Annotated in this window: 92 protein-coding genes and 2 tRNA genes (1 of these 94 cut by a window edge); 46 read left to right on the forward strand and 48 right to left on the reverse strand. The window is 61.0% G+C overall.

Annotated elements, in window-relative coordinates:
- Positions 1–122: 122 nt before the first annotated feature.
- The 6 genes from xseA (at position 123) to ACVWYF_RS12785 (ending at position 4,427) form a co-directional block, all read left to right on the forward strand.
- Complete coding sequence (gene xseA / locus ACVWYF_RS12760; RefSeq protein WP_457068524.1) at positions 123–1,469, forward strand: exodeoxyribonuclease VII large subunit; 1,347 nt, start codon at positions 123–125, stop codon at positions 1,467–1,469.
- An 86-nt stretch (positions 1,470–1,555) separates the two neighbouring features.
- Positions 1,556–1,843 (forward strand): exodeoxyribonuclease VII small subunit, encoded by a 288-nt coding sequence (gene xseB, locus ACVWYF_RS12765; RefSeq protein ID WP_457068526.1) that lies wholly within the window; start codon positions 1,556–1,558, stop codon positions 1,841–1,843.
- Between the two features lie 44 nt (positions 1,844–1,887).
- Positions 1,888–2,256 carry a hypothetical protein gene (locus tag ACVWYF_RS12770; RefSeq protein ID WP_457068528.1) on the forward strand — a complete coding sequence of 123 codons (369 nt, stop codon included), beginning with the start codon at positions 1,888–1,890 and terminating at the stop codon, positions 2,254–2,256.
- Positions 2,257–2,314: 58 nt separating this feature from the next.
- A complete protein-coding gene (locus tag ACVWYF_RS12775; RefSeq protein ID WP_457068530.1) occupies positions 2,315–3,019 on the forward strand; it encodes a hypothetical protein in 705 nt (234 codons plus the stop codon).
- 176 nt (positions 3,020–3,195) lie between these two features.
- Positions 3,196–4,017 (forward strand): sensor histidine kinase, encoded by an 822-nt coding sequence (locus ACVWYF_RS12780; RefSeq protein ID WP_457068532.1) that lies wholly within the window; start codon positions 3,196–3,198, stop codon positions 4,015–4,017.
- Entirely contained in the window at positions 4,014–4,427 is a 414-nt protein-coding gene (locus tag ACVWYF_RS12785; protein ID WP_457068534.1) for a response regulator, read from the forward strand. Before ACVWYF_RS12780 ends, ACVWYF_RS12785 begins: the two co-directional genes overlap by 4 nt.
- A 92-nt stretch (positions 4,428–4,519) precedes the next feature.
- On the opposite strand, the gene ACVWYF_RS12790 is transcribed toward ACVWYF_RS12785, so the two are convergent.
- Positions 4,520–7,252 (reverse strand): TonB-dependent receptor, encoded by a 2,733-nt coding sequence (locus ACVWYF_RS12790; protein WP_457068536.1) that lies wholly within the window; start codon positions 7,250–7,252, stop codon positions 4,520–4,522.
- A gap of 228 nt (positions 7,253–7,480) precedes the next feature.
- Between ACVWYF_RS12790 and ACVWYF_RS12795 the strand changes: the two genes are divergently transcribed.
- Positions 7,481–8,917 (forward strand): hypothetical protein, encoded by a 1,437-nt coding sequence (locus tag ACVWYF_RS12795; RefSeq protein WP_457068538.1) that lies wholly within the window; start codon positions 7,481–7,483, stop codon positions 8,915–8,917.
- A 6-nt stretch (positions 8,918–8,923) separates the two neighbouring features.
- Here ACVWYF_RS12795 and ACVWYF_RS12800 read toward each other — a convergent pair whose 3' ends face one another.
- Positions 8,924–9,280, reverse strand: coding sequence for an MGMT family protein (locus ACVWYF_RS12800; RefSeq protein ID WP_457068540.1), 357 nt, complete (start codon positions 9,278–9,280; stop codon positions 8,924–8,926).
- 200 nt (positions 9,281–9,480) lie between these two features.
- On the opposite strand from ACVWYF_RS12800, the gene ACVWYF_RS12805 reads away from it, so the two are divergent.
- The 3 genes from ACVWYF_RS12805 (at position 9,481) to ACVWYF_RS12815 (ending at position 15,520) form a co-directional block, all read left to right on the forward strand.
- Positions 9,481–10,689: an efflux RND transporter periplasmic adaptor subunit gene (locus ACVWYF_RS12805; protein WP_457068542.1), complete on the forward strand. Its 1,209-nt coding sequence runs from the start codon at positions 9,481–9,483 to the stop codon at positions 10,687–10,689.
- A gap of 123 nt (positions 10,690–10,812) precedes the next feature.
- On the forward strand, positions 10,813–13,911 hold the full coding sequence (locus tag ACVWYF_RS12810) for an efflux RND transporter permease subunit (RefSeq protein WP_457068544.1): 3,099 nt from the start codon (positions 10,813–10,815) through the stop codon (positions 13,909–13,911).
- Positions 13,912–14,128: 217 nt separating this feature from the next.
- The gene (locus tag ACVWYF_RS12815; RefSeq protein WP_457068546.1) at positions 14,129–15,520 is read left to right on the forward strand and encodes a TolC family protein; all 1,392 of its coding nucleotides are present in this window, start codon (positions 14,129–14,131) and stop codon (positions 15,518–15,520) included.
- Positions 15,521–15,704: 184 nt separating this feature from the next.
- On the opposite strand, the gene ACVWYF_RS12820 is transcribed toward ACVWYF_RS12815, so the two are convergent.
- Both ACVWYF_RS12820 and ACVWYF_RS12825 read right to left on the reverse strand, forming a co-directional pair.
- Complete coding sequence (locus ACVWYF_RS12820; RefSeq protein WP_457068548.1) at positions 15,705–16,601, reverse strand: T9SS type A sorting domain-containing protein; 897 nt, start codon at positions 16,599–16,601, stop codon at positions 15,705–15,707.
- A 287-nt stretch (positions 16,602–16,888) separates the two neighbouring features.
- Positions 16,889–20,215 (reverse strand): pectinesterase family protein, encoded by a 3,327-nt coding sequence (locus tag ACVWYF_RS12825; protein WP_457068550.1) that lies wholly within the window; start codon positions 20,213–20,215, stop codon positions 16,889–16,891.
- A gap of 214 nt (positions 20,216–20,429) precedes the next feature.
- On the opposite strand from ACVWYF_RS12825, the gene eat reads away from it, so the two are divergent.
- The 3 genes from eat to eutC all read left to right on the forward strand — a co-directional run bounded on the left by eat (position 20,430) and on the right by eutC (position 24,050).
- A complete protein-coding gene (gene eat, locus ACVWYF_RS12830) occupies positions 20,430–21,776 on the forward strand; it encodes an ethanolamine permease (RefSeq protein WP_457068552.1) in 1,347 nt (448 codons plus the stop codon).
- Between the two features lie 91 nt (positions 21,777–21,867).
- Positions 21,868–23,253: an ethanolamine ammonia-lyase subunit EutB gene (locus tag ACVWYF_RS12835; protein ID WP_457068554.1), complete on the forward strand. Its 1,386-nt coding sequence runs from the start codon at positions 21,868–21,870 to the stop codon at positions 23,251–23,253.
- A gap of 20 nt (positions 23,254–23,273) precedes the next feature.
- Entirely contained in the window at positions 23,274–24,050 is a 777-nt protein-coding gene (gene eutC / locus ACVWYF_RS12840; RefSeq protein ID WP_457068556.1) for an ethanolamine ammonia-lyase subunit EutC, read from the forward strand.
- Positions 24,051–24,054: 4 nt separating this feature from the next.
- Here eutC and ACVWYF_RS12845 read toward each other — a convergent pair whose 3' ends face one another.
- The 8 genes from ACVWYF_RS12845 to ACVWYF_RS12880 form a co-directional block, all read right to left on the reverse strand.
- Positions 24,055–24,786, reverse strand: coding sequence for an alpha/beta fold hydrolase (locus tag ACVWYF_RS12845; RefSeq protein WP_457068558.1), 732 nt, complete (start codon positions 24,784–24,786; stop codon positions 24,055–24,057).
- A gap of 312 nt (positions 24,787–25,098) precedes the next feature.
- On the reverse strand, positions 25,099–28,776 hold the full coding sequence (locus ACVWYF_RS12850) for a beta strand repeat-containing protein (RefSeq protein ID WP_457068560.1): 3,678 nt from the start codon (positions 28,774–28,776) through the stop codon (positions 25,099–25,101).
- A gap of 153 nt (positions 28,777–28,929) precedes the next feature.
- Complete coding sequence (locus ACVWYF_RS12855) at positions 28,930–30,192, reverse strand: zinc dependent phospholipase C family protein (protein ID WP_457068562.1); 1,263 nt, start codon at positions 30,190–30,192, stop codon at positions 28,930–28,932.
- A 130-nt stretch (positions 30,193–30,322) separates the two neighbouring features.
- Complete coding sequence (locus ACVWYF_RS12860) at positions 30,323–32,386, reverse strand: alpha-L-arabinofuranosidase C-terminal domain-containing protein (protein WP_457068564.1); 2,064 nt, start codon at positions 32,384–32,386, stop codon at positions 30,323–30,325.
- Between the two features lie 67 nt (positions 32,387–32,453).
- Entirely contained in the window at positions 32,454–33,944 is a 1,491-nt protein-coding gene (gene araA, locus ACVWYF_RS12865) for an L-arabinose isomerase (protein ID WP_457068566.1), read from the reverse strand.
- A gap of 81 nt (positions 33,945–34,025) precedes the next feature.
- A complete protein-coding gene (locus ACVWYF_RS12870) occupies positions 34,026–34,724 on the reverse strand; it encodes an L-ribulose-5-phosphate 4-epimerase (RefSeq protein WP_457068568.1) in 699 nt (232 codons plus the stop codon).
- The gene (locus ACVWYF_RS12875) at positions 34,721–36,463 is read right to left on the reverse strand and encodes a ribulokinase (protein ID WP_457068570.1); all 1,743 of its coding nucleotides are present in this window, start codon (positions 36,461–36,463) and stop codon (positions 34,721–34,723) included. Before ACVWYF_RS12875 ends, ACVWYF_RS12870 begins: the two co-directional genes overlap by 4 nt.
- 142 nt (positions 36,464–36,605) lie before the next feature.
- A complete protein-coding gene (locus tag ACVWYF_RS12880; RefSeq protein ID WP_457068572.1) occupies positions 36,606–37,802 on the reverse strand; it encodes an aldose epimerase family protein in 1,197 nt (398 codons plus the stop codon).
- Between the two features lie 369 nt (positions 37,803–38,171).
- Between ACVWYF_RS12880 and ACVWYF_RS12885 the strand changes: the two genes are divergently transcribed.
- Positions 38,172–39,404, forward strand: a complete 1,233-nt coding sequence (locus ACVWYF_RS12885) for an isocitrate dehydrogenase (NADP(+)) (protein WP_457068574.1) — start codon at positions 38,172–38,174, stop codon at positions 39,402–39,404.
- A gap of 197 nt (positions 39,405–39,601) precedes the next feature.
- On the opposite strand, the gene ACVWYF_RS12890 is transcribed toward ACVWYF_RS12885, so the two are convergent.
- The 16 genes from ACVWYF_RS12890 to mltG form a co-directional block, all read right to left on the reverse strand.
- Entirely contained in the window at positions 39,602–39,919 is a 318-nt protein-coding gene (locus tag ACVWYF_RS12890; protein WP_457068576.1) for a hypothetical protein, read from the reverse strand.
- Positions 39,920–40,119: 200 nt separating this feature from the next.
- Positions 40,120–40,602 (reverse strand): hypothetical protein, encoded by a 483-nt coding sequence (locus tag ACVWYF_RS12895; RefSeq protein ID WP_457068578.1) that lies wholly within the window; start codon positions 40,600–40,602, stop codon positions 40,120–40,122.
- Positions 40,603–40,659: 57 nt separating this feature from the next.
- Entirely contained in the window at positions 40,660–41,160 is a 501-nt protein-coding gene (locus tag ACVWYF_RS12900; protein ID WP_457068580.1) for a phosphoheptose isomerase, read from the reverse strand.
- A gap of 43 nt (positions 41,161–41,203) precedes the next feature.
- Positions 41,204–42,133, reverse strand: a complete 930-nt coding sequence (locus tag ACVWYF_RS12905; protein WP_457068582.1) for an ROK family protein — start codon at positions 42,131–42,133, stop codon at positions 41,204–41,206.
- Between the two features lie 96 nt (positions 42,134–42,229).
- Entirely contained in the window at positions 42,230–43,513 is a 1,284-nt protein-coding gene (gene fucP, locus ACVWYF_RS12910) for an L-fucose:H+ symporter permease (protein ID WP_457068584.1), read from the reverse strand.
- A gap of 93 nt (positions 43,514–43,606) precedes the next feature.
- A complete protein-coding gene (locus ACVWYF_RS12915; RefSeq protein WP_457068586.1) occupies positions 43,607–44,818 on the reverse strand; it encodes a glycoside hydrolase family 130 protein in 1,212 nt (403 codons plus the stop codon).
- Between the two features lie 91 nt (positions 44,819–44,909).
- Positions 44,910–46,010, reverse strand: coding sequence for a LamG domain-containing protein (locus ACVWYF_RS12920; RefSeq protein ID WP_457068588.1), 1,101 nt, complete (start codon positions 46,008–46,010; stop codon positions 44,910–44,912).
- 56 nt (positions 46,011–46,066) lie between these two features.
- Positions 46,067–47,569 (reverse strand): RagB/SusD family nutrient uptake outer membrane protein, encoded by a 1,503-nt coding sequence (locus ACVWYF_RS12925; protein WP_457068590.1) that lies wholly within the window; start codon positions 47,567–47,569, stop codon positions 46,067–46,069.
- A gap of 21 nt (positions 47,570–47,590) precedes the next feature.
- Positions 47,591–51,061: a SusC/RagA family TonB-linked outer membrane protein gene (locus tag ACVWYF_RS12930; protein ID WP_457068592.1), complete on the reverse strand. Its 3,471-nt coding sequence runs from the start codon at positions 51,059–51,061 to the stop codon at positions 47,591–47,593.
- A gap of 58 nt (positions 51,062–51,119) precedes the next feature.
- On the reverse strand, positions 51,120–52,184 hold the full coding sequence (locus ACVWYF_RS12935) for a FecR family protein (protein WP_457068594.1): 1,065 nt from the start codon (positions 52,182–52,184) through the stop codon (positions 51,120–51,122).
- A 171-nt stretch (positions 52,185–52,355) separates the two neighbouring features.
- Positions 52,356–52,934, reverse strand: coding sequence for an RNA polymerase sigma factor (locus ACVWYF_RS12940; protein WP_457068596.1), 579 nt, complete (start codon positions 52,932–52,934; stop codon positions 52,356–52,358).
- Positions 52,935–53,376: 442 nt separating this feature from the next.
- Positions 53,377–53,461, reverse strand: a tRNA-Ser gene (locus ACVWYF_RS12945).
- 73 nt (positions 53,462–53,534) lie between these two features.
- Positions 53,535–53,621, reverse strand: a tRNA-Ser gene (locus ACVWYF_RS12950).
- Positions 53,622–53,734: 113 nt separating this feature from the next.
- Positions 53,735–54,715 (reverse strand): YihY/virulence factor BrkB family protein, encoded by a 981-nt coding sequence (locus ACVWYF_RS12955; protein WP_457068598.1) that lies wholly within the window; start codon positions 54,713–54,715, stop codon positions 53,735–53,737.
- Between the two features lie 53 nt (positions 54,716–54,768).
- A complete protein-coding gene (locus tag ACVWYF_RS12960; protein ID WP_457068600.1) occupies positions 54,769–55,185 on the reverse strand; it encodes an acyl-CoA thioesterase in 417 nt (138 codons plus the stop codon).
- Positions 55,186–55,238: 53 nt separating this feature from the next.
- The gene (gene mltG, locus ACVWYF_RS12965) at positions 55,239–56,321 is read right to left on the reverse strand and encodes an endolytic transglycosylase MltG (RefSeq protein ID WP_457068602.1); all 1,083 of its coding nucleotides are present in this window, start codon (positions 56,319–56,321) and stop codon (positions 55,239–55,241) included.
- A 205-nt stretch (positions 56,322–56,526) separates the two neighbouring features.
- On the opposite strand from mltG, the gene ACVWYF_RS12970 reads away from it, so the two are divergent.
- Positions 56,527–57,159 carry an L-threonylcarbamoyladenylate synthase gene (locus ACVWYF_RS12970; RefSeq protein WP_457068604.1) on the forward strand — a complete coding sequence of 211 codons (633 nt, stop codon included), beginning with the start codon at positions 56,527–56,529 and terminating at the stop codon, positions 57,157–57,159.
- Between the two features lie 104 nt (positions 57,160–57,263).
- On the opposite strand, the gene ACVWYF_RS12975 is transcribed toward ACVWYF_RS12970, so the two are convergent.
- Positions 57,264–58,190 carry a lysophospholipid acyltransferase family protein gene (locus tag ACVWYF_RS12975; RefSeq protein WP_457068606.1) on the reverse strand — a complete coding sequence of 309 codons (927 nt, stop codon included), beginning with the start codon at positions 58,188–58,190 and terminating at the stop codon, positions 57,264–57,266.
- A 2-nt stretch (positions 58,191–58,192) separates the two neighbouring features.
- Entirely contained in the window at positions 58,193–59,062 is an 870-nt protein-coding gene (locus tag ACVWYF_RS12980; protein ID WP_457068608.1) for a hypothetical protein, read from the reverse strand.
- A 200-nt stretch (positions 59,063–59,262) separates the two neighbouring features.
- Here ACVWYF_RS12980 and ACVWYF_RS12985 point away from each other — a divergent pair, with 200 nt between their 5' ends.
- The 9 genes from ACVWYF_RS12985 (at position 59,263) to ACVWYF_RS13025 (ending at position 75,499) form a co-directional block, all read left to right on the forward strand.
- Positions 59,263–59,679, forward strand: a complete 417-nt coding sequence (locus ACVWYF_RS12985; protein WP_457068610.1) for a hypothetical protein — start codon at positions 59,263–59,265, stop codon at positions 59,677–59,679.
- A gap of 149 nt (positions 59,680–59,828) precedes the next feature.
- Entirely contained in the window at positions 59,829–64,403 is a 4,575-nt protein-coding gene (locus ACVWYF_RS12990; RefSeq protein WP_457068612.1) for a CusA/CzcA family heavy metal efflux RND transporter, read from the forward strand.
- A 167-nt stretch (positions 64,404–64,570) separates the two neighbouring features.
- The gene (locus ACVWYF_RS12995) at positions 64,571–65,755 is read left to right on the forward strand and encodes an efflux RND transporter periplasmic adaptor subunit (RefSeq protein ID WP_457068614.1); all 1,185 of its coding nucleotides are present in this window, start codon (positions 64,571–64,573) and stop codon (positions 65,753–65,755) included.
- Between the two features lie 95 nt (positions 65,756–65,850).
- Positions 65,851–66,531 carry a WbqC family protein gene (locus ACVWYF_RS13000; RefSeq protein ID WP_457068616.1) on the forward strand — a complete coding sequence of 227 codons (681 nt, stop codon included), beginning with the start codon at positions 65,851–65,853 and terminating at the stop codon, positions 66,529–66,531.
- Positions 66,532–66,729: 198 nt separating this feature from the next.
- Positions 66,730–69,345, forward strand: coding sequence for an ATP-dependent Clp protease ATP-binding subunit (locus ACVWYF_RS13005; RefSeq protein WP_457068618.1), 2,616 nt, complete (start codon positions 66,730–66,732; stop codon positions 69,343–69,345).
- A gap of 143 nt (positions 69,346–69,488) precedes the next feature.
- Positions 69,489–71,633: a S9 family peptidase gene (locus tag ACVWYF_RS13010; RefSeq protein WP_457068620.1), complete on the forward strand. Its 2,145-nt coding sequence runs from the start codon at positions 69,489–69,491 to the stop codon at positions 71,631–71,633.
- A gap of 185 nt (positions 71,634–71,818) precedes the next feature.
- Entirely contained in the window at positions 71,819–73,387 is a 1,569-nt protein-coding gene (locus tag ACVWYF_RS13015) for an acyl-CoA carboxylase subunit beta (RefSeq protein ID WP_457068622.1), read from the forward strand.
- A gap of 115 nt (positions 73,388–73,502) precedes the next feature.
- A complete protein-coding gene (locus ACVWYF_RS13020; protein ID WP_457068624.1) occupies positions 73,503–74,573 on the forward strand; it encodes a M42 family metallopeptidase in 1,071 nt (356 codons plus the stop codon).
- Positions 74,574–74,689: 116 nt separating this feature from the next.
- A complete protein-coding gene (locus tag ACVWYF_RS13025) occupies positions 74,690–75,499 on the forward strand; it encodes an ABC transporter substrate-binding protein (RefSeq protein ID WP_457068626.1) in 810 nt (269 codons plus the stop codon).
- On the opposite strand, the gene ACVWYF_RS13030 is transcribed toward ACVWYF_RS13025, so the two are convergent.
- Positions 75,483–76,727, reverse strand: a complete 1,245-nt coding sequence (locus tag ACVWYF_RS13030) for a 3-phosphoshikimate 1-carboxyvinyltransferase (RefSeq protein WP_457068628.1) — start codon at positions 76,725–76,727, stop codon at positions 75,483–75,485. The genes ACVWYF_RS13025 and ACVWYF_RS13030 overlap by 17 nt on opposite strands.
- 109 nt (positions 76,728–76,836) lie before the next feature.
- Entirely contained in the window at positions 76,837–77,883 is a 1,047-nt protein-coding gene (gene aroB / locus ACVWYF_RS13035; RefSeq protein WP_457068630.1) for a 3-dehydroquinate synthase, read from the reverse strand.
- A 122-nt stretch (positions 77,884–78,005) separates the two neighbouring features.
- Here aroB and ACVWYF_RS13040 point away from each other — a divergent pair, with 122 nt between their 5' ends.
- Together ACVWYF_RS13040 and ACVWYF_RS13045 are read left to right on the forward strand one after the other, a co-directional pair.
- Positions 78,006–78,446: a hypothetical protein gene (locus tag ACVWYF_RS13040; RefSeq protein WP_457068632.1), complete on the forward strand. Its 441-nt coding sequence runs from the start codon at positions 78,006–78,008 to the stop codon at positions 78,444–78,446.
- Positions 78,447–78,494: 48 nt separating this feature from the next.
- On the forward strand, positions 78,495–78,914 hold the full coding sequence (locus tag ACVWYF_RS13045; protein ID WP_457068634.1) for a hypothetical protein: 420 nt from the start codon (positions 78,495–78,497) through the stop codon (positions 78,912–78,914).
- Between the two features lie 11 nt (positions 78,915–78,925).
- Here ACVWYF_RS13045 and ACVWYF_RS13050 read toward each other — a convergent pair whose 3' ends face one another.
- Positions 78,926–80,053, reverse strand: coding sequence for a chorismate mutase (locus ACVWYF_RS13050; protein WP_457068636.1), 1,128 nt, complete (start codon positions 80,051–80,053; stop codon positions 78,926–78,928).
- Positions 80,054–80,202: 149 nt separating this feature from the next.
- On the opposite strand from ACVWYF_RS13050, the gene ACVWYF_RS13055 reads away from it, so the two are divergent.
- The 6 genes from ACVWYF_RS13055 to lysS all read left to right on the forward strand — a co-directional run bounded on the left by ACVWYF_RS13055 (position 80,203) and on the right by lysS (position 88,650).
- A complete protein-coding gene (locus ACVWYF_RS13055; RefSeq protein ID WP_457068638.1) occupies positions 80,203–81,402 on the forward strand; it encodes a proline dehydrogenase family protein in 1,200 nt (399 codons plus the stop codon).
- A 259-nt stretch (positions 81,403–81,661) separates the two neighbouring features.
- Positions 81,662–82,030, forward strand: coding sequence for a hypothetical protein (locus ACVWYF_RS13060; protein ID WP_457068640.1), 369 nt, complete (start codon positions 81,662–81,664; stop codon positions 82,028–82,030).
- Between the two features lie 210 nt (positions 82,031–82,240).
- Positions 82,241–83,092 carry a hypothetical protein gene (locus tag ACVWYF_RS13065; RefSeq protein WP_457068642.1) on the forward strand — a complete coding sequence of 284 codons (852 nt, stop codon included), beginning with the start codon at positions 82,241–82,243 and terminating at the stop codon, positions 83,090–83,092.
- Positions 83,093–83,334: 242 nt separating this feature from the next.
- Complete coding sequence (locus tag ACVWYF_RS13070; RefSeq protein WP_457068643.1) at positions 83,335–85,500, forward strand: carboxy terminal-processing peptidase; 2,166 nt, start codon at positions 83,335–83,337, stop codon at positions 85,498–85,500.
- Between the two features lie 264 nt (positions 85,501–85,764).
- Positions 85,765–86,853 (forward strand): hypothetical protein, encoded by a 1,089-nt coding sequence (locus ACVWYF_RS13075; protein WP_457068645.1) that lies wholly within the window; start codon positions 85,765–85,767, stop codon positions 86,851–86,853.
- A gap of 246 nt (positions 86,854–87,099) precedes the next feature.
- Positions 87,100–88,650, forward strand: coding sequence for a lysine--tRNA ligase (gene lysS / locus ACVWYF_RS13080; RefSeq protein WP_457068647.1), 1,551 nt, complete (start codon positions 87,100–87,102; stop codon positions 88,648–88,650).
- A gap of 276 nt (positions 88,651–88,926) precedes the next feature.
- Here the strand turns inward: lysS and ACVWYF_RS13085 are convergent, their stop codons facing one another.
- Positions 88,927–89,283 carry a YtxH domain-containing protein gene (locus tag ACVWYF_RS13085; RefSeq protein ID WP_457068649.1) on the reverse strand — a complete coding sequence of 119 codons (357 nt, stop codon included), beginning with the start codon at positions 89,281–89,283 and terminating at the stop codon, positions 88,927–88,929.
- A 125-nt stretch (positions 89,284–89,408) separates the two neighbouring features.
- On the reverse strand, positions 89,409–89,846 hold the full coding sequence (locus ACVWYF_RS13090; RefSeq protein ID WP_457068651.1) for a YtxH domain-containing protein: 438 nt from the start codon (positions 89,844–89,846) through the stop codon (positions 89,409–89,411).
- 250 nt (positions 89,847–90,096) lie between these two features.
- Between ACVWYF_RS13090 and ACVWYF_RS13095 the strand changes: the two genes are divergently transcribed.
- The 7 genes from ACVWYF_RS13095 (at position 90,097) to ACVWYF_RS13125 (ending at position 94,445) form a co-directional block, all read left to right on the forward strand.
- Positions 90,097–90,348 (forward strand): Kazal-type serine protease inhibitor domain-containing protein, encoded by a 252-nt coding sequence (locus ACVWYF_RS13095; protein ID WP_457068653.1) that lies wholly within the window; start codon positions 90,097–90,099, stop codon positions 90,346–90,348.
- A gap of 12 nt (positions 90,349–90,360) precedes the next feature.
- Positions 90,361–91,299 carry a GNAT family N-acetyltransferase gene (locus tag ACVWYF_RS13100; RefSeq protein ID WP_457068655.1) on the forward strand — a complete coding sequence of 313 codons (939 nt, stop codon included), beginning with the start codon at positions 90,361–90,363 and terminating at the stop codon, positions 91,297–91,299.
- 154 nt (positions 91,300–91,453) lie between these two features.
- Positions 91,454–91,825, forward strand: coding sequence for a cupin domain-containing protein (locus ACVWYF_RS13105; protein ID WP_457068657.1), 372 nt, complete (start codon positions 91,454–91,456; stop codon positions 91,823–91,825).
- Positions 91,826–91,856: 31 nt separating this feature from the next.
- On the forward strand, positions 91,857–92,714 hold the full coding sequence (locus ACVWYF_RS13110; RefSeq protein ID WP_457068659.1) for a dienelactone hydrolase family protein: 858 nt from the start codon (positions 91,857–91,859) through the stop codon (positions 92,712–92,714).
- 53 nt (positions 92,715–92,767) lie between these two features.
- Positions 92,768–93,070: a hypothetical protein gene (locus ACVWYF_RS13115; RefSeq protein WP_457068661.1), complete on the forward strand. Its 303-nt coding sequence runs from the start codon at positions 92,768–92,770 to the stop codon at positions 93,068–93,070.
- A gap of 363 nt (positions 93,071–93,433) precedes the next feature.
- A complete protein-coding gene (locus tag ACVWYF_RS13120) occupies positions 93,434–93,835 on the forward strand; it encodes a hypothetical protein (protein ID WP_457068663.1) in 402 nt (133 codons plus the stop codon).
- 115 nt (positions 93,836–93,950) lie between these two features.
- A complete protein-coding gene (locus ACVWYF_RS13125) occupies positions 93,951–94,445 on the forward strand; it encodes a hypothetical protein (RefSeq protein ID WP_457068665.1) in 495 nt (164 codons plus the stop codon).
- 168 nt (positions 94,446–94,613) lie between these two features.
- Here the strand turns inward: ACVWYF_RS13125 and ACVWYF_RS13130 are convergent, their stop codons facing one another.
- Positions 94,614–94,883 carry a hypothetical protein gene (locus ACVWYF_RS13130; protein WP_457068667.1) on the reverse strand — a complete coding sequence of 90 codons (270 nt, stop codon included), beginning with the start codon at positions 94,881–94,883 and terminating at the stop codon, positions 94,614–94,616.
- 449 nt (positions 94,884–95,332) lie between these two features.
- Between ACVWYF_RS13130 and ACVWYF_RS13135 the strand changes: the two genes are divergently transcribed.
- The 5 genes from ACVWYF_RS13135 to ACVWYF_RS13155 all read left to right on the forward strand — a co-directional run bounded on the left by ACVWYF_RS13135 (position 95,333) and on the right by ACVWYF_RS13155 (position 99,957).
- Positions 95,333–95,806: a hypothetical protein gene (locus ACVWYF_RS13135; protein ID WP_457068669.1), complete on the forward strand. Its 474-nt coding sequence runs from the start codon at positions 95,333–95,335 to the stop codon at positions 95,804–95,806.
- 142 nt (positions 95,807–95,948) lie between these two features.
- Complete coding sequence (locus tag ACVWYF_RS13140; protein ID WP_457068671.1) at positions 95,949–97,763, forward strand: ABC transporter ATP-binding protein; 1,815 nt, start codon at positions 95,949–95,951, stop codon at positions 97,761–97,763.
- Positions 97,764–97,781: 18 nt separating this feature from the next.
- A complete protein-coding gene (locus ACVWYF_RS13145; RefSeq protein WP_457068673.1) occupies positions 97,782–98,537 on the forward strand; it encodes a hypothetical protein in 756 nt (251 codons plus the stop codon).
- Positions 98,534–98,800, forward strand: coding sequence for a barstar family protein (locus tag ACVWYF_RS13150; RefSeq protein WP_457068675.1), 267 nt, complete (start codon positions 98,534–98,536; stop codon positions 98,798–98,800). Before ACVWYF_RS13145 ends, ACVWYF_RS13150 begins: the two co-directional genes overlap by 4 nt.
- Before the next feature lie 143 nt (positions 98,801–98,943).
- Positions 98,944–99,957 (forward strand): ABC transporter ATP-binding protein, encoded by a 1,014-nt coding sequence (locus tag ACVWYF_RS13155; RefSeq protein ID WP_457068677.1) that lies wholly within the window; start codon positions 98,944–98,946, stop codon positions 99,955–99,957.
- On the opposite strand, the gene ACVWYF_RS13160 is transcribed toward ACVWYF_RS13155, so the two are convergent.
- From ACVWYF_RS13160 to ACVWYF_RS13190, 7 genes are all read right to left on the reverse strand, one after another.
- The gene (locus ACVWYF_RS13160; RefSeq protein ID WP_457068679.1) at positions 99,947–100,990 is read right to left on the reverse strand and encodes a hypothetical protein; all 1,044 of its coding nucleotides are present in this window, start codon (positions 100,988–100,990) and stop codon (positions 99,947–99,949) included. The genes ACVWYF_RS13155 and ACVWYF_RS13160 overlap by 11 nt on opposite strands.
- Before the next feature lie 143 nt (positions 100,991–101,133).
- Positions 101,134–101,883 (reverse strand): SDR family oxidoreductase, encoded by a 750-nt coding sequence (locus ACVWYF_RS13165; protein WP_457068681.1) that lies wholly within the window; start codon positions 101,881–101,883, stop codon positions 101,134–101,136.
- Between the two features lie 171 nt (positions 101,884–102,054).
- The gene (locus ACVWYF_RS13170; RefSeq protein WP_457068683.1) at positions 102,055–103,134 is read right to left on the reverse strand and encodes a phosphotransferase family protein; all 1,080 of its coding nucleotides are present in this window, start codon (positions 103,132–103,134) and stop codon (positions 102,055–102,057) included.
- Positions 103,135–103,339: 205 nt separating this feature from the next.
- Positions 103,340–104,572 (reverse strand): acyl-CoA dehydrogenase family protein, encoded by a 1,233-nt coding sequence (locus ACVWYF_RS13175; RefSeq protein WP_457068685.1) that lies wholly within the window; start codon positions 104,570–104,572, stop codon positions 103,340–103,342.
- A gap of 80 nt (positions 104,573–104,652) precedes the next feature.
- Positions 104,653–105,399, reverse strand: a complete 747-nt coding sequence (locus ACVWYF_RS13180; protein WP_457068687.1) for an SDR family NAD(P)-dependent oxidoreductase — start codon at positions 105,397–105,399, stop codon at positions 104,653–104,655.
- 55 nt (positions 105,400–105,454) lie between these two features.
- Positions 105,455–107,272, reverse strand: coding sequence for an acyl-CoA dehydrogenase (locus ACVWYF_RS13185; RefSeq protein ID WP_457068689.1), 1,818 nt, complete (start codon positions 107,270–107,272; stop codon positions 105,455–105,457).
- 270 nt (positions 107,273–107,542) lie between these two features.
- Positions 107,543–108,097 carry a Crp/Fnr family transcriptional regulator gene (locus tag ACVWYF_RS13190; RefSeq protein ID WP_457068691.1) on the reverse strand — a complete coding sequence of 185 codons (555 nt, stop codon included), beginning with the start codon at positions 108,095–108,097 and terminating at the stop codon, positions 107,543–107,545.
- Between the two features lie 166 nt (positions 108,098–108,263).
- Here ACVWYF_RS13190 and ACVWYF_RS13195 point away from each other — a divergent pair, with 166 nt between their 5' ends.
- On the forward strand, positions 108,264–109,202 hold the full coding sequence (locus ACVWYF_RS13195) for a D-2-hydroxyacid dehydrogenase (RefSeq protein ID WP_457068693.1): 939 nt from the start codon (positions 108,264–108,266) through the stop codon (positions 109,200–109,202).
- 67 nt (positions 109,203–109,269) lie between these two features.
- On the opposite strand, the gene ACVWYF_RS13200 is transcribed toward ACVWYF_RS13195, so the two are convergent.
- Positions 109,270–110,226 carry a pectinesterase family protein gene (locus tag ACVWYF_RS13200; RefSeq protein WP_457068695.1) on the reverse strand — a complete coding sequence of 319 codons (957 nt, stop codon included), beginning with the start codon at positions 110,224–110,226 and terminating at the stop codon, positions 109,270–109,272.
- A 70-nt stretch (positions 110,227–110,296) separates the two neighbouring features.
- Entirely contained in the window at positions 110,297–111,244 is a 948-nt protein-coding gene (locus tag ACVWYF_RS13205) for a pectinesterase family protein (protein ID WP_457068697.1), read from the reverse strand.
- Between the two features lie 186 nt (positions 111,245–111,430).
- On the opposite strand from ACVWYF_RS13205, the gene ACVWYF_RS13210 reads away from it, so the two are divergent.
- Complete coding sequence (locus ACVWYF_RS13210; RefSeq protein ID WP_457068699.1) at positions 111,431–112,351, forward strand: carboxypeptidase-like regulatory domain-containing protein; 921 nt, start codon at positions 111,431–111,433, stop codon at positions 112,349–112,351.
- A 68-nt stretch (positions 112,352–112,419) separates the two neighbouring features.
- Here ACVWYF_RS13210 and ACVWYF_RS13215 read toward each other — a convergent pair whose 3' ends face one another.
- From ACVWYF_RS13215 to porD, 3 genes are all read right to left on the reverse strand, one after another.
- Positions 112,420–113,253 carry an enoyl-ACP reductase FabI gene (locus ACVWYF_RS13215; protein ID WP_457068701.1) on the reverse strand — a complete coding sequence of 278 codons (834 nt, stop codon included), beginning with the start codon at positions 113,251–113,253 and terminating at the stop codon, positions 112,420–112,422.
- Positions 113,254–113,328: 75 nt separating this feature from the next.
- Positions 113,329–115,014, reverse strand: a complete 1,686-nt coding sequence (gene recN, locus ACVWYF_RS13220; protein WP_457068703.1) for a DNA repair protein RecN — start codon at positions 115,012–115,014, stop codon at positions 113,329–113,331.
- A gap of 105 nt (positions 115,015–115,119) precedes the next feature.
- On the reverse strand, positions 115,120–115,343 hold the end of the coding sequence (gene porD / locus ACVWYF_RS13225; RefSeq protein WP_457068705.1) for a type IX secretion system protein PorD. 697 nt of this gene lie beyond the right edge of the window; 224 of the gene's 921 nt are visible here — the last part of the coding sequence; the start codon falls outside the window, past its right edge; it ends in the stop codon at positions 115,120–115,122.

Here is a 115,343-nt window from a genome sequence, read left to right on the forward strand (position 1 = left end):
GGCATTAGGGGCGGTTGCACCTATGCCGCAAAGATTAGCACAGCTTCCGGAATATTGGCAATGCCCGTATTCAGCCCGGCAAATTGTCGCCTCACGCCCTCCCCTCCCCGTAACTTGCGCCCATGCCGCTTTACAACCGCCGTCCCGAACCAGCACCCCAGCCCGCCCCTGCCCCCCTGGGCCTGGCCGAGCTGCTGAGCTACGTGCGCTTGGCCATCCAGCAGCAGTTGGCCGACTCCTACTGGGTGGTGGCCGAAGTTTCCGACCTTACCCTGCCCCGCTTCAGTGGCGCACACTGCTACCTCACCCTCACCGAGCAAACCCTCGACCCGCGCGGCACGCCCGTGAAGGCGCAGGCCCGTGCCACGCTCTGGAGCCAGCGCTACCAGCAGTTGGCCCCCGCATTTGAGCGGGCCACCGGCCAGCCCCTGCGCACCGGCCTCAAGCTGCTGCTGCGGGTGCAGGTGCGCTTTCATGAGCAATACGGCCTCAGTCTCGACGTAGTAGCCATCGACCCGAGCTACACCGTGGGCGAGCTGGCCCTGCTCCGCCTGCGTACCCTGCGCCAGCTGGAAGAGAAAGGCCTGCTGGAGCGCCAGAAGCAGCTCCAGCTGCCGCTAGCCCCGCAGCGGCTGGCCGTTATTTCTTCGCCCACGGCGGCGGGCTTTCAGGATTTTGTGCAGCAGCTGCAGGAAGCACCGTATGACTTTGCGCTCACCCTGTTCCCGGCCGTTATGCAGGGCGACGACTCGCCGGCCAGCATCCGGGCGGCGCTGGATGGCGTGCGGGCGCGGCGCGGGCAGTTCGATGCCGTGGTGCTGATTCGGGGCGGGGGCAGCCGGACCGATTTGCTGGCCTTCGATGAATATGGCCTGGCAGCGGCCGTAGGCGCGTTTCCGCTGCCGGTGCTTACGGGCATCGGGCACGAGCGCGACGAAGCCCTGGTCGACCTCACCGCCCACCGCGCCCTAAAAACGCCCACCGCCGTTGCCGCCTTCCTGGTCGAGCGCCTGGCCCGTCTCGAAGCGGCCGTGCTGGGCCTGGGCGAGCAGGTGGTGGCCGTGGCCCGCCGCCAGCTCAGCCAGGGCCACGCTCGCCTCGACCAGCTCAGTGGCCGCAGCCGCTACGCCGCCCATCGCCAGCTCGATGCCACCCGCGAGGCCCTGCGCGCCCGCGCCCACCAGGCCACCTTGGCCCCGCGCGAGCAGCTGCGGCAGCTGGCCGTGGGCCTCGGGCGCTTCCGGCACCAGCTGCCCCGCGCCACCCGCCGCACCCTGGCCCGCGAGCAGCGCGGCCTGCGCCAACGTGGCCGGGTGCTGCTACGGCGTTTCGGGCGGCATCATCAGCGGCGGCGCGAGGCCCTGCTGCGCCAGCGCTACCAGCTGCAGCTGGCCCTGGAGCGCCAACTGCACCGCGCCGAGCTGCGGCTGGCCATTATTAATGGCCGTGTACCCATCGACTATAAGTAGTCCGGCCAAGCCCAGCTTTCCAACCGCTCTCCGCTTTGCCCGGCATCAATTTAACAGCCCATCAATACCCTAGTTACATTAATAGAATGACTTACCGCGAAGCCATTGAGGAACTCGAAACCATTCTCCGCGCCCTAGAAACCGACGCCGTGGATGTAGATGACCTGACCACCCGCGTGGAGCGCTCGGCGGAGCTTATCCGCCTGTGCCGCCACAAGTTGCGCCACGCCGAAGCCTCGCTCGACCGCGTATTTGACACGCTGGACGAAGAGGAAGAAACCGAAGAGCCCGCCGACCTGGAGGGCGAAGAGGAAGAAAGCGACGACGAGGACGAGCACGACCACCTGCCCGGCGGCCCCGGCCGGGGCTGGTAAATATTTCCAGGCGCGGGTGTCATTCTTCAGTCATACCACTATATTTGGCACCTCAATCCAATACGAACTTCTTTTTTTTCAATTTATTCAACACTCTTATGCCATTCAATGGAAGCGAAGGCCGTGCGATTGACCCCAATAAAGCAGGTGAGTGGACCAAAAGCTTTCGTGAAAGACGTCCGGGGGAAATCTTTGCGCATTTTTTCGGCCGTGATATTCTGATGGATATTCTCAATCAGGAAGGCTGCCAGGGCATCCGTTTTTACTACGGCTCGGATAGCGGCGTGCCGCAACTGATAGCCGTGGGAGCCGATGGCGACCAGAACGACCAGTTGGGTGAAAACCGCATCGTGGCCGATGAAGCCCACTCTTGCCCAAATAGCTGCAGCCAGCCTAACATGCTCAACAGCTAGGTTTCACTTCTGCTTTATCAGCACGTTTCTCATTTCTCCAACGGCCATCCATAATCGTATGGAAATTGCGCAAGTCCATGTTTTAACGTCGTGGTTCATGACGCTCATGCAGCTCAGCATTCTGGTGCCGATGGTGGTGGTATGGCGGCGGCGGGCACATTTTCCGCCGCCCGTGAGACTACTGAGCTGGTACGTATATATATCGGCATTTTTTGTAATAACCGCCCGACTATCTGCCATTTACCTGCACAACAATCTGTATTTTCTAATCGGGTTTAACGTAACAAAAATGCTGCTGTTTGCGGCGGTATACCGGCAGGTGCTTACGTCTCCCCGCATGCGGCGAGTGCTGGCCATAGCCACCATAGCGGCTCTTGGCACGGTAGCTGGGACGTTTGCCCTTGGTGCGGCACAGGCCTTGGCCGTGAGCCGGGTAGCGCAGTGCGCCCTGCTGGCGGGCTTTGCGCTGGCCTATCTGGAGCAACTGCTGAACCGCGCTGATAATAGAAGGCTGAGTCAGGACCCTTTGGGGCTGCTGAGCTTGGGCCAGCTTATCTATTCAGCTACCACCGTTTCGGTTTGCAGTCTCGATATTGTGACCCAATCTTACATGCCCGTTATCCACCTGTTTTCTGACGTCTTTCTGGCAAGTGCCGGCCTGGCGTTTAATTACTTTCTGACAATGGCATTTTTGCGGGCCACGCCCGATACTCCGGTTCCGATAGCAGTTGCCGCCGCCAAGAACCGATTGGTTACTTCCTGAAATTTACTTGGCCCAGCGCGTAAAAACACCCTGCTACCTTCAATCAATCCTTTCTTTACCGCCTCGGCCGCAACCTGAACCGTCCGCCCTGCGCTACAATCCTGTTCCTGTTGAATACCTGACCAGAAATCTCGTTTTTTCTTTCTTTTGCGCACCTCTCTGCCGGGTGCCTTCACGTGACAAACTTTTTACCGTTGTTACTCCTCACTCCTACATTGCTCTTGCTGGTGCTTGGGCTGGTGTGGTTTGTGGTACGGTACCAGCGGGGACAGCTGCGGCAGCAGCAGGAGCTAGCACAGGTACAAGAGGCGGCGCAGCAGCAAGCCCTGGCCGCCGCGCTAGTGGCCCAAGAAGATGAGCGCCAGCGCATTGCGGGCGAACTACACGATGGCGTGGGCACCATTTTGGCCCTGGCCAAGCTGCACCTGTACGCGCCCGGTAGCCAGCCCTCGCCCGAGGCCAGCGCGCTTATTGACCAGGCCGTGGCCGAGGTCCGACGCATTTCGCGCAACCTCCAGCCAGCCACACTGCAGCAATTGGGCCTGGCCCAGGCGTTGCGGGCGCTTGTGCAGGCCGTACCCACCGACAATGGCCCCGACGTGCGCCTGGAGCAGGAAGGCCCGCTGGGCCGGCTCATTCCGCCGCATGAGCTAATGGTGTACCGCATTGCCCAGGAGCTGCTCACCAACGGCCTGCTGCACGCCGAGGCACCACACATCGTGCTGCACGTGGCCACCGTGCCGGGCCTGCTCACCCTCACCTATTCCGATGACGGCCAGGGCTTCGACCTCGCGGCCCTGGAAGAACTGCCGCCCCCCGGCCCGCACGGCCAGCCCGTGGGCATGGGCCTCATCAACCTGCGCAGCCGTGTGGCGGTGCTGGGCGGCCAGCTGCATTATCATTCCGAGCCCGGCGTGGGTACCCGCGTCGAGGCCGTACTGCCCGTCACACTATTGCCGGCGGGTACGCCAAACCCTTCTTTTTCCCTTAACTCATGACCGCCATTTCCGCTTCTCCAACCGGAGCAATCCCCGTGCGCCTGGCCATTGTCGACGACCACATTCTCTTCCGCAAAGGCTTACGGGCTTTGCTCAGCGGCTACGCCGGCATTGAGGTAGTGTGCGAGGCCGGCAACGGCCAGGAACTGCTTGAACTCCTGGACCAGGGCAGCAACCCCAACGTGATTCTCATGGATATGCAAATGCCCATTCTCGACGGCCTGCAAACCACCCGCCTGCTGCGCACCCAGTTCCCGGCGGTGCGCGTGGTCATCATCTCCATGCACGACGACCCTTCCCTGGTGAGTACCGTGCTGGCCGAGGGCGCGCACAGCTACCTGGTCAAAAACACCTCGCCCGAGGAGATGCGTAGCGCCGTGCTAGCCGCCGCCGCTGCGGGTAGCCGCTAGACTGAGTCAATCTCCTCCGCCCACGAAAAAGCGCGCTTCCTGCCAGGCAGAAAGCGCGCTTTTTCGTGGGCACGGCTAATCCTTTGCGGGGACTACAGCGTGGCCGAAAGGCCCACAGTAAAGGTGCGGCCGCGGTTGAAGAAGCCCTGCAGCAGCGACGGGTTGGTGGCCGAGGTGCTGGCGGGCACGTCGGTGATGTAGAACTCGTTGAGCACGTTGAGCACGGAGCCTTTGATGCCCAGCCGGATTTTGTCGCCGAACAGGCGCTTGGGCAGGTCGTAGCCCAGATGCACGTCGAGGTTGCGCGAGGTAGGTACGCGGTAGGTATCGGTGCGGCTGGCTTCGTTGAGGAGGGTCACCGGGTCGAAGCCGGCGTAGTACTTGGTGAAGAGCAGGAACGAAGGCCGGATGTAGAAGTTATTGAACGGCTCGTAGCGCAGGCCCACCTGAAACTGGTTTTGGGCGGCGTCGCCTACATGCACGCCTTTGAGGTAAATGGGCTGGTCGGTGGCACCCACCTGCACGTTGTTTACGTCGAACTGGTTTACCACGCCGTTGCCGGCCCAGCGCCAGTCGCCGAGGCTGATGGCGGCGTTGAGTTGCAGCCGGCGGCTGATTTCCTGGGCCACGCTCATTTCAATGCCCATATGGCGGGCGTCCACGTTGCGCACGTTGTTGGAGACGGCCGCATCGCCGGTGCCGCTGATGGAGTTACTGGTTTTGTTGGTCCAGTAGGTGTAATAAGCGTTCAGGGTCACTTTCAGGCTGGGGTAGCTGATGCCGTAGCCCAGCTCCAGGGAGGTAATGCCTTCGTTGCGGATGTCGTTGTACTTCTGACCGGTGTTGCTGAACACAAACTGATAGAACGGCACCTTGCTGTTGTAGCCCACGTTGGCAAACAGGTTGTCGTGCTCGGTCAGGTTGTAGTTGGCACCGGCCTTCACGCTGTAGCCGGTGATGTTCACCCAGTCATTCTCCAAGTAATGGCCGTCGGCGTTGGTGAAGCTCTGGCCGTTCACCACCACGGGCTTCGCGCCGAACGGCACGTCATAGTTCTTGCCATCCACGGTCACCTGCTTGGCCTGGAAGTAGTCGATGCGGGCGTAGCTGATGCGCGAAACCGTGCCGCTGACCACCGCCGAGAGGAGCGGCGTTTTGTATTCGAGCTGGCCATAGCCGCCCAGCCACCCCGTTTTGCTGTCGTTGTAGAAGCCAAATTTGTCGCCCACCCGCAGGGGGGTATTGGCATCGGCGTTGCGGTTGATGCTGTTGCCCGAACCAAGGGCATAATCGCCGCCCAGCAGGTCCCGGACCTGGCGGTAGTGCGTGCCGTAGTAGTAGCGGGCATCCACGCCGGCTGACAGCGTGAGGCTGGGCTTGAGCAGGTAGTCGAACCCGGAAATCAGGCCGGCCCAGCGGTGCGAATTCACATTGTTGGCCAGAAACTGCGTGGACTGGCGCTGGCCGTCGGCCTTCACGTTTTTGTAGTTGGTGTCGTACACTTTCTGGATGTCGTCCTGGCCCGCCGCGTCCACGGGCAGCGTGCTCGACGTGCCCGCGCCCTGCGAGCCGCCACCCGTGCCCTGGGAAGCGTAGAGGACCGTGGAAATGAACAGGCGGTCGGTCACGTTCCAGAAGTGGTTCAGGTTGACCTGGGGCTTGTAAAAATAGTTTACCCGCTCGTTCACCACTTCCTGGCCGTTGCTGATGCGGTTGCCGCTGGCATCCAACGTGTAGCGGTCCAAATAGCCCCAGCCCTTGTTGTACTTAAAGCCCTTGTCGCCGGGGGTTACGGGCGTAGCGCCCAGTTCCCGGGCCTTGTCGTTGGAGTACGTCCCAATCTTCTCGCCGAAGGGAATGCGCTGGCCGTGGCTCTGGGGCGAGCCCATGCCCGTAAGGGAAAGCGTGTGCTTGCCCATGCGCTTGCTCACAGTGCCAAAGTAGGTCCAGGCATCGTCAAACGTCTTGTCGACCCAGCCGTCCTGGGTACGGCGCGCGCCGTAGGCCGTCACGGCCCAGTCGCCCTTGAGTTGGCCGCTGCTGAGCATGAGCGAGTATTTATGGTAGTTGTTCGAGCCGCCTTCCACGCGGGCTATCACCGACCGCTTGTCGTCGAAGCCCTTGGTGAGCACGTTGATGGTGCCGCCCACGGAGGGCACGGTGATTTTGGCGGCGGAGAGGCCACGCTGGACCTGCAGGGACTTGGTTACGTCGCCCAGGTCCCAGTTGGACCAGTACACCTGGCCGTTTTCCATGTCGTTCACGGGTACGCCGTTGATGAGCACGGCCACGTTGCGCTGGTCGAAGCCGCGCACGTTGATGCGGGAGTCGCCGGTGCCGCCGCCCGCGCCCTGGGTGGCGTACACGCCGGGCGTTTCGTTGAGAATCATCGGCAGGTCGCGGTTGGAGAGGGTTTCGCGCAGCTTCACCTCGTTCACGGCCGCGAAGGCCACGGGCGTTTCGCGTTCCTGGGCCTGGCTGGCCACCACCTGTACCTCGTCGAGGCTGGCGTTGTCGGAAGCCAGGGAGAAGGTGGCCACTACGCTTTGGGTCGAAATTTTGACCGTTTGGGTGGTCATTTTGTAGCCGATGAAGCTGGCCTGCACCGTGTAGGTGCCGGCGGGCAGGTTGCTCACTTTGTAGCTACCGTCGGCGTCGGCCCCGGCCCCGGTGCTTTTGCCGTTGCCGGTTACCTGCACGGTGGCCCCGGGCAGGGTTTCGCCGGTCACTTTGTCAAGCACACGCCCGCGAATGGAGAACGTGGTTTGGGCCAGTGCGGGCAAGGTGAGCAAAATGACTAAAAAAGCAGTAACAAAGTGCTTCATACCTATTTAAATACTCCCCGGCACATTCCGGGACAACAAATATACAGATTAGCCGGGGCTGGCAGTAGTGTCCTACCATAAAGGTTTGGTGAAGAAAAAAAATGCGCGTCCAAACCGAATCGGGCAAAGGACCAATACGGCCCGGGGCCGGGGAAGCGGAATTGTTGGCCGGGGGCCTTAGGTTTGCGTGCTACTGCTTCCGGCTACGCCCGGCATTCTGCTTTCCGCATGTCCTTCCCATTGCCATTTTCCGGGCGGCCCGCTTGGTTTCGCCTGATTTTTAGCCTGTTGCTTTTCGGCCTTTGCTCCCGGCCGGCGCGGGCCCAGTTTTATTACCTCGACCTCAGCCAGCAGCCCCTAAGCCTGCCCAACCGCGCCGTGTATGTGGAGCAGGTGCTGGACGGGCGGCCGGGCAAGCCGGCCATTGGCACGGTGTACCGGGGCCTGAAGAACCAGCAGCAAGCCGTGGTTTTCCAAAAAGGCCTGGAGCCCGCGCTCACGGAATACCTCCAACAACAGCTCCCCCGCCGCGCCACCGACCACGACGTGGTGCTGTGCGTGCGGCAGCTGGTGGTGAACGAGATGATGCGCGCCTTTTCCGAAACGGCCAGCGCCGATGTCTCGGCCGATGTGTATGCCCACCTGCCGGACGGCTACCATTTTGTGCGCACCGTGGCCAGCCACATCGACGAGCGCGCCCTCGAAACCACGGCCCGCCACGCGCACCACGTGGCCGGGCTGCTGCAGCAGTGCCTGGCGCAGCTGGCCACTGCCGACTGGGCGAAGGCCGCGCTACGCCCGGCCCGCACCCTGGCGCAGCTGCCCACCGAGCAGCTGCCGGCCAACAACAAACCCGCCATTTTGCGCACGCCCACGCCCACCGCCGGGCCTTACAACACGTTTCAGCAGTTTCTGACCAACCAGCCCGAGGCCATTCCGTTGGATTTCGATACGGTGCGCGCCCACACGGCCGGCTGGGAAGGCACCGTGCTGATTCGGCCCAGCATGCGCAACCTCAACGGGGGCCACACTTCCTTGCCCAAAGTTTGGGGTTTTTCGGATGGGCAGCAACTCTACGTGCGCTACCGCAACCACTACCGGCCGCTGCACCGGCAGGGCAACTTCTTCACCTTCGTGGGCCCGGCTCCGCTGGATATGGCGGCGGCCAACAAGCGCGCCTGGGGCTACAGCGTGCCGCGCGCCAGCGGCATGGGCACGCGCACCCCGGCCACCGGCAACACCCTCCCCTCCAATGGCACCGAGGACACCAGCGGCCTGCCCATGGTTTTTGCCCTCGACATGCACTCGGGCGAGCCCATCCCCTACCCGCTGCCCGGCCAGGCCCAGCGGGCCGATACGGCGTTTATGTACGTGTACCGGCCGGTGGGCGGGAGCCCGGAAGCACTGCGCATATTCATGAATGACCGCGAAGCCGGCCAGCTACGGCCCGGCCAGTACCTGGAATTGTTTTCGCCGCACTTTGCACACGCCGTGCGCCTGAGCGCGGGCACGGCCAGCGGCCCGGCCTTTTATTTCGTGCCCAATACGGCCAGCGCCAACTACCTCAAGCTGGTGCCGTCGGGCACGGCCCTTACGCCCTGGCAGGCCATGCCCACGCGCCAGGGCGAGGCCGAAGTAGATGCCCTGGAAAAACCGCGCAAGTAGCCGGTGCTACGCCAGCTCCACGGCCGGGTCCCAGAGCAGCTTACCAAAATCCAGCACGCGGTCGGTGTCCACGCGGATGCCTTCGGCTTCCAGGGCCTCCTGCATGGCGGTGGGCGTGGCAAAATGCAGGCGGCCGGTGAGGTGCCCCAGGCGGTTGACTACGCGGTGGGCGGGCACGTACTGGTCGGCGGTGTGGGCGGCCATCATGGCGTAGCCCACGGTGCGGGCGCCGTGGCGCGCTCCGAGGTAGTGCGCGATGGTGCCGTAGGTACTCACGCGGCCAGCCGGAATGAGGCGCACCACTTCGTGTACATCCTGGAAAAAATTGCGCGGCGCGGGCGCGGCGGGGGCAGTTGGCTTCATCGGGACGAAGATAGTTTCGGTCAGGGTGATGCCAGCCTACGTCTATTTCCGAGCGGGGCAAGCAACCTTTTGGCCGAAATTTGCACTATGTCCATTCGGGCCGGCCGGTGCGGAAGCATTGTGCCCGCACCGGATTGGCCACCGACAGGCCGTTGCTCCCTTCCCGAACATCTGCCCCTCGCCGCACGTTCTTGCTCACTATGCCATTGGAAACCAACACTGCTGCCCCACCCAAAACCTGGGACACTACCACCACCACGCCCCCGCTGCCCGCAACCCATGAGCCCACGCCCCGCCCGTCTCCCTCGGGCAAGCGCGGTTGGCTGGGCTGGCTGCTGGCTGCCCTGATTATCGGCGGCATGGCCTGGGCCAAAATAAAGTATTTCCCCAGCCCCACGGCCGGCGAAAAAGGTGGTGGCAAAGGCGGCGCGGCCGGGGCCAAAGGCGGAAAAGGTGGCCCCGGCGGCCCCGGAGCCAAAGTACCGGTGCAGGTGTACGTGGTAGCCGCCACGCGCCTCTCCGACCAGGTAACCGCCACCGGCTCCATCATCGCCGACGAGTCGGTGACCATCCAGAGCGAGATTTCGGGCAAGATTACCAGCCTCAATATTCAGGAAGGCAAGCCGGTCCGGAAGGGCCAGCTGCTGTTCACCATCAACGCGGCCGACGTGCAGGCCCAGTTGCAAAAGCAGGAATATAACATCAAGCTCTACCAGGACCAGGAGAAGCGCCAGCGGACCCTGCTGACGAAAGAGTACATCAGCCAGCAGGAATATGAGCAGAGCAACAACGCCCTGCTCACGGCCCGCGCCGACCTCGCCGCTCTGCGCGTGAACCTGCAGAAAGCCTACGTGCGGGCCCCGTTCGATGGCATTCTGGGCCTGCGCAACACCTCGGTGGGCGCGTATGTGTCGCCGGGTACGGCCATCACCACGCTCTCGCGGGTGCAGCCGGTGAAGGTCGATTTCAACGTACCCAGCCGCTTCGCGCAATTCGTCCGGGTGGGCGACCCGGTGTTGGTGACCGATGAGGCTACGACCAAGAAAATCGAGGCCAAGGTGTACGCCATCAACCCGCAGATTGACCCGGTGTCGCGCACGCTGCCAGTACGGGCCATCTACGCCAACAAAAACATGGAGCTGCGTCCCGGCGGCTTCGTGAAAGTGAACCTAGAACTGGGCGAAACCGCCGAGGCCCTGCAAATTCCGACAGAAGCCGTGGTGCCGGTGGCCAGCGGCTATACCGTGTTCACGGTGAAGAAAGGCAAGGCCGCCATTCAGCCCGTGAACATCGGCGTGCGCTCGGACAAGGTTATTCAGATTACGAAGGGCCTGGCGGTGGGCGATACCATTATTCGGACCGGTATTTTGTCGGTGAAGGCGGGCGACCGGGTGAGTGTTCAGAAATAAAACCGACCGTCATGCAGAGCGCAGCGAAGCATCTTTACTGCGCAAGTAATCAGTTTTACTACTGCGGTAAAGATGCTTCGCTGCGCTCTGCATGACGGTCCATTATAACCGAATTAATATAGTATGAGCCTTTCCTCCGTTAGCATCAACCGCCCGGTCCTCGCCATCGTGATGAGCCTGCTCATCGTGATTTTTGGCGCGATTGGGTTCCGCTCGCTCGCCATCCGCGAGTATCCGAGCGTCGACCCGCCCGTTATTACGGTGCAGACGGGCTACACCGGCGCTTCGGCCGATGTGATTCAAAGCCAGATAACGGAGCCGCTTGAGGAAGGCATCAACGGCATCGCGGGCATCCGAAACCTGTCGAGCACCAGCCGCGACGGGGCCAGCACCATTACCGTCGAGTTCGACCTCGGCGTGGACCTGGAAGCCGCTGCCAACGACGTGCGCGACAAGGTATCGAGCGCCCAGGGCCGCCTCCCGCGCGACGTGGACCCGCCCACCGTGAGCAAGGCCAACGCCGACTCCTCCCCCATCATCCTCAGCTACTTAAGCAGCTCCTCGCGCACCCTGCTGGAGCTGACCGACTACGCCAACAACGTGCTCAAGGAGCGTCTCCAGACCATTCCCGGCGTGAGCGAAATCCGGGTCTGGGGCGAGCGCAAGTACTCGATGCACCTCTGGCTCGACCCCGTAAAAATGGCGGCCCTCGGCATTTCGCCCGTGGACGTGCAAACCGCCCTGGCCCGCGAAAACGTGGAGCTGCCCAGCGGGGCCGTGCAGGGCCAGAATACCCAGCTGTCGCTCCGTACCATGGGCCGCTTGGCTTCGGTGGAGGACTTCAACAACCTGATTATCCGCAACGACCCCACTTCGCTGGTACGGCTGACGGATGTGGGCTACGCCGAGCTTTACCCCGAAAACGACCAGACCATCCTGCGCCGCAACGGCATTCCGATGGTGGCGGTGATGGCCATTCCGCAGCCCGGCGTGAACCAGATTGCCATCACCGACGAGTTCAACAAGCGGATGAAGCAATACCAGAACGACTTGCCCAAGGACCTGAAAGTCAGCACTGGTTTCGACAATTCGGTGTTTATCCGGGCCTCGATTGCGGAAGTGGAGGACACGATTATTGAGGCTTTCATACTGGTGGTGGTCGTAATTTTCCTGTTCCTGCGCGACTGGCGCTCCACCATCATTCCGGTGGTGGCCATTCCGGTTTCGCTGATTGGCATCTTCTTCGTGATGGATGTAATGGGCTTTACCATCAATGTGCTCACGTTGCTGGCCATCGTGCTGGCCATCAGCCTCGTGGTAGACGACGCCATTGTGGTGCTGGAGAATATCTACAGTCGAATCGAGGACGGGGAAAGCCCGCTGGAGGCGGCCAAAAATGGTTCGGAGGAAATTCTGATGGCCGTTATTTCCACCACCATTGTGCTGGCGGCGGTGTTTCTGCCGGTGGTGTTTTTGTCGGGCATTACGGGCAAGCTGTTTCGGGAATTCGGGATTGTGCTGGCGGGCTCGGTGCTGATTTCGGCCTTCGTGTCGCTCACGCTCACCCCCATGATGTGCTCGAAACTGCTGAAAAAGGGCGGCGACCACAACTGGCTGTACCGCAAGACCGAACCCTTCTTTCAGGGCCTCACCAACGGCTACCGCAACGCTCTCATCACCTTCCTCGACCGCCGCTGGATGGCCTGGGGCCTGGTGGCCCTGACGGGCGTGGGCATCTGGTTTTTCATGAAAACCCTGCCCTCGGAGCTGGCCCCGGTAGAAGACCGGAACCGCCTCAGCATTAATGCTAACGCCCCGGAAGGTGCGTCGTTCGAGTACATGGACGGCTACATGAATGAGCTGACTAAAGTGCTGCAAGACAGCTCGGCCCGCGACGCAGATAATATTCTGACCGTGACCTCGCCCGGCGGCGGCAGCAGCGGCGGCGCGGCCAACTCGGCCATTGCCCGCGTGTTCCTGACCGACCCGATGGACCGTCCCCATTCCCAGCAGCAGCTGTCCGACATCATCACCGCCTCGGTGAAGAAGTACACCGGGGCCCGCGTGTCGGTATCGCAGGACCAGAGCATCAGCTCGGGCGGCAAGGGTGGCGGCCTGCCCGTGCAGTTCGTGGTGCAAACCCAGGATTTCGAGAAGCTGACCGCCGCCGTACCCAAGTTTCTGGAAGCCGCGCAGGCTGATAAAACATTCAGCTTCGTGGACGTGAACCTGAAGTTCAACAAGCCCGAGCTGCGCGTGGTAATTGACCGCGAAAAGGCCCAGACGTTGGGTGTGAGTGTGCAGGACATCAGCCAGACCTTGCAGGCCGGCCTCAGCGGGCAGCGCTACGGCTACTTTATCCGCAACGGCAAGCAGTACCAGATTATCGGCCAGGTGGCCCGCGAAGACCGCAACCAGCCGCTCGACGTTCGGACGCTGAACGTAAAAAACCGCAGCGGCAAGCTCGTGCAGCTCGACAACGTGATTCGCCTCGAAGAGAAGAGCACGCCGCCGCAGCTCTACCGCTTCAACCGCTACAACGCGGCTACGTTCTCGGCCTCGCTGGCCAAGGGCAAAACCCTGGGCGAAGGCATCGCCGCCATGCAGGCCATCGCCGATAAAAACCTGGACGACTCGTTTTCGACTTCACTTTCGGGCCAGTCGCGCGACTTTGCCGAAAGCTCCTCATCCGTCCTGTTCGCCTTCGGGCTGGCGCTGGTGCTGATTTACCTGATTCTGGCGGCGCAGTTCGAGAGCTTCCGCGACCCCGGCATCATCATGGTGACGGTGCCGCTGGCTTTGTCGGGCGCGCTGTTCAGCCTCTGGTACTTCAACCAGACCATGAATTTATTCTCCCAAATCGGCATCATTATGCTGGTGGGTTTGGTGACGAAAAACGGCATTCTCATCGTGGAATTCGCCAACCAGAGCGTGGAGAAAGGCGCTGATTACATGACGGGTCTGATTGAAGGTTCGGCCGCCCGCTTCCGGCCCATTCTGATGACCAGCCTGTGCGCCGTGCTGGGTATTCTGCCCATTGCCCTGGCGCAGGGCGCGGGCGCGCTGGGCCGCCGGGCCATGGGTATTGGCGTGGTGGGCGGGCTGCTGTTTGCCACGGGCCTCACGCTGTTTGTGGTGCCGGTGATGTATTCGTATTTCGCTACGGCTAAGAAGCATAAGCCGCAAATGGCGGAAGCGGAGCCGGAAGCAGTGGTGGCTTAATATGAACGACTCCTCCCCTCCTTACCAAGGAGGGGATGTTCGAGCCAAAGGCTCGGGCGGGGGTGGTGCCACCGGAGGGTGGGCGTTGAGCGGTGCGGTACGATTTCGCGCCAACGATTCGGACGCCCACCCTCCGGTGGCACCACCCCAGCTGACGCTTCGCGCCAGCGTCCCCTCCTTGGTAAGGAGGGGAGTTTGATGTTCTGATTTTCCTTGCATGAAATTTTCTTCGCTTCCTTTCTTTTCCCTCCTCCCCTTCGCCGCGCTGGCCCAGCAGGTGCCCAAGGCCCGGCCCAGCCAGCTGGCGCGGCCGGCTTCGGTGGCCACGGCCCCGGCGCTGTCGCTCCAGCAGGCCATTGCCGAGGCCTTGCAGCACAACTACGGCATTCTGCTGTCGCGGCAGGACGTGCAGATTGCGGAGAACAACGTGACCCGGGGCAATGCCGGCCAGCTGCCCAACATCAACGGCAACCTGACCCGGACCTTCAACAACAACAACATCACCTCGACCATTGGCGACAATGCGCCCCGCGTCATCAACGGCGGCACTTCCAACCTGCTGAACTCGAACGTGACGCTGGGCTGGACGCTGTTCGACGGCTTCGGGATGTTCATTGCCTACGACCGGCTGAAAACCCTGCGCCAGCAGCAGCAGCAACTCACCCGCGCCACGGTGGAGGAAACCGTGGAAACCGTGACCAACGCCTACTACGACGTGGTGCGCCAGGCCGGCAAAATCACCTCGCTGGAAGAAGCGCTGAAAATTGGCCAGGCCCGCATCGACCTCACCCAGGCGCAGGTGGACGTGGGCGTGAGCGCCAAGGTGGAAGTCCTGACCGCCCGCGTGGACTACAACGCCGACCGCAGCCTGTTTCTCCAGCAGCAGCAGGCGCTGGCGGCGGCCAAAATCACCCTCAACAACCTACTGGGCCGCACCCCGCGCCTCGATTTCGAGCCCAGCGACAGCCTGACCGTAACCCGCGACCTGCGCGAAGACGTGATTACGGCCGGCATCAAGGCGAATAACCCGCGCCTGGCCCAGGCCCGTCTGGGCGTGGACGTGGCCACCTACGACCGCAAGCTGGTCACGGCTTCGCGCTTCCCCCAAATCGGGCTGGTGACGGGCTACGGCATCAACCGTAACATCAACAACGCGCAGTTTATCACGCTGCCCACCGGCCCGGTACTTAGCACCAGCATCAACAACACGGTGGGCCTGAACTACGGCATCACGGCCACGGTGCCGATTTTCAACGGCTTCAATATCCGCCGGCAGGAGCAAAACGCCCGTGTGGTGGAAGAGCAAAGCCGGCTCAGCTTAGCCCAAACCGACCTGCAGCTCGATGCCGACGCGGCCACGGCATTTGCGCAATACCAGAACTTTATCCAACTGCTCGACCTCGAAGAAACCAACATTCAACTGGCCCGCCAGAACGTGGACATTGCCCTGGAGCGCTACCGCCTGGGCCTGCTCACGCCCCTGGCCCTGCGCGAAGCCCAGCGCAACGAGCTGGCCGCCGAAACCCGCCTGCTCGACATTCGCTATTCGGCCAAGCAGGCCGAAATTGCGCTGCGCCGGCTGAGCGGCGGACTGGTGCAGGCACCGTAACTGTCATTGCGAGGCGCAGCCGCAGCAATCCGTCCTGTCAAAATCAGACACTTTCTTTTACCACAAAGCCCCAACACTTCGCGGCGTTGGGGCTTTCTGCTGTTGAAAAAGGCGTTGTCACATCTCAGAGTTGGTCACATAGGAAGAACGGATTGCTGCGGCTGCGCCTCGCAATGACAGGCGGTTACTCCTTCACAAAGCGCTTGGTCTGGCTACCGCCCTTGGTGGTGATTTTATAGAAGTATGTGCCGGCCGGCACATCGTGCAAATCGAGCTGCTGGGTCTGCGGGCCTTTTTCCTGACTGGCTTCCGATACCAGGGTGCGCAGCTTGTTACCGTCTTTGTCAAGCAGGTCGATGGTTACGGGGCCGATTTTCCGCACGTCGTAGTCGAGCTGACTGGTGGGCGCAGCGGGGTTGGGGTAGAAGCTGGTGTTGCCCACGCCGGGCTCCGCCTTGTTGGCAGCAGGCGCATTCGGGTCCAGTAGCAGGAACATAGCGGGCTTGAAGAAGCGACGCAGGCCGCCGCGCTCGTGCATCCGGCCCTGAAAGGCCGCCAGTTTCTGCTGCTGCTCGGGCGTCGTATTCTTCGCCACGATGGCCTTGATATCATTATTCCACTTCTCTTTTTGCGGGGCCACTTCCTGCGTGAGCTGGGTGATGGTACCGTCGTATTTCTGGGCCATTTGGGCCACGTTCAGCATGATGCCCCGGGCCTGGAAACGTAAGTCATGGGCCTGCTTTTGCTGGGCCTCGGTGAGGGCGGGGCGGGTGGCGGGGGCGGCCGTGCCTTCTGGTACCACGCTGCGGCGTAGGGCCTGGCCTTGCTCCTTCAGGGCTTTGAGTTGAGTGCGGTATGTGGCCAGTTGGGTGCGGTCAGCAGCAGAAAGCTGGGGCTCCAGTTTCTGGCGTTGCTGCTGTAGCACAGGCATGATGTTGGCCTGGAAATAGGCGCGTATTTCGCGGCGGATGGGCCGGTCTTCGTGCTGGCGGTGCCGACCGCCGCGGGCCACGCCCACTACCGTAGCCGACATAATAACCAGCAGCAGTAAAGTCAGGATTTTGGGTGCGTTTGATTTCATAATGATTCAGGAAGGAATGATGAATTACCGGGTTTTACTTTCATAGACTACATGATTGTAAACGGGTTTAAGCACGGTCCTATCTTTCTTATTAACAGAAGAAAAAAACCGCAGTCATTTATGCTTGCCACGAAATAGTTTACGCAAAGGCGGTTGTAGAGACGCAAAATATTGCGTCTCTACCTCAATTCATATTTCATTTCGTGACAATTATAATATCGACAAAAAGCAAAAAGAGCCGGCCCAATTGGGCCGGCTCTTTTTGCTTTTTGAAAACGGTAACTGCGCTATTCAATTACCACTTTGCGCGTGATGGGCGTGCCCGCCACGTCAAGGCGCAGGTTGTAGATGCCGGGGGCGAGGCCGTGTACGTTAACCTCGGTTTCCACGGCGCGGCCGGCAGTAGCGGGCAGGCTGCGTACGAGCACCACCTGGCCCAGATTGTTGAACAGGCGCAGCGCGATGGGCTGCTGGGCAGCCGCACCACTCAGCTGCGGCAGCTGCAGGTAGAAACGGCCAGTGGCCGGGTTCGGGTACAGCTGCACCTGGGCGGCCAGCGCCTGGGCGGGCGTGGTAGCCAGCACCGTCTGCGCAGTGCCTTTGAAACGCAGGTTTTTCAGGAAAGCGTAGCGCGGGATGCCGGTGCTGCCGCAGGCGAAATACAGGCGTACGCTCAGCGTCTGGCCACCGGCCAGGCTCACGCCGCCGTTACGCAGCACTACCCGGTACATATTGGTGTTGCCGGAGGTCTGGTTCAGCAGCGGGAAGGAGTTGGTGAAAGTGCCGCTGGCGCTGAGGGTCTGGGCGCCGCCGGGGCCGAAAGCGGCCACTATTTCGGTGGAGTCAGCCGGCGTGGTGAAGCCATTGAGCGAGTACACCACCGCCATTTTGGTATTGGAGCTGGTATTATAGAATGCCGAGTTGAACAGCAGGGTATCAACCCGCACCGCCGAGTTGGCGGCCACGGTCAGCGTGAATTGCTCGTAATATTTGCGGTCAAGCGTACCGCCGGGGCCGCCGGCGGCCGTGCCCCACTGCCCGTCGCCGGCCGGGCTGGCCCCGAAGGCTTGCCCAAACTGGTTCGAGTAGGCCGGAATCGTGGCCATCGTCGTACCATTCGACACGTACAGGCGCTTGAGCGTGGGCGTGGTGGCCACAATGCGGCTGCTGCGCACCTGGGCGCTGTCGGTGTTGTTCACGCGCAGCGGCCACTGCTCCAACACCGTCACGGGGGCCGGGGCTACGTCGCCTTTAAAGCGTAGGTTTTTCAGCAGCGCGTAGCGCGGAATGCCGGTGCTACCGCAGGCGTAGTACAGGCGCACGGTGAGGGTGCGGCCGGTGGGCACGGTTACGCCGCCGCTGGGGTTAGCCGTGCTGGGGCCGCTGAGGGCCACGCGGTACAGATTGGTATTGCCGGAAGTCTGGTTCAGCAGCGGGAAAGAGCTGTTGAAGTTGCCACTGGCGCTCAGGGTCTGCGACCCGCCCGGTCCGCTCACGCCCGTGATTTCGGTAGAGTCGGCCGGCGTAGTAAAGCCGTTCAGCGAGTACACGATGCCCATTTTGGTATTGGAGCTGGTGTTGTAGAACGCTGAGGTGAACAGCACCGAGTCGATACGCAGGGCGGGAGCGCCGGCGGCTACGGTCACGGTAAACTGCTCGTAGTATTTGCGGTCGAGCGTGCCACCGGGGCCACCGGCGGCCGTGCCCCACTGGCCGTCGCCGGCCGGGCTAGCCCCGAAGGCTTGCCCAAACTGGTTCGAGTAGGCCGGAATGGTGGCCATCGTGGTACCGTTCGACAAATACAGACGTTTGAGCGTGGGCGTGGTAGCCGTGAGGCGGGTGCTGCGCACCTGGGCGCTGTCGGTGGCGTTCACGCGCAGCGGCCACCACTGCAACAGGTTGGAGCTGATGGTGGGTGCCACGATAGCCGTGCCGTTCAGGCTCAGGACCACGTTGGTGGCATTGGTGCTGGTGAAGGTGAGGGTGCCGGTGTAGGGGCCGGCGGTGGTGGCATTCAGGCGCACGTAAACCGGAGTGCCGGCCACCGCGCCGGTGGTGGGGCTCAGGCTCACGCTACTGGCGTAGGTGCCGCCCGAAGTCAGCGAAACCTGATAGTTGGCCGAGGCCGTGACCACGATGGGACCCACCAAATCGGAACCCGAAACGGTCACGTTCTGCGCGCCCGAGCCGGTGCCCAACTGCTGGGTGAAATTGCCCAGAGTGCCGGCAACCACGATGGTCGGGGCGCTGGTGATGGTCACGGTGTCCGACGAAATCTGACGCGGGGTGGCGCTGCCGCGCACGAAGTATTTGTAGAGGCTGCCCGAAGCGGGGATGGCGTCCGAATACGAGTAGTTGAAAATCGTGTCGCTGGGCTCGGTCTGGGTGCCTACCACCGCGAACGCGCCGAGGACGGCGGGGGGAGTGGCCATAGCGCGGTACACACTCAGCACATCGCCCGAAATCGGGAAGCTGGTGTTCCAGGTGAAGGCCGAGGTGGTCGCGCCTTTCACACCGCGGAAGTTGTTGACGATGACGGGCTTCACGAACGGCGTGGTGCAGTCGATGAGCGAGCAGGGGTCCCAGGTGCCCAGGATGTTGGCTTTGGTGTAGGTGGCGGCTTCGGCGGCGGTGAGCTGCGAGGAAGGCTGAACGGGCGTGAGGCCCTGGCCCGACAGCACGCGGGTGCTCACGTTGATAGCCTTGCCGTTGAAGTGGGTGTTCTGGTATTCCACGAAATACGAGTCGCGGATGGTGGCCGTGCCGGCCGAGCTGGTGGGCGACCAGCCCTCGTCCAGAATAATGGGCGTGGACAGGTTGCAGGTCAGGAACGCGGCTTTGGGGTTGGCCTGCCAGGGACGGCCCAGGTCGTAGCGGGTGCCGCCGGCCACCGAGTGCCCGGTCACGTTGCAGTTTTTAAATACGAGGCCAAACGCCTGACCGGCCGGCGTGTTGGGCACGGCGATGTAGGACGTGTTGGTGGTGGTCTTGTTCTTCGCGTAGATATTGCAGTTTTCGAACAAGGCAATGGCGCTGCCGAAAATAAAGTCGGTGTTGCCCTCAATGTAGCAGTTCACGAAGTACTGGCGCGGCGTACCGTTGCCCTTCAGGTACATGGTGTCCTGGTTGCCCAGGAAGCGGCAGTTGCGGAAGGCCGCCCGGTCGTTGTTCACCAGAATGGCCACGGCCTGCCCGCCCGAGGAAGCTTCGCCAAACGAGTTTTCAAAGGTCAGGTTCAGGGCCGAGAAATCGGTGGCGTTGATGGTAACCGAGGCCGAGTTCTGGGTGCCCAGCGCAATGCCGTTCACGAGCGTGCCGGCCGAGTTGTTGTAGGTGAGAATGGTGTTGCCCACGCTCTCGCCCACCAGCTGAATGAAGGGCTTGGTGGCGGGCACCACAATCAGCTCCTTGTACTTGCCATTCTTGATGAAGATGGTGAACGGCGCAGTGCGGCCGGCGGGGGATGCGTCGATGGCAGCCTGCACGGTGGTGTAGTTGCCGGTACCGTCTTTGGCCACCGTCAGGTCGTAGGCATACAGCCGGGGGCACAGCGCCAGCAATAGCAGGGTGAGGACGCCGGTAAACGCAGCGCGCAGGGTAAGTAATCGGTTCATAGATGAAGGTTTGGTGTTGGGCGGGAACTCCGTGAACTTAGCAGCAAGAAAGGTAGGCTCCAACCCACCGGTACTGTACTGATTCAGGCCATTAAATCCTCGCAATCGATGCCGGGAACGTTCCCAGCGCGTCAGTTGGCACAGCGTGTTGGCCCGTCAAAATCAAAACCGAAAGCCGTGCTACCTTAACGGGTGAAACCCAGCCCGCCCCCGCATGCCCACCGCTCCCGTCCTGAAGAAAGCGCTGACGCCGCTGCACCTGTGGGCCATTGCCGTGGGGCTGGTCATTTCGGGCGAGTATTTTGGGTGGAACTACGGCTGGGCCGTGGCCGGGCCGGTGGGCTTTCTCGTGGCCACGCTGGTGGTCACGGTGCTGTACGTCACGTTCGTTTTCAGCTTCACGGAGCTCACTACGGCCATTCCCAGCGCAGGCGGGCCGTTTGCGTATGCCCACCGGGCGTTGGGGCCGGTTGGAGGTTTCGTGGCCGGATATGCGACGCTGGTGGAGTTCCTATTTGCGCCGCCCGCCATTGCGTTTGCACTGGGCAGCTACGGGCACTTCCTGTGGCCGGCGGTGCCGGTACTGGGCACGGCGCTGGGCTGCTACGTGGTATTCACACTGATTAACCTGCTGGGCATTAAGGAATCGGCCAACTTCTCGCTGGTGGTCACGGTGCTGGCCGTGGGCGAGCTGCTGCTGTTTATGGGCCTGCTCACACCGCACTTCCGCACCGCCAATTTCCTGGCGCACCCGGTGCCGGTTACGCTGCCGGGCGTGTTTGCGGCGCTGCCATTTGCCATCTGGTTTTACCTGGCCATTGAGGGCGTGGCGATGGTGGCGGAGGAAGTGGAGAACCCACGCCGCACCATTCCGCACGGCTACGGCTACGGCCTGCTCACGCTGGTAGCCCTGGCCCTGGGCGTGATGATACTGAGCGGCGGCGTGGGCGACTGGCGCCGCCTGAGCCACCTAGACTACCCGCTGCCCGAAGCCCTGGCCACGGTGCTCGGCCCCGGCAGCCGCTGGACGAAATTCTTCGCCAGCATCGGCCTGTTTGGGCTAGTGGCTTCGTTTCACGGCACCATCATCGGCTACTCGCGGCAGGTATTCGCGCTGGCGCGGGCCGGCTATCTGCCCGCTTTCCTGGCCCGCCTTAATGGCTGCCAAACGCCGCACTGGGCCCTGGTGGCGGGCGGCGCGGTGGGCATACTGGCATTGCTCACGGGCACCACGGCCCAGGTCATAATCCTGTCGGTACTGGGGGCGCTGGTGATGTACGTGGTGAGCCTGCTCAGCCTGTTTGTGCTGCGCCGCCGCGAACCGGATTTGGTGCGGCCCTTTGCCGTGCCGGGCTACCCGTATGTGCCGCTGCTGGCCCTGGCGCTGTGCCTGGTGAGCCTGGCGGCGCTGGTTTACTATAACTTGTTGCTGAGCGGGATTTTTCTGGGCGGGCTGCTGGGGTTGCTGGCGGTGTACTTGTTGCTGGGCCGGCATCGGAAAGAATTGCTACCCGAAGAACGTCATGCAGAGCGCAGCGAAGCATCTTTACCGCAGCGGTAATTATTTTCTTGCGATTGAATTGCGTTGAGCAGTAAAGATGCTTCGCTGCGCTCTGCATGACGTTCTGGAATCGTTAACAGCTCACTGAAAAATGCCTTACCGCCACACCATCGGCCCGCGCGCCTACGTTTTCGAGGACCTGAAAACGCTGCTGGCGCGGGCCACTCCCCTGCGCTCCGGCGATGTGCTAGCCGGCGTAGCCGCCACCACTTACGAGGAACGGGTGGCGGCCCAGTTTGCCTTGGCCGATGTGCCGCTGCGCACTTTTCTCAATGAAGCGCTGGTGCCGTATGAGCAGGATGAAGTCACCCGGCTGATTATCGACACCCACGACGCGGCGGCCTTCGCGCCCATCGCCCATTTCACGGTGGGCCAGCTGCGCGACTGGCTGCTTTCGGAAGCGGCCGATGCGGAAACGCTACGCGCTCTGGCCCCCGGCCTGACGCCGGAAATGGTGGCTGCCGTGAGCAAGCTCCTGCGCAACCAGGAGCTGATTGGCTTGGCCCGGCGCTGCGAAGTCATCACCAAATTTCGCAACACGCTGGGCCTGCGCGGGCACCTGGCCACCCGCCTCCAGCCCAACCACCCCACGGACGACGCCCGCGGCATCGCCGCCAGCCTCGTCGATGGCCTGCTCTACGGCAGCGGCGACGCGGTTATCGGCATCAACCCGGCCACCGACAGCCCCAAAGCGGTGAGCCAGCTGCTGCACATGCTGGACGCGGTGCGCGAGCAGTACGCCATTCCCACCCAGACCTGCGTGCTCTGCCACGTCACCACCGCGCTCCAGCTTATCGAGGAGAAAGCGCCGGTGGATTTGACGTTTCAGTCCATCGCCGGCACCGAGGCCGCCAACGCCAGCTTTGGCATCAGCCTGAGCTTGCTGCGCGAAGCCCACGAGGCCACGCTGGCACTGAATCGGGGCACCGTGGGCCAAGATGTGATGTACTTTGAAACCGGGCAGGGCAGCGCCCTTTCGGCCAACGCCCATCACGGCCTCGACCAGCAAACCTGCGAGGCGCGGGCCTACGCCGTGGCCCGGCAGTTCCGGCCGCTGCTGGTCAATTCGGTGGTCGGCTTCATCGGCCCGGAGTATCTGTACGATGGCAAGCAGATTATCCGGGCGGCGCTGGAGGACCATTTCTGCGGCAAGCTGCTGGGCCTGCCCATGGGCGTGGACGTGTGCTATACCAACCACGCCGAAGCCGACCAAGACGACATGGACACCCTGCTCACGCTGCTGGGCGTGGCCGGCTGCAACTTCATCATGGGCATCCCGGGGGCCGATGACATCATGCTCAACTACCAGTCCACCTCCTTCCACGACGCGCTGTACCTGCGCCAGGTGCTGGGCCTGCGCCCGGCCCCCGAGTTTGAGGCGTGGCTGCGACAGCAGGGCATTTTTGATGAGCACGGCCGGCAATTGCCCGCCGCTACCTCGAAATTACTGGGTCGAATGCCGGCGGCGCTGCGGTGATTATCAACATATTTGCTACTATGCAAGCCCTCCCCGACCTGCCGCCCAGCGACGCCCCGCCGCCCGACCCGTGGGCGGGCCTGCGCGCCTTCACGGCCGCCCGCATTGCGCTGGGCCGCACGGGCACCAGCGTTCCGTTGCGTGAGGCGCTGGCTTTCCGGCTGGCTCACGCCCACGCCCGCGACGCGGTTTACTCAACCCTAAATACGGCCCAATTGCTGGCCGACCTGCCCGCGCTGGGCCTGCCCATATGCCAGGTGCGCAGCCGCGCCGGCTCCCGACAGGACTACCTCCAGCGCCCCGACCAAGGCCGGCAGTTGGCCGACAACAGCAAAGCCATTATTACCGAACACGCCAGCGGCGAATGCGATATCGTAATTCTATTGGCCGATGGCTTGTCGGCCACGGCTGTCAACGCCCACGCCCTGCCCCTGCTTCAACTGCTGGTGCCAGAGCTGCGGCAGATGGGCTTCCGCTTGGGGCCGTTGGTGCTGGCCGAGCAGGCCCGCGTGGCCCTCGGCGACGAGATTGGGCAGCTGGCGCGGGCGTGCCTCGTGCTGGTGCTCATCGGCGAGCGGCCGGGATTGAGTTCGCCCGATAGCCTGGGGGCCTACTTCACCTACGCGCCCCGGCCGGGTATCACCGATGAGGCCCGCAACTGCGTGTCCAACATCCGGCCCGAGGGCCTGGCGTATCCGGCAGCGGCGGCGCGGCTGCTGCACCTGTTACGGGAGGCATTGCGGCGGCAGCTGTCGGGCGTGGGGCTGAAGGATGAATCGGACTTGCTGCTGAACTGATTATTTAGCCGGCAGTCATCGTTCCCCGGCTGGCGGCAGCGGGTGCGTTCTCTTGGCTGGTCACGGACAAAATCAGTTGCACGGTTTCCTCGGGCTGGTCCCAGTGCGGGAAGTGGCCGCAATTATCGAACCAGTATAACGTGGCATCGGGGAAAGCGGCCGTGGCGCGGCGGGCCTGACTGGGCAGACACACCCGGTCCTGCCGCCCCCAGCCGATGACCAGCGGGGCTGTGATGCTGCCGCGCGGCGCGCCCTCTTGCTTGCGGCCGTGGGCCAATTGGCTCAGCAGTTCATCAAAATTGCTGGTGTGGGCAAAGCTGCGCATTTCGGTGAGGGCCACCTCGGCCGGAATGCGCCACGGGCGGGCCGAGAACTGCGCCAGTAGCACCGTGCGGCCCAGCGCGCTTTTGGTGATGGCGGGCATCACGGGTTGCAACAGGCGCACGAGGCGCACCGAGCCGGCCACGGTGTAGTAGAAAAACGGCACCTGCCAGCCTTCCCAGAACCCGCCCGGGTCGAGCGATATCACCGCGCCTACCTTACCGCGCCGGGCCAGTTCCAGCACCAGCCGCGCGCCCATGGACGAGCCCACGCAATCCACGCCCAGCAGGTCGTTTTCTTCCAGCCAGGTAGTCACGGCATCGGCCAAGGTGTAGATGGAATTTTCGCCTTCGAGCTTGGGCGTCTGGCCGTGGCCGGGCAGGTCGAGGGCAATGACCTGGCGCTTGGCCGACAAGCCGTCAAGCCGTCAAGAACGGTGTTCCAGGAACGCCAAGTGCCCCCAATACCGTGGATGAGCAGCAGCGGCTTGCCGTGGCCCAGCCGGATGTGATGCATTTTCATAATGAATGAAATTATGTTGGGCAGTAGCGCCAAGTAGGCCTGACCGCATGGAAAGAACCAGAAATATGTTCCAACGAAAGATGCAGCCAATCCGTTGAGCGAAGGTTGATTTATAACGATATAACGGCGCTGTTTTCAACAAAGAAGGCCGACCCTGTGCAGGGCCGGCCTTCTTTATAAATACCCCGTTAAATGATGAGGATGGTTATTCCACCACCACTTTCCGCACCAGCAGGGTGCCGTCCACGGTCAGGCGGAGGGTATATACGCCGGCCGCGAGGGCGCGCACGTCAAACTCCGCGTCGATGGCTTGGCCGGCGGGCGCGCTCAGCGAGCGGCTCAGCACGGTTTGGCCGAGGGTGTTGGTGAGCGTGGCGGCCACTACGGCCTTGCTGCCCAGCACCGGCAGCTGCACCCGGAACGAGGCCGAAGCCGGGTTCGGAAACAGTTGGGTCTGGGCGCTCAGCGCCTGGGCGGGCGTGGTGGCCAGCGCCCCCGCCGGCCGGAACTCCAGCGAGAAGCGGCCGGCGGCCGTGGTGCCGCTCAGGCTAAAGGCGTAGGTGGTGCCGGTGCTCAGTACCGTGCGGGTGCTGGTCAGGGCATCTACCAGCGTCACGGTGGTGCCGGCCAGATTGGCCAGCGCCTCGGCTTTCAGCGAGTAGCTGCCGGCTTGCGGGGCGTCCACGTTCAGGGGCACCAGCACGGTGGCGGTGCCCAGCACGGGCAGGCCGTTGATGGCGAGGGCTTCGCCGCCGGCCAGCGAGGTCAGGTTCAGGCCGTGCGAGTTGGGCAGCTTGGTGGCGTCAGACTCCACGTCCTTGCCAGCGGTGGCCCCGGCCTGGAAGTACACGTAAGCCGCGTCGGCCACCGAGGCACCTTGCAGCGTCAGGGCCACCTGGGGGCGGGTGTCGGCGGTGCCACGGCCGAAGCTGGGCTGTGGGCCAAAGGTGGTCACGCGGTTCGGGTTGTCGATATTCACCTGGCCGCTGGGCTGGCCCGTAGCCACCCGCACGAAGTAGCCCTGGCCCGCTACCACGATGGGCTGCGGGCTGTTGCCGTTGCCGCCCACGCCGTTCACGCTGGCGCGGTAGGAGCCGCCGTATTGGCCGGCGCTTTCAAACACGTAGATGGCGGCATCCATGCCGGGGCGCTGGGGAGGCGCTACCGTGCTCCAGTCGAGAGGGCTCGGGTAGGGGTTGCCCAGCAGGTGCCAGCCGGCGGCGGGACTGGAGCCGCGGCTCAGCGTACCCGAAGGCACAGGGCCGTTATTCAGCGTACCCACGAAATCAACCAGGGCCGTGTTTGGCGCGTTCACGGTGTAGCCTTTGCCCACCACCATCGGGTCGGAGGAGCCGGCGGGCGAAAACCAGGCTTTATCAAACGCGCTGGCATTAGAAGTCACCGTGGCGATGCGGTCCTGGTTGTAGCCAAACACCGTGGGGAAGGGCCTTACGGCCCCCGGCGTCGCGCTATTATTGTAGCTCGGGTTGAACACCGGCGTAAAACCTGGCGCGTTCAGGTCGGCGAAAGTGGTGCCGCTTACCGGGGCCGAGTAGTGGCGGTAGCCCAGCGAGTTGCTGCTGTTGATGTAGCGCTGCACCGTGGTGTTGCCCACTACTATGCCGCCCGCATTTACCACGCCGGCCGTGCCGGTGGCCGACGACAGCAGGGTGAAGGCGAAGCCGCCGGTGTTCAGGTTGCCCTGGCTCAGGTTCAGGCCCTGGCTCAGGCTCAGGGCCTGGCTCAGGGTCACGTTGGCCGGGTTGGCCACGCCTACTGCCAGCACCGTAGTGGGCAAGCCCAGGCCCGTTACCTGAGCAGCGGTGCCGTTGTAGATGTAGTTGGCCAGCGGGCTATAGGTGCGGGTACCCGCCAGCAACACGGCTCCGGTGGGCACGCCCGTGGGCGCGATGCCGGCCGGGTCGCAAATGATGAGCGTACCGCCGGCCTGCAGGTCGAAGCTGCCGGTGCCTCCCAGAATCTGGCAGTTCTGGGCCAGAATGCCACCCGCCTGAATGGTGAACGCGCCGGCTGCCGTCAGCGGACCTACCAGGGCGGCCACGCCTTTATCGGCGATGGTTACGTTGTTGTAGTTGCCTGCAATGGGCGTGGGCGAGGCCAGCGTACCCGAGCTCACCGTGAGGTCGGGCAGGGCGGCGGCCTGGCCGTTGCCGGTCAGGTTCACGACGTAGGTAGCGCCGTTGCTGGCGTTCGAGCTGATGGTCAGCGAGCCCGTGCGCGTGCCGGTAGCGGTGGGCGTAAAGGTGGCGCTCACCGTGGCCGTGCCGCCGGCCGCAACGGTAGTCGGCACCGTGCCGCTGATAGCAAAGTCGCCGGCGGCAACAATGCCGCTAATGGCGAGGGCGCTGTTGCCGCTGTTGGTCAGGGTGAAGACCACCGCACTGCTGCTGGTGTTCAGCGTTTGGTTGCCGAAGCCGTAGGCCGCGCCGCCGCTGGGGTAACTGGTGCTGCCCTGCGTCACGGCCAGGCTGGGAGCCGTACCGGTGCCGGTCAGGTTCACGGTGTAGGCGGCCGCGTTGGTGGCGTTGGAGTTGATGACCAGCGTACCGGTGCGCGTGCCGGTGGCGGTGGGCGTAAAGGTCACGTTCACCGTGGCCGTGCCGGCGGCCGGCACCGAAGTCGGCGCGGTGCCGCTCACGGCGTAGTCGCCGGTGGTGGTGATGCCGCTGATGTCGAGCGGGCCAGTGCCACTGTTGGTCAGGGTGAAGGCGACGGCCGGGCTGGCAGTATTCAGCGCCTGGTTGCCGAAGTCGTAGGAGGTGCCGCTGCTGGGGTAGCTGGTGGCCCCCTGCGTAACAGCCAGGTTAAAGGTGGCGGGCCCAAATGCTACCCCGCGAAAGGCGTAGTTGGCCCCACTGGTTGCAATTGCCGCCGAAAAAGTAACGGTAGGGGCAACATTGTAGCCCGTGGCATCAACCAGTCGATAGAGCGCCGTAGTTGAATTCGCGTACAGCTCAACCCCGGTCGGAGTCACCCGGCCCGCGAGCCCGCGGGCGCCCACAGTAGAGGCAATCACGCCGTTAAGCGTCCAGGTCGTGCCCACCTTGCTGAATTTGTAGATACCGCCGCCCGCACTGGTCCGGTCGTCGGCAATGTAGGCCACGTCGAAACCGGCCACCGTCGGGCTCTGGTCGAATAACACGAATCCGTAGGGGCTCGACGTACCTCCGGTCCCGGCGATGAGGGTGGTGGTCTGGCCACTGGTGGTCGGGGTTCCGGTGCCAACCGTATTTAGCCCAAAATTAGACCCTGTAGCCGAGGTGGCATACAGCTGGCCGCCGTACTCGCCCACCACGCGCACGTTGGTCACATCGGAGCTCAGCTGAATGGCGGTGGTGGCCGCGTTCGGATAATACTGCACGCCGCCGCTGGAGGTGCCGGAGTAGTACCCCGTGCCGGCCGTGGCGGCCGAGCGGTGGTTGGTGGTGCTCCCGGCCAGCGTCACATCCTGTATCGTGGCGGTGCGGGCCCCATCAATGGTGGCCACGCTCCGCTGCGTGCTGGTAGCCGTCAGCGAAGCCGTTCCTGGAACTGCATCATACCCAGCCAGGGATAATTGCAGCCCGTTGGAGGAGCGGAACACGCTGCCCTCGGAGGTACTGGAACCCGAATTGGTCAGCTTCGGTGCCGTACCGGTGCTGTTCAGCGGCAAGGTATTAACCAGTGTTCCGGCGCTGGTGTATTCCAGCAGCGACACCGGGGCCGCCGTCGCGCTCAGGGTGGTTGCGCCATCCCCAAATCGCACCACCACGATGTTATTGGGGCTGTACTGCGCCCGCCCCACAACGGGCAGCAGCAGCAGCAAAGCCAATAGATGCGCCCAGCGCAACAGCGGCATTTCCATCAAGTAACGTTTCAACATAAAATGCGGACTAGAAGTGAACGGATGAATTAGGTGAGCGAAAGCATTGAGAATTGGCAAAACAGCCTTAAAAAAAGAAAGATATGTAAAAAAGCCAGTTTTTCAAGGGCTCACTTCCTTACATATCTCTACCAGCGGGAATTCGCGTTTTTTCTAACGCAGCGTCTTCAGCTGCTCCAGCGCCTGCTGGGTTTCGTGCTGCTTGCTGCCCTCTTTTTCTTCGGCCGAGGCCGGTGTTTTGGGCGTACTGCCGTAGAAGGCAAGGATGTTCTGGCGGGCTACGGGGCTGAGGTTTTCAAACTTCTTGCCGGCCAGCTTGCGCAGCCATTCGCCGTAAGTTTCGTCGGCCATGCCGTATTCGCCGGCGTGGGTAGGCTTGCCGGTATCGAAGTCGGCGTTGGACAGGGTGAGGGGCGCGGCGGCCGTATCGGCGGGCTGGCGCGCCACGTTGGCGCAGTAGCTGGCCATCACCTTGCGGAAGCTGGCCCGGAAAACCTTTTCGGCCTCCGGCGTGGGCAGCTTGAAAGCAAAGGGCTTCAGCGGCCCCACCTTGGGCAGCACCCGGATGAAATACGAGATGATGCGCGCTCCAAATCCCGGCTGCTTGTATTCCTTGCCGTATTCCTTGCGGAAGGCATTGGGGTGGTTGCGCTCCATGTAGTCGCGCCGCCGGGCGCCGGGGCTCAGCTTCACAATGGCCTTGCGCTTGTAGTGCCAGGCCGCGCGCGCCGCCGTGGGAATGAGCTGGCTCACGGCAAAGCGGTAGCTGGCAATGCTCAGGTCCACGTTCACAATCACCTGGCCCAGCTCCAGGCCGTAGGTTTTGAGGAAGGCGCGCTCCAAGGGCGCTTTGCTCACCTTGAAGCCGATTTTCTGGTGGTAGTCCTGGCTGTGGTACTTGCCGCTGGCCAGCTGCACCACATCAAAGGAAAATTCCAGCTGGCTATGCTGCTTGGGGCCTTGCTCGTAGGTCACGGCATTGCCATATTTTGCTTTCAGCTCGGGGTACACCAGGGGCACGGCGCGGTTGGTGCCCTCGGCGTGCCCGTCCAGGTCGGCCGAATAGTGGGCCAGCGCGCCCAGCGCAAAGGCGTAGTCGTTGAGGTCGCGGGCTTCGTCGATGAGGTTATGCACGAAGTCGCCGGAGCGCACGTAGTGCGTCAGGTTCGTGAACAGCACCGAGCCGAAGGGATAGTAGCCCATGTCTTGAATAATGGCCCCGCCGTAGGCATAAGCCTTGGCATCAACCAGTTGCTCAGGCGTGGAGCCTGGGTAGCGCTTCATGATGGCCGGCACCAGGCAGCGCTCCCAGGTCGAGTCGATGTTGGCCTGATGCGTGAGCACGGCATAGCCGGCTGCCGGGCGGCTGGCCAGCGCCAGCAGCAGAACCAGCAGGCAAGAGTAAATACGAAGCATGAAAAAAGCGCGGGAGTTAAGCACAACGTTGGGTGCTTGCAACGGCAAACGGGCCGGCGGCGTTGTCATGCCCGGCCGGGCAGCAAGAGGCGATTTGGCCAGACGCTTAGCCCAACGGACTACCGTACGCCTACCGCTTGCCCGGAATGCGCAGCACCGTGAGCGAGTTCGGGGCCAGCATGTAGCTGAACGTGGGGCCGGCCACGGCAAATGTCGACTCCTGCGGCGTGAGCTTCCGCGGCTCCTGCAGGCTGTTCTGGGTGTTCAAATCGGCGCTGGCCATCGTCAGGGCGCGGCCGGTTTTGCCGAGCTTTCTGGCCCCGGCCAGGCTGATTTTTACGGCGCGGGACGCGGGGGAGTAGTTCACCAGCTTCACCACGAGGTCGTCGGCCGCGTCGTCGGCCACGGCGCTGGCAAAGAGGTTGTCGGTGCCGTTTTTGGCGTTGGCGGGCAGCTGCACGGGGAGCATGGTGGTGCCCTTGTTCTGGCTGAAAAGCTGCTGCACGTAGTAGTTCACCGTGCCGTAGGAATTCAGATTATCGAACCAAATCAGATTCGGCGTCCATTGCCAGGCATCGACGTGGGCGAAGAGCGGCGCGTAGGAAGCCATGGCCACTACGTCGGCGTTGCGCTCCAGGCCGGTCATAAAGGCGGCTTCGGAGAGGGCGCAGTCCCAGTTGTTCTTGTTGTCGGGGCTGGCGATGGCTACGCTCTGGGCGGCATATTCCCCGGCGAAGATTTTGGAGCCGGTGCGCGGGTAATTGTCGTAGCGACCGACGTGCTGGCGGAACCACTCCGGCCGGGCGTAGTAGTGCTCGTCGATGTATTCGGCCTTCAATTCGCGCAGCTTCAGCGTGGCCTTATCGAACAGCTCGCCTTCTGGGGCCGGGCCGGCGCTGCTCACAATCTGAATAGCCGGATACTTCGCTTTCAGCGCCCTGGCAAATGGCTCGTAGCGCTCTAGGTACTGCGGCCCCCACTGCTCGTTGCCAATGCCAATCATCTTCAGATTGAACGGCGCGGGGTGGCCCATGGCCGCGCGCTTTGCGCCCCAGGGGCTGCTGGCGGGGCCATTGGCAAATTCCACCAAATCCAGCGCGTCCTGAATGAAGGTGTCAAGCGTGGGCTCGTCACCCTGCCCGGCCGCGTTCGGCCCCTTCGCGGCGGCACCGATGGGAGCCAGCTCGGCCGAGTTGAACTGGCAGGCCATGCCCACGTTCAGAATAGGCAGCGGCTCGGCCCCAATATCTTCCGAAAGCTGAAAATACTCGAAGAAGCCCAGTCCGAACGACTGGTAATAATCGGGCGTAAACTTGTTGATGAACTCCGTGTTCCAGCGGTTTATCATGGGCTGGCGGGCGGCCACGTCGCCGATGGTTTCCTTCCACTGGTAACGCTGGGCCAGCGTGCGGCCCTCCACGATGCAGCCACCAGGGAAGCGCAGAAAGCCGGGTTTCATGTCCTTTAGTAGCTGCACGAGGTCGGGCCGCAGGCCGTTTTCGCGCCTCAGCCAAGTGTCCTTCGGGAAGAGGGAAACCACGTCGATATCGGCGGTGCCGGTGCCGTCTACGGTCAGCTTGAGGCGGGCTTTGGCCACGGTGGCCGAAGGCTTGAGCACCACGCTGTACTTCTTCCACTCGCCGGTGAGGCCCGTAATCCGGGTTTGGGCCAGCGCCGGGCCCGAGGCGGCGGTTTCGGGCCCGGCGCTGCGGCGGCCGGGTTCTTCCAGCGTCACGTTCAGGGCCGAGATGCTGCCGGGGCCGCGCCGCAGGTACACCGAGAACGTGTATTCGGCCCCTTGTTTCAGGCCCATGCCCCGGAAGCCCTCGTTCACGAAACCGGCATCGGGGCCGGCATTTTTCACACTCAGGCGCAGGAAATGGCGGTTGGTGTTGCCGATGGGCTGCTCGCCCGAAACCAGGTAGCTTTCCAGCCCGGCCGCACCCCGAATGGCCTTCCAGCCAATGAGGTGGTCATCGGTTTCAAACGACTTGTTCTTCACCAGCTCGGGGTACAGGCCGCCATCGGCCGCGAAGTTGATGTCTTCGAAAAACAGGCCGTACATATTTTTGGGCACCGGCGCGCCGGGCCGGCCCACCTGCACGGTGATGGCAGCGGGGGCCGGCTGGGCCAAGGCGCCGGGGCCGGCCAGCAGGGCCAGAAATGCGGGAATGCCAGCGGCGGGAATTCGCATGATGCAATGAATAAGGTTATTACAAGGCCTGCCAGCTAAGCACCCCGTGCTGCTGCCTGATTTTCAGCTAGTAACTCCGAAAGGCCACCTCGTTGTACCGCAGCTCGTTCTTGAACGTCCGCAGCCTGGTATCGGCATCAATAATCACGAACTCGATACCGGCCATTTCGGCGAAGTCTTCGAGGTATTCGGCGGTCAGATTCTGGCTGTAGCCGGTGTGGTGGGCCCCGCCGGCCAGAATCCAGGCGGCCGCGCCGGTGGCCATGTCGGGCTTAATTTTCCAGAGTACGCGGGCCACCGGCAGCTTGGGCAGGTCGGCGGCGGGAAGCACGGCCTCCACTTCGTTCACAATCAGGCGGAAGCGGTTGCCGAGGTCCACGATGGTGGCGTTCAGGGCCGGGCCGGCCGGGCAGTTGAACACCAGGCGGGCCGGGTCGGCCTTGCCGCCGATGCCCAGCGGATGCACTTCCACCTTCACCTTCCCGGCGGCGATGCTGGGGCAGATTTCCAGCATGTGCGAGCCGAGCACCTGCTCGTTGCCGGGCTCGAAATGGTAGGTGTAGTCCTCCATGAAGGAGTTGCCGCCGGGCAGGCCCGCGCCCATCACCTTCATGGCGCGTACCAGGGCCGCCGTTTTCCAGTCGCCTTCCCCGCCGAAGCCGTAGCCCTCGGCCATGAGCCGCTGCGTGGCAATGCCGGGCAGCTGGGCCAGCCCTTGCAGGTCTTCAAAGGTATCGGTGAAGCCTTTAGCGCCCTTGTCCTGCAGAAACCGGCGCATCCCGGCCTCGATGCGGGCCGCCTCGCGCAGGCTGTCGCGCTGGGTCCCGCCGGCTTTCAGGTCTTCGGCCAGCTCGTATTCGGTTTCATAAGTGGCCAGCAGCTCGTCAATCTGCGCGTCGCTCACCTCGTTTACCACGGCCACCAGGTCGCCGACACCATAGGTGTTTACCTCGTAGCCAAACTTGATTTCGGCTTCCACTTTGTCGCCCTCGGTCACGGCCACGTAGCGCATGTTGTCGCCAAAGCGGACAATTTTCGCGCCCTGCCAGTCGGCCCAGGCGGCGGCCACGCGGCTCCAGATGCTGAGGCTTTCCTGCACCGCCGCGCTCTGCCAGTGGCCCACTATCACCTTGCGCTTCAGCCGCATCCGGGCTCCGATGAAGCCAAACTCCCGGTCGCCGTGCGCCGATTGGTTGGTGTTCATGAAGTCCATGTCGATGTCGGCCCACGGAATGTCGCGGTTGAACTGGGTGTGCAGATGCGCCAACGGCTTCTGCAGAATCTTCAAGCCGTTAATCCACATTTTGGCCGGCGAGAAGGTGTGCATCCAGGCAATCAGGCCCACGCAGTTTTCGGCAGTATTAGCCTCCTGCATGAGCTTGAATATCTCCTGCGGCGTTTTCAGAATGGGCTTATAAACGATTTTGATAGGCAGCTTGAGCCCGAGCTCCTTGGCGATTTCCTGCGAGTGGCGGGCCACTTCCTCCAAGGTTTCGGGGCCGTAGAGGTGCTGAGTACCGGTGATGAACCAGGCTTCGTAGTGGGTGAGGTCAATCATGGGAGTAGCGCGGACTTTGTAGTCCGCGTTTGGAGAGGTGAGTTTGGTTTCGTTCGGGCGCGGACCACAGGGGCCGCGCTACTATTGCCCGTAGTAGGAATTCGCGCCGTGCTTGCGCTCGTAGTGCTTGCGAATCAGCGAGTTTTTCAGGCGTGGCACTTCCGGCCGCAGGGTGCAGCTGAGGTAGGCCATGCGCGCTATTTCTTCGAGCACGGCACTGTTGTACACCGCTTTATCCACGGTTTTGCCCCAGGTGAAAGGGGCGTGGTTGGCCAGTAGCACCATTTCTACTTCCGTGGGCGAGAGGCCCCGGCGCTGGAACTCGTTAAGAATCTGCCAGCCGGTCTGGTGCTCGTAGTCGCCGGCAATCATAGCATCGCTCATCGGCGGGGCGCACGGGATGTCGGCCGTTAGGTGGTCGGCGTGGGTGGTGCCGAGGATGGGAATGTCGAGCTGCGCCTGCGCCCAGGCCGTGGCATAGGTGCTGTGCGTATGCACGATACCACCGATGTGGTCCCAGTGGCTATAGAGCACGGCGTGGGTTTTGGTGTCGGAGGAGGGCCGCTTCTCCCCTTCCAGCACCTTGTTGGCGAAGTCGAGAATAACGATGTCCTCCGGCTTCAGCACCTCATACGGCACGCCGCTGGGCTTGATGGCGAACACGCGCTGCTCGCGGTCGACCACGCTGGCGTTGCCGAAGGTGAAGAGCACCAGCCCGAGTTTGGGCAGCTGCATGTTGGCCTCGTAACAGGCTTGTTTCAGGGCTTGGTATTGGCTCATTGGGCGAGTTGTACCGTGGACTCTGCGAGTCCGCGCGTGGTGGTTTTGGGTTCGTTCACGCTCGGATTCGCAGAGTTCACGGTGCTTTCCACAAACCGGCCAAAGGCCTGGTACTGCGCGTAGCGGGCCGCGTAGTCGGCCACCCGCTCAGGGTTGGGCAGGTAGGTTTCGGCGAAGCCGGAACCCATGGCCTGCTGGGCCGTCGTCACATCGGGCTGGATGCCGGCGGCCACGGCCGCGTACATGGCCGCGCCCAGCGCCGGGGCCTGCTCCGACACCGCGATTTTGATGGGCCGGTCCAGCACGTCGGCCAGGGTCTGCATCACAAACTGCGACTTCTTGGCCACGCCGCCGATGCCGATGACCTGCTTAATGGGAATGCCTTCGGCCTCAAACCGCTCCACAATCTGCTTCGAGCCGTAGCAGATGGCTTCCACCAGCGCCCGAAAAATCTGGGGGGCGTTGGTGCCCATCGTGAGGTTCATCAGCGCGCCTTTCAGGGCCTGGTTGGCGTCGGGGGTGCGGCGGCCGTTCACCCAGTCGAGGGCCAGGACGGCGCTTTCGGCGGGGTCCACGGCGGCGGCGGCTTCGCTGAGCTGCACCAGCAGCGCGTCGCTCATTTCGGCGCGCAGGGCGGCCTGTTGCACCGGCGTGAGGACTTTGGACTGTTGTAGCACGTTGTGCAGCGGCCACTCCAGGATATTACGGAACCAGGCCAGCAAATCGCCAAAGGCCGACTGCCCGGCCTCCAGCCCCAGCATGCCCGGAATCACGGAGCCATCGACCTGCCCGCAGATGCCGGCCACAAGGCGGTTGCCCACCTCGGCCGTGGGCGCAACCACGATGTCGCAGGTACTGGTGCCCATCACCTTAACCATCGAATACACTTCGATTTCGCCCGCAATGGCCCCCGCGTGGGCATCGAACGAGCCCACAGCCACCACCGTGGCGGTGGTCAGGCCCAGGCGCTGCGCCCACTCTGCGGAGAGGTGGCCGGCAACTTCATCGGCGGTGTAGGTTTCGGCAAATAATCGATTGCGTAAACCAGCCAGCCTGGGGTCGAGGTGGGTGAGAAACTGCTCCGGGGGCAGGCCGCCCCAGCTCGCGTGCCACATGGCCTTGTGGCCGGCTGCGCAGCGGCTGCGCCGGAAGGTGGCCAGGTCGCCGCCGGTGAGCAGCAGGGTCAGCCAGTCGCAGTGCTCCATCCAGGAATGCGCGGCGGTGGCCACGGCCTCGTCCTCCCGCAGAACGTGCATTATTTTGGCCCAGAACCACTCCGAGGAATAGATGCCGCCCGAAAATTTGGTGTAGTCCTCGCCGCTCCAGGTGCGGGCTTTGTGGTTGATTTCGGCAGCTTCGGCCAGGGCGGTGTGGTCTTTCCAGAGCACGAACATGGCGTTGGGGTTATCCTCGAAGCCGGGCGTAAGGGCCAGGGCCACGCCCTGCGCGTTCACGGGCCCGGGCGTGGAGCCGGTGGTGTCCACGGCCAGGCCCACGACCTGGGCGGCGGGTACGTGCCGGGCCACGCGGCGCACCACGGCCTCCAGGCCCTCGATGTGGTCGAGCGGGTGCTGGCGGAACTGGTTGCGCGCGGCGTTGCAGAACCGCAGTGTTTTCCAGCGGGCGTAGGAATGCACGGCCTGGGCTACTTCGGTGCCCGTGCGGGCATCCACCAGCAGGGCCCGGACGGAGTCGGTACCGTAGTCGATGCCGATGACGTAGGCGGGGGCTTGTTCCATTTTCAATAAATATTTATAGCTGGTCGTCATGTCGAATGCAGCCGAGATATCTCGCTCGCATTCCTCAACGATTGGGTTAGGCCAGCACGCGAGATGTCTCGGCTGCGCTCGACATGACGTTCTTTTTCCTTCGGTTCCCCTCCTACTTCCGCACGCCGAAGGTGTAGGTACTGGTGGTGCGGTAGGTTTCGCCGGGCTTCAGAATCGTGCCCGGAAATTTGGGCTGGTTGGGCGAGTCGGGGAAGTGCTGAGTTTCGAGACAGAAGCCGGCGTGCAGTCCGTACACGGTGCCACCCTTGCCTTTGAGGCTGCCATCGAGGAAGTTGCCGGTGTAGAACTGGATGCCGGGCTGGTCGGTGGTCACTTCCAGGGTGCGGCCCGAGGCGGAGTCGTACACAGTGGCAGCGGCGTGCTGGCCGGTTTCGGTGTTCAGTACCCAGTTGTGGTCGTAGCCGCCGGGCACCTGCGCAATGCGCGCGCCGATGGCGTGGGGCGTGCGGAAATCGAAGGGCGTACCCGCCACCGGGCGCAGCTCGCCGGTCGGAATCAGGCCGGCATCCACCACCGTGTAGCGGTCGGCGGGCAGGGTCACTTCGTGCTTGAGAATATCCTTGCTCACGCCGTGGCTCAGGTTGAAATAGGCGTGGTTGGTGAGGTTGACGGGCGTGGCCTTATCGGTGGTGGCGGTGTAGGCGATGCGCAGGGCGTTGGCTTCGGTGAGGGTGTAGACCACCGTAATCCGGAGGTTGCCGGGGTAGCCTTCTTCGCCGTCCTTGCTCAGGTATTTTAGGGTCAGGGTCGGGCCGTCGGGCGAGGTGCCGGGCGTGGCTTCCCAGATTTTCTGGTCGTAGCCCACTTTGCCGCCGTGCAGCGAGTTGGGGCCGTTGTTCACGCCCACCTGGTAGGTTTTGCCGTCGATGGTGAATTTACCCTGGGCAATGCGGTTGCCGTAACGCCCGATGAGCGCGCCGATGTAGGGGTTGGCCTTGCGGAAGGCCGGGCTCTGGTAGCCGCTCACGCTATCGAACCCGAGCACGACATCGCCCATCTTGCCGTCCCGGTCGGGCATCAGCAGGCCCACGAGGGTGCCGGCGTAGTTGGTGATGGTGGCCTGGGCGCCCTGCTGGTTGGTGAGGGTGAAAAGCTGGATTTCGGTGCCGTCGAGGGCTGTGCCGAAAGAGGCGGAGGTGGGCATGGAAGCGGCTTTCGTGGAAGTGGAATCGGCGGCCGGAGCCGTCGTGGTGGATTGCTCTGCCGATTGATTAGACCCGCAGGCGGCCAGCAACAGCAGGCCGGGCAATGTTACGGCCAGCAGCACGAAATGACGAAATGAAATCATGGAAGGGAGCGGGAAATGAATGAGCGAAACGAAATGGAGCAATTGCGGCGACCTTCCTGCGCCGGCGGCTCCGGCCGAAGCAGGAAGGTCGCCCAGCACTTATTCGGGGCAAAGCGCGGGCAGTTGTTTGCACGAAATTAATCATTCACACAAACGATTGTGCGAATAAAGAGAAAATAAGCTTCCCAACACCAAATTTGAAATCCCGGAAGTGGCTAAAACCCCAAAAACCACGCTGCAGCGCCCCTTCCAAAGCCACTTGCGAACCACCGGTGCTGCACTACCCCACTTTCCTCCCTTAATTTGTTATCGAACTGGAAAAGCCAGCGTACACATTGCCCTAAATCAAACGATAAACCTGTAGCGGAAATGACCAAAATTAAAGTAGCCAACCCCGTAGTAGAGCTCGATGGCGACGAGATGACGCGCATCATCTGGAAGTTCATCAAGGACAAGCTAATCCTCCCCTATCTGGAGCTCGATATCAAGTATTACGACCTCGGCATCGAGTACCGCGACGAGACCAACGACCAGGTTACCATCGACTCGGCCAACGCCATCAAGCAGTACGGCGTGGGCATCAAGTGCGCCACCATCACCCCCGACGAGGAGCGCGTGGCCGAATTTGGCCTGAAGCAGATGTGGAAATCGCCCAATGGCACCATCCGCAACATCCTGGACGGCACGGTGTTCCGCGAGCCCATTGTGATGAGCAACGTGCCCCGCCTAGTGCCGAACTGGACCGCGCCCATTTGCATTGGCCGCCACGCCTTCGGCGACCAGTACCGTGCCACCGATTTCGTGACCAAGGGCAAGGGCAAGCTCACCATCACGTTCCAGCCCGAAGATGGCGGTGATACGCAGTCGTTTGAGGTGTATAACTTCAAAAGCGACGGCGTGGCCCTGGCCATGTACAACACCGACGAAAGCATTCGCGGCTTCGCCCACGCCTGCTTCAACCAGGCTCTGAGCAAAGGCTGGCCGCTGTACCTGAGCACCAAAAACACCATCCTGAAGAAGTACGATGGCCGCTTCAAGGACATCTTCCAGGAGATTTACGAGCAGGACTACACCGCCAAGTTCAAGGAAGCCGGCATCACCTACGAGCACCGCCTGATTGACGACATGGTGGCCTCGGCCCTGAAATGGCACGGCAACTTTGTGTGGGCCTGCAAAAACTACGACGGCGACGTGCAGAGCGACACTGTGGCCCAGGGCTTCGGCTCGCTCGGCCTGATGACTTCCGTGCTCATCACCCCCGACGGCACCGTGATGGAGGCCGAAGCCGCCCACGGCACCGTGACGCGCCACTACCGCGACCACCAGAAGGGCAAACCGACTTCGACCAACCCGATTGCGTCAATTTTCGCCTGGACGCGGGGCCTAGAGTTCCGCGGCAAGCTCGACGGCAACCAGGAACTCATCGACTTCTGCCACGCGCTGGAAGCCGTGTGCATCGAAACCGTGGAAAGCGGCAAGATGACCAAGGACCTGGCCGTCTGCATCCACGGCAACAAAGTGGAGCACGGCCGCGACTACCTCTACACCGAGGAATTCCTGGAAGCGCTGGACGAAAACCTGAAAGCCAAGCTGGCCAAGTAAGCCTGACTTTGCCTTGCTGAAAAGAAAAATCCCCGCCGAACCGGCGGGGATTTTTTTGTGGCAAACGGCAGCGCCGGTCCAACAGGTTGAAGCAACAACGATTTCACCCTTACGGCAACCGGTCGGACCGGAGCAAACGGAACAGCCCCGGACCTCTTGCGGAATCCGGGGCTGAATCAAAAGTTAAGCGGGCTTGATTAGCGGTGGTTGTAGCCATAGCTACGGTCGCGGCTGCTGCGGTGCTGGGCTTCCCAGCGGGCGCGCTCGGCAGCTTCGCGCTGGGCGGCGAGGCGGGCGCGGTCCTGCTCCAGGCGGCGTTGGTTAGCTTCGGCGCGGGCGCGTTCCAGGGCGATGCGGTGCTGTTCCTGTTGGCGCTGGGCGGCTTCGTAGCGGGAGCGCTCAATGGGCGACAGGCGGCGCGGGTCTTTGTCGTGGTCGAAAGCGGGAGCGGCCGAGGCGGCGGTGGCAACGAAGAGCAGGCTGGTGGCGAGGAGCGAAAGCAGGGAGGATTTCATAACGAAGAGAAATTTGAAGAGTGAATGGAGAGTGTGACGGCGTCTGTCTCTCCAAACGCAAGTGCTGTGCCAAGGCCAGAAACAGGCAAAACCCACGTTTTCAACAATCAACTACCTCACAATGACTTATCTCAAATCCTCCCCTCTCAACCGTCGACCAAGCCGGCGAGGATGCCGACCAACTTCCCTCACGACTCGCCTCAGAATCCGCCCAATAAGCCCGCAATTCCTTTGATGTTGAGCCGGGCGAACTTCTGGACCCGGGCAAACCGGTCGGTGGTTTCCTCCAGGTCCTCGTCTTTGGGCTGGCGGGTGGGCACCTGGGTGTGCAAGCGCGCAAATATGGTGGCGGCAATGTCCATGTAGCCCAGCAGCAGCAGGTACAGCTGCTTCTTCTCATCCTCGGCGTAATTTTTGAGCCGGATGGCTTTAACGAGGGTATCGAGCTGCGTGGTTTCGTCGGTGAACAGGTCGCGCAGGGTACGGCGCTGCTGCTCATAATCGTGCAGCTGCTCCTCGCTGGCCGCCGAGGCCGGAAAAGGGAAACTATCGGTAAAAGCCACGGCCTTGACAAAGGCAGTTTCGGCCGCGTACACCGTGGCCAGGTGCTTTTGGAGGTTGGTCCAGAGCCCGGTGCGGGCTTTGTCGAAAGCGCTGGGGCTGGCCGGTTCGGTACCGTTCATCGGGATTTGCTGGAATGAGGGAACGGCAAAGGTACTCCGGCCGCCGGGCCACCGCCGCTAGCGCCCGAAGTCGTCCTGCACCCGCACAATATCGCCTTCATCGGAAGGCCAGCCGGCGTCGGTGTGCTGCCAGATTTCGGCCAAGATGCCCCAGCCGTGCAGGCCCACCAGCCGGTGCCGCTCGCCCCGCCGGAGCGCGATGCGCTCGCCGGCCTGGTAGGTTTTCACATCGCCCTGCTCGTCGTCGTCGCTGGTGGCCACGCCCACGGGGCCCTGCACCACCTGCCAGATTTCGGCCCGGCGGTGGTGGTACTGCCAGCTCAGGCGCTGCTCAGGGGCCACCACCAGGATTTTGGGACTGAGCTTGCCGGCAATGCGCAGCGAATCAGCCGATAAACCCTCAAAATAAGTGTCGGCAAATGCCTGAGCCTGGGCTTCATCAATGACAAAAAAACCGCCCCAGGGCCGGTTTTCATCCCGTGCGGCGATGCTGAAACCCTGTTCCGCCAGGTGGGCGGCGGTTTGTCGAAATATTTCCTGCTTGGTTGGGTTCTCCATTTGGCGATTGGGAATAAAAGACGAGGAAAAAACGGCTGCCGGCCTACGCCACAAGGTAGGCCGCGCCAAATACGCCGGCGCTGTCGCCCAGTTGGGGCTTCACCACCGGGGCTTCAAACACATGGTCGAACACGTAGGGAGCCACCTGGCGCACGCCCTCGGTGTAGAGGCGGTCGATGTTGCCCACGCCCCCACCGATGACGATGACGTCGGGGTCAACGATGTTGACCACCGTGGCCAGCGCCCGGCCAAAGTAGCTCATTAGCCGCTGCATGGTGGCTTCGGCGGCGGAGTCGAGGCCGGCGGCGGCGCGCTCGCTTATTTCCTTCAGGGAGCGGGACTGGCCGGTGAGGCTGGCGTAGTAGCGCTGCAGGGCCGGGCCGGCCAGGATGCTTTCGTTGCAGCCGGTTTTGCCGCAGTAGCAGAGCGGGCCTTCCACTTCGTCCAGGAAGTTGTGGCCCCACTCGCCGGCCAGGCCGTGGAAGCCCTCCAACGCGTGGCCGTTTACCACGAGCCCACCGCCCACGCCCGTGCCCAGAATGATGCCGAACACCACTTTGGCATGGGGAAACTGCTGCTTCACCACGCCCAGACGGGTTTCGGCCAGGGCGAAGCAGTTGGCGTCGTTGGCCATTTCGATGCGGGTACCGAGCAGTTTTTCCAGGTCGGCCTTCATCGGCTTACCATTGAGGCAGAGGGCATTGCTGTTTTTCATCAGCCCGGTGCGGGGCACCAGCGTGCCGGGCGTGGCCAGCCCCAGGCTGGTGGCTTTGCGGCCCACGGATTGCTCCATGTGGCCCACCAGCTCCTTAATCTGGTTCAGGACGTGGTCGTAGCCCTTATCGGCACCGGTGGGCATCCGGGCGCGGAAAAGCACTTCCGGTTCCTGCGCCGATTTGAGGACGACGCCCTCAATTTTGGTCCCTCCCAGGTCGAGGCCCCAGAGCGTTGAGTCGCGTTCAAAACTGTTCATGCAGATTGCGAAAAAGCCCTTGCAGCAGGCTGAAAATCAATTTTAAAAGGGTTGCCAGCTGTTTCACTAGCTTTCTAACCGCTCAGCAGCCGCGCTTCAGCTTCCCTTGTGCGCCACCTTGTAGAGCCGCGCCCCGAACAAGGCGATGAAGGCGTAGCAGATGATGGGCAGGTAGTAGGCCGCCGCGATGTCGTGGTTGGCGATTTTGCCCATGAGGTAGGGGAAAAACGCGCCACCGGCCACGGCCATCACCAGGACGGAGGAGGCCTGCTGCGTCTGCGCCCCCAGCTCCTTGATGCCCAGCGAGAAAATGGTGGGGAACATGATGCTGAAGAAGAAGTTAATCAGCAGCAGGGCGATGAACGAAGGCCAGCCCCAGCTTTGGGCCACGACGAGGCACATGAGCACGTTGGCCAGCGCGAAGGCAGCCAGCAACCGGTTGGGCGCGATGTAGCGCATGAGGAAGGTGCCCACGAAGCGCCCGCTCATCATCAGTACCATGAAAAGGGAGAAGTAGCCGGCCGCTACTTTATCGGTGAAGTGCATCTTTTCGACCCCGTAGTTGATGAAAAAAGCCCAGGTGCCGCCCTGCGCTGCCACGTTCAGAAACTGCGCCAGCCAGGCCCACTTGAAGTGGCGGTGGCTGAACAGGCCCTGGGCCTGCGGCACTTCCTCGGCCGTACCGGAGTAGAAACCGGCTTCGGATTCGGCCAGTACTGGGGCGGCGTGCGCGTCCTGCAAGGCCGGCACTTTCACGAAGGAAAAGGCCACGGCAATAATCAGAATGACGCTGCCAATGGCCAGGTACAGGCTTTTCACCGAAGTGAGGTCGCCGGCGACGTGCGAGTTTTCGCCGCTCAGAATGAAGTAGCTGCCCAACAGCGGCCCAATAACCGCGCCCAGGCCGTTGAACGACTGCGCGAAGTTCAGGCGCTGGTCGCTGGTTTTTTCCGGCCCCAGGGCAGCCATGAAGGGGTGCGCTACCGCCTCCAGCGTGGCCAGCCCGCAGGCCAGAATGAACAGCGCCCCCCGGAAAAACGTGAATGAGCTGGCATTGGCCGCCGGTACAAACAGGAAGGCTCCCAGCGCATACAGCCCCAGCCCCAGCTGCACGCCGCGTTTGTAGCCGAAGCGCTTCATGAACAGGCCGGCCGGAATGCCCATCACGGCATACGCCCCGAAAATGGAAAACTGCACCAGTCCCGACTGCGCCTTGCTCACGCTGAGCACGTTTTGGAAATGCTTGTTCAGCACGTCGCCCATTGTGATGGCAATGGCCCAGAGCATAAACAGCGACGAAACGAACACCAGCGTCGGGATGTATTTACGTTCGGTGAACGGGACCTTTTCGAGGGCGCTGATGGCCGCAGTGGTTTGCATGGGTGGGATTGGGTTGGGGAGGAAGGAAGTGAGGAAACGAACGGTCATGCTTCGGCTGCGCTCAGCATGACCGTACTGGATTTGTTAGCGGAACTACTGCGGCCGTGCCGCCACGGCAATCTTCGAATCGGCGGTGCCGTAGTACATGAACCACTTCGACTTGAAACGGGCCAGGCCTTCGAGGAAAACCACCTGATTTACCTGGCCGGTGGTTTCGTAGGGCTTTTCTGGGCGCATGAAGTAGTTGTCCATGCGCTTGAGCAGCTTGCTGGGGTCATTTTTGTCGAACAGCGCCTGGGCGGCCGAATAGGTGCCCACGGGCAGGTTTTTGTCGCCGAACGAGGGTTCGTTGCGGCTGTTGTAAATCAGGCGGATGCCCTGGTCGGTAATCATGGCCGGCGGGCCGGATTCCACGAGGTCGCTGTCGAACTTGCCTTCGCGGGTGGGCAGCACGATTTTCAAATCGGGCATGGTGAGGGCCTGGGCGCGCAATGGCACGGGCGGCTTTTCGCCGGGGGCCATCTCCACGGGCGTCCAGTGGATGAGGTCATCGCTGGAGGCCAGCCAGATTTGGGCATCGCCCCAGTACATCCAGTATTTGCCGTTGATTTTGGTGGCCACAATGCGGCCATCCTCCTCGTAGCGCGACACGATGGAGCCCGATTTGGTCCACTTGTCCACGTAGCGGCCGCCGCTGAACTGGGCAAACACGTTGCCGTACTTGGTCCAGGTCAGCAGGTCGGTACTGGTGGCAATGTGCAGGCGGGCCTTGTTGCCGTCGTAGGCGGTGTAGGTCATGTAGTAGGTGCCTTGGTCGTCCTGCACCACGCGGGGGTCTTCGGTGCCGCCGGGCCACTCCCACTTTTTCTGCGCGTCGTTGTCGGGGTGCAGCACGGGCGTGGCCATGCGGGTGAAGTGGATGCCGTCGGTGCTGCTGGCCAGGCCGATGCGTGAGGTTTTGCCCACAGAGGGCGTCACCAGGTTTTCGGCTCGGTACAGCATGAATACTTTGCCGTCCTTCACCACCACGGCGGGGTTGAACACGTCCTTCTCCTCCCACTTAATGGGCTTCTGGAGGATGGGGTCGGTGAACTGGCCCACCGGGCTCGGCCCCATGATGGGGTTGTCGGTGTCGGCTTTCACGAAGTCGAGCAGTTGCCAGCTGTCGGGGCCGGCAGCGGCAGGTGTGTCGGCCACGGCGGGGGTGCTGCGGTCGGTGCCGTTGCAACCCAGCAGCAGGGCCAGGGCCAACGTGGCGGCGCTGCCGGCCAGGCGGCGGGTGGGCGAAAAATCGGAGCGAGTCATACGGTTGCGGGAAGTAGGAAGCGGATAAAAAAATCTCCCACCATTCCGACGAATGGAACGGTGGGAGACCAAAAAGCAGCCAACGCGCCGATTACAGCGTGTTTTCGATGGTGAAGATGGACTGCACCTCGGCGTCAGTCAGGGCGCGGTTGTAGATGCGGATATCATCCATTTGTCCTTTGAAAAAAGACTCGCCGTAGAACTGGAAGTAGTCGGCAGCTTGGCTACCGGTCGGAGAACTGTTGTAGATGCTGTTGGGTAGCTGCTGGCCAATGCAAAGCGGCACCGGTTGCGGCGCGGCTGCCATTGCTCCCGTCACATCGGTCCAGGTTTTTACTAGCGCTCCGTTAACGTAGAATTTCATGGTTCCACTCACGTAGGAAGTAGCAACGTGTGTCCAGGTATTCAGCGGCACAATACCAGACTCCGAATCCTTGTTGGCAATACCACCCGACGTATTCACCGTGAGAAAAGGCTTGCCGAAATCCTGCAGCTGGAATTTATAGCTGGTCCAGCGGTTCAGCGACACGATGTAGTTGTCGGAATTGTTGTCGATGCGCTTCACCCAGGCACTGATGGTGATGGCCTGCGGGTTGAGCGTCAGTTTGTAGGGCACCTCGATGTATGCACCGCTGTTGAACTCATACGCCTGGCCGGCGCGGCCAAACCGGTCGGGTACCGACTGCGGCATTACGGTGCCCACGGCCGCTACTTTCACCGTTGCGGTCGAGGTTGGCCCGTTGATGGTGCCGGCTTTCAACGTGCCATTGTTGCCGTTAGCTGTGGCATCGTTGGCATTACCGGCGAACTTCCACTGGGCCACTAGGTTGGCAGCCGACACTTCCTGAATCAGGCTGTTCTGGAACACTTTGGCGGCGCGGCGCAGGCTGGCTTCGGCGGTGTTCACGGTGGCCTGGGCGGCAGCGGCGTCGGCTTTGGTGGTGGTGGCCAGGTCGATGGACGTTTTCAGCGTGGCCTTCGAGCCGGCGGCGTAGGTACCGGGCTTGGTGCCTTCTACGGCGGCCGTGTACACGGTATTCACCGAGTCAATCAGGGCCGTGAGCTTGGTTTTATCGGCATTCACGGTCGGCGTCGCCGGCGAATCGCTGCTTTTCGAGCACGACGACATTACGGCCATCGCGCCAAACAGCAGCCAGGCGAAGACGAACAAATAAAATTTCTGGTTTTTCATGGTGGGGTTTTGAAAAAAGTGAAGATTGGGAAACAAGAAAAAGGCTGAAATCGAGGCTACAGACCCAGTTTTTTGTTAGTATCGCGCTCGCTCTGCGGCACCGGAAAAAACTTATGGCGGGCGTAGCTGAAGTTGGGCTGGTTGCTCAAAGCGGCCCGCGCGTAGGCCTCTCCGTAGCGGATGACGTCGAAAAAGCGCTGAAATTCAAGCGCCAGCTCGGCGCGACGCTCGCGACGGATGTAGTCGCGTAGCTGGTTCTGGTCGGTGGTGGTGATGTCGGGCAACAGGCCGGCCGGCACCGTGCCGAAGCCCACCAGGGTGCGGTCGTTGAGGTAGCTTTCGCGGGCCCGCTTGCGCACCTTATTGAGCGGAATGAGGGCAGCGGCGCTCTGGCCGGCCTCATTATCGGCCTCGGCCTCGATGAGCAGCACTTCGGCGTAGCGGATGGCCTGGTAGTTCAGGTTGCCATCGCCTTTGGTGGTGGCGGGCACTTCGCTCAGCGGCTGCAAGTGCTTCTTCGAGAGGAAGCCCGTGGTGCTCCAGGTGGTATCGAACGGAATTCCGAAAAACGACTGCCCGGCCCGGCCCACCGCGTAATCCAGGCGCGGGTCGACCACGCCGGCCGGGGTCGTCTCGAAGTTGTTGACCAAGCTTTTGGTGGGATAGAAGAAGCCGTAGCCGTTTTGCTGGCGCGGGGCAAACCACTGGTTCAGGTTGTTGCCCTGGCCGGGGCTGAGGCCGGCGGTGTGCTGCACCGAGAAAATGCTCTCGGCGTTGTTCTTGGTGGCGGCCCGGAAGTTGTCGGCCTGCACCGGCAGCAGGGTGTAGCCCAGCGCCGTTACCTGTTGGGCAGTGCTGGCGGCCAGCGCGTATTTCTTCTCATACAAGTAAGTTTTGGCCAGCAGCGCCAAGGCTGCACCCTTGGTGGCGCGGCCGAGGTCGGCCCCGGTCCAGGCATTGGGCAGGGCGGCGGCGGCGGCGGCGCAGTCCAACTCAATCTGGGCGTAGATGTCGGCCTGGTCGCGGGCGGGGCTTTGCAGCTCCTCGGGCGTTTCCACTTTCAGGCGTAGCGGAATCCGGCCGTATATCGTGGTGAGCTGGAAATAGTAGTAGGCTCGCAGAAACTGCGCCTGGCCCAGCACCTGCTGGCGCACGTCGGCGCTCACGGCAGCGTTGGTGGCAGGCAGGCCGTCGGTTACTACGTTGCACTTAAAAACGCCGTCGTAATAGCGCTTCCACATGGCTTCCACGGCCGCGTTGGTGGGCGTGATGTTGAAGTTGTCGATGTTCTCGAAATCGGCTTGGTCGCCGGGGTTGCTGCCTTTCACGGCATCATCCGAAGCCACGTCGCCCAGCACCCACAGCGGGTTCGAGGCCGCGTCGCGGAACGAGAGGGGCACGTAGGCGGCGTTCACGGCCAGCACGGCGTTGGTGTTCGAGGTGAAGAACTCGCCGGCTTCGTACTGCCCCAGCACGGGCTGGTCCAGAAACTTCTGGCAACCCGCCGTGGCAAGAGCCAGCGTGGCGAGCAGGGCGGCGGCAATGGGTGGGAATTTCATGATGAGGTGCTTGCCAAGTGGTTAGAAGCCCGCGTTTACGCCCACCGTGAAGGTGCGCGCCGAGGGGTAAGTCCCGAAGTCGATGCCGGTGGCCCGCACACCGTCGCCGAGTGAGTTGCTGTTGGTGCCCTGCTCGGGGTCGAGGCCGGTGTACTTGGTGAAAGTGAGCAGGTTCTGCACGCTGGCGTAGAAGCGCACCGACGAGATGTGTAGCGGCGCAAGCAGCTTGTCGCCGAAGGTGTAGCCAAGCTGCACGTTCTTGAGGCGCAGGTAGGAGCCGTCCTCCAGGTAGCGGTTGGAGGGCTGCTTGTTGTTGGTAGCGCCGGTCCAGGACAGGCGCGGGAACTGGCTGGTGCTGCCCTCGCCGGTCCAGTAGTTGGTGGCGGCGCGCTCGGTCAGGTTGAAGGCCCGGTAGAAGCCCTCGATGTCGGTGTTGACTTGGTTGTAAATCTTGTTGCCGTGAATCCCTTGGAAGAACACGCTCAAATCGATGCTTTTCCAGCGCACGTTGCCGGTCAGGCCGTACGTCAGCGTCGGAATCGGGCTGCCCACGAAGGTGCGGTCGTAACCATCAATCACGCCATCGGGCACGCCGTCCGGCCCGCTGAGGTCCTTAAATTTCACGTCGCCCGGCTGCACGCCCGGCCCCTGGTAGGCGTGGGTGAACACCTCCTGGGCGTTCTGAAAAATGCCGTCGGTTTGGAGCAGGTAGAACGCGCCTACCGGCTGGCCCACCGCCGTAAGCGTGGCGTAGTAGTTGTTGTCGATGCGCCCGCCCACGATGGGTTGGGCCTGCCCCAGCGAAATCACCTCGTTGCGCAGCGTGGCCATGTTGCCGGTCACCCCATAGCTCCAGTCCTTGCCGATGCTGTTGCGGTAGCTCAGCTCCACTTCCAGGCCCTGGTTGCGGATGTTGCCGGCGTTACTGGGCGGGTTGCCCGCGTTGCCGGCGCTGCTGGGCAGCGGCAGGTTGAGCAGCACCCGCGAGGTATTCTTCACGAAGTAATCCACCGTGAGCTGCAGCGCGCCTTTCAGCAGGCCCACGTCGAGGCCCACGTCCGACTGCGTGCTGGTTTCCCAGCGAATAAGCGGGTTGCCCTTCGACACGATGCTCAGCCCCAATGTAGAGGTGCCGCCGAAGGGATAATAGCCCGTGCTGCCCACCAGCGAGGCATACGGGTAGTTGCCGATGGCCGAGTTGCCCAGCTGGCCCACGCTGGCCCGCAGCTTCAGCTGCGACAGCACCGCGAGGTTGCTCATGAAGCTTTCCTGCATGATGTTCCAGCCCAGCGAGCCCGAAAAGAACGTCTGCGTCCGGTTGCCGGGCAGGAACTGCGAAGAGCCGTCGGTGCGGAAGTTGAAGCTGGCCAAGTAGCGCCCTTCGTAGTCGTAGCCCAGCCGCCCAAAGGCCGACAGCAGCGCGCTGTGCGCCTCGTTGCCGCCGTTCTGCTGAATGCCGGTGCCGCTGTCCAGGTACTGAAAATTGGGGGTCTGGTCCACGTAGCCGCGCCGCGAAGCCGACAGTGACCGCACGTTGTTCTTAATGGCCTCAGTACCCAGCAGGAAGTTGAAGGTGTGCTTGCCCAGCAGCAGGTCGTAAGTAGCGGTGTTGGTCCAGTTGTAGTTGAATTCGTTGGTGTTGGACTGCCCCAGCTGCGGCGGCGAGTTGAAAGCCCGGTCGATGCCGAACGTCTTGAAAAACTGCTTGAAATCGGTGATGCGGAACGTCACACCGTAGTCGGAGCGAATGTGCAGCCGCTCGATGGGCGTGATTTCCACGTAGGCATTGCCCAGCAGCGCGTAGCGGTAGAAATTGCGGTCGGCCGCATCGGCCAGCGCCACCGGGTTGATGCCATCGCCGAAAAAGGCCGCGCCGCTGGTGCCATCGGGCAGCTTGGGCAAGTCCACGAACTGGCCCTGGTCGTTATAAACCGGCGTGGCCGGCGTCCGGAACAGGGCGTAGCGCACCACACTGGCCCCCGGGTTGCCATCGCCAAAACCGTCGCCCGAGGTACCCACCTGCCGGGTTTTCGAGTACGACAGGTTGGCGTTGGTGCCCACCTTCACGTATTTCGACAGCGTGCTGTTCACCGCCGTGCGCAGATTGTACCGGTCGTACGACGAGTTCTGAATCAGACCATCCTGCTTTAGGTAGCTGCCGGACACGATGTACTGCGAGTTATCGCCACCGCCGCTCACGTCGGCCTGCACGTTGTACTGCTGGGCCGGCTTCAGCACTTCTTTCAGCCAGTTCACATCGGGCAGGGTGGCGGCCAGCGCGGCCGGAATCTGGTCGCGGCCGTCGTTTTTCGCCGCCACGTTGTAGGCGTTCACGTACTGGCCGGTGTTGGCCATTTTGATGAGGTTCGACGCCGTTTGCACGCCCGTGTAGGCGCTCAGGGTCAGGCGGGGCTTGCCGGTTTTGCCGCGCTTGGTGGTCACAATCACCACCCCGTTGGAGGCGCGCGCGCCATAAGTGGCTGCCGCCGCCGCATCCTTCAGAATGTTGATGCTCTCGATATCATTGGGCGAAATCTGGTTGATGCCGTCCTTGGTCGGCACCCCATCAATGATGTAGAGCGGGTCATTATCATTAATGGTACCCACGCCCCGAATTCGCACGGAAATATTCTCGCCCGGCGCGCCGGTGGCCTGCGTGATGGCCACCCCGGCCGCCTTGCCCTGCATAATTTGGGCCACGCCCGTCACCGGAATGCTGTTGATGTCGCGCTGGTCAATCTGCGACACGGCTACTGTTACGTCGGATTTTTTCTGGCTGGTGTAACCCAGCACCACCACTTCTTCCAGCGCCTTCACGTCGGTTTGCATGGCCACATTCACCGTGGTGCGGCCTTGCAGGGCCACTTCCTGCGTCACAAAGCCAATGGCCGAAATTACCAGTGTGGCATCCGCATCGGGCAGGCTGAGGGTGAAGTTGCCGTCGGCATCGGTGGTGGTGCCGTTGGTCGTGTTTTTCACCAGTACCGTCACGCCGGGAATGGGCGCTTTGTCGGGGCCAGTCACCTGGCCGCGTACCGTTACGGCCTGGGGGCTCGTGGCCCCGGCCGTTTCCCAGTTGGACGCACTGGGTCCGTTGTTGCCCCCAATCGATTGCAGGTTGGGGGCGGAAAGCTTGGGCATCGAGATGACGTACATATTGCGGTCCGTCTTCTCGATACGCAGGCCACTCACGGTCACGGCATAAGTCAGCTTTTCCTCCCAGCTGCGAAACGTCATCGCATCAAGGTTAACGACCTTATCCCGAACCAACTCGCTGCGGTACAGGAAGTAGGCATGATGCACCGTCTTCATTTCCTGCAACAGGCTTTCCAGCGAAGTACTCCGAACAGTCGTCCGGCCAGCCGCCGGCTCCGGCTGTTGCGGGGCTTTGAGCATGGCCATGAGCGGGCGCTGCGCCTGCGCGTGGGCGGTGCTAAGACTACCGGCCAGCAATAGCGGCAGCAGCTTTAGCGAATGAGTAAAAAGTGCCATAGGTGGGAATTCTAGAGGCGGAGAATAGAACGAAGGCAAAGGCAGCAGAGCCGCAAAATCAGTTGAGCCAGACGTGGTTGCCCTCGCGGCGCACACTCACATCCAACGACTTGCTAAAGGCATTTAGCAGCACGTCCACGTCGTGGTTGGGCACCGAGCCGGTGAGCTTCTGCTGGCGCAGGGCCGGGTTGCCCACCGTGATTTCGAGGCCGTAGGTGTCTTCCAGCAGCGTAATAATCTCGGCTACCGGCGTATCGTTGAAATCCAGGTGCCCGGTGGTCCAGGCGGCGTACAGCGTGGGGTTCACTACCCGCTTGGCCAGGGGGGCCTGCGGGGCAGCGGGGCGGTATTCCACCAACTCGCCGGGCTTCATCAGCACTTCCTCGGTGCGGCCGGCGTGCTGGTGCCGCAGCTGCACCTGGCCCGATTTTAGCACCACTTTGGCCTGGCCCGGCCGGTTCAGCACGTCGAACTGCGTGCCCAGCACGGCCACGTCGAGCGGCCCGGCATGCACCGTGAATTTCACGTTGGCCGGGGCGGCAGCCACTGCTTTCAGCCGCGCCGGGGCCGTGTGGCGCACGGCAAAAAACGCCTCCCCCGCCAGCCATACTTCGCGGGCGTGGCCCGGCTGCCAGGTGGTAGCCAGCTTCAGCACCGAGTTGGCGTTCAGGGTCACGCGGGAGCCGTCGGGCAGCGTTACCTCGCGGTGCTCGCCGGCGTGGGTTGTGTAGCTGGTCCAGGCCGGAGCGGTGGGTGTAGCATGTTGCCAAAGGCCCACGCCGGCGAAGCCCAGCGCTAAAGCCGCCACGGCCGCGCCGGCCCAGCGCCGGGCGCGCCGGCCCACGCGCAGCGCTGGCTGGGCGCGGGGCACCACCGGCGGGTGCATGGCATGCCACAGCTTGGCGGCTTCTTCCTTTTTCAGGGCCTCGGGCAGGGGCTGCGGCTGGCGAGTGGCCAGCAGTTGCAGCACTGCCACGGCTTCATCAAACTCGGACTGCTTAGCCGGGTGCTGCACAATCCAGGCGCGCCAGAACTGCACAGCGTCAGCGTCGTGCCCAATCACAAACGATTGAAACGACTCGTCAGCCAAAAAATCCTCGGTCGAGTAAGCGGCGTATTTCATAAGCAGATGGTTGAGCGGGGCAGCGGCTCAGTGCCGCTTTTTGCTGCCGGGCGGGTAGTCGCGGGCAGCCCCATTCATCTCCATCACGGCCGATGTGGCCGTTTATACTCATCCCCACCAAAAAAAAATTTCGACGCCCCTTATTCTCCGGATTTTAGGAGGCTGCCCGGATTACTTTGCCAGCATCAAAACCAGCATCAAAGCCAGTACCATCATCTTGCGCAATGTTTGCAAAGCATTGAAAACCAGGTTTCTGACTGATTGCGTATTCAACGACATCACCTCGGCGATGCGCTCGTAGGAAAACCCATCAAAAAATTTCAGGTATAAGGCCTCGCGCTGCCGCTTCGAAAGCTTGTTGAGGGCGGCCAGCAGCCGGGCGCTTTGCTCGGCGTCACCCTGCTGGGCAATCAGGAATTCCTCGTGCGAATACGTCACCTCGAACGAGTCGGTGTAGGTGGGCAGCAGGTGGCGGTGCTGCCGCAGCAGCTTGGTTTCGTCGCCCAGATGCCGGCGCAACGCCTTGAATAAGTACGCCTTCACCACCTGTACGGCCCGCAGCCCCTCCCGCCGCCGCCACAGCTTTTGAAACAGATTCTGGATGCAGTCTTTCACCAGTTCCTCGTCGCCGGTCAGCTTCAGGCCATAGTGGTACAGCGCATCGTAGTAGGTTTCGAACAGTATAGCCAGGGCGCGGGCCTCTCCCCCTCGAAAGGCGTTCCAAAGCTCCGCGCTATTCTCTTCGGTCACCGTCGGCAAGGAATTGGGGGTTATCTGGAAGCTGTTTGAATTAAGTACAAAAGCGGCAAAGATGCGTCTCTGCCCCGTGGCCAGCTAACGCAAACAGCCTCTTATTCAAAAGCGCACGCGCCACTAAAATATGTACTAAGGTGGGACTAATTATTTCGTGCCGCTACAGCTATACAATTGGGCCGGATAATCGGCCTTGCGCTTTGCCGGGCGCTTCAACCACCCGAACCGGGATTTCCCTTTCGGCATGGTACGCGGCCTAACCAGCCGCCCGCCTTCTGCATAGCATAAGAGCCGGGAAGCGCCGACCTGGGGGCCGTCGGGGAGGCGGCGGTGTGGCTCAAGCCCGTTGCCACGATTATCGGTTGTCGGTTATCCCCTAACCAGTCAGCCAAAAAGCAAAAACCCCATTCCTGGCTCGGAAATGGGGTTTTTGCTTGAGTAGAGAGCGAGGGATTCGAACCCCCGGACCTGTTACAGTCAGCGGTTTTCAAGACCGCCGCAATCGACCACTCTGCCAGCTCTCTGGGTATACTACTCGTGCGCTGTGGTTGGTAAAGCAACAAAAAAGGCTTTTTCCAGCGCAGAAAAAGCCTTTTGTAGAGAAGGGGGGATTCGAACCCCCGATACCGTTGCCGGTATAACGGTTTTCGAAACCGTCGCATTCGACCACTCTGCCACCTCTCTATAAGGTTCCCCGAGTGATTGGGGAGTGCAAAAGTAGAAAGGAATGAGGAATGAAGAATGAGGAATGGAGAATTTTTCTTGAATTTTCTTCTATCGCCCTCAAAACCAATTCCTCATTTTTCATTCTTCCCTTTCAGTTGCTCTTCCAGCATCTTGCGGCGGCGGCCGGTCACGGCATCCATGCTCACGTTCACCTCAAACCCGATAATCAGGGTCATGCACACAAATTCGAGCCAGACCATGAAGCCCACCAGCGCCCCGATGGAGCCGTAGAAATGGTTGTAGGAATCGAAAATCCGAACGTAAAGCGTGAACAGAAAAGACACCAGAAAAATGAGCAGCGTGGCCACAATGGCCCCGACCGACACCAGCGGCCACTTATCATGAACGGGCGGCACGAAGTAGTAAATCACGCAGGTGGTGCTCAGAAACAGCCCCAGCAATGAGCCGTAGCGGATGAGCGTAAGCACCAAATCGGTGAACCGCTCGGGCACGATTTCATAGAACACCAGCCCATCGATGAGGTAAGTGCCGAAGAAGATGCCCGCGATGGACAGCAGCAGAATCAGCGCCAATACAAATGTTAACGCCGTGGCAATCATGCGCTTGCGCAGGTAGCTGCGATGCTTGAACCACGGGTATTTTTTTTCGAAGGCATCGAGCAGGGCCATGATGCCGTTGGAGCTGAGCACCAGTGCGGTACCGAAACCGAAGGAGAGCAGGCCGCCGTGCGGGATGTTCACGATGTCCTCGATGGTGGAGGCGGTGGCAGCGTACAGCTCGCGGGGCATAAAATCGGCCAGGAACTGGAGAATGTCCACGTTCAGGTTCGGCACGGGGATATACGGAATGAGCGTAAACAGGAAAATAATGGTCGGGAACAGCGCCACCGTGAGGTTGAAAGCCATGTAGGCGGCGCGCTTCTCCAGCGAGTCGAGCCGCAGCTCGTGCAGGATGCGGTCAAGCACGTCGTAGAGCGAGGCATGGCCGCCGGGCAGCCGCAGCCGCTTCAGGCCCACAATGACGCGCCGGTACGGCCGTTGCTGGCGCACATCGGGGAAACGGGCACGGCGAATGGCGGCGGGAGCTTTCACTTAGTCAGTGAGCAGTGAGCAAGAGAATACTTTCGGACTGATTTCCGGCAGCTTCAACTTCCCGCAAAGTACGGGGCCAGCTTTTCAGTTACCTCGGCGGGCACCGGCACGGGCCGCCCGATGGCCAAGCGCATGAACACCATCAGGGTGTGGCCTTCGGTGAGCAGTTCCTGGGCTTCGTTGTACACTTCGTATTCGAACAACACGCTGGCCCCCCGGGCGGGTTTCCGAATCAGCAGGCGCACCGTGAGCAGGTCGTCGTAGCGGGCGGGGCGGCGAAACCGGGTGCCCATCTCCACTACCGGCATTCCTATGCCGGTGGCCTCAAGGGCCTTGTACGAGAAGCCCAGGTCGCGGAAGGCCTCGGTACGCGCCACCTCGAAGTACGCCGCGTAGTTGCCGTAGTAGACGTAGCCCATCTGGTCGGTTTCGGCGTAGCGCACGCGGATTTGGGTGTCGGAAGAATACATACCTTTTACCTTAACAGAACGTCATGCTGGGCGGTCGAAGCATGACGTTCTCTTTATTTGATGCCTGCTCTATTTAAAGCCGCCTGGTAGCGCCGCGCGTTCATAATGTGCTCCTTCTCATTCGTAGCGAAGGCGTGGTAGCCGCTGAAATCTTCCTTGGCGCAGAAGTAGAGGTAGTTGTTGCTCTCCGGTTTCAGCACCGCGTCGATGCTGGCGATGCTGGGCAGGTTGATGGGGCCGGGCGGCAGGCCGGCGTACTTGTAGGTGTTGTAGGGCGAGTCCTTTTGCAGATGCACGTTGAGCACGCGCTTGATGGTGAAGTCGCGGTTGGCGTACACCACGGTGGGGTCGGCCTGCAGCTTCATGCCGCGCTTGAGACGGTTGAGGTAGACGCCGGCGATGCGGGGACGCTCGTCGGCGTGCTGCTGCTGCTCGGCTTCCACAATGCTGGCCAGGGTGCTCACCTGGGCGCGGGTGAGGTGCAGCTTTTCGCGCTCGGCGTCGCGGGCGGGAGTCCAGAACTTCTCGTACTCCTTTTTCATGCGCTGCATGAGGTTGGTGGCCGTGGTGTTCCAGTATAGCTCGTAGGTGTTCGGAATGAACATGCTGAGCACGGTAGTGGTGTCAAAGCCCAGGCTGCGGGTGTAACTGGGGCTGGCCAGCAGCGAGTCGATGGTGGCGGGCCGGGCGTCAATCTGGGTCGAGAGCTTGTCGGCCAGCTCGCGGCGCAGGCGCACGTTGGTGAACGTGAGCTTAAGCGGCGACTGGATACCGGCCTTCAACACGTTGATGAGCTGGCGATTGGTGAATCCGTCCTTCAGCTCGTAGCGGCCGGGCTTGACGTGGGCCGGGTACTTCATAAGCTTGGCCACAAAGTGCAGCGAGAGCTTATCAACCACGGTGCCGGTGGCATCGATGGTTTTCAGAGCGGCCTGCCAGTCGTCGCCGCGATGCACGATGACGTAGGTCGGCTTGCCCTTTGTTTCGATGTTGGCGGTGAAGAACACCTGGTAGAAATAGTAGGAGAAGCAGACCAGCGCGAGCGTGAAAACGACGCTCACGGTGGCCCAGCGGCGGCGGCGCTTCAGGGCTTGGTCGCGGTATTCGATGGCCGACTTTTTGGCGGGTTGGGACATGGGAGTTAAAAAGGGAATCGGGGGAGCGGCGCCAAAAGTACGAAGGGCGGCAACCGGAAGGCGCGGGCGGCGTTGGAGTTGTTTCGTTTCGGCCGGACGTAGTACCTTGCCCGCGCCTTTGGCCCGGCGGGTTGCCCGCCGCCGAAGGCCGTGGCCGCCGCGCCACCGCATTACGTCTCTAATTTATTAACCATCAGCCGTATCCATGCCCGCCACCCTTCTCCGCATCCATCCCGAAAATCCGCCGCAGAGCCGCATTCAGCAAGCCGTTGACGTATTGCGTAAGGGGGGAGTCATTATTTACCCCACCGATACGGTCTATGGCATCGGCTGCGACGTGACCAATGCCAAAGCCGTAGAAAAAGTCTGCCGCATCAAAAAGCTCTTTCCCGAAAAGGCCAACCTGAGCTTCATCTGCTACGACCTGTCGCATATTTCCGACTACGCCCACGGCATCACCACGGAAACCTACAAAGTCATCAAAAAGGCGCTGCCTGGCCCATTCACGTTTATTTTTGAGGCCAGCGCCAACGCGCCCCGCTTCGGCGGCACCAAGCGCAAAACCGTGGGCATCCGCGTGCCGGATAACCAGATTATCCGCCAGCTGGTGAAGGAGCTCGGCAATCCCATCGTGAGCACCTCGGTGCGCGAGGACGAAAATACTATCGACGAGTACGTGACCGACCCAGACCTGATTTTCGAGAAATACCGCCTGCTGGTGGACCTCGTGATTGACGGCGGCTTCGGCGGCAACGTCCCCAGCACCATCATCGACTGCACCAACGACGAGTTCGAGCTGGTGCGCCAGGGCGCGGGCGACATTGAGCAGTATTTGTAAAAGGCTTGGGTTGACCCAGCCACTTCCAAAATAAAAAAACCGGCCCGCACAGGCCGGTTTTTTTGTGGGCCGAACCAAGATAAATCAGTCCCGGCATCCCGCCCTCAAGACTCAACCTTCCTTTTGTGCTTCCAGCGGCGGTGCGTCCACAAATACTGCTCGGGCGAGGCGCGCATGTCCTTTTCCAGCTGCCGGGCGAAGGCTTCGGTGATGGGGAATGTGCCGGCGGGCGCGCCTTTCGTGGCCCGGCCATCGGGCAGCTCGGTGAAGGTGACTTCGTAGTAGCCGCGCCGCACGCGGCGGATGCCCACGTAAAGCACGGCGCAATCGAGCTGCACGGCCAGGCGGTCGGCGCTGGTATAAAAGCTGGTGTCCTGATGCAGGAAATTGGTCCAGTAGGGTTTGTCTTCGGGGCCGGCCGCCTGGTCGGTAAGCAGACTGAGGGTGCGGCCTTCGCCCCGGTGGGCCACCAAATAACGTAGCGTGGCCAGCATGGGCACAGCATCGGCCCCGAAGCGGGTGCGCAGTCGGCGCATCAGGGTTTCAAAAAACAGATTATTCAGCGGCTTGTACACGCCGGCGGCCCGGCCGGGAAACTCCAGTGCCGCGCCGTTCAAAATCCACTCCCAGTTGCCCATGTGCGAGCCCAGGGAGAGCACGAACCGGCTTTCAGCAAAATGATTCGTCATCAACTCCGGGTTGGTGAAGCGCATGCGCCGGGCTAGGTCTGTGGGCGAAATGGCGGCCAGCTTCAGAATTTCGACTACCACTTGAGCAAAATGCCGGTAGAACGCCTTGCCGGTACGCTCGATTTCGGCCGGCGTTTTCTCCGGGAAAGAGTTGCGCAGGTTTTCCGTAACCACGCGCCAGCGGTAGCGCACCACGTAGGCCAGCAGAAAATAAATACCCTCCGCAACTACATACAGCACCGCCAGCGGCAGGCGCGCCAGGCCCAGCAGCAGCCACCACAGCGGCTCGAAGTACCAGGCGTAGGGCCGGCCGGTGGTGGCCGTATTTCCTTTCGTGGCCATGCTTAGCGGGGCACGGCGGCCCCGGCGGGCGCGTATTCGGCGGCGGAGTGCTCGCCAACGGCGCGGTGGCCGGCCAGCAGCGTCTTGTTGCCGGGGCCGCCGTACACTTCCACAAACAGCGTGAACGGGCCATCGGGCAGCGGCCCCATTGGCAGCTGCCCGGCGATGCTGGTGGGACGGCCACTTTGGGGCGTGAGAGTGGCATCAGCGTCGGCCGCCGAGCCGTCGGGCGTGGTGAGGTGATAGTGTACGCGCAGTGCCTGACCCACGGGCGCGTTGTGCAATTCGGTATAGAAGAAGACGTTATCCGCGCCCCGGCCGTAGCTGCCGCCGGGCGCACGGGTGAGGCGGTAGCCGCCCCGGGCAAAATTATCGTCGCCCCCGCTGCGGGCGGCGGGGCGCGAAAGCAACACCACATCGGTCAGAAACGGGCCGGCGGGCGCTTCCAGCACCAGCGGCTTTTCGACGGTGGTTTCGCTACCCGTGGTGCGGTATTGGTCCTTCACGGTGCCGCGCAGGGTGTATTTACCATCGGGTAGCATGATGCGCTTGAGGAAGCTCTGCGGGTTTTTGATGGCGATGGTGGTGTCGGTGAGCACCGGCGGCTTCAGCGTGATGACTTCATGATAAGCGGAGGTGCCGTCGGCTTTCAGAATGTCGAGCGTGACGAGGGCCGACGACTGAAATGCCTTGGGAGCCCGCTGCCGGTACATGAGCAACTGCGTGGGCACGGTCACATATATTTCCACTTCGGCTCCCTTTTCCACTTTGTTCAGGTTGCGAAAACGGGCCACGTCGAGCAGCAGCTGCGGCGGGCCGGCCTGAGCGGCCAGCGTGGTGAGGGCAACGAGTAAAGTCAGGAGGTAGCGCATGGGGCAAAAGTACGGCGGAGGAGTGTGGAGCAGAGATAGCAGAACAACAGAACGTCATGCTGAGCTTGCCGAAGTATCTCTACCGCATCAGTAATCAAGACGATTCAACAAAGCGGTAGCGATGCTTCGACTGCGCTCAGCATGACGTTCACCAAAGCCACTGGCAAACATTTATCGTGCCGGTGCGTTTAGGCTCCGATATGCGCGCACCGCTGGCCTTCTTTCTGGGAATACTGATGCTGCTGGGCAGCTTCGTGCCCGAGAATGACCTGGGCGAGCTGGCCAAGCTGCCGCAGCTGGTTGAGCACTACGAATACCACCATTCGGCCGCGGGCGGCGGGCTGAATTTCGGCCAGTTCATTGCGGAGCATTACGGCGCGGGCACGAAGCACTACGCGGGCTGCACGCTTTCGCCCCGCCACCAGCAAGACCACCACAACCTGCCCCTACGCTGCCACCACGGCTGTGGTACGGTGAGTTTTGTGGTGGTGGCCGCGACGCGGCTGGTGTTCGTGGCCCGGCCCGAAACGGCCGTGGTGCGGGCCTACCGCGCCACCGTTGCGCCACGCTACGCCTTCCGCTTCAGCGCTTCGCTGGGCCAGCCGCCCCGAGCCTAGCCTACCCGCGCCCCCGGACGCAGTGTGCCCGTGCCGAATACCGGCTCCGGCCCCGAAATCCGGCCCCCTCCCCTCTCTTATTGGATTTTTAGCGCCTCCCGGGCCGGCCACTGGCCGCGTTCGGGGCCGGCCGCATTGCACCGTATCGCATGATTTCGGCAATTATTAATTTCAGCATCCGCAACAAGCTGCTGGTGGGTTTGATGCTGGCCGGGCTGGTCGCTTGGGGCGTGTTTTCGGCCGCCAGCCTGCCGCTCGACGCCATTCCGGATGTCACCAACAACCAGGTGCAGGTCATCACCCAAAGTCCCGCGCTGGCGGCGCAGGAAGTCGAGCAGCTCATCACCGTGCCGCTCGAACTACAGCTGCGCACCATTCCCGGCGTCACGGAAATCCGGTCGATTTCCCGCTTCGGGCTGTCGGTGATTACCGTGGTGTTTGAGGAAGACGTGGACACCTACCACACCCGGCAGTTGGTGGCCGAGAAGCTCAAGGTGGCCGAGGCCGACTTAGGGCAGGGCATCGGCTCGCCGGGAATGGCGCCCATCACCACCGGCCTGGGCGAGATTTATCAGTACACCATCAAGGTCAAAAAGGGCTACGAGAAGCAGTACGGCCTGGCCCAACTGCGCGAGGTGCAGGACTGGCTGGTGAAGCGCCGCCTGGCTGGTGTGACCGGCGTGGTGGACGTGAGCAGCTTCGGCGGCTACGTGCGGCAGTACGAGGTGAGCGTGGACCCGGCCCGGCTGGCCGGTGCGGGCGTGAGCATGGCCGAGCTCTACGAAGCCCTGCAGGCCAACAACGGCAACGCCGGCGGCAGCTACCTGGAGCGCGGCCCGCGCGCGTTTTTCATTCGGGGCGAGGGCCGGGCCACGTCGTTGCAGGACATCGGCAACATCGTGGTGAAGCCTGTGGCCCGGCCCGGCCAGGGCGGCGCGCCGCTGCTGGTGCGCGACGTGGCGGCCGTGCGCTTCGGCCACGCCGTGCGCTACGGGGCCATGGACCGCGACGGCCTGGGCGAAACCGTGGGCGGCGTGGTCCTCATGCTGAAGGGTGCGTCGTCGGAAGCCACCATCAAAAACGTGAAGGCGCGGGTGGCCGAAATCCAGCAAACGCTGCCCAATGGTCTGGAAATCGACCCGTTTCTGGACCGCACCAAGTTGGTGGACAAGGCCATTCATACCGTGGTGAAAAACCTGATTGAGGGCGGCGTTATCGTGGTGCTGGTGCTGCTGTTGCTGCTCGGCAACCTGCGGGCCGGGCTGGTGGTGGCGGGCATGATTCCGCTGTGCATGCTCTTCGCGCTGGGCATGATGCGGACCTTCGGCGTGTCGGCTAACCTAATGAGCCTGGGCGCGTTGGACTTCGGCCTCATCGTGGACGGGGCCGTAATTATCGTGGAGGCCGTCATCGCCCACCTGTTGCACGAGCGCCTCAAAGCGGCCCACGAAACAATGGACGACATCACCGAGGGCGTGACCAACCGGCTCATGAAATCGGCCCTGTTCGGTCAGCTCATCATCCTGATTGTGTACCTGCCGATTTTGTCGCTCACCGGTATCGAGGGCAAGATGTTCCGCCCCATGGCCCTCACGGTGAGCTTCGCCATTCTGGGGGCCATGATTATGTGTTTGACCTACGTGCCGGCCGTCACGGCTTGGGCCTTGAAGAAGAATGTGAGCGAAAAGCCCAACCTAGCCGACCGCATCGTGGGCTTTCTGCACAAGCTGTACGACCCCATTATTCGAGCGGCGTTGGGGGCGCGCTGGCTGGTGGTAGGCGTGGCGCTGGGGCTGCTGGCATTGGGCGGCTTCGTGTTTTCGCGGCTGGGCGGCGAGTTTATTCCGCAGCTCGATGAGGGTGATTTCGCCATGAACGTAACGCTCGCGCCGGGCTCTTCTTTAGATGAAAGCATCTTGCTTACGTCTCGGATTCAGCGCATTCTGAAGAGTAAATTTCCGGAAGTCATTCAGGTGGTGGGCAAAATCGGCACTTCTGAAATCCCCACCGACCCGATGTCGCTGGAAGATTCGGACCAGATGATTATCCTGAAAGACCACGCCGACTGGACTAGCGCCAGCACCCGCGAAGAGCTGGCAAATAAGATGCAAGCCGCCCTGGCCGGCGTGCCCGGCGTGAGCCTGGAGTTTCAGCAGCCCATCCAGATGCGGTTTAACGAGCTGATTTCGGGCGTGAAGTCGGACGTATCGGTGAAGATTTACGGCGACGACCTCGACGTGCTGAAAGCCAAGGCCGATGAGGCCGCCGCACTCATTGCCCCGCTGCAAGGCGTGGGCGACATCAAAGTGGAGCAAATCATTGGCCTGCCCCAGCTGCGCGTGACCTACGACCGCGCCAAGCTGGCCCAGTACGGCCTGCGCGTGATGGACCTCAATACCCTGCTGCAAACCGCCTTCGCCGGCCAGACCACCGGACAGGTCTACGAAGGCGAGCGCCGCTTCGACCTCGTGCTGCGTCTTGACTCGCTGCACCGACGAGGCCCCGACGACCTCAACCAGCTTCTGGTGTCGCTGCCCGACGGCAGCCAGATTCCTCTGGCAGAAGTGGCCACCGTGGCCCTTAAACCGGCCCCGGCCCAAATCTCCCGCGACGACGCCCGCCGCCGCGTCAATATCGGCGTGAACGTGCGGGGCCGCGACGTGCAAAGCCTCGTGCAGGACATTCAGGGTAAGTTGAAAAGCGGCCTGCGCCTGCCGCCCGGCTACAGCATCGTGTACGGCGGCCAGTTCGAAAACCTGAACCACGCCAAGGCCCGCTTAGCGGTGGCCGTACCGGTCTCCTTGGTACTGATTTTCATGCTCTTGTTCCTGGCTTTCCGTTCGGTAAAGGAGGCGTTGCTGATTTTCACGGGCATCCCGCTGGCGGCCATTGGCGGGGTGTTGGCGCTGGGCATCCGGGGCATGCCATTCAGCATCTCGGCCGGCGTGGGCTTTATCGCGCTGTTTGGCGTGGCGGTTTTGAACGGCATCGTACTGGTGGCCAGCCTGAACGAATTGGCCACGGCCGGCGTGAATAAAATCCGGGAGCGGGTGCTGCGCGCCACCGAGGAGCGGTTCCGGCCGGTGCTGCTCACGGCCTCGGTGGCCTCGCTGGGCTTCCTGCCGATGGCCCTCTCCGGCTCGGCCGGCGCTGAGGTGCAGAAGCCACTGGCCACGGTGGTTATTGGCGGGCTGATTACGGCTACGCTGCTTACGCTGGTGGTGCTGCCGGTGCTCTACACATTCTTTATGAAAGACGATGAGCCCAGTCCCGAAGTAGCCGCCGAGGAAGCCGAAGAGGCGAAAATCAAGGAGGAAACCGGCGGTGAGCCCGCCGCTGTAACTGATGAAAAATCGGATTCGTCGGAAAGCAAATCGAAGCCGGCTAACCAATCCAAAACCGAAGCTGAGCGCGTGGCCGAAGAAAAAGCAGAACTGGAAAAGAAGAAAGCCGAAGCCCCAAAACCGGCTAAGCCTGATGCGAAAGACACGGGCGCGACGGGAGTTTCCGCAGTGGTACTGCTGCTGGCCCTGGCGGCCCTGCTGCCCCATCACGCCCGCGCCCAAAAGGCCCCGACGGATGGGCCGCTCAGCATCTCGCAGGCCCTGAGCACCGGCCTGGCCCAGAGCCCGTTGGTGCAGTCAGCCAACCTACAGGCTCAGCAGCAGGCCGCGCTGGCCCGCACCGGTTTCGACCTGCCCCGGCTGGTATTCGACTATCAATACGGCCAGATTTCGGGCCCGCTGAACGACCACAGCTTCAACGTGCTGCAACAGTCGGCCTTCCCCACCGTGTACGGAGCGCAGCGCCAGGTGCTGCAAACCACGGCCCAGGCCGGTACCATCCGGGCCCGCGCCCAGCGCCGCGAGCTGAGCCGCAGCATCCGCTCGGGCTACTATAATTTGCTGGTCACCTACCGCCTCACGGCACTGTTGCGTCGGCAGGACAGCCTGTACCAGCGCGCCGCCCGGGCCGCCCGCATCCGCTACCAGGTGGGCGAAACCAACCGCCTGGAGCAGGTTTCGGCCGAAGCCCGCAGCCGCGAGTTGCAAAACCGCCTCGCCACCCTGCGCTCCGAGTTGCTGGTGCAGCGACGCCAGCTGGCCCTGCTGCTGGGCCAGCCCGGCCTGGCCAGCATCGACACCACGGCTAGCCCCCGCGCCGTGCTACTTGCCGCCGACACGGCCGCCCGCCCGCCCGCCACCAACCCTACGCTGGCCCTCTATCAGCAGCAGCTCACGCTTAGCCAGCAGCAAACCCAACTTGAAAAGCTCCGCCGCCTACCCGACCTGCGCGCCGGCTATTTCAACCAGAGCATCAATAAAGAGCGGGGTTTCCAGGTGGCCCAAGCCGGTATCGCGGTGCCGTTATTAGGAGGTGCCCAGCGCGCGCGCATTGCCGCCGCCAAAATCGGCGAGGAAGCCGCCCAGGTACAGCTGGCTTATGCCAACACGCAGTTTGGCACCCAGCTCAGCACCCTGCGCCAGCAGCTGGGGCGGGCGCAGGCCTCGCTGCTCTACTATGAGAACTACGGGTTGCCGCAAGCCCGTCTCATCCTCGACACGGCCGAGAAAACCTTCCGCGCCGGCGAAATCAGCTATGTGGACTATGTGGTGAATACCCAGCCCGCCTGGCAGATTCAGGAAGCTTATTACGAGCAGCTCAGGCAGTACAACGAGCTGGTGGCCAATGTCCAGGCCTTGGCCGGGGCGGATGCACCATGATTTCATTAACAGACAAAAAGACCGTCATGCTCATCCGGCGTCCGCGCAGCCGAAGCATCTCGCGTGCAGCAGTAATTCAACCGGCAGAATTAGTTGCGCGGTAGAGATGCTTCGGCTGCGCGGACGCCAGATGAGCATGACGCCTAAAATCATCAGAAAAACATCCCATGAAATTCCTTCCCTACGTCGCCCTCCTTCCCTTCCTCATCGCCTGCGGCAGCAAGGCCGAAAGCGCCGCCGACAAGCCCGCCCCGCCCCCACCCCGTGCGCCCAACGAGGTTTTCCTCTCCAGCGCTCAAACCCAGGCCGCCGGTATCGAGCTCGGCACCTTCGCCCGGCGCGACCTTGGCACCGAGGTGCAGGCCACCGGCCAGATTGACGTGCCACCTAGCCACCGGGTGTCCGTCACGGCCATTATGGGCGGGTATGTGCAGCAGCTTCCCGTGCTGCCCGGCCAGTTTGTGAAGCGCGGCAGCGTGCTCGCAACCCTGCGCAACCCAGATTACCTCAAGCTACAGCAGGACTACCTCCAGAGCAAGGCGCGCATCGTGTTCCTCCAGCAGGAAACTGCCCGCCAGCAAATTCTCAACGATGAGGACGTGGGAGCCCGCCGCAAGCTCCAGCAGGCCACCTCCGAGCTGCGCACCGAGCAGGCCGCCGCCGGCAGCCTCGCCGCCCAGCTCCGCCTCATCGGCCTGAACCCGGGCACCATCAGCGCCACCAATATCCGGCCCAGCGTGCCACTCATCGCGCCCATCGGCGGCTACGTGAAGGCCGTGCTGGTGAATCCCGGCCAGTTTGTGAACCCGCAGGACGTGCTCATTGAGTTGGTCGACCGTTCCGATTTGCACCTGGAATTAAAAGTTTTCGAGCGCGATATTGCCAAGGTGAAAGTGGGCCAGGACATTCTGTTCCGCGTGCCCGCCCAGGGAGCCAGCGCCCAGCCGCTGCCCGCCACCATCTTCCTCGTCGGCAAAGCCTTCGACGACGACGGCCGCACCGTGAGCGTCCATGCCCACCTGCACGACACCGGCCCCGATGCCGCCGCCACCGCCGCCCTGCTGCCCGGCCAATACGTCAGTGCCCGCATCCTCACCGGCCGCACCCCGCAGCGCACCCTGCCCGAAGACGCCCTTGTGCCCGGCGGCGAAGTCAGCTACGCCTACTACCAAATAAAATCCGACAGCAAGGGCAGCACCTTCCGCCGCTTCAGCCTCCGCCCCGGCGCTACCGACCAGGGCCAGGTAGCCGTGCGTTTGTTGGATAAATTGAGCGACACCACGCATCTGGTTGTGAAGGGCGCTTATTTTCTGGATGCCGAGCGGAGCAAAGGCCAGGGTGGCGACGAGTAGAGACGCATATTTGCGTCTCGTCGTTGAACGTTACCAGCGAACGAACCTCGTGCTATCTGTTCAATGACGAGACGCAAATATGCGTCTCTGCCCCCATGATTCTCCTCACCGAACTCCACTACCACCCGCCGGCTGCCCTCTTCGCCGCCCTCATCAATGCCGACGGCCTGTTACTGGAAGCCCACGAGCACTACCGCAAGCAAACCTTCCGCAACCGTTGCCTCATTCGAACGGCGCAGGGCGTGCAGCCCCTCACCATCCCGGTTATTGATGGCAACCGGGCCGAAAAGGTCAGTATTTCGGCCATCGAAATCGACTACCGGCAGAACTGGATTCACCGCCATTGGCGCACTTTGCAAACCGCCTACGGCAACAGTCCGTATTTTGAGTATTACGCCGACTATCTGCACGATATCTACGTAAGTAAGCCCGGACTGCTGTTCGATTTGAATCTGCAGTTTCTGCGCTTGTTGCTAAAGTGTTTCCGGCTCACGCTGCCGCTTGAATTCACTACCGAATACCACGCCCACTACCCCGCGCAACCTTCCTTAGAGAAGGCTGCTCTACTCACTATACCGACCAGCATCGCCGACCGGCGCGACTGGCTGACACCCAAAGCCACCCCCAAAACCGCAGAACCTGACACTCCGGCAGCCTCGGCGCTGGTACGGCCCTACCCGCAAGTGTTTGGCCCAGGTTTTGAGCCCGGCCTGAGCGTGCTGGACCTGCTCTTTTCGCAGGGTCCGGCCGCTGGAAGTTTTTTTATTGTGAGGTAAGCTTTAGCTTGCCGTCCGACGTAAGACGTGTCGTGAGCCGGCCGACGGCCTTATTTCCCACGGCAAGCTGAAGCTTACCGCACGTCGTCCGAACCTTCGCCCGAACCTGCTTGTTTTCAAGCGACACCGGCCCAACCCGTTATTCGTGTTTACTTGCCCGACGCGGGGCTTATTTGATTTTTCACTACGTTTATTGGCATGGAAGCTAAATTCTCAAACCGCGTCAAAGAGGTTATTTCCCTCAGTCGGGAGGAGGCCATCCGTCTCGGCCACGACTACATCGGCACCGAGCACCTGTTGCTCGGCATGATTCGCGAAGCCGAAGGCACTGCCCTCGGCCTACTGCGCAAGCTGGGCGTGAGCATTGATGAGCTGAAATTCTCGCTCGAACAGGCCACGCGCAATACCGCCACGCAGGGCACCAGCATCACCGGCTCGATTCCGCTCACCAAGCAGACCGAGAAGGTGCTGAAAATAACTTATTTGGAGGCTAAAATCTTCAAATCCGAAATCATCGGTACCGAACATCTCCTGTTGTCCATCCTGCGGGACGAAGACAACATTTCTTCCCAAATTCTCAGCAAATTCAACGTGAACTACGAAACTGTGCGCGACTCGCTGGATTACCACGGTAATGCCGGTTCTGCTCCGCAAAACCGTACGCCCGATACGGACGACGACGACAACGACAAACTCTTTGGCTCGTCGGGTCCCGGCGGGCGGGGCGCGGGCACCGGCGCTGGTGCCGGGGCCAAAAAGCCCGGCGAAAAATCGCGCACTCCGGTGCTCGACAACTTCGGCCGCGACCTCACCAAGCTGGCTGAAGACGACAAACTCGACCCCATTGTAGGTCGCGAAAAGGAGATTGAGCGAGTAGCTCAAATCCTGAGCCGTCGCAAAAAGAACAACCCTATCCTCATCGGTGAGCCCGGCGTGGGCAAAACGGCCATCGCCGAAGGCCTCGCCCTGCGCATCATCCAGAAAAAGGTAAGCCGCGTGCTCTTCAACAAGCGCGTCGTGACGCTGGATTTGGCTTCGCTGGTGGCCGGCACCAAGTACCGCGGCCAGTTCGAAGAGCGCATGAAGGCCGTGATGAACGAGCTGGAGAAGTCGCCCGACGTAATTCTGTTCATTGACGAGTTGCACACCATCGTGGGCGCTGGCGGCGCTTCGGGTTCGCTCGATGCTTCCAACATGTTCAAGCCGGCTTTGGCTCGCGGCGAGATTCAATGCATCGGTGCTACCACGCTGGATGAGTACCGCCAGTACATCGAGAAGGATGGTGCCCTGGCTCGTCGTTTCCAGATGGTGATGGTGGACCCCACCACGCCCGAGGAAACCATCGAAATCCTGCACAACATCAAGGACAAGTATCAGGACCACCACCACGTGGTGTACACCGATAAGGCCATTGAGCAGTGTGTGATGTTGAGCGACCGGTACATGTCTGACCGTTTCCTGCCGGACAAGGCCATCGACATTCTCGATGAGGCCGGTGCCCGCGTGCATATCAACAACATCGTGGTGCCCGAAGACATTCTCACGCTCGAAGAGCAGATTGAGAACATCAAAGGCGAGAAAAACCGCGTAGTGAAATCGCAGAAGTACGAGGAAGCCGCCAAGCTCCGCGACACCGAGAAGAAGCTGCTGGACCAACTCGAAACGGCTAAGAAAAGCTGGGAAGAGGAAACCAAGAAGAAGCGCTACACGGTGAAAGAGGAGAACGTGGCCGAGGTTATCGCCATGATGACTGGCATCCCCGTTTCGCGCGTGGCCCAGAATGAAAGCCAGAAGCTCCTCAACATGAACGAGGAGCTGCAAGGCAAAGTAATTGGTCAGGAAAAGGCCATCAAGCAACTGGTGAAGGCCATTCAGCGCACCCGCGTGGGCCTGAAAGACCCTAAGAAGCCGATTGGCTCGTTCGTGTTCCTCGGCCCCACGGGCGTGGGTAAGACGGAGCTGGCCAAGGTGCTGGCTACCTACTTGTTCGACAAGGAAGATGCGCTGGTGCGCGTGGATATGTCGGAATACATGGAAAAATTCAGCGTGTCGCGCCTGGTGGGCGCGCCTCCCGGCTACGTGGGCTACGAAGAAGGCGGCCAGCTGACGGAGAAAATCCGCCGCAAGCCGTACTCGGTTATCCTGCTCGACGAAATCGAAAAGGCGCACCCGGACGTGTACAACCTGCTCCTGCAGGTGCTAGACGACGGTATTCTGACCGACGGCCTCGGCCGCAAGGTGGACTTCCGGAACACCATCATCATCATGACCTCAAACATCGGGGCGCGTGATTTGCAGGATTTTGGCGCTGGTATCGGCTTTGGTACCAAGGCCCGTCAGGACAACTTGGACGAGCTGACCAAGGGCACCATCACCAACGCCCTGAAGAAGACGTTCTCGCCCGAATTCCTGAACCGCTTGGATGACGTTATTGTCTTCAACTCGCTGGACAAAAAGGATATTCACAAAATCATTGATATCAGCCTGGCCAAGCTCCTCTCGCGGGTTCAGGCCCTGGGCTACCGTGTCGAGCTGACGGAAGCCGCCAAGGACTTCGTGGCCGATAAAGGCTACGACCCCAAGTACGGTGCCCGGCCGCTGAACCGCGCCATCCAGAAGTACATCGAAGACCCGATTGCCGAGGAAATCCTCAAAGCCCAGGTGGTACACGGCGACGTTATCACCGCCGATTATACCGAAGGTGCCGAGGAATTGACTTTCGCCGTGAGCAAGAGCGGCGAGGTCCAGAACCTCGCCAGTGACGAGCGCCCCGCCGACAAGCCGGAAGCGCCCGATGCTGACACGAAGAAGTAAGTTGTAGCATAAGCATTGGCTTATGCCCGTTAGAAAAGGCCGGTTCCTGAAAAGGAGCCGGCCTTTTTCGCTATCTGCCTAGTAACTTGCGCCTTGATTTCAACCATTATTGTTGAAATTTTAGCAGTCTTATATTCTTCTCCATGAATTTTCTGCAAAGAGCGGCCCTCGCCGGGGCTGGCGCAGCCCTCACCAGCGGCGCAATGGCGCAGTCGGCTCCGGTGGCCCCCATCAAGCCCAAGGTATTTACCGATTTTGGCATTACCCGAACGGATAACTACTACTGGCTGAACCAACCCACCGACCCGGCCGTCCTCAAATACCTCAATGCGGAGAATGGCTACTACGACCAGCAAATGGCCGGGGCCAAGGAAAACCAGAAAAAGCTGGCCCAGGAAATCAAGAACCGCATTAAGCAGGAAGATTCTTCGGAACCGTACCGCGACAACGGCTACTACTACTACTCGCGCTACGAGTTTGCCTCGGAATACCCGGTGTATTGCCGCAAGAAAGGCAGCGTCATCAACCCGGAGGAAATCCTGCTGAACGGCGACGAAATGGGCACCGGCCAGGCCTATTTCCAAATTGGCGACTGGGCCGTGAGCGACAACAACCAGCTGCTGGCCTTTTCGGTGGACACCGTGAGTCGCCGCCTCTACACGCTGCGCTTCAGGAATCTGGCTACCGGCAAAAACTACCCTGAGCGCATTGCCAACACGGGCGGCGAAGTGGTGTGGGCGGCCGATAACAAGACGGTATTTTACACCAAAAAGAACGTGACCACGCTGTTGCCCTACCAGGTGTACCGGCACGTATTGGGCACCGACCCCAAGGGCGATGCACTGGTGTATGAGGAGCGCGACAACACGTTCAACGTGCAGGTGAACCGCTCAAAATCCCGGAAATACATTGGCATTGAGCTGGTCAGCTCGCTCTCGTCGGAATACCGCTACGTGGAGGCCACTACGCCTACGGAGCAGCCCAAGATATTTGCGCGCCGCGAGAAAGACCACCTCTACCAGGTGGAGCACCTGGACGACAAGTTCTACATACGCACTAACTGGCAGGCTCCCAACTACCGCCTGATGACCACACCCGTGGCCACCACCGGCAAAGCCACCTGGACCGACGCCCTGACCCGCCACCCCGAAATATTCCTCGACAACTTTGACTTGTTCAAAGAATACCTCGTGCTGAATGAGCGCAAGGGCGGCCTGCGCCAGCTGCGCGTGGTGAGCCTGAAAGACAAGCAGGAGCACTACCTGCCGTTTGAGGAGTCCGCCTACACCGCCACCATTGGGGTGAACCAGGAGATGGACACCCCCGTGCTACGCTATAACTACACCTCGCTCACCACGCCGCCGTCCATCTTTGAGTACGACATGAGCACCCGCGCCAGCACCCTGCTGAAGGAGCAGCCAGTACTGGGCAACTACAATAAATTCGACTATGTGACGGAGCGCGTATTCGTAAAGTCGCGCGATAACAAGTTCATTCCCATGTCCATCGTGTACAAGAAGGGCACGAAGCTGGACGGGAGCGCGCCGCTGCTGCAATACGCTTATGGTTCCTACGGCTTCTCGCAGGACCCCACCTTCAGCGCCGCCCGGCTGAGCCTGCTGAACCGAGGCTTCGTGTACGCGCTATGCAACATTCGCGGGGGCCAGGAAATGGGTCGGCAGTGGTTTGAAGACGGCCGGATGCTGCACAAAATCAACAGCTTCAACGATTTCATTGACTGCTCTGAGTACCTGACTAAGCCACACGAGGCCACCGTGGGCAGTGCCAAAGTGCAGCAGCGCTACACGGCTCCCGACAAGTTGTTTGCGATGGGCGGCAGCGCCGGCGGCCTCCTCATGGGCGCGGTGCTCAACATGCGGCCGGACCTTTACAAGGGCGTCATCGCGGCCGTGCCGTTCGTGGACGTGGTCACGACAATGTCGGACCCCAGCATCCCCCTCACCACCAGCGAGTACGACCAGTGGGGCAACCCCGCCGAGGAAGATTATTTCAAGTACATGCTCTCGTACTCCCCCTACGACAACGTGAAGCGGCAGGCTTATCCCAACATCCTCGTCACTACGGGCTTGCACGACTCGCAGGTGCAATACTACGAGCCCGCCAAGTGGGTAGCCAAGCTGCGTGCCATGAAAACCGACAAGAACTTACTGTTGCTGCACACCGACATGGCCGCCGGCCACGGCGGTGCGTCCGGCCGCTTCAAGTCGATTGATGATACGGCCCGGCAGTACGCGTTTATGATGATGTTGCTGGGGAAAAATCTGTAGCGCACGAAGTGAGATAATAACCAGAACGTCATGCTGAGCTTGTCGAAGCATGACGTTCCTTGATTTATAAGTTACCCTTAGCTAATTCCTTCCTTACAAACAATCCGCCCCCGTAATCTACCCGTAACCTACCTTTGGCCTCCCATTCCCGCGCACCCATCCCACCCGCGCGCTAACCCCTGCTCATGCCCGACCCGCACGCCCACGCCCACCTCTCCAAAACCGAATTGCTGGCCCGCAAAAACGAAGAAGCTCTCCTCGGCGGCGGCCAGGCCCGCATCGATGCCCAACACAAAAAAGGCAAGCTCACCGCCCGCGAACGGGTTGATTTGCTGATGGACGAAGGCTCGTTCGAGGAAATTGGCAAGTTTGTGATGCACCGTTCCAAGGACTTCGGGCTGGATAAGGAGCACTACCTCGGCGATGGCGTGATAACCGGCTACGGCACCGTGAATGGCCGCCTGGTGTACGTTTTCTCGCAGGATTTCACCGTTTTCGGCGGCTCGCTGAGTGAAACGCACGCCGAGAAAATCGTGAAAATCATGGACCTCGCCATGAAAAACGGCGCACCCGTGATTGGCCTCAACGACTCGGGCGGAGCCCGGATTCAGGAAGGCGTGGTGAGCCTGGGCGGCTACGCTGACATCTTCTATAAGAACACATTGGCCTCGGGCGTGGTGCCGCAGCTCTCGGCCATTATGGGGCCGTGCGCGGGCGGCGCGGTGTATTCGCCAGCCATTACGGACTTCATTCTGATGGTGGAGCACACGAGCTACATGTTCGTGACCGGCCCCAATGTGGTGAAAACCGTGACCCACGAAGAAGTGACCAGCGAGGAGCTGGGCGGGGCCAGCACCCACTCGGCCAAAAGCGGCGTGACGCATTTTTCGTGCGCCAACGAGGTGGTCGCCATCAACCACGTCAAGCAGCTGCTGAGCTACATGCCGCAGAACTGCGAGGAAACCGCCCCACATCAGCCCTACGAAGCCAGCGGCGACGAAAGCCGCCCCGTGCTCGACAAGCTGATTCCCGATAACGCCAACCAACCCTACGACATGCGCGAGGTGATTGAGGGCATCATCGACGCTAATTCCTTTCTCGAAGTCCACCAGAATTTCGCCGAGAACATCGTGGTGGGCTTTGCGCGGCTGGCGGGCCGCAGCATTGGCATTGTGGGCAACCAGCCGGCTGTGCTGGCCGGCGTGCTCGACATCAATGCCAGCACCAAAGCCGCCCGCTTCGTACGTTTCTGCGACGCCTTCAACATTCCGCTGCTGGTGCTGGAAGATGTGCCCGGCTTTCTGCCCGGCACCGACCAGGAGTGGCGCGGTATCATCACCAACGGCGCTAAATTGCTCTACGCCTTCTGCGAAGCCACCGTGCCGCGCATAACCGTCATTACCCGCAAAGCCTATGGCGGGGCCTATGACGTAATGAACAGCAAGCACATCGGGGCAGATATGAACTACGCCTGGCCCACCGCCGAAATCGCGGTAATGGGGGCCAAAGGCGCGGCCGAAATCATCTTCAAGCGTGAAATTGCCAAAGCGGACGACCCTGAAGCCAAGCTTCAGGAGAAGGTGGACGAGTACCAGGAGAAATTCGCCACGCCCTACCGCGCCGCCCACCGTGGCTTCGTGGATGAAGTGATTCTGCCTTCGCAGACGCGCCAGAAACTAATTCGCGCTTTCAAGATGCTGGAAAACAAAGTAGACACTATGCCACGTAAGAAGCACGGGAATATTCCGCTGTAGTCATTTCGCACAGAGGTCAAAAGGAAATAAAAGAGTCGCACAGAGCTTTTTTTATTTCCATTCTGTGAAAATTTCCTACCTCTTTTTTAACCTCTGTGCGAAATAACTCCCTGCTATGCGTCCTGAATCCTTCACCTTCCTCCAGAATTACCTTAATAACCCCTCCCCCACTGGCTTCGAAAAAGAAGGCCAGCAAATGTGGCTGGAGTACCTCAAGCCCTACATCGACGAATATTTCGTGGATACCTACGGTACGGTGGTGGGCGTGATTAACCCTGAGGCGAAGTACAAAGTCGTTATTGAGGCCCACGCTGATGAGATTTCCTATTTCGTGAACTACATCACGAAAGAAGGCTACCTCTACCTGCGCCGCAACGGCGGCTCCGACCCGCTGGTAGCCCCGAGCAAGCGCGTGAACATCTTCGGCGAGAAGGGCATTGTGAAGGGCATTTTTGGCTGGCCCGCCATCCATGTTCGCAAGGTGGAGCAGGACAAGGCCCCGACCATCGAAACCGTGTTTCTGGACTGCGGCGCGAGCAGCGCCGATGAGGTGGCCGAAATGGGCATTCACGTTGGCTCCGTGGTGACGTTTGAGGACGAGTTCACGGTGCTGAACGACAAGTTTTACGTGGGCCGGGCGCTGGATAACCGCGTGGGCGGCTTCATGATTGCCGAGGTGGCCCGCATGCTGAAGGAGAACAACAAAACCCTGCCCTTCGGCCTCTACATCGTGAACGCCGTGCAGGAGGAAATAGGGTTGCGCGGGGCCGAAATGGTGGCCCACCGCATCCAGCCCGACGTGGCCATCATCACGGACGTGACGCACGACAGCCAGTCGCCGATGTATGAGAAAAAGACGGCCGGCGACATCAGCTGCGGCAAAGGCCCGGTAATTACCTACGGCCCGGCCGTGCAGAATAACCTGCGCGACCTCATCATCGACGCCGCCAAGGCCGTTGAAATCCCCTTCCAGCGCGCCGCCGCCACCCGCGCCACCGGCACCGATACCGATGCCTTCGCCTACTCGGGCTCGGGCGTAGCTTCAGCCCTGATTTCGCTGCCGCTTAAGTACATGCACACTACCGTCGAAACCGTGCATAAGGACGATGTAGAGAGCGTGACGCGCCTGATTTACGAAACGCTGCTGCGCATCGAGGACGGCCACGATTTCCGGTATTTCAAATAAGCTATTTGCTTTTTTTGTCATCCTGAGCACAGCGAAGGACCTTATCACGCTTGCTTCGATTGAAGGCATTCAGGCGCGGCAAGGTCCTTCGCTGTGCTCAGGATGACATTTTTCTTATGGAATTACCCATTATCCCGGCCCTTCCGCTCAATGTAACCGACCAGATGGGCCGGCGTGTGGCGGTGCCTTTTCCGCCGCGCCGCATCGTATCACTGGTGCCTTCGCAAACGGAATTACTGTTCGATTTAGGACTAGGCGAAAAGGTGGCGGGCGTAACTAAATTTTGTATTCATCCAGCCGAAGCGCGCACGAAAGCCACCGTTATCGGCGGCACGAAAAACTTCGATTTCGAAAAAATAGCCGCGCTGAAACCCGATTTAATTATCGGCAATAAGGAAGAAAATTATCAGGCTGGAATTGAGCAACTAGCGGCCAACTATCCAGTCTGGCTGAGCGACATCAGTAATTTGACAGAAGCGTTGGATATGATTCGGCGCGTGGGTTTCATCGCCGGCGCGAAAGAAAAAGCCGCCGCGCTAGCCGATGATATTGACGCTTCTTTTGCAGCTTTCGAAGTTACTGCGGCTGAAAAAGAGCCCGTCTCAGCCGCCTATTTCATCTGGCGCAAACCGTACATGGTTGCCGCTACGGGCACTTTTATTGACGATATGCTGCGCCGGGTGGGCTTCGCCAATGCGTTTGCCGGGCAGGCCCGCTACCCGGAAATCACCGCCGAACAACTAGCGGCCGCGTCCCCGCAGCGCATCCTGCTATCGTCGGAGCCCTACCCTTTCGCGGAGAAGCATCTGGCTGAATTTCAGCAGATATGCCCGGCGGCCAAAGTTGAAATTGTCGATGGCGAATTATTCAGCTGGTACGGCAGCCGCTTGCTGAAATCGGCGGCATATTTCAGTCAGCTTCGCTAACGGCAAAACCGCTTTTCGCTAATTCCTTCCAGAATTGCGGGTACGATTTCCGCACTACAGTGGGTGCCTCGATGGTGAGTGGGCCGCGCAGGGCCAGCGGCGCGAAGGCCATTGCCATGCGATGGTCGTGGTAAGTGGCCACCGATTGGCCCTGCACGGCGAAACCGTTGGATTCGGCCCGGAATCGGCCTTCGCTCAGGTCGCGCAGGTCGCCGCCGAACTTGGCCAGCTCGGTTTGCAGCGCCGCGATGCGGTCGGTTTCCTTAATGCGCAGGCTTTCGAGACCGGTCATATCTACCGGGCGGGCCAGGGCGGCGGCCACCACGGCCACGGTCTGGGCCAGGTCGGGGCAATCGGTGAAATCGAGAACCGGAATTTCGGCCTGGGGTGCGAGGGAAAACTGGCGGAGGTGTACGCCATTGGGCAGGAAAGTGGTTTCAACCCCGAATTGCGTCATCATTTTAGCAATGGCCTGGTCGCCCTGCAAGGATTCCTGACGCAGACCGGGCAGCGTGATTTCGGAGCCGGCCGGGGCCAGCGCCACGAAGGAATACCAGTAGCTGGCCGCCGACCAGTCCGACTCAATCGTGTAATCAGTGGGGCGGTACGCGCCGGGGCGCACCGTCAGTACATCGCCTTCGGCCGAATAATCAGCCCCGAAGCGCTGCATCAGCGCCACCGTCATGTTGATGTAGGGGCGCGAGCCGATGTGGCCGGTGAGCGTGAGGCGCAGGCCGCCGGGCAGGCGCGGCCCCACCATCAGCAGGGCCGAAATGTACTGGCTGCTGATGTCGCCGCGCACCGATAGCGCGGTGGGTTTCATCGTCTCGGCCGCAGCCGTGAACCCTTCGATTTCCAGCGGCGGGTAGCCATCGTTATTCAGGTAATTGATGCTGGCCCCGGCGTAGCGCAGGGCATCGACCAGTACGGCAATGGGCCGCTCCTGCATCCGGGCAGTGCCGGTGAGGCGGCCGCGCCAGTTCGTGACCGTCAGGTAGGCCGTGAGGAAGCGCATGACGGTACCGGCATCTTCGGCGCTGAGCTCGGCGGTGCCGGGCGCGGCGGCCAGCAGGCGCAGCATCAGCTGGGTGTCGTTGGCATCGGAGAGGTTGCTGAGGGTGCCGCCGCCGGCTAGGGCTTGCAGGATGAGGGCGCGGTTGGCTTCGCTTTTGGAAGCCGGGAGTTGGGCGATGCCGCGTAGCGGGCCGCCGGGCCAGGATAGGTGCATAGGTTTATAGCGCGTGCTTTAGCTTGCGCTGGTAATGAGGGCGCTTTTATCGCAAGTGCCATTAAAGTAAGATTTTCGAGCGCGGCGCAAGCTAAAGCATGCGCTACGGCTAGGCTTGCAGCCGGTGGTAATAGCGCAGGGATTCCGCGATTTCCGCCACCGTCACTGGCTGGTCATACACGCCGTGGCCGATGCCGCTGAGCAGCGTGCAGTTGATGGTAGCACCCGCGTTTTTCTTGTCCTGGAGCGCAAATTCGGCGATGGCATTGGTTTCCAGGCTCACAAAATCCAGCTTATCGAATACCGAAAACACAAAGGTCTCGATTTTGTCCAGCTCCTCGGCGCTCAGCAGGCCGCGCTGCACCGAGAGCCAGCTTTCGCAGACGATGCCGGCGGCCACGGCCTCGCCGTGCAGGGCCTCGCGGCCGGGCTGGGTGAGCAGGTAGCTTTCCAGCGCATGGCCCACGGTATGGCCGAAATTGAGCAGCTTGCGCGGGCCAGCCTCCAGCGGGTCTTCGGCCACGATGCGCTGCTTGAGCGCCACCGAGTCGCGGATGATGGAGGTCCAGTCGTCCGACAGCCAGCCCAGGCGGCGGTTGGTATTGAAGGCCTCGGCATCGGCAATGAGCCAGTGTTTAACGACTTCGGCATAACCGGATTTGAGCTGGCGCGGGTCGAGGGTTTCCAGGAATCTCGGCTCGATGAAAACCCCGGCCGGGGCCTGAAACACGCCCAATTGGTTCTTATAGCCCTGAAAGTCAACGCCCGTTTTGCCGCCCACGCTGGCGTCCACCTGCGCCAGCAGCGTAGTGGGCACCTGCGCAAACCGGATGCCGCGCTTATATAGCGCCGCCGCAAAACCGCCCAAGTCGGTGACCACGCCGCCACCCAGGTTCACGAGCACGGCGTGGCGGTCGGCGCGCTGCGCGGTGAGCTCGCTCCACACGGTGTCGCAGCTGGCCAGGGTTTTATATTCCTCGCCGGCCGGAATTTCGATGAGCTTATACTCGGCCGGCAGATGGGGTGCGAGCAGCGGCAGGCAGAGGCGGGCGGTGTTGCTGTCGGCCAGCACAAACACGCGGCTCACGGCGGGGCGGGCCAGCAGCTCGGCCAAAGCGGGCAGGGCCTGGGGGCCGATGATGACGGAATTATCCATGGGGCAAAAGTCGGCACAAAAAATTGCGGGCTGGCCACTGCCCACGCAACCCGGGCGGCTACCGGCCGGTCAGGGCAGTAGCCGCGCGAGTTTTTACTTTTCCACCTTGCTCTTTTTGTTACATGCGCTTCGTTACCGCTGTTCTCGTTCTGCTCCTTGCGGCCGGCCTGGGTGCCTGCCAGAAAAACGAGCCGGCGCCCCATAACAACACAACTGCTGAGGCCGGAGAAACTTCGCAGTCCCTGCTCGTTGGCCGGTGGGAGCTGGTGGCCAACAGCGGGGGCTTTGGCGGCGGCCCGCGGCCCGCCGGCCCGGGCTACAAACAGGAAATCGTGTTTCTGCCCACCGGCCAGGCGCAACTGCTGCTCAACGGGGCCGTGACCAGCACCGTGCATTATGCGCTGACCACCGCGCCCGTTATCACGGGCAGCAATGGCACCTTCATTACTCTAACGCCAGCAGCAGATTTCAGCGGCACCGCCATTTATCAGCTCACGCGCTCCGAGCTTTTGCTGAGCCAGAATAGTTATGATGGGGTCATCTTTCATTTTTCCCGCCGGTAACATCCCATCCTTTTCGCTAAATTACCTCACCTTTCGCCACGCGCTAATATGAAACGTTTCGCCCTTTTGCTGCTGATGACAAGTGCCGGCTTCAGCAGCTGCAAAAAAGACACCGACCCCCAAGCCGATGCCAATCTTATCGGTACCTGGCGCTTGGTCAATCGGCAATGCTATTGCGCCTTCCTATCCCTGCCCAACGAAACCCTGACGTTCACCGCCACCACCTTCGCGTTCAGCCGCGTAGCTCCGCAGCCGGGTTACGGCCTGTTCACAGGCGGTACCTACCAGCCCGCCACTGTGGCGCTGTGCGGCCGGCCCACGGCAGGCGCGGGCCTGCGCTTCGCTGATGCCGTGGCCAATGTTGGGACGTGCGACGCGCAATTCACCATTCAGGGCGACACGCTGGTGCTGGACTACGGCAGCCCCTGCGATGCGCCTCTAGACACCTACGTACGCGCGCAGCCCTAGCCCCTACCCGCCTACAAGCCCGGCCCGAGATGCTCCACGCCGTCCACCTGCGGGCGGCCATTGAGCACCTCGGTTTGCTTGCGGATGCTTTCGAGGTGAATAAGCTTGTAGAGCTCGGCCACAAATTTGTCGTTTACGTTCAGCTTGCCGGCCCAGTCGGTGCGGGTGCGGAAGATTTCCTGCCAGCGGTCGAATTGCAGGATTTTCACGTTGTTTTCCTTTTTGTATTCGGCCAGCTCTTCCACCAGGGCCATGCGGCGGGCCAGGGCTTCCACAATTTCGCGGTCTGCCTCATCCATTTTCTGGCGCAGCTCCTCGGCCTTATTCAGGTATTCGGCATTGTCCGACGACCGGTAGCGGTACTTCAACTCGTTCAGAATTTCGCCCAGGCGCTGGGGCGTCACCTGCTGCTCGGCATCGCTCAGGGCGTGGTCGGGGTCGGGATGGGTTTCGATGATGAGGCCATCATAGTCCAAATCGAGGGCTTTTTGGGCAATGGGCAGCAGCAAATCGCGCCGCCCGCCAATGTGGCTGGGGTCGCAGATGAGCGGAATGTGCGGAAACCGCGTTTTCAGCTCAATGGGCAGAATCCAGGTAGGCGCGTTGCGGTAGCGGCTGGGCGCAAACGTGCTGAATCCCCGATGGATAGCCGCCAAATCCGTAATCCCTGCCCGCTCCAGCCGCTCCAGCGCGCCAGCCCAGAGGGCCACGTCGGGATTCACGGGGTTTTTCACCATCACGGGCACACCAGTACCAGCCAGGGCATCGGCCAGCTCCTGCACCGCGAAGGGATTGACAGTGGTGCGCGCCCCAATCCAAAGCACGTCGATGCCGTGCGCCAGGGCCTCCTCTACGTGGCGCGGCGTGGCCACCTCAATGGCCGTCGGAATGCCGGTTTCGGCCTTCACGCGTTGCAGCCACGGCAGCGCCACCGCGCCCATGCCCTCAAACGAGCCCGGCCGGGTGCGCGGCTTCCAGATGCCGGCCCGGAACAAATCAATCTTTCCCAAGGCTTTCAGGCCGTGGGCGGTGGTCATCACCTGCGCTTCGGTTTCGGCCGAGCACGGCCCGGCAATCAATAGCGGCTGGCCTTTGCTGGCCAGCAAACGGGTGAAATACGTATCAGTATTGGGGAGCATTCTGCGGAAGGGACAAATAATGACCAGCGGCCAACCAGCCGCCGAAAAGCCCGGCAAACGTAACTCGTTTCCCCGAAACGTTGTTTACCTTCTACCTTCGCGCTCCGTTCCTACCCGGCCCAATTCCCACGCTTTTTAAGTTGCAGCTTATGTCTATTGCCCCCCCTACCCAAGCTCCGCCCGTTTCCTTCGAAGACACCCGCGTAGCCTTTGCGTCCAAGTCCGATGCGCAGTTGCGCAAGGTGTATACCCTGTTCGCGGCCATGAACAACGGCGGCCTGGTAAAAACCGGCAGCGGCCTCATGAAAGCAGCCCTCAAGTGGGGAATTCCCGGCACCCGCTTCCTCATCAAGCACAGTATTTTCGAGCAGTTTTGCGGCGGCGAAACGATTGCCGAATGCCGCCCCGTCACGGCTGAGCTGGGCAAATACAACATCGGCACCATCCTCGACTACTCGGTGGAAGGCGAGGGCAGCGACCAGAGCTACGACCGCACCCGCGACGAGCTCCTGGCCACCATTGACGAGGCCCACCGCTCCAAGCACATCCCGTTTTCGGTATTTAAAGTGACGGGCGTAGCCGATGTGGCCATTCTCGAAAAAATCCAGGCCGGCCAGTTCCTCACCCCTGCCGAAGAAGCCGCCCATGCCCGCGCCGTGGCCCGTGTAGAGGCCCTGTGCGCCCGCGCCCACCAGCACGGCGTGCGCCTGTTTGTCGATGCCGAGGAAAGCTGGTTTCAGCACACCATCGACCTGCTGGCCTACGATATGATGGCCAAGTACAACCGCGAGAAGGCCATTGTGTGGAATACGTACCAGCTCTACCGCCACGACCGCCTTGAGGCCCTGCAAGCCGCCCACGACCACGCCGCCGAAGCCGGCTATTACATCGGGGCCAAGCTGGTGCGCGGCGCTTACATGGAAAAGGAGGCCCGCGTAGCCAAGCAGCGCGGTTACCAAAACCCCATCAACCCCACCAAGCAGGCCACCGACGACCTCTACGACGAGACCCTGCGCTACTGCATCGCGCACATCGACCGCATCAGCATTTGTGCGGGTACGCACAACGAAGCCAGCTCGCTCATGCTTACCCAACTCATGCAGGAGGCCCACATCGCCCCCGAAGACCCGCGCGTGTGGTTTGCCCAGCTCTACGGCATGAGCGACAACCTCACCTATAACCTCGCCCACGCCGGCTACAACACGGCCAAATACCTGCCCTACGGTCCCGTGGCTTCGGTGATGCCCTATTTGCTGCGCCGCGCCGACGAGAATACCGCCATCTCCGGCCAGAGCAGTCGGGAATTTTTGCTGATTCAAAAGGAAATCCGCCGCCGTAAAGGGCGTTAATTCTGAAGGAAACCTGAAGTTGTAAAAAGCAATAATTCTGTAAGTTATCCAACTAATTTTAATCCCTGAAACAGCCTGGGAAAGCCTTCTTTTTGGGATTTAAAGAGGCCCCTTTGGAATTTAGGAACGATTGTGGCATGCGAAAAGCCGCAGGGCTGAGAGCTACTAGTGGTAACACTGTCGAAATGTTGTGTTCGGCAGTTAAAAATCACTAATTTTCAGCCCCCAAAACGGTTTTTTGTCCACTTGTAACCCTGCCATGATTGGTCGTATTCGCACGTATTTAATTCGCTATTCCCGGCTGCAAACCGGTACCGTGAGCTACCTCACGCTGGTGCAGGAAGCCGAATTGGGGCTTAACCTGGAGATTTCGCACGAAAAATCCCGGCTCAACGAAATGCTGGCCGAAATTTCCGCCACGGAGCACGACGCGGGCCGCCCGCCCCTCAGCGCGCTGGTGAAAGTGCAGGGCTCAAAAGGCCAGGGCGACAACTTTTACAAGCTGTGCGAAAAAATGGGGATGGGCGAATGGCGCACCCTCAAACAGGATGAGGATTTCCTCAAAAACCTTATTCATGACTGCCGGGCATTCTGGCGCGACGAAGAAAATTTTCAGAAATTTTCCTGAGTTGGATAAAAAAAATAATTTTGTGGCAGCGCATTCATAATGAGCATTTTGCTTCATGAATGCGCTGCTTTTTTATGCCCGGCACTTAGTATACAAAAGGGAATGAATAGAATTAGGGCCTGTTGCAACCCCCGCCGGGGTGGCCCCGTTGAAGGGACATATCCAGCTCGCTATGACTGGGTTTTCACCTTCACATCCAACTCCCTTCCCATGAATACCAACGATTCGAACAACCCGCAAAACACTGGCACCGGCGCAGGCTCTAACTACGGCACCCAAAATACCGGTACTGGTATGGGCAACAGCACTGGCCTAAGCAACGAAGGCACCAGCTACAACGCCGGCACTGGCTCTACGTCGGGCACGGGCGTTTCTTCTTCTTCGGGAGCCAGCGTTTCAAACTCGGTTGATGGCGACGACTTCAGTGCTACTGCCAAAGGTGCTGCTGTAGCCGGTACTGCCGGTGCCGTGGTAGGCCGCGCCATTGATGGTGTGCAGAACACGGCCGACAGCGCCGCCCACGCCGTAACCGGCGAGCCTTACCGCGACGGCAGCTCGATGAGCGGCATGTTCCGCGACCGTAGCAGTGCCGAGAAAGCTTACAGTGCCCTGCATTCGCGCGGCTATGGCAAAGACGATGTGAACCTGCTCATGTCGGACGAAACCCGCAAAACCCACTTCGGTGATGACACCGTGCATACCGACCTAGGCGACAAAGCCATGGAAGGTGCTGGCGTAGGCTCGGCCATTGGTGGCACGGCTGGTGCTATCATTGGTGCCATTGCTGCCATCGGCACTTCGGTAGCGCTGCCCGGCTTGGGCCTGATTATTGCTGGCCCGCTGGCCGCGGCTTTGGCTGGTGCCGGTGCCGGTGGCCTCACGGGTGGCCTGGTAGGTGCCCTGGTGGGCTCGGGCATCCCTGAGGAGCATGCTGCTGAGTACGAAAGCGGCATCAAAGACGGCGGCATTGTGATGGGGGTGAAGCCCCGCAACGCCGAGGATGCCAAATACTTCGAAGACGAGTTCCGCCGCAACAACGGCGACAAGATTTACAAGTACTAGTCTCGTCGCAGGTTCCGGCCTGTTAATCATCAAAAAAGCCTTTCCCGTCTGGGAAAGGCTTTTTTATTGCAACCTTCGGTCAATTTGGGGAGTTTGTAAATTAGTAGCTGCTTATTGGCAACCATTTACGAAACCGGGCACTTATTCCCCCTGCATGGGCGTTTTTGCGGCAGGGATTTAGGGGCTGCGTTGCCTGGCAATCTCCGTATATTTGATTTTCATCCCGTTTTTATTTTTAGCAGATGTCATTTCCCCGCTTGAAGGTCGGGCTGTACGCTTTTTTGGTGGCAGCTGTGTTTGTGCTGGCTTCGTACCGGCTGTTTCGCCGGGCAGACTCGGCGGTTCCGAGCAAGGACCAGGTGCTGATTGGCACTATGTTGCAGGGCTTATCGGCGGCCCATTACCAGCCAGAAAAAGTGGACGACGCCTTTTCCAAGCGCGTGTTCGACTTGTACCTGAAGCACCTCGACTACCGCAAGCAGTTTCTGCTGGCCAGCGACGTAGAGCAACTGCGCCGCTATCAGACGCAGATTGACGACGAGGTGAAAAATGGCACGCACGAGTTCCTCGACCTCAGCACCAAGCTGATGGCTGACCGGACGAAGGAAATGCAGGGCCTCTACCGCGACATTCTGGCCAAGCCCTTCGATTTCACGACGGATGAAACCTTTCAGACGGACTTCGAAAAAGCCCCTTTCCCGGCCGATAAAGCGGCCCAGCGCGAGCTGTGGCGCAAGCTGCTGAAGTACGAAACGCTGAGCCGCGTTTCGGAAATGATGGAAGCTCAGGACAAAGCCAAGGAAGCAAAGCCCAGCGGTGCTACCGCCGCGCCCGCCGCCGCCGATGCTTCGGCTCCCACTGCCGCTGAGCCCGTACGCACGCCCACCCAGATGGAAACCGAAGCCCGCAAGCGCGTGCTGAAATACTACGACGACCAGTTCGCCGAAATCAACGACACCGACGCTAATGAGCGTTTGGCGACCTACGCCAATACCATTGCCAATACCTACGACCCGCACACCGAGTATTTTGCCCCCCAGGCCAAGGAAGATTTCGACTACGAAATGACCGGCCGCTTCGAGGGCATCGGAGCCACGTTGCGCGAGAAGGACGGCCTGATTTACATTGAGGAAATCATGCCAGGCTCGGCTTCGGCCCGCCAGGGTGACCTGAAAAAGGGGGATGCCCTTCTGCGCGTGGCGCAGGGCGCGGCCGAGCCGGTGAGCATTGAAGGCTGGCACACGAGTAAGGCCGTGACCTTGATTCGGGGCAAAAAAGGCTCGGAGGTGCGTTTGACGGTGAAAAAACCAGATGGCAGCACCAAGATTATCCCTATTATCCGCGACATCGTGGTGGTGGAAGACAAGTACGCGCAGTCATCCATCATCACTGAAAAAGGCCAGAAAATTGGTTACCTGCACCTGCCCGGCTTCTATGCCGATTTCAATGACAACGGTGGCCGTAGCTCGTCGGATGACGTGAAGAAGGAGTTGGCCAAGCTAAATGCCGAAGGCGTGAAAGGCATCGTGATGGACCTGCGCTTCAACGGCGGTGGCTCGTTGAGCGACGCGGTTTCGATGGCTGGCCTCTTTATGCCCAGCGGCCCCATGGTGCAGGTGCGCGACGGCCAGGGCCATACCCAGGTGCTAACCGACAACGACCCGCGCGTGCAGTACAGCGGCCCGCTGGTGCTGCTGGTGAACAAGTACAGCGCCTCCGCGTCGGAGATTCTGGCGGCGGCCATTCAGGATTACCACCGCGGTGTCATTATGGGCTCAACCAGCACGTATGGGAAGGGCACGGTGCAGCGCATCTTCGACCTTGATGAAGCCCTGCCTTCAGAATTGAACAGCGTGAAGCCCATTGGCTCGCTCAAGCTTACCACCCAGAAGTTTTACCGCGTGAACGGCGGCTCGACCCAGTTCAAAGGCGTGGCTTCCGACATCGTGGTACCGGACCTGTATTCATACCTCGATGAGGGCGAGAAAGAGTCGGACTACCCGCTGAAGTGGGACGAGATTCAGCCCGCCCGTTACCGCACCTGGGATGCCGCGCCTGCGCTCGACAAGCTCCGTGCCGACAGCAAGGCCCGCGTGGCTACCAACCCTAGCTTCAAGGTGATGGATGAGATGGTGAAGAGCATGCGCAAACGCAAGAATGAAACCACGGTTTCGCTTAAGCTAAGCACCTACCGCGCCGAGCAGCAGGAATCGAAAGCCATTTCGGACCGCTACGAAGCCGCCCAAAAAACCAGCACCGCGCTGGCCTTCTCGCCCTTGGCCGCCGATGTGCGCGCCGTGGGTGGCGACACGGTGAAGGTGAACCGGGCAGCCCGCTTCACCAAGAGCCTGAAGAAGGACATTACCATTGGCGAAGCCGTGGCCGTGATTCAGGACGAGATAAAATAGTTGTTGCCGATGGAGCGGCACCGCTACCTCCCATGCCAGCAATCAAGCCCAAAAAAGCCCCCGCCTCACTCGAAGCGGGGGCTTTTTTGGGCTTGATTGCTAACAGTCAAACCCGTTAGTAAATCGCCAATCATAACAAGCTTGATATAAGCCCGTGTATTAGTACGTAAATCATTGGCTATCAATACTTATTTCTTTAGTAAAATTTGTCAAAAAAATTAGCAATCAGGCAACTAAAAACCTGTCTCCCGCTGTTTACTTAGCATGACGAATCTAGAGGAAACCCGCATCATCCCGCTCAACCCGTCGGTAGCCGCTATCGCCGATGAGCAACAGCAGAAGCTAGCTGACGAAACCTGGCGCAAATCAATCCCGGCGCAGGTTTTCCTCAACTATTTCTTCGCTATCAATTACCACATTCAGGAAAACGACGATGCCCTTGGCGGCTTGCAGAACCTGCCGTTTTTTCGTGGCCACTCGGCCGAGCTGAACGAGGCCGACGTGGCCGCGCTCACAAAGCTGCTGCACACCAGCTGGAGCACCGAGTACGCGCTGCGCGCCACGGCCGAGCTGGGTGACGAGAACTTCCTGCGCAACGCCCTGCACTGGACGTTCCCGCAGGCGTACCACGCCATCTGGTCGGGTTTGCAGGCGTTTCTGTACACCACCGGTGTGCGCTCGAACAACGGCCAGTTGATGCGCCGCGAGGTGGGCCGGCTGGTGGTGAAGAATGCTTATCCGCGTCCGGTGTCGTTTTATGCGGCCGGGGCTTACGGTGACTTCAGCATTCACCGTTTGCCACTGGCCGGCTACAAAGCCGGGCTGCACATTGCCAGCCAGGAGATTGATGCCCAGGCTCAGGTGGGCCAGTTCCTGCGCACCACCCGCAAGATGAAGGCGCAATGGACCCGTGCCCAGGTGCAAACCAATCCCAACACGGCCATTCGCAGCCAGAAAACCGGCCGCCCGCTCGATAAATGGACGGCTTCGCACTGGCAGCAAATTACCTGGCGGCTGGGCTATACCACTATTTTCGACCTGCTGGGCCGCCTACGCATTTCGCAGACCAGCCGCGAGATTGAGCGCTACGTGGAGGCCGACATTGATTTCCGCCTGTTCCATGCCTCGCTGCTCAACATTGTGAGCTACCTCAATGGCGTGCATGAAACCTACGTGGCCAAGGCCTTGGGCCTGGAGCGCTACCGCCAGCTGGTGGCCGAGCTGCCGCTGCATTTGCAGGCGGGCTTTGTGCAGGAGCGCCTGCGCACCCGCGTCGAGCCGGTGCTGGCCCCCACTCCGCCGAGCGCCCCGGCCCTTGCTACGGAAGCCCCAGTGTACCGCATGGCTGCTTAGACCACAGATTATTCAGATTTTAACGGATGAAACAGATTTTTTGTGGTTCCGTCCGGGGGTTTAATTCGTTAAGTTTTTGCGGAAAGCCGCTCCGGTTTCGGAGCGGCTTTTTCGTGCCGTACTTTTGCGGCCCGCCGCAAGCAGAAAGCGCCTCGCTTCTTGCCCCACTCGCCAGCCCCCTTAACGGCAGGGAACTGGCCGGCAACCACAAAAAATCTGTTTCATCCGTTAAAATCTGTTAAATCCGTGGTCCATTTAAGCGAACAAGAAATCCTGCGCCGTCAGAAACTCGAAGAGCTGGAAAAGCTGGGCATCGAAGCGTACCCGTCGGCGCTGGTAGACGTGACGTTTTACGCCAAGGAAATCCACGACAACTATCACGTTGAACTCAATAACTTTCAGGATGTAACGCTGGCCGGGCGGCTGATGTCGTCGCGGGTGATGGGCAAGGCCTCGTTTGCCGAGTTGATGGACACCACGGGCCGCATCCAGCTCTACATCAACCGGGACGAAATCTGCCCCGGTGAGGATAAGACGCTGTACAATGTAGTATTCAAGAAGCTGCTCGATTTGGGCGACTTCATCAGCGTGAAGGGCCACGTATTCAAGACGCAGGTGGGCGAAACCTCCGTGCATGTTACGGAGCTGAAATTGCTGGCCAAAGCCCTGCGCCCGTTGCCCGTGGTGAAAACCCAGAAGGACGAGGCCACCGGCGAAATCACCACCTACGACGCCTTCACCGACCCCGAGCAGCGCTACCGCCAGCGCTACGTGGACCTGGCCGTGAACCCCGCTGTGCGCGACACCTTCATCAAGCGCACGCAGCTGGTGCAGTCGATGCGCAATTTCTTGAACGATAAAGGGTATTTGGAAGTAGAAACCCCGATTCTGCAGCCGCTGTACGGCGGCGCGGCGGCCCGGCCCTTCACCACGCACCACAACACGCTGGACATGACGCTGTACCTGCGCATTGCCAACGAGCTGTACCTTAAGCGCCTGATTGTGGGCGGGTTCGATGGCGTGTACGAGTTCAGCAAGGACTTCCGCAACGAAGGAATGTCGCGCTTCCACAACCCCGAATTCACCCAGATGGAACTGTATGTAGCCTATAAAGACTACGCCTGGATGATGGACCTAGTGGAGGAAATGGTTGAACGCGTGGCAATGGCCCTGCACGGCAAAACTGAAGTGCAGGTGGGCAAAAACGTCATCAACTTCCAGCGGCCATGGCAGCGCTACACCATGTTCGAGGCCATTGAGAAGTACACCGGCAAGGCCATTGGCGAGATGGACGAGGACGCCCTGCGCGCCACCGCCCAGGAGCTGAACGTACACGTTGACCCCAGCATGGGCAAATCCAAGCTTATTGACGAGATTTTCGGTGAGCACGTCGAGCCCAAGCTCATTCAGCCCACGTTCATCACCGATTACCCGGTGGAAATGTCGCCGCTGGCCAAGAAGCACCGCGACCGGCCGGGTTTGGTGGAGCGCTTCGAGGCCGTGTGCAACGGCAAAGAAATCTGCAACGCTTTCTCCGAACTCAACGACCCCATCGACCAGCGCCAGCGCTTCGAGGACCAGCTGGAGCTGGGCAAGCGCGGCGACACCGAGGCCATGGTGCTCGACGAGGATTTCCTGCGTGCCCTGGAATATGGCATGCCGCCCACGGCCGGCTTGGGCATCGGCATCGACCGCCTGAGCATGATTATGACCAACTCGCCGTCAATTCAGGACGTGCTGTTTTTCCCGCAGATGAAGCCGGAAAACGTGCAGAAAGAGAAGCACGAGGACAAGTAAGCCCAAGCGGCCTAAAATCGGAAAAGCCCCGCACGAAATGTCGTGCGGGGCTTTTCTTTTTACAATCTCCCTACCCTTCAAACCGCTTTTCCTGCCAGAAGCTTGCGATGGACCGTCTGATTTTACTACCGGATTGTTTGACCAATTTCGGTAGAAGCTCCTACGGCCGGCAATTTTACTGACATTATTTTCGGCCTTCTTTCAAGGCGATTGTGAGGAGTTTTACGAAACGGACTGGAAGCGGGTTACGTGGCCGCCGAAAAAAATTCGGGCATTCTACTGCTTGGGCTGGTGGCGGGTATCGTCGCCAAAGCCGTCGTAGTCGGGATTGTCTTCGTTGTGGGTGTGGGCCGTGGAGGGGGTGCCGGTGCTCAGGTTTTGCAGGAGCTGGTCGGCGGCCTGTTTGTCTTCGCCCACGGTGGCGTCGGGGCTGGTGGCACCGGCCTGGCCCTGCACTTTGGCCAGGGTATCGTTGGCTAGCTTGCTCAGGTCGCCGGCCCATTTGGCAGCCGACTTGCGCAGGTTGGAGCGGGTGTCGTCGCCGGTTTCGGGGGCCAGCAGCAGGCCGGCCACGATGCCGGCGGTAGCCCCAGCGATGAGCGAGAAAATGACTTTGCCTTTGTCGTCTTTCATGGGTTTGCAGGAAAATGGAAACATTTGATTATTCCCTAACGGAAAAGCGGGCCGGCTGGTTGGGGCCGCAAAAAAGCCCCGCACCTTGCGGCGCGGGGCTTTAAATAATCGGGCTGGAAGCCAGATTACATGTCGTTCAGCATTTTGGTGATTTCGGCTTTGCCCTTGCCGAGCTTGTCCTGCAGTTTGCCCACCAGCTCGTCGCCTTTGCCTTCGGCGTAGGTCAAGTCCTCATCGGTCAGCTGCGCGTACTGCTGCTTCAGCTTGCCTTTGATATCGTCCCAGGCACCTTTCATTTTCAGGCTGCTGCCGGGCAGGCTCACGCCCATATCTTCCAGCTTACCAGCGTATTCTTTGAATTTGGTTTCGAGGTCGGAGCCCAGCTTCGAAGCCTGCTCGCCGAGCTGGCCGCTGTATTTGGTGGCAGCGCCTTTCCAGTTTTCGCGGGTGGCCGAACCTTTATCGGGAGCCAGCAGCATACCGGCAATAATGCCAGCACCGGCACCGGCGAGAGCAGCTAAAAGGATTTTACCGGCGTTGTTGTCTTCTTCGTGGTACGACATGGTGTAGGGTAATGAAGGGTGAATGAGGGTTGAAAGTTCGATTAGAGCAGCGCGGGGCCGAATTCAAAACCAGGCGTTTTGTTTGCGGCGGCGTTTGGTTCTGGCTGACTATACGAAAGGTCCCGCCCGGGGTTGAGCTTGGGGGCAAATTTTCCTGCGGACATTCGGATTCCTCCATGCCCCGGTTTGCGGGCCGGGCCAAATCCCGGGCGGGCAGTGTAGCTTCGCCCCTCTCCTACTTTTTGGCACCATGAAAATGCATTGGATTTGGGCGGTGGCCCTGTTGCTGAGCGCGGCTTCCTGCCAGCGCTACGCCGTGCCCACGGCCACCGCTGCCGACTGCATTGATTCGAGCAAAATCAACCCGCGGGGCATCTGCCCCATGAACTACGACCCCGTGTGCGGCTGCGACGGCAAGACCTACGCCAACCCCTGCGCGGCCACCAACGCAGGCGTGCGCACCACCACGCCCGGGGCCTGCGCCAAGGCTCCGGCCAAGTAACAAGCCCCGTTGATGTCAGCCAAAGACCGCTACCACGACTTCTGCCGCACCGCGCCCGACGTGCCGGTGTTCAGCCAGCCGTGGTATCTGGATGCCTGCGTCGAAGGCGGAACCTGGGACGTGGTGCTGGCCGAGGAAAAAGGCCGCGTAGTAGCAGCCCTGCCGTATTTCTGCAAGCAGAAAGGACCGTTTCGGTACGTCACGATGCCGCCCTTTGTGAAATGGCTAGGGCCATATGTGCTGCCCGAATTTCGGGGCCGGCTGCCGAAGGAGCATATATTGCTACAGGCGCTGATGGCGCAACTGCCCGACTTCTCGGCCTTCAAGCAAAATTTCTACCCGACGGCGACCAACTGGCTGCCCTTTTACTGGCAGAAGTACAAGCAGACGACTTTTTACACCTACCGCCTGCACCAGCTGCGCGAGTTGCCGCACGTGGAAGCGGGCCTGGGCACCGGCGTTCGACGCGATATCCGGCTGGCACGCGAAAAGGTGCGTGTGGTGCATGATTTGCTACTGGACGAGTTTTACCGCGTGAATATGCTCAGCTTCAGCCGACAGGGCTTACCCGCGCCGTATTCGGCCGCGCAGTTCCGGCGGCTCGATGCGGCACTGGCAGCGGCTGGCTCCCGGCAACTATTTTTTGCCGTAGATGCGCAGGGCCGGGTGCATTCGGTGGCGTATTTGATTTGGGATGCCACTACGGCGTACTTCCTGCTGGCCGGCGACGACCCGGCCTTGCGCGCCAGCGGCGCGGGCGTGCTCCTGGCCTGGGAGTGCATCCGCTACGCCAGCCAGATTTTGAATCTGGATTGCTTCGACTTTGAGGGCAGCATGCTGCCGGGCGTGGAGCGCATGCGTGTGCGCTTCGGCGCGGTGCAGACGCCGTATTTCTTTGTCTGGAAATACAATTCGCGGCTTTTCGAGTTGCTGGAGAAGCTGAAACCGTAAAGGCCTTATATTTCTGTATTAAACGTCATGCTGAGCGTAGCCAAAGCATCTCTACCGCGCAACTAATTTATTTACTCTCACGGTAGAGATACTTCGGCTGCGCTCAGCATGACGTTCTTACTTCATTCCCCATTGCCTATTCCACCAAATAATAATGTCCGAAAAACGCTACGTTCTCAACCCCGCCCCTTTTGTAGTGCCCACCACCGATGGCAAGCTCATTGAAGAGCATGTGGGCGGGGCCAGCACCGGCACCGCGGCCTACAGCCTGGCCCACATGGTGGCCCCGCCACACTGGAGCGAACATCACCAGACGCCCACGTTCGACGAAATCACCATTGTGGTGCGCGGCCGGAAACGGTTTGAAATCGACGGCGACTTGGTGGAACTGCAAGCCGGCCAGGCGCTCCTGATTAAGGGCGGGGCACGGGTGCGATATTCCAACCCCTTCGATGCGGAATGCGAGTATTGGTCGATATGCGTGCCGGCCTTTAGTCCCAACACCGTGCATCGAGAAGAAGAATAAAACGGCCCCGAAACTCCTTATATTTAGCCTCATGGACCAGCGCATCATCAATCTTTTCGACGAGTACACCCACGCCCCGCTCACCCGCAAGGAGTTTATGGACCGGCTGCTGAAGCTGGCCGGCAGCACGGCGCTGGCCCTCACGGCGCTTTCGGTGCTGGAGCCGGGCTATGCGGCGGCCGCCACCATTGTGCCCGAAGCCGATGATTTGGAAGCCGAAGAAGTGACCTGGATTGGCGATGGCAGCCCCGTGCGCGGCTACCTGGTGCATCCCAAGGGCCGCCAGAAGCGCGGCGCGGTGGTCGTCATTCACGAAAACCGGGGGCTGACGCCGCACATTAAGGACGTGACGCGGCGCGTGGCCCAGGCCGGCTACCTGGCGCTAGGCGTGGATGCGCTCTCGGTAGTGGGCGGCACGCCAACGGACGAGGACAAGGGCCGCGAGCTCATCGGCCAGCTCGACCCGGTGAAAAACCTCAACAACTACCTCAAGGCGCTGGACTACCTGCGTGCCCGGCCCGACTGCAACGGCCGCACCGGCGCGGTGGGTTTCTGCTGGGGCGGCGGGATGGCCAACCAGTTGGCCGTACACGACCCCAAACTGAACGCCGCCGTGGCCTACTACGGCCAGCAACCCAAGCCCGAAGATGTGCCCCAGATAAAAGCCGCCGTGATGCTGCACTACGGCGGCCTCGACCAGCGCATCAACGCCGGCATTCCGGCCTACGAAGCGGCCCTGAAAGCCGCCGGCACCACCTACGAGTTGTACGTGTACGAGGGCGTGAACCACGCCTTTAACAACGACACTTCGCCGGCCCGCTACAACGCCGAGGCCGCCAAACTGGCCTGGGACCGCACGCTGCGATTATTCAAAGAAAAACTGGGGTAGCCGGGCAACGGCGGGGCATTTTGCGGCATCTTTGCAGTGTCCATCCGCTGCCTATGTCACTCAGAAAACTACCTTTTCTGCTCCCATTTCTGCTACTGCGGGCCGGCGGGGCGCTGGCCCAAACCCAGCCCCCGCCGCCGTCCGACCCTGACTATGAGCAGGTAAGTGTGACAGTACCGCGTGCCGTGTCGCTGATTGCGGACGCAGCTAGCGTGCTGTTTTCACGCAACGAGGACGAAAACAAAGTGCAGGCGCTGGTAGACCGCCGCCGCGAGCGGTCGAAAAAAGGCGACCAGAACCTCCGTTTCACCATTCCGAAGAACCGGCTGACCCGCACGCTGGGGCTGGTGGAATAAGGAATCAGGGTTGTGGAGTAGCCGCGTAGCGGTGGCAGGTCTGTAGCAAAGGGGGATTGCAGGGCAGCCGGCAACAGCGTCATTCTGATGACGGAGGAACCCGAAGAAGGCCGGTTAGCAGTTCCTGCGATATAAAACGACAATTTCTGGCCGGTTCAAAGAAGGGATTAAGTCCGGGAAGTAGACGGTCTGGTCGGGGTTTCCGGGCCGTCCGTCCACCTTTTTGTTTCCGGCCGGGATGTGGCCGGTGGTTTGCAAATACCCTGGCAGGATGAGTCTATTCTCACCTTCCGGAGCCCGCTGCCTGCAGCCGCCGAGCCCACCGCTTCCCCATCATTTTTCACTCCCCTTCACTCAGCAACCATGAAAGCTTTCTTGTTTTCCATCATCGCCGCCGCTGCGCTCTTCACTTCGACTGCCTCTTTCGCCGCTGCCGGCCCGTTTGACCACCGCTACGACGACCGCAACAGCAAAGACTTCAACTACGGCTACGACCGCAACCACCGCGTAACCGATTATGAACGGTCCCGTTGGGAAGCCGCTCACCGCGATAACAAAGACGACCGCCGCGATGCCAAAAATGACATCCGCGAAGCCAAAGCGGACCTGCGCGACGCCAAAGGCGACCTCCGCGACGCCCGCCACGATGCCAAAGACGACCGCAACAACCCGGCTTTCAATTACGGCTATGACCGCAACCACCGCGTATCGCCCCAGGAGCGCGCCCGCTGGGAAGCCGCCCACCGCTACGACGGCCGCCGCTAAACCTTAGCCGCTAACCATGGTCTGAAAAGTCCCGTTCAATCCCAGAGAACGGGGCTTTTTCGCGCCATTTCTTCGCCTACCCGTTTTTTCAACAACCCTCCTCCCAATTATTGCCATGAAAAAGTTTTTGTTTCCCCTGCTGGCCGTTTTTGCCCTTACCGTAGGCACTGCCGCCGCCCAAACCACCACTCCCGCCGATGCCGGTGCCATGCAGGGCCGGGGCCGCATGCAGGGCAACCCCGATGAGATGGCCAAGCGCCAGGCCGACCGCATGACCCAGGAGTTGGGCCTCAATGCCGACCAAACTGCTAAGGTGCAGCAGATTCTGCTGGCGCGCGGCCAGGAAATGCAGGCCATGCGCGGCCAGGCCCGCGACGCTGGCAACCGCGACCAGATGCGCGAGCAAATGCAGGCCGGCCGCGCCAAGTACGACGCTCAGTTCAAGGAAGTGCTGACCGCCGACCAGTACACCAAGTACACCACCATGCAGGCTGACCGCATGAACCGCGGCGGTGGCCCCGGTATGAGTGGCTCGGACGTAGATATAAAGAAAATGAAAGCCAAATCAGTCGATGGCGACAAAATCAAAATAAAGCCCATCAAGGAATAGCTGATTTAGCAGTTGAAAAACGATGCCCCGGCCGGCTGGTCGGGGCATCGTTGCGTTCCAGAACACTACGCCCCTCAGTGCGACCGAGGCTTGAAGCCTGAAAAGTAAAAGGCTACTCCTGCATCAGGAGTAGCCTTTTTCATTGTTGATTATCTGGGAAACTCATCGCTATATCGTGCGGTGAGCCCGGCCGCCGCGCGCCACTCGGGGGGCCGAACTATGCCGCTTAGCCGCCTTGGAACGGTGCTTGAACAGGCCGAAAAAGCCGCGCTTCTGGTTGCTGTGGCCGCGATAGTAGCGGTACACTGGCACGTAATTACCAGCCGTGGGCTTGCGCCGATGGATGGGCCGCGATGCTGCCGCCGTAGCCGGCGCAGCGTATGATTCGGAGGCTAAAAACCCCAACATGCAGAAAAATAACAGGGCGGTACGCAGCATACAAAAGGTGAAAATGGTGGTACATGCACATGGCGTTTGGCGCCAACGGTAGCGGCTTGCTACTGAATTACTAACTCTGGAAACGGGGAAATTATTACCCGCGTTGCCCACTTTGTCGACCAATGCCTTCTCTCAGCCGATAAAACCGCCCCCTGAATAGCTGAAAATGAGGAGTTAACAGCCCACATTATTTTTCTCAATTTTCAGCAACAATTAGCAGATTATGTGATGATTAACTATTTCTAAGCCATAGTAATTAGCACTCATTCAATTATTTATTGAATATTCAGCACTTTGATTTATTAGGAATCGCGCATTTGCTGGCCTTTTCTGGCGCGAGTTTAGCGCAGCGTAACTCGTGACTTGCGATGACGGGGCGGCGGCGCCTCTTCTGCCGCGCCAGCGGTAAGGTGGGTCTGGGTAATCTGAACTGGCGTAATTGCAACTGTATGATGAATCAGGTACAATTCAGGACCAGTTACAGTCAATTTTATATCTGTGACAAAGATTCGCCAGCAGCAACAGATTCGGACGGCTTCTGGAATCAGGAAGCATTCGATTCCAGGCTAGCAATTGAAGATGGCATATTGGGTGTGGGTACAGAAACGTACAGTTATGTCAGAGCATCAATTGAAATTTTGGCTCAGCGAAATGACGCTATTGATTCAACGAAGTATGACCACATTGTCGAAGCAAGTATTAAAGTCAATTCAGGCGTTTTGCAAATCCTTGATTGTCCCAATTCAACTATAGAATTTGAATTAACAATTAAACCCGGTTTTTATCGTGCGAGAATTTATATTTCAAATCTTGATTCGATAACTGATGAAGACCAGGAAGGAAACGATTTTTACCTAATTGAAATGTGGCCCGAAGAACCCTCTCCCAGAAAAGTATTGAAGCAATACGTCTGGCCAAGATAAATCCCATTAATAACCCCACTGCCGCTCCGCCCGTCTAACCGGCTCCACTGTAGGGTGCGGGGCTTTCCCCGCCCGTCGTTGCACGATTAACGTTCACCGATTCGGGCGGGGGCAAGCCCCGCCCCCACAAAACGCCTTTCTGATGAGCCTCTGGCAGATTATCCAACGCCTGCTGCCGTTTGTGCGGCCCTACCGCCGCCTCGTTATCGCCACGCTGCTGCTCACGCTGGTGGGCTCGCTGGCCGCGCAGGTAAATCCCTTCGTGCTGCGCTACACCGTTGATACGGTGCAGGGGATGCTGGACAAAGGACAGGGCCTGGCCGAGGGCTGGACGCTGCTGGCTTGGGTGAGCGGGCTGCTGCTGGGCAAGGAAATCATCAACACCTTCATCCAGTTCGGGCAGAAATACTACGGCGAGAAAATCCGCATCCAGATTTCCGGCGTGCTGGCCCAAACGGCCGTGAGCAAGATTCTGAGCTACCAACTCGGCTTCTTCTCCGACGACGGCAACCAGACCGGCAAGCTCCAGACCCGCATCGACCGGGGCGTGGAGAGTCTCATGAAACTGGTGCAGAACTTCTTCATCGACATCATGCCGCTCTTCGCCAACGCCATCGTGGCGCTGGTGGTGATTTTCCTCAACAACAAGTGGGTGGGGCTGGTGGCGCTGGCCATTTTGCCGGTCTATTTCTGGCTTAGCTACGCGCAGGCTGAGAAATTGCAGGGCGTGCGGCGCGGCCTGCAGCGCCTGCGCGAGGAGAAAAACCACGGCCTCATCAGCATCATCGACAGCATTGTGGTCATCAAAAGCTTCGTGCGCGAGCAGTACGAGGGCCAGAAGCAGGCCAGCGTGCAAAGCCGCCTCGAAGGCGCCCAACTGCTGACCCGCAAAACCAACTTCCGCTTTGACGGCCTCAAAACCTTCGTCGAGCAGATTGGGGTGGTGGCCATCATCGTGCTCACGGCCTACCTCGTGCTCGGCCGCCAGATTTCCATCGGGGCCATCATGTTCCATATTTTGCTGTTCAACAACGTGTCGGCGCCCATCCGGCAGCTCCACCGCATCTACGACGAGATGAACGAGGCCCTCACCTACTCCGAAGGCTTCTTCGCCATCCTCGACGCCGACGACCAGCGCGAGCGCCCCGGCCCGCTGGCCCCCGGCGAGAACCTGCGCGGCCAGTTCGAATTACGCAACGTCAACTTCACCTACCCCAGCGGCACGGCCGCCCTGCACGACGTAAGCCTCACCATTGAGGCCGGCAAAACCACCGCGCTGGTGGGCCTCAGTGGGGCGGGCAAAAGCACCATCATCAACCTGCTCTGCCAGTTCTACCGCCCCGATAGCGGCGAAATCCTGCTCGACGGCCACCCGCTGGCCCAGTACGACACCTTCGCCCTGCGCCAGGAAATCGGCCTGGTGCTCCAAAAAAACCACATTTTCAAGGGCACCATCGAAGAAAACATTCGCTACGGCGACTTCCACGCCACTCAGGCTCAGATTGAAGCCGCCGCCCGCCAAGCCTACCTGCACGACCAGATTCTGGACCTGCCGCGCTGCTACGAATCCGATGCCCAGCAGCTCAGCGGCGGCCAGCAGCAGCGCATCGCCATCGCCCGGCTCTTCCTCAAAAACCCGCCCATCATCTTCCTCGACGAGCCCACCGCCAGCCTCGACGCCATCGCCACCGAGCAAATCAAAAACTCGCTCGACGCCATCAAGCAGGGCCGCACGGTGGTCATCATTTCCCACAGCCTCGCCCAAATCGTGGATTCGGACTGCATCTACGTCATGAAAAAAGGCCACATGGTGGAACACGGCACCCACGACGAGCTCTACGATATGAAAGGCACCTACCGCGAAATTTTCGACGCCTCGGCGCGCAGCTTAAATATCGAGAAGCTGGCCAAAACGATGGCCGATGACGGGGACGACGTGCTGGATACGGCTTCGTGAGGGCAGTATATTTGAGCTATGGCTCTACAATACACCAGCATCTTTCTCAAGCCCTTTCTCTGGCTCTGCGTTTTAACCCTTGCTTCTTCCTGCGAGATTAAATATTCCAGTGAGGTTACAAGCACCGACGAAAAGGAGAAGTCAATTGCAGACTTGAGCAAAGAAGCATGTGATTGTTTCAGCAAGCAAAAAGGGGATGTTGACACTCGACTGACACTGTGTACAAAGAGTATAACTTACTCTCAGAAAGTAGAGCTTCCCGAAGGTTATAGCCGACAAGACTCAATTGCAGCGGCGAACGATATAAAGACCAAGATGGATTCTATGAAATCCAGAGAATTAGAAAGAATGTCTAGCATGATGCAGAATCTAGTTGTTTCATGCGATGCATATGGGGCAGAAATAGAAGCTCTATATGATAAGTGGTATCCTATCGACAGTTCAGCAACTAATATTGATTCTATCAAAATTTTAGACAGCAAATTCCGAATGCTGGCAATTTCAGACACGGCAAGAAAAGCGGTATTACACAAACTAATTTCAAAAAATATCGAAGCCAGAAGGTTAGAAGAGGGATTGCGGAGATGTCAACAAATGAAACAGCTCTTCAAGAATGAGGGAGGCGCATATTATGCAAGTGCGTTCATATACAACTTGCAGAAAAAGTATCCCGAGGCAATCAGCGAATTGAAGCAAGAAATATCTATTAGTGGCGATAAGAACCTTGAGCTAATAGTTGCTGTCATGAAAAGAAAGGCGCAGAATAATAAATGACCATCGACCTCACCCACGTCGACACCAAAGCCGCTTTTCACCATACGATGAAGCGCGAGCTACACTTCCCCGACTGGTACGGCGAAAATTGGGACGCTTTCTGGGATGTCATTACTGCCGTGGTCGAAATGCCGGATTGCGTGGTGTTGCAGCACTGGGAGCGGTTCGCCCAGGCCTGCCCCGGGGATATGCTCATTCTGCGCGACATCATCGCCAATTACCCACAGGAAAAGCCCGGCAAGCAGTTGCTGCTGGGTTTTTAAGCGCTGGCCGGGCCGTAGCGCGGACTTTGTAGTCCGCGTCCCCGAGCCGTTTGAGCCGTTCGGGTTCCCGTCGGGGACGCGGACTACAAAGTCCGCGCTACGGCGCACGTCAGCGGCGGCCAGGCCCGTTCTTTGCCCCGCACATGGACATCCTCACCGTCACCAACCTTAGCCTTACGGAAAATGGCTTTTCCGCCCTCCAGCCCATCAGCTTCACCCAAAAGCAAGGACAGAAGCTGGCGCTGGCCGGCGAAAGCGGGGCCGGCAAAAGCACGCTGCTGCAAATGGTAGCCGGCCTTATCCAGCCCAGCACCGGCGTGGTGCAGGCCAATGGTAGCCGCGTGCGCGGCCCGCAGGATGTGCTGGTGCCCGGCCACCCCGGCGTGGCCTACCTCTCCCAAAAGTCGGATTTGCCGCAATTCCTGCGCGTCGAGCAGGTGCTGCGCTACGCCAACAAGCGCCCCGATGCGGAGGCGCAGGCGGTGTACGGGCTGTGCCGCATTGCCCACCTGATGCTGCGCCGCACCGACCAGCTTTCCGGCGGCGAGCAGCAGCGGGTGGCGCTGGCCCGCCTGCTGCTGGGTGCGCCCCAATTGCTGCTGCTCGATGAGCCCTTCTCGAACCTCGACCGCACCCACAAGCGCCTTTTGCAGGGCATCATCGAGGAATTGGGTACGCGGCTGGGCATCACCTGCCTGCTGGTATCGCACGATGCGGCCGATGTGCTGGGTTGGGCCGATAAGATTCTGGTGCTGCACCGGGGCCGGCTGGTGCAGCAGGGCACTCCCCAGCAGCTGTACCACCAGCCGGTGGATGAGGCCACGGCCGCCTTGTTTGGCGACTACAATCTGGTACACGGTGCCGACCGCCGGGCGCTGCTACCGGGCCGGCGCTTTAAGAAAGACACTGCGCTGCTGGTGCGGCCCGAGCAGCTACAGCTGCGGCCGGCGGCCGGCAGCGGGGCCGTGGGCACGGTGCGGGCCGTACGGTTTTTGGGCAGCTACTCGGAAGTGGAAGTGGCGTTGGTGGCGCAAAATGTGCGGGTACGTATGGACACGACCAGCTTGCGGCCCGGTGATAAAACCAGCCTCTCGCTGGCAGCCGGCGCGGGTTGGCACATCGCACTGGCACCTGCCGCCGCGCAGGTCACGATTTAAGCTTAACCTTGATTTTGCGGGCTGCGGGTTTCCCCGGGCTTCCCGGCTGGTCGGCAAAGGCTTCGGGGCGGGCGGCGAGAATCTGCTCGGCGGCCACGCGCTGCAAGGCCACGGCCTCGGCCGGGCTGATGCCGAGGGCAACGGCGGCCTGCTCGGCGGCCCCGAGGGAGCGGGGGTCGTGGCCGGTGATTTCGCCGAACAGCACGCAGGCCGTCAGGTAAGCCCCCCAGTTGCTGGGGTGGTAGTGGTCTTCGGCCCAGAGGTCGACTTTGCCGGGCTCGGGGGCGTAGGGGTTGCGCTGGGCCAGGCCGGTTTGCACGGCGCGCAGCCAGGCATCGCCGGCCGGCGCAATGCTTTTGAAAGCCGGGTTTTGCGCCAGCAAACCGTAGTAGGAAGCGTGCAGCTCCTGGGCCATCGAGTCGATGGGCAGGCCGCTGAAGGGCTTGCCGGGCGGGTAGCAGAGGTCGGCGCGGGGCCAGGTCTGGAAGAGGAACACGCTGGCGGCGGGGCTGGCCGCGTGTACGGCGCGCTCCAGCCGGGTGGCATAATCGCGGAACTGCTCGGGGTGGCCGCCGTGACGCGGGGGCAGCGCCCACTGGCTGTGCTCCTGGAGCACCACGGTATGCCAGCGCGCCTGCTGAATGATGGGCAGGGCGTGCTCGTAGTGGTATTGCAGCGGCCGGGCGTTGATTTCCTCGAAATGCACTTCGTAGCTCAGGCCGGCTTCTTCGGTGAATTGCTGGAAGATGCCGGGGATGCCGCCCCACACCACGGGCTCGCCGGTGGTGGTTTCGCAGCGCGGGTCGGTGGCGGGCAGGCCGTAGTTTTCGTCGGTTACGTGGGCGGCGTTGTAGGCCAGCACGGGCTGGTACTTGCCATGAAAAAAGCTGTTGCCGACGAACAGAATGGCCTTGACGGGCGGGGCCACTGCCGCTAAGCGGCCGGCCCGGCCCTGAGCCCCGGCAGAACCTGGCAGGCCCGGCAGCAGGCCCACCACGGCCATCACCAGCAGCTTACGTAACGTTTGAATCACAGAAGAGAAGAAAGTAGCACGGGCAACCCGGCAGCCTGCCCCACATGGCAAGCCGCCGCATTCACCTTAAAAAACAGGAATTTGGGCGTGCAAGAAACAGCTTTTTCAGCAAACCGCCGCCCTACCGCTATCCAACCGCTGACTCACAGCAGCTTCTGCACCCAGCGTAGCGGCAGCCACTTCATGGCGCGGGCCATCAGGCCCCAGGGCCAGCCGGGCACGAAGGCTTGCACCGGCTCGCGCTCAATGGCCTTCACGAGGGCGCGGCAGCCGGTTTCGGTATCTACCATGTAGGGTGTGCTCTTCACCTTAGCATTGATTTCGGACCGGATGTAGCCCGGGTACATGATGCTGACCTTAATGGGCGAATTCAGCAAATCGGCCCGGATGCCCTCCGTGAGAGCCGAGAGGCCGGCCTTGGTGGCGGCATAGGTCGTCTGGGCGCGGGGCATGCCGCGCATGGCCGCCACCGACGAAATGGTGACCAGATGCCCCGCGTTCTGGGCCCGAAAAATCTCCAGCGCGGCCTCGCACTGCGCCAGCGCGGCCACAAAATTGGTCTGGGCCGTCTGGAGGTTGGCGTGGAAGTAGCCGGTGCCCAGCGACGCGCCTTTGCCCATGCCCGCATTCACAATGATGCGGTCGATGGTGCCCAAATCGGCTTGGAAGGCACGGAAGACTTCGAAAACCTGCTCGTGGTTATTCACATCCAGCGCCCGCACGAAGACTTTAATGTTGGGATGAGCGGTTTCGAGCTCGGCTTTCAACGCGTCGAGGCGGTCGGTGCGGCGGGCGCAGAGGGCGAGGTTGCGGCCCATACGGGCGTATTCGCGGGCCATTCCTTCGCCCAGGCCCGAGCTGGCTCCGGTGATGAGGATGTTTTGGCGGGTCATATTTTTCTAGGTTATGAGGGTGGGAGGGCAGGAGGTAATAGGGGCACCAAAAAGAACGTCATGCAGAGCGCAGCGCAGCATCTTGCCCGCCACCACTAACTCAATTTTTAGAACGTCATTGATTACTGCCTGCGGGCAAGATGCTGTGCTCTGCATGACGTTCGGTTATTCTCACTTCCCGCTCGCGCGCATGGCCCTCCGGCAGCGCCAGTGCAGGTAATGCACGAAAATCCAGAAGTTTTTAAACGCCGGGTTGCGCGTCTGCTTGTGGTGGTAGCGGTAGTAAATCTGCTGGGCGATGGCCGAAAGCCGGAACAAGCCATATACTTCGTAAAACGCCCAACTCTCGGGCTGGAAGCCGGTTTTCTCGCAGTAATACGCCACCACTTCCTGGCGCGTGAGCATGCCGGGCAGGTGGGTGGGCTGGCGGCGGGTGGCCTGGGCCAGGAAGTCGTCGTCGGCCTGCACCCAGTAGGCCAGCAGGTTGCCCAGGTCCATGAGCGGGTCGCCGAGGGTGGCCAGCTCCCAGTCCAGAATGCCCAGAATATGCGTGGGGTCGTCGGCATCGAGCACCACGTTGTCAAACCGAAAATCGTTGTGCGTGATGCAGATGCGTTCCTGTGTCGGCTGGTGCGCCTCCAGCCACTGCATGATGCGCCGGCCGCTGGGCACGTTCCAGGTGCGGGCCTGGGTGTAGCGCCTGCTCCAGCCGCTAATCTGGCGCTCCGTATAGCCCACGCCACTACTCAGCCCCGCCAGCCCGGCCGCTTGATAGTCGACCTGGTGCAACTCAATCAGCGCATCGAGCACGTTCAGGCACAGCTGGCGCACGGTGGCGGGCGGCAAGTCCAGTCCGCGCGGCAGGTTTTTGCGCGGAATGATGCCGGCCACGCGCTCCATCACGTAGAAATCGACGCCGATAATGCTGGTATCCTCGCAGTAGGCCACCATCGCTGGCACGTAGTGAAACACTGGTTTCAGGACCTTCTGCACGCGGTATTCGCGGCCCATGTCGTGGGCCGACTTGGCCTTGGTGCCGGCCGGCGGCCGGCGCAGAATAAGGTCGGCGTTGTCGTATTCGAGGCGGTAAGTCCAGTTGGAAGCCCCGCCGGCGTACTGCGTCACGCGCGGCATTCCGCGCAGCTCGGGGCGCTGCTGCTTCAGCCAGGCATCGATGGCGGCGGCATCCAGCTCTTCGCCGGGGCGCAACGGGCCGGCGGTATCGAGGAGGCGGGTGGCGGATGGGTTCATGGGATTCTGAATTAGAACAGCAAACTCCCCTCCTTACCAAGGAGAGGATGTTTGAACCGAATGTTCGGATGGGGTGGTTGTGGGCGTTGCACAGCTTGCAGCCGGACGGTACAGCATAACGTTTGGGTGTCGTTCAACGAATTCAACCACCCAATCTTACGCTTTGCGCAAGCATCCCCTCCTCATCTGAGGAGGGGAGTGTCGTTCATTCCCGCTTCGCCTTATACTTCGCCAGCTCCACCCGGGCCACCATGGCGCGATGCACCTCGTCGGGCCCGTCGGCCAGGCGCAGGGCGCGGGCCATGGTGAAGAGGGCCGTAAGCGGTACGTCGTGCGACACGCCCGCGCCGCCGTGCAGCTGAATGGCCTCGTCTACCACGCGCTGGAGCACGTTGGGCGCAACGACTTTAATGGCCGAAATCTCATTCATGGCCGCTTTTACGCCCTGGTTGTCGATTTTCCAGGCGGCGTAGAGCGTGAGCAAGCGGGCTTGGTCGATGGCCATGCGCAGGTCGGCCACGCGCTCTAGGTTGCCGCCCAGGTGCAGCAGCGGCTTGCCGAAAGCGGTTCGCGAGAGGCCGCGCGTTATCAGCAGTTCCAGCGCCCGCTCGGCCGCGCCGATGCAGCGCATGCAATGGTGAATGCGGCCCGGCCCGAGGCGGCCCTGCGCAATGACGAAGCCGTCGCCCAGCCCGCGCAGCAGGTTGGCGCGGGGTACGCGCACATTCTCAAACCACACCTCGCCGTGGCCATAGGGCGGGTCGTAATCGCTGAAGGCGGGCAGCATGCGCCGGATGTTCACGCCCGGCGCATCGAGCGGCACCAGCACCATGCTGTGGCGGGAGTGGGGCGCAGCGTCCGGGTTCGAGAGGCCCATGAAGATGGCCAGCTTGGCATCGGGGTGGCCCAGGCCGGTGGCCCACCACTTACGGCCGTTGAGCACCAGCGTGTCGCCGTCTTCGGCGATGGTGGCCTGCATGTTGGTAGCGTCGGAAGAAGCCACGTCGGGCTCGGTCATGCAGAAGACGGAGCGGATTTTGCCGGCCAGCAGCGGCGTAAGCCATTCGGTTTTCTGCGCTTCGGTGCCAAAGTAGTGCAGCACTTCCATGTTGCCGGTATCGGGCGCATTGCAGTTGAACACGGTGGGCGCGAGGAAGCTGCGGCCGGTTTCCTCGGCAATGGGGGCGTATTCGAGGGTGCTCAGGCCCGCGCCGTGGGTGGCATCGGGCAGGAATAAATTCCAGAGGCCGGCGGCCTGGGCTTTGGTTTTCAGTTCTTCGATGACGGGCAATACCTGCCAATTCTGCCAGTCGGGGCCGGGGTTGGCGGCCAGATTATCGCGGTGGTAGTCGTCTTCGACGGGCGCGAGGTGCTCGGCCATGAAGTCCCGCACGCGGGCGAGGTAGTCCTGGGTTTTGGGGCTGGGGGCGAAATCCATGTTGTACCGTGGACTCTGCGAGTCCGCGAATGAGAGTTAGGGATTGTGCAAACGCGCGGACTCGCAGAGTCCACGGTACATCATGAAATCACGCCGCTGTCAATCACCAGCTGGGTGCCGTTGGTGTAGCTCGAATCATCCGAAGCCAGGTAGATGAATGCTTTAGCCACTTCCTCGGCCCGGCCCAGGCGCTTCATTGGGCTCATCGAAACCATCTGGTTGCGCACTTCCTCGGGCGCGTCCTTGATGAGAGGCGTATCGATGTAGTACGGGCAGAGGGCGTTGACGCGCACGTTGCGGCGGGCAAACTCCAGGGCCGCCACGCGGGTGAGGCCCAGCACGCCGTGCTTCGAGGCCACGTAGGCGCTCAGGCCCGGCGCGCCGCGCAGGCCGGCCAGAGACGACATATTCACAATCACGCCCCCGCCCTGCTGCATGAACTGGGCCAGCTCGTACTTCATGCAGGTAAACACGCCGGTCAGGTTCACCTCGATGATGCGCTGAAACGACTCTTCGCTGGTTTCGAGAAAGCTGAAAAAACCTTCGCCGATGCCGGCGTTGTTCAGCGCCACGTCGAGCCGGCCAAAATGCGCTACCGTGGCGGCAATGGCCTGCTGAATATTGGCCGAATCAGTCACATCCAGGGGCATGAACAGGGCTTCGGCCCCGGCGGCCTGCACTTCGGCCAGCGCGGGAGCATAGTCGGCGCGGGGCAGGTCGGCGATGACGACTTTCGCGCCTTCCTGGGCGGCGGCTACGGCGGCGGCGCGGCCCAGGCCGGAGGCCCCGCCGGTGATGAAAACGACTTTGTTTTCGAGTTTTTTCATGGGTGGGATTGGGTGCGCGGGAATTTATAAACCGGCAAAAGGAACGTCGTATTGCCTAAAACCACGCTTCCTCCATGTCCACCGTCACGGCGTTGGGCGATTGCAGACGCTTGGCCAGGCTGGGCACTTTCACCAGCTCGTATTCGTAGAAATACTGGGCGGCCATGAGCTTGCCGTGGTAGAAGTTGCGGTCGTCGGGGTGGGCGGCGGGCAGGGCTTTTTGGGCTACGGTGGCCTGGCGCAGCCATTGCCAGGCCACCGCCACCAGGCCGGCCAACTCCAGGTAGAGCGTGGCATCGGCCAGGAAAAGCTCGTGGTTTTGGGCAGCCACGCCCAGCAGGTGGCCGGTGGTTTGCTGCAAAACACCCACCGCTTTGGTGAGCTGCCCGGCCAGGTGGGCCAGCGCCGGCTGCGCTTCGGCGGCGACGATGGCGGCCTGGATTTCTTCCAGCAGCAGGCCCACGGCCTTGCCGCCGTGCTGGGTGATTTTCCGGCCCAGCAAATCGAGCCCCTGAATGCCGGTGGTGCCCTCGTGGATGGGGTGAATGCGCGACTCTCGCCAGAACTGCTCCACCGGAAAATCGGTGGTGTAGCCCGCCCCGCCGTGTACCTGAATGGCCGCGCTGGTGCTCAGCACGCCCATCTCAGCGGGGTAGCTTTTGGCGATGGGCATCAGCAAATCGAGCAGCAGCTCGGCATTTTCTTTTTCTGCGCCCTCCCCGGCCCGGGCCACGTCCATGTAGTAGCTGCACTGCAACAGCAGGCCCAGCGCGCCTTCCATGGTGGCTTTCTGGAAGAGCAGCATGCGCTTCACGTCGGCGTGCTGGATGATGGGCACCTGGGGTTTCGTCACGTCGCGGGCGGCCACGGGGCGGCCCTGGGGGCGGGCGCGGGCGTATTCGAGGGCCGCGTAGTAGGCCGCCGTGCCGATGGCCGCCGCGCTCACGCCCACGGCCAGCCGGGCCTCGTTCATCATCTGAAACATGTAGCGCAGGCCCTGGTTGGGCTCGCCCACGAGGTAGCCCCGGCAGTCATCGGCCCCGCCCATCATGAGGTGGGCAATGGGCGCACCCTTGCAGCCCAGCTTGTGGTAGATACCGGCCGTGACCACATCATTCCCAATTAAATCCTCCGGTTTCGTGGCCTCATCCGGCAGGCCCCCGGCCACGCGCTGGCGCGGCACGGCAAAGAGCGAAATGCCCTTCGCCCCAGCCGGCGCGCCCTTGATGCGGGCCAGCATAAGGTGTACCACGTTGTCACAGGCATCGTGGTCGCCGGAGGAGATGTAAATTTTCTGGCCGCGCATGTGGTAGTAGCCCTCCTCCGTCGGCTCGGCCGAGGTGATTATGTCGGAGAGCGAGCTGCCGGCATCGGGCTCCGTCAGGGCCATGGTGCCCTGCCAGCGGCCGGCGTACATGTGCGGCGTGAAGGCGGCCGTGAGCGCCGGCGCGGCAAAGCTGCGCAGCAGATTGGCCGCGCCCAGCGTGAGAAAGGGCGGCACGCTGGCCGAATAATTGGTGGCCTGCATGGCAAACACGGCCGCGTTGTACACGGTGCCGGGCAGCTGCTGGCCGCCTTCCTCGTAGGAGAACAGGGCGTTTATCCAGCCATCCTCGCCGAAGCGGCGCACGATGTTTTTCACGCCGGGGTGCAGCCGGATGGTGCCGTCCACGAGTTGCGGCTCCTGGCGGTCGAGCTCGGTGAGCAGCGGTTTCAGGAGCTGGTCGGCAAACTGGCCGGCGGTGTCAAGCACGAGGTCGATGGAGCCGCGGTCGTGGTCCCGGAAGTACGGGAAGCGGTTCAGGCTTTCAACGTGTAGCACTTCGTGGAGCTGAAACGCGAGGTCGCGGCGGGAATAGGCTTGCTTGACCATTATCAGAAGAAATTGGGTGGGAAGGGAGCGCGGGTAAAAGTACCGGCTGGCTGCAACGGCCCCAATGACCTAGGTTAAGAAATGCGGCGGGCAGAATTATGCAGAACGTCACTATTACAGCTGGTGGAACGTCATGCCGAGCGCAGCCGAGGCATCTCATGTGCCATCACTTAACCAATCGTTGAACCCCATTGATTACTGTCCCGAGCGAGATGCCTCGGCTGCGCTCGGCATGACGTTCTTTCTCTGTCTCTTCCCCTATCCTCCCCCTTACAGCTGCGCCCGCATGCGGCTCAGGCTTTCAGGCTTCACGCCCAGATAGGTGGCGATGTGCCGCTGGGGCACCTGCTGAATCAACTCGGGATTCTGGCGCATCAGGGCGAGGTAACGGGTGCGCAGGTCGTCCATCTGGAAGGCGCGGAGGCGCTCGGTGAGGCCGCAAACCAGGTTCTCGTTGATGCGGCGGCCCAGGCGCTCGATGGGCGGCACGCAGCGAAACAGGCGGTTGAGGTCGGGAATCAGGATTTCGTGGGCCTGCACATCGGTCAGGCATTCGAAATAGAGCTCGGTGGGCACCTGGGCCACGATGCTCAGGGTGTCGAAGCAAAAGGAATCGATGCCATAGAAGGCGCTGGTAATGTCTTCGCCGCGCACGAGGCGGTAGGCGCGGGCCAGGCCGGATTCGATGAAATAGAGGCGGTCGGGCGGCGGGCCGGGATGAAACAGCTCGGTGCCTTTGCGGAAGGCGCAGGGCCTAATCACGGCCATGGTTTGCTCCAGCTCGGCGGCGGTGAGGTGGGCGTGCTGCTGCAGGTAGGCGCGCATGGGCAGGGCGGGGAAGCGGGCGTAAGACGCGAAAAAAGGGGACGAATAAAGCCGTTCGGGCCATTTCTTCACGAAAAGTACGCCGCCTGGGCAGCAACTTTGTCCATCGTCCCGTTTCAGGGGCTCACACTTGCCACTTGCTTGCGGCCGTACCGGCGGCTCTCTTATGAATCTTTTCGTTTATTCGCCTCTCAGCGCTTCGGCCCGCACTTACCTTCAGCAGCAGCTACCCGCCGACGTGGAAGTCACGTTCAGCCACGATTTAGCCCCCGAAGACCAGTTCCCGGCTTTCCAGGAAGCCGAGGTGCTGCTCGGCAACCCGCCGCCGACCTGGCTGGCGGCCAGCCCCTCGCCCCTGCTGCGCTTCTGGCAGATTGATTCGGCCGGCTTCGAGCGCTACCGCCACCTGCACCTAGACGTGCCCGTGGCCAACATGGGCGACTTCTTCGCCTGGCCCTGCGCCGAAACCATGGTGGGCGGCCTGCTGGCCCTATACCGCCACCTGGGCGAGCTGGCCGTGCTGCAAGCCCAGCGCAAATGGGTGGGCGGGGCCTACGTGCGCAACCGCGCCGGCCTGCTGCGCGGCAAGCGCGTGGTGGTGCTGGGCGCGGGGGCCATTGCGCTGGCCGTGCGCCAGCAGCTATCTGGTTTCGAGTGCTCGGTGCAGTTGCTGGCCCGCACCCACCCCGAAGCCCGGCTGCATTCCAAACAAGACCTGAAGGCCGTGCTGCCCGAAACCGACATCGTAATAAATACCCTGCCAGGCAGCGCCGAGGGCTTTTTCTCGGCCGAGCTGGTTCAGGCCATGCGCCCAGGCAGCATCTACGCCAGCGTGGGCCGCGGCAACACCACCGACGAGCCGGCGCTCATTGCCGCGCTGCAAGCCGGCCACCTCGGCGGGGCCGTGCTCGACGTAACGGCCATCGAGCCCCTGCCCGCCGACAACCCGCTCTGGACCCTGCCCAACGTGCTGCTCACCCAGCACACCGGCGGCGGCCAGCACCACGAAGACGAAAGCAAAGTCGACGTGCTGCTGCGCAACCTGGAGCTGCTGCGCCACGGCCAGCCGCTGGAAAATCTGGTGGATTTGAGCCGGGGGTATTGAGCTGAGTTGTTGGGTTAGTGGATTTATTCACTTCCACAACCCGCCAATCCACTAAACCACCAATGCGCTACTTCCCCGGCACCCACGGCACCTCCGCCGCAAAAATGGCCTTCAGCGTGTAGCCTTTTGCCTCTTTCGCCGTGAGCTGGTGCGCCCAGGCCACGCGCCCCACCGGGTTGGCCCCGGGGCCGGAGGACTTGTACTCGGCAAAATAGGCCGTTTTTTCATTGGCCGGATTCTTCCAATTTTCCCAGCCGGCGGGTACGATGTGGCCGCCCATTTCGGTGTTCAGGTACACCACTTTGGCGTTGGGCCGCCAGGGCCGGCCGAGGTGTACTTTCTTCGCCAGGGCCGTGTCGGCGGTGAGCTTACAATTCAGAAATACGAAGCCGAAGGGCTGTTGCTCGGGCGTGGATGCGGCCGTGATGAATGAGCTTTTCTTGCTCTTGATGACGCAATGGTCGAATACGGCGGTGCTGGCTCCGAAAATAAAGTCCGTCGTGCCTTCGAGGTAGCAGTCCTGAAAATACTGGCGGGTGTGGCCGGCGGCCAAGAACAGAATGTCCTGGTTGCCCACCACCCGGCAGTGGCGGAAAGTGGCGCGGTCGCCCTCTACATGCAGGGCTACAGCCTGGCCGGCGGTATAGCCGGCCGGGTTGGCGAAGGTGAGGTTTTCGGCGGCGAAGTTGTTGGCCTGCACCAGCACCGAGTGCGAGGAATAGGTGTCGTGCCCGGCCGCATCGCCGGTGTGGTCGTCGAAGGTGAGGATGGTGGTTTCGGCGTTTTCACCCACCAGTCTGAGGTGGGTTTTGAGGGTGCCCACTACCAGCTTTTCGCGGTAGGTGCCCGGCTTGATGCGGATGGTGACCGTGGTTTGCGACTGATTGGGCACGGCATCCACGGCGGCTTGCACGGTGCGGTAGGTGCCGCTGCCGTCCTGGGCTACGGTGATGGGGCCGGCGGGTGGAGTCGTTTGGGCAACGGCCGGCGCGGCGGCCAGCAACAGGAGAAGCAGGTGTTTCATTGGAATGTAGCGCGAACTTTTAGTTCGCGAGTCTGAACGGTTCATGCGCGAACTAAAAGTTCGCGCTACATCACTCCGCCGGCTGCCAGCCGTGCAGCACGTTTTCGCGGGTGTACTGCTTTGCTTCGGCTTCCGTGAGCTGGTGCGACCACGGCGCACGTTTGGCCGGCGCGGCACCGGGGCCGTGGCTCTGATACTCGGCGTAGTAGGCCGTTTTTTTGTTCGATTCCTTGCCCCATTCGTCCCAGCCCTCGGGCCGAATCATGGCTCCCAACTCGCAGTTCAGGTACACGGTTTTGGCGTAGGGCCGCCAGGGCCGGCCCAGCCCGAAGCTGCCCGCCGGCGCATCGCCGCCAATGCGGCAGTTGCTAAATACGTAGCCAAACCGCGCCGTGTCGGGCGTGCTGCACGCCGTGACGTAGCCACTTTTCTTGCAGAAAATGACGCAGTCTTCAAACCAGGCCGTGCTGGAGCCGAAGATGAAATCGACCGTGCCTTCGATGTAGCAGCTCTTGTAAAACTGCCGGCTGCCGCGCCCAAACGTGTACAACGTATCCTGAAACCCCAGAAACCGGCAGTTCACGAACGCGGCCTTGTCGCCATCAACCCACACCGCCACCGCCTGCCCCACCGGCCCCGCCGCGTTCTGAAACGTGAGGTTCTCGGCCGAAAAATCCGTGCCGTAGATGTAGCAGCTAGCCGAGCCCGACGTGCCCTTGTCCTCCCCAAAAATATTCTTCTTCTGGTTGTAGTCGTCGTAAGTGAGGATGGTCAAGTCCCGGTCCTCGCCCATGAGCTTCACCATTTGCTTCGACCCGGCCAGAATGAGCTTCTCCTTATAAATGCCCTTCTTAATAAAAATGGTGGTGACTTTCTTCCGAAAATCGGGCACCGCATTAAAAGCCTCCTGCACGGTGCGGAACCGGCCGCTGCCATCCTGCGCCACCACAAAGTCATATCCCCAGGCCCGGCCCAGCCCACCGAAACTCAGAAGCACAAGCAGCAGTAGGTTCTTCATGGTTCAGCGCTAAGTGTGGCGCAAACCTAGCGGCTGGCCGGTCCGAAAGCACGGAAATTCTGCGCAATCGTTCCCGGCAACCTATATAATAGCAATTGCACAAACAGCTTTTTAAAAAGTTGTTTGTGCAATTGTGCTCCAAACCGCATCGGGTTTCTACTCTACAGTTCCGAAGCGTGGTCCTACATGAAATTCTCATTCCTACTCTTTTTGTGCGGCTGGTTGCTCCAACTGCACACCCAGGCTCAAACCACCGTTTACGGCCGGGTGCTCGACGCTAAATCCGGGGACGTATTAGCCGGGGCTACCATTCTGCAAACCGGAACAAGCAATGGCATCGCCTCTGATACCGAAGGCAACTTTACCCTAGCCATCCCAGCTTATTCCGACAGCATTGCACTGACATTCTCCTCGATTGGCTACAGCACACAGTGGCGGCGCGTGGCCCCTGGCAGCTACACTACTATCCGGCTAAGGCAGGACAACCGACTTATCGAATGCGACCTAAGCATTTCCCCACGCGCCGAAGTTGGTTTGGCCAGCGGGGTTCGATACGCGCCTTTTGGCGGCATATTAAAGCTTTATGGCAACCGGCTGGTGCGACTGCCCCTCACGGCAATGGTAAGCTACCAAACTAATTTCAGCCGAAACCACACCTTCACAGCCAGCCTCGAACTACCACCACTTTGGCAACGACGCTTCACGATTTTGGAAGCTCTCAGCTACGAACAGTTGCAGGCGGTGCCTGCTAACATGCGCTTCAGCAGCTACAAAATGCTGGTAAGCGTTGGTAGTTTCCGCACCATCTGCTCCTTGCCCTCCCTCGTGTTCCTGCTGGGCGGCGGGTATGCCCAGCACCAGTCACTGCCGGTAGCCGATGTCGCTTCGACTACCGGTTTTGGCTACAGTTTCGGCCTGCAAACGTATTACTACACCCAGCCCTTCCGGCTGGCGGGTACCGTGCAAGCCACGCGCTGGCCGGGTTACTGGCAGTGGCAGGCGCGCCTCACGCATTCTTTTGGTCGCGATTTCCAATTCGGCGTAACCTGCAACCAGCTTCAGCGCTACACCGAAATATCGGTGCTTCTCAGCCACACTTTTTATTAACGCTGAGCGCCAAACGCAAAAAGCCCGACTAACCGGCCGGGCTCTCTCTTTTCAACCATTCGCCGCGCTTATTCCGGCGAAACGCTGGCGGCTTTGGTCATCATCTCCACAATCTCGGCCGAGATGCCGGTGGTGCTGAAGCCGCCGTCGTGCATCAGGTTCTGCATGGTCACGTAGCGCGTGAGGTCCGAGAACAGCGAGATGCAGTAGTCGGCGCATGCTTCGGCCGGGGCATTGCCCAGCGGCGACATCATGTCGGCGAAGTTGTAAAAGGCATCGAAACCGGTGATGCCGGTGCCGGCCGTGGTTTTGGTGGGCGACTGCGACACCGTGTTCACGCGCACCTTTTTCAGCTTGCCGAAACGCTGGCCGTAGCTGCGGGCAATGCTTTCGAGCATGGCCTTGGCCTGCGTCATATCGGTATAGTCGAGGAAGGCGCGCTGCGAGGCGATGTAGCTCAGGGCCACAATGCTGCCCCACTCGTTCATGGCGTCCTGCTTCTCGGCCACGGCCATCATCTTGTGAAACGACATGGCCGACACGTCAATCGTCTGCTGGAAGAATTTGTAGTCCAGCTCGCCGTAGTGCTTCTTTTTGCGGATGTTGGCGCTCATGCCAATGCTGTGCAGCACGAAGTCAATCTTGCCGCCCAGCTTCTCCTGCGCGCCCGAAAACAGCGCCTCCAGTTCCTCCGTCGAAGTCGCATCGGCCGGAATGATGGGGGCGTTGCACTCCTCGCTCAGCTTGTTGATTTCGCCCATTCGCATGGCCAGCGGCGCGTTGGTGAGCACGAATCGCGCCCCTTCGGCATGCGCCCGCTGGGCCACTTTCCAGGCAATGGAATGTTCGTTGAGCGCGCCGGAAATGATGCCGACTTTGCCGGCGAGGAGGTTATTAGGCATTGGGTAAATGAGTGATTGAATAAACGGGTAAGGGAGCCGCAGGTGGCTCAAATTCTGATTTCGGCAGCAAGTTACTCATTTACTCACTTGCTCATTTACCACTTCGCCCCGCAGCGCCAGCAGCTCGCGGGCGCTCTGGAAGGCGTTTTCGCTGGGCTTGGCCCCCGCAATCATGTGCGCAATTTCCTTGATGCGGTCGTCCTGATTCAACTCGCGGATGCGGCTCACGGTACGGTCGGCGCGGTCCTCCTTGTACACGAAGTAGTGGACGTCGCCGGCCGCTGCCATCTGCGGCAGGTGCGAAATGGCCACGAGCTGGTGCTTCTGCGCCATCTGCTGCATCATGCGGCCCACCTTCACCGCGATTTCGCCCGAAATACCAGTGTCAATCTCATCGAATACAATCGTCGGCAATGCCGTCTTATCGGCCAGCATATACTTGATGCATAGCATAAGGCGCGAGAACTCGCCGCCCGAGGCGGCCTTGCTCAGCGTCTGGGGCTGCGCGCCTTTGTTGGCCGTGAAGAGGATGCTCACCACGTCGATGCCGCTGGTAGCCGGCGCGCCGGCGCTGTGCTGCACCACGATGCGGGCGTGCGGCATCCCCAAATCGGCCAGCAGCAGCCCCAGCTGCTTCTCGAAGTGCGGAAACGACTTGCGCCGGCTCTCTGACAGCTTGTTGCCCTGCTTGGTCACGGCCGCCAGCGCCGCGTCCGAATCCTTACGCAAACGGGCAATTTCCTTATCCAGGCTCAGCACGGAGCTCACTTTCTGGCGGAGGTCGTCGCGCACGGCGATGAGCGCGGGCAGGTCGCGGGCCTGGTGCTTGCGTTGCAAGGTGTAGAGCACGTTGAGGCGGTCCTGGAGCTCTTCGGCGCGGGCGGGGTCGCCCTCGGTGCGGCGCTCGGCGGTTTCCACCTCGTCGGCAATGTCGTGCAGTTCAATCAGACAGGAGTTCAGGCGCTCGCGCAAATCCTGGAAGTTGTCGGCGTAGCTCGCCACTTGGCCCAGCAGGCCCACGGCTTCCTTGAGGTTGCCGGTGGCGCAGGTTTCGCTGTCGCGCAGGCCGTGCAGGGCCTGGCTCAGCTTGTACTTGATTTCCTCGGCATGCTCCAACTGCTTGATTTCCTGCTCCAGCGCGTCCTGGTCTTCGGCATCAAGCTTAGCTTCTTCCAACTCATTTAGCAGGAAGCTGTTGTAATCCAGCTCCTTGCTGGCTTGGGCGGCCTGGCCCTCTAAGGCCTGCAAGTCCGTTTCGAGCTTGCGGTACTGCCGGAAAGCATGGCTGTACATGGTGCGCTGCGGCACCAGCCCGGCGTACAAGTCCAGCAAATTCAATTGAAAAACGCCATCGCCCAGCAGCAGCGTGTCGTGCTGCGAGTGAATGTCCATCAGGTTAGCGCCGATTTTACGCAGGGCTTCCAGCGTCACGGGCGTGTCGTTGACAAAAGCGCGCGACTTGCCATTCGGACTGATTTCGCGCCGCAAAATGCAGTGCGTGTCATAGTCCAAATCCTCGGCTTCGAAGATATCCTGCAACTGATAATTGGCGATATCAAACTGCCCCTCAATCACGCATTTGCGTTCGGTATCGAAGAGCATGCGCGAATCGGCCCGGTTGCCCAGCAGCAGGCCAATAGCGCCCAGCATAATGGATTTACCGGCCCCGGTTTCACCCGTAATAATATTTAATAGTGGCGACGGACGCAGCTCCAGCTGCTCAATCAGCGCGTAGTTATTAATCCGTAAATCGACTAACATATTTTTGAATTATAAATTATAAATTACGAATTATAAATTGAGTTTATGATGACAATCTCACAACGACTTGCCAACATCTATAATTTATAATTCGTAATTTATAATTCATTTTAAAATCGTTTGATATTTCGCCGAATTCGTCGGGTCTACTTCTGTGAGCATGGTCACGAGCTGCTGCTTCTGTAGCTGGTCCTGACTGGTGCGGAAAATATTGGCGATTTCGTCCGACTTGGCATCGAAGAATGCCCGGGCGAATAGGGTTCCGGGGCGCGTGAGGGCGGCTTTCTGCACACCCGTCAGAGCAGCCATTACCGAGGTTCGGGCCTCTT

This window comes from Hymenobacter sp. UYAg731 (assembly GCF_054061335.1).

Bases quoted from the DNA above. Each gene is read 5' to 3' on its own strand.
- ACVWYF_RS13100 (WP_457068655.1), top strand. From the start codon at position 90,361: ATGTCAGCCAAAGACCGCTACCACGACTTCTGCCGCACCGCGCCCGAC.
- ACVWYF_RS12905 (WP_457068582.1), bottom strand. From the start codon at position 42,133: ATGAACAGTTTTGAACGCGACTCAACGCTCTGGGGCCTCGACCTGGGA.
- ACVWYF_RS13070 (WP_457068643.1), top strand. From the start codon at position 83,335: ATGTCATTTCCCCGCTTGAAGGTCGGGCTGTACGCTTTTTTGGTGGCA.
- ACVWYF_RS12970 (WP_457068604.1), top strand. From the start codon at position 56,527: ATGCCCGCCACCCTTCTCCGCATCCATCCCGAAAATCCGCCGCAGAGC.
- ACVWYF_RS13155 (WP_457068677.1), top strand. From the start codon at position 98,944: ATGGACATCCTCACCGTCACCAACCTTAGCCTTACGGAAAATGGCTTT.
- recN (WP_457068703.1), bottom strand. From the start codon at position 115,014: ATGTTAGTCGATTTACGGATTAATAACTACGCGCTGATTGAGCAGCTG.
- ACVWYF_RS13020 (WP_457068624.1), top strand. From the start codon at position 73,503: ATGCGTCCTGAATCCTTCACCTTCCTCCAGAATTACCTTAATAACCCC.
- ACVWYF_RS13025 (WP_457068626.1), top strand. From the start codon at position 74,690: ATGGAATTACCCATTATCCCGGCCCTTCCGCTCAATGTAACCGACCAG.
- aroB (WP_457068630.1), bottom strand. From the start codon at position 77,883: ATGGATAATTCCGTCATCATCGGCCCCCAGGCCCTGCCCGCTTTGGCC.
- ACVWYF_RS13120 (WP_457068663.1), top strand. From the start codon at position 93,434: ATGAAAGCTTTCTTGTTTTCCATCATCGCCGCCGCTGCGCTCTTCACT.
- ACVWYF_RS13145 (WP_457068673.1), top strand. From the start codon at position 97,782: ATGGCTCTACAATACACCAGCATCTTTCTCAAGCCCTTTCTCTGGCTC.
- ACVWYF_RS13075 (WP_457068645.1), top strand. From the start codon at position 85,765: ATGACGAATCTAGAGGAAACCCGCATCATCCCGCTCAACCCGTCGGTA.
- ACVWYF_RS13165 (WP_457068681.1), bottom strand. From the start codon at position 101,883: ATGACCCGCCAAAACATCCTCATCACCGGAGCCAGCTCGGGCCTGGGC.
- ACVWYF_RS12935 (WP_457068594.1), bottom strand. From the start codon at position 52,184: ATGAAATACGCCGCTTACTCGACCGAGGATTTTTTGGCTGACGAGTCG.
- ACVWYF_RS13030 (WP_457068628.1), bottom strand. From the start codon at position 76,727: ATGCACCTATCCTGGCCCGGCGGCCCGCTACGCGGCATCGCCCAACTC.
- ACVWYF_RS12985 (WP_457068610.1), top strand. From the start codon at position 59,263: ATGCGCGCACCGCTGGCCTTCTTTCTGGGAATACTGATGCTGCTGGGC.
- ACVWYF_RS13135 (WP_457068669.1), top strand. From the start codon at position 95,333: ATGATGAATCAGGTACAATTCAGGACCAGTTACAGTCAATTTTATATC.
- eutC (WP_457068556.1), top strand. From the start codon at position 23,274: ATGCAAGCCCTCCCCGACCTGCCGCCCAGCGACGCCCCGCCGCCCGAC.
- ACVWYF_RS12850 (WP_457068560.1), bottom strand. From the start codon at position 28,776: ATGTTGAAACGTTACTTGATGGAAATGCCGCTGTTGCGCTGGGCGCAT.
- ACVWYF_RS12775 (WP_457068530.1), top strand. From the start codon at position 2,315: ATGGAAATTGCGCAAGTCCATGTTTTAACGTCGTGGTTCATGACGCTC.
- ACVWYF_RS13085 (WP_457068649.1), bottom strand. From the start codon at position 89,283: ATGAAAGACGACAAAGGCAAAGTCATTTTCTCGCTCATCGCTGGGGCT.
- araA (WP_457068566.1), bottom strand. From the start codon at position 33,944: ATGATTGACCTCACCCACTACGAAGCCTGGTTCATCACCGGTACTCAG.
- ACVWYF_RS13045 (WP_457068634.1), top strand. From the start codon at position 78,495: ATGAAACGTTTCGCCCTTTTGCTGCTGATGACAAGTGCCGGCTTCAGC.
- ACVWYF_RS13090 (WP_457068651.1), bottom strand. From the start codon at position 89,846: ATGTCGTACCACGAAGAAGACAACAACGCCGGTAAAATCCTTTTAGCT.
- ACVWYF_RS12790 (WP_457068536.1), bottom strand. From the start codon at position 7,252: ATGAAGCACTTTGTTACTGCTTTTTTAGTCATTTTGCTCACCTTGCCC.
- ACVWYF_RS13110 (WP_457068659.1), top strand. From the start codon at position 91,857: ATGGACCAGCGCATCATCAATCTTTTCGACGAGTACACCCACGCCCCG.
- ACVWYF_RS13065 (WP_457068642.1), top strand. From the start codon at position 82,241: ATGAATACCAACGATTCGAACAACCCGCAAAACACTGGCACCGGCGCA.
- ACVWYF_RS12810 (WP_457068544.1), top strand. From the start codon at position 10,813: ATGAGCCTTTCCTCCGTTAGCATCAACCGCCCGGTCCTCGCCATCGTG.
- ACVWYF_RS13015 (WP_457068622.1), top strand. From the start codon at position 71,819: ATGCCCGACCCGCACGCCCACGCCCACCTCTCCAAAACCGAATTGCTG.
- ACVWYF_RS12995 (WP_457068614.1), top strand. From the start codon at position 64,571: ATGAAATTCCTTCCCTACGTCGCCCTCCTTCCCTTCCTCATCGCCTGC.
- ACVWYF_RS13000 (WP_457068616.1), top strand. From the start codon at position 65,851: ATGATTCTCCTCACCGAACTCCACTACCACCCGCCGGCTGCCCTCTTC.
- ACVWYF_RS13130 (WP_457068667.1), bottom strand. From the start codon at position 94,883: ATGCTGCGTACCGCCCTGTTATTTTTCTGCATGTTGGGGTTTTTAGCC.
- ACVWYF_RS13195 (WP_457068693.1), top strand. From the start codon at position 108,264: ATGAATCTTTTCGTTTATTCGCCTCTCAGCGCTTCGGCCCGCACTTAC.
- ACVWYF_RS13050 (WP_457068636.1), bottom strand. From the start codon at position 80,053: ATGCTCCCCAATACTGATACGTATTTCACCCGTTTGCTGGCCAGCAAA.
- ACVWYF_RS12795 (WP_457068538.1), top strand. From the start codon at position 7,481: ATGTCCTTCCCATTGCCATTTTCCGGGCGGCCCGCTTGGTTTCGCCTG.
- ACVWYF_RS13005 (WP_457068618.1), top strand. From the start codon at position 66,730: ATGGAAGCTAAATTCTCAAACCGCGTCAAAGAGGTTATTTCCCTCAGT.
- ACVWYF_RS13190 (WP_457068691.1), bottom strand. From the start codon at position 108,097: ATGCGCGCCTACCTGCAGCAGCACGCCCACCTCACCGCCGCCGAGCTG.
- ACVWYF_RS12890 (WP_457068576.1), bottom strand. From the start codon at position 39,919: ATGAAATCCTCCCTGCTTTCGCTCCTCGCCACCAGCCTGCTCTTCGTT.
- xseB (WP_457068526.1), top strand. From the start codon at position 1,556: ATGACTTACCGCGAAGCCATTGAGGAACTCGAAACCATTCTCCGCGCC.
- ACVWYF_RS13205 (WP_457068697.1), bottom strand. From the start codon at position 111,244: ATGAAGAACCTACTGCTGCTTGTGCTTCTGAGTTTCGGTGGGCTGGGC.
- ACVWYF_RS13200 (WP_457068695.1), bottom strand. From the start codon at position 110,226: ATGAAACACCTGCTTCTCCTGTTGCTGGCCGCCGCGCCGGCCGTTGCC.
- ACVWYF_RS12900 (WP_457068580.1), bottom strand. From the start codon at position 41,160: ATGGAGAACCCAACCAAGCAGGAAATATTTCGACAAACCGCCGCCCAC.
- ACVWYF_RS12980 (WP_457068608.1), bottom strand. From the start codon at position 59,062: ATGCGCTACCTCCTGACTTTACTCGTTGCCCTCACCACGCTGGCCGCT.
- ACVWYF_RS12875 (WP_457068570.1), bottom strand. From the start codon at position 36,463: ATGGAACAAGCCCCCGCCTACGTCATCGGCATCGACTACGGTACCGAC.
- ACVWYF_RS12805 (WP_457068542.1), top strand. From the start codon at position 9,481: ATGCCATTGGAAACCAACACTGCTGCCCCACCCAAAACCTGGGACACT.
- ACVWYF_RS12960 (WP_457068600.1), bottom strand. From the start codon at position 55,185: ATGTATTCTTCCGACACCCAAATCCGCGTGCGCTACGCCGAAACCGAC.
- ACVWYF_RS12925 (WP_457068590.1), bottom strand. From the start codon at position 47,569: ATGAAATTCCCACCCATTGCCGCCGCCCTGCTCGCCACGCTGGCTCTT.
- ACVWYF_RS12835 (WP_457068554.1), top strand. From the start codon at position 21,868: ATGCCTTACCGCCACACCATCGGCCCGCGCGCCTACGTTTTCGAGGAC.
- ACVWYF_RS13095 (WP_457068653.1), top strand. From the start codon at position 90,097: ATGAAAATGCATTGGATTTGGGCGGTGGCCCTGTTGCTGAGCGCGGCT.
- ACVWYF_RS12990 (WP_457068612.1), top strand. From the start codon at position 59,829: ATGATTTCGGCAATTATTAATTTCAGCATCCGCAACAAGCTGCTGGTG.
- ACVWYF_RS13210 (WP_457068699.1), top strand. From the start codon at position 111,431: ATGAAATTCTCATTCCTACTCTTTTTGTGCGGCTGGTTGCTCCAACTG.
- ACVWYF_RS12885 (WP_457068574.1), top strand. From the start codon at position 38,172: ATGACCAAAATTAAAGTAGCCAACCCCGTAGTAGAGCTCGATGGCGAC.
- ACVWYF_RS13040 (WP_457068632.1), top strand. From the start codon at position 78,006: ATGCGCTTCGTTACCGCTGTTCTCGTTCTGCTCCTTGCGGCCGGCCTG.
- ACVWYF_RS13170 (WP_457068683.1), bottom strand. From the start codon at position 103,134: ATGAACCCATCCGCCACCCGCCTCCTCGATACCGCCGGCCCGTTGCGC.
- ACVWYF_RS13150 (WP_457068675.1), top strand. From the start codon at position 98,534: ATGACCATCGACCTCACCCACGTCGACACCAAAGCCGCTTTTCACCAT.
- ACVWYF_RS13060 (WP_457068640.1), top strand. From the start codon at position 81,662: ATGATTGGTCGTATTCGCACGTATTTAATTCGCTATTCCCGGCTGCAA.
- mltG (WP_457068602.1), bottom strand. From the start codon at position 56,321: ATGTCCCAACCCGCCAAAAAGTCGGCCATCGAATACCGCGACCAAGCC.
- ACVWYF_RS13175 (WP_457068685.1), bottom strand. From the start codon at position 104,572: ATGGATTTCGCCCCCAGCCCCAAAACCCAGGACTACCTCGCCCGCGTG.
- ACVWYF_RS13185 (WP_457068689.1), bottom strand. From the start codon at position 107,272: ATGGTCAAGCAAGCCTATTCCCGCCGCGACCTCGCGTTTCAGCTCCAC.
- ACVWYF_RS12800 (WP_457068540.1), bottom strand. From the start codon at position 9,280: ATGAAGCCAACTGCCCCCGCCGCGCCCGCGCCGCGCAATTTTTTCCAG.
- ACVWYF_RS13140 (WP_457068671.1), top strand. From the start codon at position 95,949: ATGAGCCTCTGGCAGATTATCCAACGCCTGCTGCCGTTTGTGCGGCCC.
- ACVWYF_RS12880 (WP_457068572.1), bottom strand. From the start codon at position 37,802: ATGATTTCATTTCGTCATTTCGTGCTGCTGGCCGTAACATTGCCCGGC.
- ACVWYF_RS12870 (WP_457068568.1), bottom strand. From the start codon at position 34,724: ATGAGCCAATACCAAGCCCTGAAACAAGCCTGTTACGAGGCCAACATG.
- ACVWYF_RS13010 (WP_457068620.1), top strand. From the start codon at position 69,489: ATGAATTTTCTGCAAAGAGCGGCCCTCGCCGGGGCTGGCGCAGCCCTC.
- ACVWYF_RS13215 (WP_457068701.1), bottom strand. From the start codon at position 113,253: ATGCCTAATAACCTCCTCGCCGGCAAAGTCGGCATCATTTCCGGCGCG.
- ACVWYF_RS12785 (WP_457068534.1), top strand. From the start codon at position 4,014: ATGACCGCCATTTCCGCTTCTCCAACCGGAGCAATCCCCGTGCGCCTG.
- ACVWYF_RS12855 (WP_457068562.1), bottom strand. From the start codon at position 30,192: ATGCTTCGTATTTACTCTTGCCTGCTGGTTCTGCTGCTGGCGCTGGCC.
- ACVWYF_RS12930 (WP_457068592.1), bottom strand. From the start codon at position 51,061: ATGGCACTTTTTACTCATTCGCTAAAGCTGCTGCCGCTATTGCTGGCC.
- ACVWYF_RS12975 (WP_457068606.1), bottom strand. From the start codon at position 58,190: ATGGCCACGAAAGGAAATACGGCCACCACCGGCCGGCCCTACGCCTGG.
- ACVWYF_RS12920 (WP_457068588.1), bottom strand. From the start codon at position 46,010: ATGAAAAACCAGAAATTTTATTTGTTCGTCTTCGCCTGGCTGCTGTTT.
- ACVWYF_RS12815 (WP_457068546.1), top strand. From the start codon at position 14,129: ATGAAATTTTCTTCGCTTCCTTTCTTTTCCCTCCTCCCCTTCGCCGCG.
- ACVWYF_RS13115 (WP_457068661.1), top strand. From the start codon at position 92,768: ATGTCACTCAGAAAACTACCTTTTCTGCTCCCATTTCTGCTACTGCGG.
- ACVWYF_RS13125 (WP_457068665.1), top strand. From the start codon at position 93,951: ATGAAAAAGTTTTTGTTTCCCCTGCTGGCCGTTTTTGCCCTTACCGTA.
- ACVWYF_RS12915 (WP_457068586.1), bottom strand. From the start codon at position 44,818: ATGACTCGCTCCGATTTTTCGCCCACCCGCCGCCTGGCCGGCAGCGCC.
- ACVWYF_RS13105 (WP_457068657.1), top strand. From the start codon at position 91,454: ATGTCCGAAAAACGCTACGTTCTCAACCCCGCCCCTTTTGTAGTGCCC.
- ACVWYF_RS13180 (WP_457068687.1), bottom strand. From the start codon at position 105,399: ATGAAAAAACTCGAAAACAAAGTCGTTTTCATCACCGGCGGGGCCTCC.
- eat (WP_457068552.1), top strand. From the start codon at position 20,430: ATGCCCACCGCTCCCGTCCTGAAGAAAGCGCTGACGCCGCTGCACCTG.
- ACVWYF_RS12820 (WP_457068548.1), bottom strand. From the start codon at position 16,601: ATGAAATCAAACGCACCCAAAATCCTGACTTTACTGCTGCTGGTTATT.
- ACVWYF_RS12825 (WP_457068550.1), bottom strand. From the start codon at position 20,215: ATGAACCGATTACTTACCCTGCGCGCTGCGTTTACCGGCGTCCTCACC.
- ACVWYF_RS13055 (WP_457068638.1), top strand. From the start codon at position 80,203: ATGTCTATTGCCCCCCCTACCCAAGCTCCGCCCGTTTCCTTCGAAGAC.
- ACVWYF_RS12895 (WP_457068578.1), bottom strand. From the start codon at position 40,602: ATGAACGGTACCGAACCGGCCAGCCCCAGCGCTTTCGACAAAGCCCGC.
- fucP (WP_457068584.1), bottom strand. From the start codon at position 43,513: ATGCAAACCACTGCGGCCATCAGCGCCCTCGAAAAGGTCCCGTTCACC.
- xseA (WP_457068524.1), top strand. From the start codon at position 123: ATGCCGCTTTACAACCGCCGTCCCGAACCAGCACCCCAGCCCGCCCCT.
- ACVWYF_RS12860 (WP_457068564.1), bottom strand. From the start codon at position 32,386: ATGCGAATTCCCGCCGCTGGCATTCCCGCATTTCTGGCCCTGCTGGCC.